The organism is Microbulbifer maximicatervae (SeqCode), assembly GCF_052467305.1.
This window is the reverse complement of record NZ_CP174306.1, coordinates 2,307,050-2,422,392: the sequence shown is the minus strand read 5'-3', so window position 1 is coordinate 2,422,392 and position 115,343 is coordinate 2,307,050. Positions and strand designations below refer to the sequence as shown.

95 protein-coding genes, 1 pseudogene and 1 riboswitch (2 of these 97 running past the window's edge) are annotated in these 115,343 nt (G+C 49.9%); of the genes and pseudogenes, 58 read left to right on the top strand and 38 right to left on the bottom strand.

The genetic code is table 11. The annotated features are described in order from the left end of the window. Window positions 1-973, bottom strand: the 5' portion of a protein-coding gene (locus ACJJI4_RS10675; RefSeq protein ID WP_444928052.1) for an MFS transporter. Its footprint begins 356 nt before the window's first position; 973 of the gene's 1,329 nt are visible here — the first part of the coding sequence; the start codon lies at window positions 971-973; the stop codon falls past the left edge of the window. 463 nt (window positions 974-1,436) lie between these two features. Here ACJJI4_RS10675 and ACJJI4_RS10670 point away from each other — a divergent pair, with 463 nt between their 5' ends. Beyond that, window positions 1,437-2,042: a TMEM175 family protein gene (locus ACJJI4_RS10670; protein WP_444928051.1), complete on the top strand. Its 606-nt coding sequence runs from the start codon at window positions 1,437-1,439 to the stop codon at window positions 2,040-2,042. A 49-nt stretch (window positions 2,043-2,091) separates the two neighbouring features. Here ACJJI4_RS10670 and ACJJI4_RS10665 read toward each other — a convergent pair whose 3' ends face one another. The 6 genes from ACJJI4_RS10665 to ACJJI4_RS10640 all read right to left on the bottom strand — a co-directional run bounded on the left by ACJJI4_RS10665 (window position 2,092) and on the right by ACJJI4_RS10640 (window position 7,679). Further along, window positions 2,092-2,514, bottom strand: a complete 423-nt coding sequence (locus ACJJI4_RS10665) for a GNAT family N-acetyltransferase (RefSeq protein WP_444913226.1) — start codon at window positions 2,512-2,514, stop codon at window positions 2,092-2,094. 1 nt (window position 2,515) lies between these two features. After that, complete coding sequence (locus ACJJI4_RS10660) at window positions 2,516-3,670, bottom strand: JmjC domain-containing protein (RefSeq protein ID WP_444928050.1); 1,155 nt, start codon at window positions 3,668-3,670, stop codon at window positions 2,516-2,518. A 129-nt stretch (window positions 3,671-3,799) separates the two neighbouring features. Continuing rightward, window positions 3,800-5,173: an adenylosuccinate lyase gene (gene purB / locus ACJJI4_RS10655; RefSeq protein WP_444928049.1), complete on the bottom strand. Its 1,374-nt coding sequence runs from the start codon at window positions 5,171-5,173 to the stop codon at window positions 3,800-3,802. 15 nt (window positions 5,174-5,188) lie between these two features. Further along, window positions 5,189-5,827, bottom strand: coding sequence for a high frequency lysogenization protein HflD (gene hflD, locus ACJJI4_RS10650; protein WP_413665869.1), 639 nt, complete (start codon window positions 5,825-5,827; stop codon window positions 5,189-5,191). Window positions 5,828-5,833: 6 nt separating this feature from the next. Beyond that, window positions 5,834-6,979, bottom strand: a complete 1,146-nt coding sequence (gene mnmA / locus ACJJI4_RS10645; RefSeq protein WP_444928048.1) for a tRNA 2-thiouridine(34) synthase MnmA — start codon at window positions 6,977-6,979, stop codon at window positions 5,834-5,836. A 97-nt stretch (window positions 6,980-7,076) separates the two neighbouring features. Further along, window positions 7,077-7,679 (bottom strand): pseudouridine synthase, encoded by a 603-nt coding sequence (locus ACJJI4_RS10640; RefSeq protein WP_444928047.1) that lies wholly within the window; start codon window positions 7,677-7,679, stop codon window positions 7,077-7,079. A gap of 149 nt (window positions 7,680-7,828) precedes the next feature. Between ACJJI4_RS10640 and icd the strand changes: the two genes are divergently transcribed. Beyond that, window positions 7,829-9,079 carry an NADP-dependent isocitrate dehydrogenase gene (gene icd, locus ACJJI4_RS10635; RefSeq protein ID WP_020415259.1) on the top strand — a complete coding sequence of 417 codons (1,251 nt, stop codon included), beginning with the start codon at window positions 7,829-7,831 and terminating at the stop codon, window positions 9,077-9,079. Window positions 9,080-9,183: 104 nt separating this feature from the next. On the opposite strand, the gene cspD is transcribed toward icd, so the two are convergent. After that, window positions 9,184-9,483: a cold shock domain-containing protein CspD gene (cspD, locus tag ACJJI4_RS10630; protein WP_413662225.1), complete on the bottom strand. Its 300-nt coding sequence runs from the start codon at window positions 9,481-9,483 to the stop codon at window positions 9,184-9,186. A 265-nt stretch (window positions 9,484-9,748) separates the two neighbouring features. Between cspD and clpS the strand changes: the two genes are divergently transcribed. Together clpS and clpA are read left to right on the top strand one after the other, a co-directional pair. Beyond that, entirely contained in the window at window positions 9,749-10,129 is a 381-nt protein-coding gene (gene clpS, locus ACJJI4_RS10625) for an ATP-dependent Clp protease adapter ClpS (protein ID WP_413662224.1), read from the top strand. 134 nt (window positions 10,130-10,263) lie between these two features. Continuing rightward, window positions 10,264-12,543, top strand: coding sequence for an ATP-dependent Clp protease ATP-binding subunit ClpA (gene clpA / locus ACJJI4_RS10620; protein ID WP_413662223.1), 2,280 nt, complete (start codon window positions 10,264-10,266; stop codon window positions 12,541-12,543). A gap of 96 nt (window positions 12,544-12,639) precedes the next feature. Here the strand turns inward: clpA and infA are convergent, their stop codons facing one another. From infA to trxB, 4 genes are all read right to left on the bottom strand, one after another. After that, window positions 12,640-12,858, bottom strand: coding sequence for a translation initiation factor IF-1 (gene infA / locus ACJJI4_RS10615; protein WP_010130378.1), 219 nt, complete (start codon window positions 12,856-12,858; stop codon window positions 12,640-12,642). Between the two features lie 125 nt (window positions 12,859-12,983). After that, window positions 12,984-13,703 (bottom strand): arginyltransferase, encoded by a 720-nt coding sequence (locus ACJJI4_RS10610; RefSeq protein ID WP_413662222.1) that lies wholly within the window; start codon window positions 13,701-13,703, stop codon window positions 12,984-12,986. Further along, the gene (gene aat, locus ACJJI4_RS10605; protein ID WP_444928223.1) at window positions 13,696-14,388 is read right to left on the bottom strand and encodes a leucyl/phenylalanyl-tRNA--protein transferase; all 693 of its coding nucleotides are present in this window, start codon (window positions 14,386-14,388) and stop codon (window positions 13,696-13,698) included. Before aat ends, ACJJI4_RS10610 begins: the two co-directional genes overlap by 8 nt. An 88-nt stretch (window positions 14,389-14,476) precedes the next feature. Next, window positions 14,477-15,424 (bottom strand): thioredoxin-disulfide reductase, encoded by a 948-nt coding sequence (gene trxB, locus ACJJI4_RS10600; RefSeq protein ID WP_444928046.1) that lies wholly within the window; start codon window positions 15,422-15,424, stop codon window positions 14,477-14,479. 410 nt (window positions 15,425-15,834) lie between these two features. Between trxB and ACJJI4_RS10595 the strand changes: the two genes are divergently transcribed. The 8 genes from ACJJI4_RS10595 (at window position 15,835) to ACJJI4_RS10560 (ending at window position 25,040) form a co-directional block, all read left to right on the top strand. After that, window positions 15,835-16,890 (top strand): methyltransferase domain-containing protein, encoded by a 1,056-nt coding sequence (locus tag ACJJI4_RS10595; RefSeq protein ID WP_444913220.1) that lies wholly within the window; start codon window positions 15,835-15,837, stop codon window positions 16,888-16,890. Window positions 16,891-17,116: 226 nt separating this feature from the next. Beyond that, window positions 17,117-19,459, top strand: a complete 2,343-nt coding sequence (locus ACJJI4_RS10590) for a DNA translocase FtsK (protein WP_282933070.1) — start codon at window positions 17,117-17,119, stop codon at window positions 19,457-19,459. 93 nt (window positions 19,460-19,552) lie between these two features. Beyond that, the gene (gene lolA / locus ACJJI4_RS10585) at window positions 19,553-20,164 is read left to right on the top strand and encodes an outer membrane lipoprotein periplasmic chaperone LolA (RefSeq protein WP_282933069.1); all 612 of its coding nucleotides are present in this window, start codon (window positions 19,553-19,555) and stop codon (window positions 20,162-20,164) included. Further along, window positions 20,157-21,500 (top strand): replication-associated recombination protein A, encoded by a 1,344-nt coding sequence (locus tag ACJJI4_RS10580; RefSeq protein ID WP_413662219.1) that lies wholly within the window; start codon window positions 20,157-20,159, stop codon window positions 21,498-21,500. The genes lolA and ACJJI4_RS10580 overlap by 8 nt, the downstream gene beginning before the upstream one ends. Before the next feature lie 19 nt (window positions 21,501-21,519). Continuing rightward, window positions 21,520-21,894, top strand: a complete 375-nt coding sequence (gene crcB / locus ACJJI4_RS10575) for a fluoride efflux transporter CrcB (protein WP_282933067.1) — start codon at window positions 21,520-21,522, stop codon at window positions 21,892-21,894. 47 nt (window positions 21,895-21,941) lie between these two features. Next, entirely contained in the window at window positions 21,942-23,225 is a 1,284-nt protein-coding gene (serS, locus tag ACJJI4_RS10570; protein ID WP_282933066.1) for a serine--tRNA ligase, read from the top strand. A 92-nt stretch (window positions 23,226-23,317) separates the two neighbouring features. Continuing rightward, window positions 23,318-24,712, top strand: a complete 1,395-nt coding sequence (cysG, locus tag ACJJI4_RS10565) for a siroheme synthase CysG (RefSeq protein WP_444928045.1) — start codon at window positions 23,318-23,320, stop codon at window positions 24,710-24,712. A gap of 64 nt (window positions 24,713-24,776) precedes the next feature. Next, a complete protein-coding gene (locus tag ACJJI4_RS10560) occupies window positions 24,777-25,040 on the top strand; it encodes a hypothetical protein (protein WP_444908100.1) in 264 nt (87 codons plus the stop codon). A 22-nt stretch (window positions 25,041-25,062) separates the two neighbouring features. Here the strand turns inward: ACJJI4_RS10560 and ACJJI4_RS10555 are convergent, their stop codons facing one another. Continuing rightward, window positions 25,063-27,360: a penicillin acylase family protein gene (locus tag ACJJI4_RS10555; RefSeq protein WP_444928044.1), complete on the bottom strand. Its 2,298-nt coding sequence runs from the start codon at window positions 27,358-27,360 to the stop codon at window positions 25,063-25,065. Window positions 27,361-27,715: 355 nt separating this feature from the next. On the opposite strand from ACJJI4_RS10555, the gene ACJJI4_RS10550 reads away from it, so the two are divergent. From ACJJI4_RS10550 to ACJJI4_RS10535, 4 genes are all read left to right on the top strand, one after another. Next, a complete protein-coding gene (locus ACJJI4_RS10550; RefSeq protein WP_444928043.1) occupies window positions 27,716-30,265 on the top strand; it encodes a TonB-dependent receptor in 2,550 nt (849 codons plus the stop codon). Between the two features lie 361 nt (window positions 30,266-30,626). Then, window positions 30,627-31,931, top strand: coding sequence for an ergothioneine biosynthesis protein EgtB (egtB, locus tag ACJJI4_RS10545; RefSeq protein WP_444928042.1), 1,305 nt, complete (start codon window positions 30,627-30,629; stop codon window positions 31,929-31,931). A 2-nt stretch (window positions 31,932-31,933) separates the two neighbouring features. Next, complete coding sequence (gene egtD / locus ACJJI4_RS10540; RefSeq protein WP_444928041.1) at window positions 31,934-32,902, top strand: L-histidine N(alpha)-methyltransferase; 969 nt, start codon at window positions 31,934-31,936, stop codon at window positions 32,900-32,902. Then, window positions 32,886-33,380 (top strand): DUF411 domain-containing protein, encoded by a 495-nt coding sequence (locus ACJJI4_RS10535; protein ID WP_444897506.1) that lies wholly within the window; start codon window positions 32,886-32,888, stop codon window positions 33,378-33,380. The genes egtD and ACJJI4_RS10535 overlap by 17 nt, the downstream gene beginning before the upstream one ends. 9 nt (window positions 33,381-33,389) lie before the next feature. On the opposite strand, the gene ACJJI4_RS10530 is transcribed toward ACJJI4_RS10535, so the two are convergent. Then, entirely contained in the window at window positions 33,390-34,637 is a 1,248-nt protein-coding gene (locus ACJJI4_RS10530) for an ArsB/NhaD family transporter (RefSeq protein WP_413662211.1), read from the bottom strand. Window positions 34,638-34,714: 77 nt separating this feature from the next. Here ACJJI4_RS10530 and ACJJI4_RS10525 point away from each other — a divergent pair, with 77 nt between their 5' ends. Continuing rightward, complete coding sequence (locus ACJJI4_RS10525) at window positions 34,715-35,968, top strand: MFS transporter (RefSeq protein ID WP_444928040.1); 1,254 nt, start codon at window positions 34,715-34,717, stop codon at window positions 35,966-35,968. A 34-nt stretch (window positions 35,969-36,002) separates the two neighbouring features. Next, on the top strand, window positions 36,003-36,995 hold the full coding sequence (locus tag ACJJI4_RS10520; RefSeq protein WP_444897503.1) for a hydrolase: 993 nt from the start codon (window positions 36,003-36,005) through the stop codon (window positions 36,993-36,995). A 25-nt stretch (window positions 36,996-37,020) separates the two neighbouring features. Here the strand turns inward: ACJJI4_RS10520 and ACJJI4_RS10515 are convergent, their stop codons facing one another. Then, window positions 37,021-38,067 (bottom strand): methyltransferase domain-containing protein, encoded by a 1,047-nt coding sequence (locus ACJJI4_RS10515; protein ID WP_444913969.1) that lies wholly within the window; start codon window positions 38,065-38,067, stop codon window positions 37,021-37,023. A gap of 203 nt (window positions 38,068-38,270) precedes the next feature. Here ACJJI4_RS10515 and ACJJI4_RS10510 point away from each other — a divergent pair, with 203 nt between their 5' ends. From ACJJI4_RS10510 to ACJJI4_RS10500, 3 genes are read left to right on the top strand one after another with little or no spacing between them, the layout of a single operon-like run. Continuing rightward, window positions 38,271-38,474, top strand: coding sequence for a hypothetical protein (locus tag ACJJI4_RS10510; RefSeq protein WP_444928039.1), 204 nt, complete (start codon window positions 38,271-38,273; stop codon window positions 38,472-38,474). Further along, window positions 38,471-39,088 (top strand): RNA polymerase factor sigma-70, encoded by a 618-nt coding sequence (locus tag ACJJI4_RS10505; RefSeq protein ID WP_444928038.1) that lies wholly within the window; start codon window positions 38,471-38,473, stop codon window positions 39,086-39,088. The genes ACJJI4_RS10510 and ACJJI4_RS10505 overlap by 4 nt, the downstream gene beginning before the upstream one ends. Window positions 39,089-39,090: 2 nt before the next feature. Continuing rightward, on the top strand, window positions 39,091-39,294 hold the full coding sequence (locus ACJJI4_RS10500; RefSeq protein ID WP_282933051.1) for a zf-HC2 domain-containing protein: 204 nt from the start codon (window positions 39,091-39,093) through the stop codon (window positions 39,292-39,294). Between the two features lie 39 nt (window positions 39,295-39,333). Here ACJJI4_RS10500 and ACJJI4_RS10495 read toward each other — a convergent pair whose 3' ends face one another. After that, window positions 39,334-39,822 (bottom strand): hypothetical protein, encoded by a 489-nt coding sequence (locus tag ACJJI4_RS10495; RefSeq protein ID WP_413662207.1) that lies wholly within the window; start codon window positions 39,820-39,822, stop codon window positions 39,334-39,336. Next, window positions 39,819-40,751 (bottom strand): DUF2092 domain-containing protein, encoded by a 933-nt coding sequence (locus ACJJI4_RS10490; protein ID WP_444928037.1) that lies wholly within the window; start codon window positions 40,749-40,751, stop codon window positions 39,819-39,821. The genes ACJJI4_RS10495 and ACJJI4_RS10490 overlap by 4 nt, the downstream gene beginning before the upstream one ends. Before the next feature lie 222 nt (window positions 40,752-40,973). Between ACJJI4_RS10490 and ACJJI4_RS10485 the strand changes: the two genes are divergently transcribed. From ACJJI4_RS10485 to ACJJI4_RS10470, 4 genes are all read left to right on the top strand, one after another. Beyond that, window positions 40,974-41,366, top strand: a complete 393-nt coding sequence (locus ACJJI4_RS10485) for a hypothetical protein (RefSeq protein ID WP_444928036.1) — start codon at window positions 40,974-40,976, stop codon at window positions 41,364-41,366. Window positions 41,367-41,450: 84 nt separating this feature from the next. Continuing rightward, window positions 41,451-42,815 carry a TolC family protein gene (locus tag ACJJI4_RS10480; RefSeq protein ID WP_444928035.1) on the top strand — a complete coding sequence of 455 codons (1,365 nt, stop codon included), beginning with the start codon at window positions 41,451-41,453 and terminating at the stop codon, window positions 42,813-42,815. A 14-nt stretch (window positions 42,816-42,829) separates the two neighbouring features. Continuing rightward, a complete protein-coding gene (locus tag ACJJI4_RS10475) occupies window positions 42,830-44,071 on the top strand; it encodes an efflux RND transporter periplasmic adaptor subunit (RefSeq protein ID WP_444928034.1) in 1,242 nt (413 codons plus the stop codon). Window positions 44,072-44,084: 13 nt separating this feature from the next. After that, complete coding sequence (locus tag ACJJI4_RS10470) at window positions 44,085-47,231, top strand: efflux RND transporter permease subunit (protein ID WP_444928033.1); 3,147 nt, start codon at window positions 44,085-44,087, stop codon at window positions 47,229-47,231. 288 nt (window positions 47,232-47,519) lie between these two features. Here ACJJI4_RS10470 and ACJJI4_RS10465 read toward each other — a convergent pair whose 3' ends face one another. Then, the gene (locus ACJJI4_RS10465) at window positions 47,520-48,794 is read right to left on the bottom strand and encodes a hypothetical protein (protein ID WP_444928032.1); all 1,275 of its coding nucleotides are present in this window, start codon (window positions 48,792-48,794) and stop codon (window positions 47,520-47,522) included. 545 nt (window positions 48,795-49,339) lie between these two features. Beyond that, window positions 49,340-50,626, bottom strand: a complete 1,287-nt coding sequence (locus ACJJI4_RS10460) for a hypothetical protein (protein ID WP_444928031.1) — start codon at window positions 50,624-50,626, stop codon at window positions 49,340-49,342. 448 nt (window positions 50,627-51,074) lie between these two features. On the opposite strand from ACJJI4_RS10460, the gene ACJJI4_RS10455 reads away from it, so the two are divergent. Continuing rightward, window positions 51,075-52,010 (top strand): SPFH domain-containing protein, encoded by a 936-nt coding sequence (locus ACJJI4_RS10455; protein WP_444928030.1) that lies wholly within the window; start codon window positions 51,075-51,077, stop codon window positions 52,008-52,010. A 69-nt stretch (window positions 52,011-52,079) separates the two neighbouring features. Here the strand turns inward: ACJJI4_RS10455 and ACJJI4_RS10450 are convergent, their stop codons facing one another. Further along, window positions 52,080-53,042, bottom strand: coding sequence for an IS630 family transposase (locus ACJJI4_RS10450; RefSeq protein ID WP_444928029.1), 963 nt, complete (start codon window positions 53,040-53,042; stop codon window positions 52,080-52,082). 343 nt (window positions 53,043-53,385) lie between these two features. After that, a complete protein-coding gene (locus ACJJI4_RS10445; protein ID WP_444928028.1) occupies window positions 53,386-55,974 on the bottom strand; it encodes a glycosyl hydrolase family 18 protein in 2,589 nt (862 codons plus the stop codon). An 817-nt stretch (window positions 55,975-56,791) separates the two neighbouring features. Here ACJJI4_RS10445 and ACJJI4_RS10440 point away from each other — a divergent pair. Then, window positions 56,792-57,343 (top strand): hypothetical protein, encoded by a 552-nt coding sequence (locus ACJJI4_RS10440; RefSeq protein WP_444928027.1) that lies wholly within the window; start codon window positions 56,792-56,794, stop codon window positions 57,341-57,343. Window positions 57,344-57,373: 30 nt separating this feature from the next. Here the strand turns inward: ACJJI4_RS10440 and ACJJI4_RS10435 are convergent, their stop codons facing one another. From ACJJI4_RS10435 to nrdD (ACJJI4_RS10415), 5 genes and pseudogenes are all read right to left on the bottom strand, one after another. Then, entirely contained in the window at window positions 57,374-57,649 is a 276-nt protein-coding gene (locus ACJJI4_RS10435) for a hypothetical protein (protein ID WP_444928026.1), read from the bottom strand. A gap of 330 nt (window positions 57,650-57,979) precedes the next feature. Continuing rightward, complete coding sequence (locus ACJJI4_RS10430) at window positions 57,980-58,462, bottom strand: anaerobic ribonucleoside-triphosphate reductase activating protein (protein ID WP_444928025.1); 483 nt, start codon at window positions 58,460-58,462, stop codon at window positions 57,980-57,982. 44 nt (window positions 58,463-58,506) lie between these two features. Next, on the bottom strand, window positions 58,507-58,677 hold the full coding sequence (gene nrdD, locus ACJJI4_RS10425) for an anaerobic ribonucleoside-triphosphate reductase (protein ID WP_444928024.1): 171 nt from the start codon (window positions 58,675-58,677) through the stop codon (window positions 58,507-58,509). Next, window positions 58,628-59,588: pseudogene (gene nrdD, locus ACJJI4_RS10420) on the bottom strand (anaerobic ribonucleoside-triphosphate reductase). The gene nrdD (ACJJI4_RS10425) and the pseudogene nrdD (ACJJI4_RS10420) overlap by 50 nt, the downstream one beginning before the upstream one ends. A gap of 8 nt (window positions 59,589-59,596) precedes the next feature. Then, window positions 59,597-60,580, bottom strand: coding sequence for an anaerobic ribonucleoside-triphosphate reductase (nrdD, locus tag ACJJI4_RS10415; protein ID WP_444928023.1), 984 nt, complete (start codon window positions 60,578-60,580; stop codon window positions 59,597-59,599). Between the two features lie 839 nt (window positions 60,581-61,419). On the opposite strand from nrdD (ACJJI4_RS10415), the gene nagK reads away from it, so the two are divergent. Genes nagK through ACJJI4_RS10395 form a run of 4 tightly spaced genes read left to right on the top strand, consistent with a single transcriptional unit; the run spans window position 61,420 to window position 65,968 of the window. Next, window positions 61,420-62,364 (top strand): N-acetylglucosamine kinase, encoded by a 945-nt coding sequence (gene nagK / locus ACJJI4_RS10410; protein WP_444928022.1) that lies wholly within the window; start codon window positions 61,420-61,422, stop codon window positions 62,362-62,364. 56 nt (window positions 62,365-62,420) lie between these two features. Continuing rightward, the gene (nagB-II, locus tag ACJJI4_RS10405; protein WP_444928021.1) at window positions 62,421-63,419 is read left to right on the top strand and encodes a glucosamine-6-phosphate deaminase NagB-II; all 999 of its coding nucleotides are present in this window, start codon (window positions 62,421-62,423) and stop codon (window positions 63,417-63,419) included. A gap of 29 nt (window positions 63,420-63,448) precedes the next feature. Continuing rightward, window positions 63,449-64,579 carry an N-acetylglucosamine-6-phosphate deacetylase gene (nagA, locus tag ACJJI4_RS10400; RefSeq protein ID WP_444928020.1) on the top strand — a complete coding sequence of 377 codons (1,131 nt, stop codon included), beginning with the start codon at window positions 63,449-63,451 and terminating at the stop codon, window positions 64,577-64,579. Between the two features lie 54 nt (window positions 64,580-64,633). After that, the gene (locus ACJJI4_RS10395; RefSeq protein ID WP_444928019.1) at window positions 64,634-65,968 is read left to right on the top strand and encodes a sugar MFS transporter; all 1,335 of its coding nucleotides are present in this window, start codon (window positions 64,634-64,636) and stop codon (window positions 65,966-65,968) included. A 107-nt stretch (window positions 65,969-66,075) separates the two neighbouring features. On the opposite strand, the gene ACJJI4_RS10390 is transcribed toward ACJJI4_RS10395, so the two are convergent. Next, window positions 66,076-67,125 (bottom strand): LacI family DNA-binding transcriptional regulator, encoded by a 1,050-nt coding sequence (locus ACJJI4_RS10390; RefSeq protein WP_444928018.1) that lies wholly within the window; start codon window positions 67,123-67,125, stop codon window positions 66,076-66,078. Window positions 67,126-67,797: 672 nt separating this feature from the next. Here ACJJI4_RS10390 and ACJJI4_RS10385 point away from each other — a divergent pair. Next, window positions 67,798-70,419 carry a TonB-dependent receptor gene (locus ACJJI4_RS10385; RefSeq protein ID WP_444928017.1) on the top strand — a complete coding sequence of 874 codons (2,622 nt, stop codon included), beginning with the start codon at window positions 67,798-67,800 and terminating at the stop codon, window positions 70,417-70,419. A 164-nt stretch (window positions 70,420-70,583) separates the two neighbouring features. Here the strand turns inward: ACJJI4_RS10385 and nagX are convergent, their stop codons facing one another. The 3 genes from nagX to ACJJI4_RS10370 form a co-directional block, all read right to left on the bottom strand. Then, a complete protein-coding gene (gene nagX / locus ACJJI4_RS10380) occupies window positions 70,584-71,912 on the bottom strand; it encodes a transmembrane glucosamine N-acetyltransferase NagX (protein WP_444928016.1) in 1,329 nt (442 codons plus the stop codon). 552 nt (window positions 71,913-72,464) lie between these two features. Further along, complete coding sequence (locus ACJJI4_RS10375; RefSeq protein ID WP_444928015.1) at window positions 72,465-75,854, bottom strand: glycosyl hydrolase family 18 protein; 3,390 nt, start codon at window positions 75,852-75,854, stop codon at window positions 72,465-72,467. A gap of 384 nt (window positions 75,855-76,238) precedes the next feature. Further along, a complete protein-coding gene (locus ACJJI4_RS10370) occupies window positions 76,239-76,454 on the bottom strand; it encodes a hypothetical protein (RefSeq protein ID WP_444928014.1) in 216 nt (71 codons plus the stop codon). A 139-nt stretch (window positions 76,455-76,593) separates the two neighbouring features. Between ACJJI4_RS10370 and ACJJI4_RS10365 the strand changes: the two genes are divergently transcribed. Continuing rightward, on the top strand, window positions 76,594-79,323 hold the full coding sequence (locus ACJJI4_RS10365) for a family 20 glycosylhydrolase (RefSeq protein WP_444928013.1): 2,730 nt from the start codon (window positions 76,594-76,596) through the stop codon (window positions 79,321-79,323). Between the two features lie 1,002 nt (window positions 79,324-80,325). Here ACJJI4_RS10365 and ACJJI4_RS10360 read toward each other — a convergent pair. Next, on the bottom strand, window positions 80,326-81,276 hold the full coding sequence (locus tag ACJJI4_RS10360; RefSeq protein WP_444928012.1) for an IS5 family transposase: 951 nt from the start codon (window positions 81,274-81,276) through the stop codon (window positions 80,326-80,328). A gap of 141 nt (window positions 81,277-81,417) precedes the next feature. Here ACJJI4_RS10360 and ACJJI4_RS10355 point away from each other — a divergent pair, with 141 nt between their 5' ends. The 4 genes from ACJJI4_RS10355 (at window position 81,418) to ACJJI4_RS10340 (ending at window position 84,173) form a co-directional block, all read left to right on the top strand. Then, complete coding sequence (locus ACJJI4_RS10355) at window positions 81,418-81,771, top strand: DUF1428 domain-containing protein (protein ID WP_444928011.1); 354 nt, start codon at window positions 81,418-81,420, stop codon at window positions 81,769-81,771. A 234-nt stretch (window positions 81,772-82,005) separates the two neighbouring features. Next, window positions 82,006-82,695, top strand: a complete 690-nt coding sequence (locus ACJJI4_RS10350; RefSeq protein ID WP_444928010.1) for an RDD family protein — start codon at window positions 82,006-82,008, stop codon at window positions 82,693-82,695. A gap of 54 nt (window positions 82,696-82,749) precedes the next feature. Beyond that, entirely contained in the window at window positions 82,750-83,376 is a 627-nt protein-coding gene (locus ACJJI4_RS10345; protein ID WP_444928009.1) for a LysE family translocator, read from the top strand. A gap of 278 nt (window positions 83,377-83,654) precedes the next feature. Continuing rightward, complete coding sequence (locus tag ACJJI4_RS10340; protein WP_444928008.1) at window positions 83,655-84,173, top strand: hypothetical protein; 519 nt, start codon at window positions 83,655-83,657, stop codon at window positions 84,171-84,173. Window positions 84,174-84,392: 219 nt separating this feature from the next. Here the strand turns inward: ACJJI4_RS10340 and ACJJI4_RS10335 are convergent, their stop codons facing one another. Both ACJJI4_RS10335 and ACJJI4_RS10330 read right to left on the bottom strand, forming a co-directional pair. Beyond that, entirely contained in the window at window positions 84,393-85,604 is a 1,212-nt protein-coding gene (locus ACJJI4_RS10335) for a M56 family metallopeptidase (RefSeq protein ID WP_444928007.1), read from the bottom strand. After that, on the bottom strand, window positions 85,597-85,968 hold the full coding sequence (locus tag ACJJI4_RS10330; RefSeq protein ID WP_444928006.1) for a BlaI/MecI/CopY family transcriptional regulator: 372 nt from the start codon (window positions 85,966-85,968) through the stop codon (window positions 85,597-85,599). The genes ACJJI4_RS10335 and ACJJI4_RS10330 overlap by 8 nt, the downstream gene beginning before the upstream one ends. 552 nt (window positions 85,969-86,520) lie before the next feature. Then, a riboswitch (cobalamin riboswitch) is annotated at window positions 86,521-86,668 on the top strand. Window positions 86,669-86,771: 103 nt separating this feature from the next. Between ACJJI4_RS10330 and ACJJI4_RS10325 the strand changes: the two genes are divergently transcribed. From ACJJI4_RS10325 to ACJJI4_RS10235, 19 genes are all read left to right on the top strand, one after another. Beyond that, a complete protein-coding gene (locus tag ACJJI4_RS10325) occupies window positions 86,772-88,628 on the top strand; it encodes a TonB-dependent receptor plug domain-containing protein (protein WP_444928005.1) in 1,857 nt (618 codons plus the stop codon). A gap of 37 nt (window positions 88,629-88,665) precedes the next feature. Further along, window positions 88,666-89,280, top strand: a complete 615-nt coding sequence (gene cobO, locus ACJJI4_RS10320; RefSeq protein WP_444928004.1) for a cob(I)yrinic acid a,c-diamide adenosyltransferase — start codon at window positions 88,666-88,668, stop codon at window positions 89,278-89,280. A 12-nt stretch (window positions 89,281-89,292) separates the two neighbouring features. Further along, window positions 89,293-90,801: a cobyric acid synthase gene (locus ACJJI4_RS10315; RefSeq protein WP_444928003.1), complete on the top strand. Its 1,509-nt coding sequence runs from the start codon at window positions 89,293-89,295 to the stop codon at window positions 90,799-90,801. Next, a complete protein-coding gene (locus ACJJI4_RS10310) occupies window positions 90,798-91,820 on the top strand; it encodes a FecCD family ABC transporter permease (protein WP_444928002.1) in 1,023 nt (340 codons plus the stop codon). The genes ACJJI4_RS10315 and ACJJI4_RS10310 overlap by 4 nt, the downstream gene beginning before the upstream one ends. Beyond that, on the top strand, window positions 91,820-92,602 hold the full coding sequence (locus tag ACJJI4_RS10305) for a heme ABC transporter ATP-binding protein (protein ID WP_444928001.1): 783 nt from the start codon (window positions 91,820-91,822) through the stop codon (window positions 92,600-92,602). The genes ACJJI4_RS10310 and ACJJI4_RS10305 overlap by 1 nt, the downstream gene beginning before the upstream one ends. Next, window positions 92,595-93,143 (top strand): bifunctional adenosylcobinamide kinase/adenosylcobinamide-phosphate guanylyltransferase, encoded by a 549-nt coding sequence (gene cobU / locus ACJJI4_RS10300; protein ID WP_444928000.1) that lies wholly within the window; start codon window positions 92,595-92,597, stop codon window positions 93,141-93,143. Before ACJJI4_RS10305 ends, cobU begins: the two co-directional genes overlap by 8 nt. A gap of 92 nt (window positions 93,144-93,235) precedes the next feature. After that, window positions 93,236-94,282: a nicotinate-nucleotide--dimethylbenzimidazole phosphoribosyltransferase gene (cobT, locus tag ACJJI4_RS10295; RefSeq protein ID WP_282933030.1), complete on the top strand. Its 1,047-nt coding sequence runs from the start codon at window positions 93,236-93,238 to the stop codon at window positions 94,280-94,282. Further along, window positions 94,272-94,877 (top strand): histidine phosphatase family protein, encoded by a 606-nt coding sequence (locus ACJJI4_RS10290; protein ID WP_444927999.1) that lies wholly within the window; start codon window positions 94,272-94,274, stop codon window positions 94,875-94,877. Before cobT ends, ACJJI4_RS10290 begins: the two co-directional genes overlap by 11 nt. Continuing rightward, complete coding sequence (gene cobS / locus ACJJI4_RS10285) at window positions 94,861-95,694, top strand: adenosylcobinamide-GDP ribazoletransferase (RefSeq protein ID WP_444927998.1); 834 nt, start codon at window positions 94,861-94,863, stop codon at window positions 95,692-95,694. Before ACJJI4_RS10290 ends, cobS begins: the two co-directional genes overlap by 17 nt. 30 nt (window positions 95,695-95,724) lie before the next feature. Next, window positions 95,725-96,615, top strand: a complete 891-nt coding sequence (locus ACJJI4_RS10280; RefSeq protein ID WP_444927997.1) for a cobalamin-binding protein — start codon at window positions 95,725-95,727, stop codon at window positions 96,613-96,615. 558 nt (window positions 96,616-97,173) lie between these two features. Continuing rightward, window positions 97,174-97,644, top strand: a complete 471-nt coding sequence (locus tag ACJJI4_RS10275) for a DUF2846 domain-containing protein (protein ID WP_444927996.1) — start codon at window positions 97,174-97,176, stop codon at window positions 97,642-97,644. Between the two features lie 888 nt (window positions 97,645-98,532). Further along, complete coding sequence (locus ACJJI4_RS10270; protein WP_413662180.1) at window positions 98,533-98,916, top strand: BlaI/MecI/CopY family transcriptional regulator; 384 nt, start codon at window positions 98,533-98,535, stop codon at window positions 98,914-98,916. Then, window positions 98,916-99,869, top strand: a complete 954-nt coding sequence (locus ACJJI4_RS10265; protein WP_444927995.1) for a M56 family metallopeptidase — start codon at window positions 98,916-98,918, stop codon at window positions 99,867-99,869. The genes ACJJI4_RS10270 and ACJJI4_RS10265 overlap by 1 nt, the downstream gene beginning before the upstream one ends. A 10-nt stretch (window positions 99,870-99,879) precedes the next feature. Beyond that, window positions 99,880-101,193 (top strand): TolC family protein, encoded by a 1,314-nt coding sequence (locus ACJJI4_RS10260; RefSeq protein ID WP_444927994.1) that lies wholly within the window; start codon window positions 99,880-99,882, stop codon window positions 101,191-101,193. Next, window positions 101,190-102,419: an efflux RND transporter periplasmic adaptor subunit gene (locus ACJJI4_RS10255; protein ID WP_444927993.1), complete on the top strand. Its 1,230-nt coding sequence runs from the start codon at window positions 101,190-101,192 to the stop codon at window positions 102,417-102,419. Before ACJJI4_RS10260 ends, ACJJI4_RS10255 begins: the two co-directional genes overlap by 4 nt. 9 nt (window positions 102,420-102,428) lie before the next feature. Beyond that, window positions 102,429-105,584 (top strand): efflux RND transporter permease subunit, encoded by a 3,156-nt coding sequence (locus ACJJI4_RS10250; protein ID WP_444927992.1) that lies wholly within the window; start codon window positions 102,429-102,431, stop codon window positions 105,582-105,584. Between the two features lie 62 nt (window positions 105,585-105,646). Then, window positions 105,647-106,342, top strand: coding sequence for a HupE/UreJ family protein (locus ACJJI4_RS10245; protein WP_444927991.1), 696 nt, complete (start codon window positions 105,647-105,649; stop codon window positions 106,340-106,342). 64 nt (window positions 106,343-106,406) lie between these two features. Beyond that, window positions 106,407-106,955 (top strand): hypothetical protein, encoded by a 549-nt coding sequence (locus ACJJI4_RS10240; protein ID WP_444927990.1) that lies wholly within the window; start codon window positions 106,407-106,409, stop codon window positions 106,953-106,955. A gap of 45 nt (window positions 106,956-107,000) precedes the next feature. Then, the gene (locus tag ACJJI4_RS10235; protein WP_444927989.1) at window positions 107,001-107,336 is read left to right on the top strand and encodes a DUF6488 family protein; all 336 of its coding nucleotides are present in this window, start codon (window positions 107,001-107,003) and stop codon (window positions 107,334-107,336) included. Window positions 107,337-107,490: 154 nt separating this feature from the next. Here ACJJI4_RS10235 and ACJJI4_RS10230 read toward each other — a convergent pair whose 3' ends face one another. The 4 genes from ACJJI4_RS10230 to ACJJI4_RS10215 form a co-directional block, all read right to left on the bottom strand. Beyond that, window positions 107,491-108,489 carry a zinc-dependent alcohol dehydrogenase family protein gene (locus tag ACJJI4_RS10230; protein ID WP_444927988.1) on the bottom strand — a complete coding sequence of 333 codons (999 nt, stop codon included), beginning with the start codon at window positions 108,487-108,489 and terminating at the stop codon, window positions 107,491-107,493. A gap of 101 nt (window positions 108,490-108,590) precedes the next feature. Beyond that, on the bottom strand, window positions 108,591-109,436 hold the full coding sequence (locus ACJJI4_RS10225) for an enoyl-CoA hydratase/isomerase family protein (protein ID WP_444913179.1): 846 nt from the start codon (window positions 109,434-109,436) through the stop codon (window positions 108,591-108,593). Between the two features lie 33 nt (window positions 109,437-109,469). After that, window positions 109,470-110,288 (bottom strand): SDR family NAD(P)-dependent oxidoreductase, encoded by an 819-nt coding sequence (locus ACJJI4_RS10220; protein ID WP_444927987.1) that lies wholly within the window; start codon window positions 110,286-110,288, stop codon window positions 109,470-109,472. Window positions 110,289-110,291: 3 nt separating this feature from the next. Then, entirely contained in the window at window positions 110,292-111,260 is a 969-nt protein-coding gene (locus tag ACJJI4_RS10215; RefSeq protein ID WP_444927986.1) for an LLM class oxidoreductase, read from the bottom strand. 258 nt (window positions 111,261-111,518) lie between these two features. On the opposite strand from ACJJI4_RS10215, the gene ACJJI4_RS10210 reads away from it, so the two are divergent. Continuing rightward, window positions 111,519-112,424, top strand: coding sequence for a LysR family transcriptional regulator (locus ACJJI4_RS10210; RefSeq protein ID WP_444927985.1), 906 nt, complete (start codon window positions 111,519-111,521; stop codon window positions 112,422-112,424). Between the two features lie 734 nt (window positions 112,425-113,158). Further along, complete coding sequence (locus ACJJI4_RS10205) at window positions 113,159-114,409, top strand: anthrax toxin-like adenylyl cyclase domain-containing protein (RefSeq protein ID WP_444927984.1); 1,251 nt, start codon at window positions 113,159-113,161, stop codon at window positions 114,407-114,409. Window positions 114,410-114,802: 393 nt separating this feature from the next. On the opposite strand, the gene ACJJI4_RS10200 is transcribed toward ACJJI4_RS10205, so the two are convergent. Beyond that, window positions 114,803-115,343, bottom strand: partial view of an alpha/beta hydrolase gene (locus ACJJI4_RS10200; RefSeq protein WP_444913175.1) — the 3' portion only. It continues 446 nt past the right edge of the window; the window shows 541 of its 987 coding nt (coding positions 447-987); its start codon lies beyond the right edge, outside the window; the stop codon is at window positions 114,803-114,805.

The window sequence follows — 115,343 nt, the reverse complement described above, 5'->3', positions numbered from 1 at the left end:
ATCCTAAGAGAAAATTTGCCGTCAAAGTCCAGGAGTCCGACAAGTGAATACTCAGTAAAGCTGTGACAGCAATAATTGAGAGGAAACTAAAAGTTCTCGCTGGAATTACATAATCTCCCCGATAATGAGACCAAGCACCGACAATAAAGCTGCCGATAATGATACCCGTTGAAATCATCGCATTGAGTAGGGCACTTTCTCTGGATGTTTCACGAAAAAAATCAACTTGGAACTGTATATTCCATAAATCAGAGTAGGCGATAATTACGCCGAAAAGGCAGGAGTAGAAGGTGAGGGCCAGCCAAAAAGCTCTTGATTTGAAGCATGAATTTAGCTTGTCAAGTTGAGTGGTTTTTTTAGCAGAGAGTTCATGGGAAGAGTTTTGATTGCTGCCAATTAAAATAAATTGCAGCACAGCAAGGCAAATAAAAAATATCGCTGCGATGAAGTAGGGCTCCCGGAATGAGACTTCGGTATCTAACAAACCGATAAGTAATGAGAGTGAAGCTGCTGCGAAATTAGCTAGTCCTTGGCTAACAGCGGCCATTAGTGAAAACTTATTAGGTAAATCCCGTCCGATAACATAGATAACTCCCAAGAAGCTACTGGATAATCCAAGTGCGACTAAGAGCTGCCCTGTAAGGGCTGTTCCGAAAGAATGACTGCTGGCAAAAATTACACAGCCGCTAGCGGCGAGGGCGGCTGAGATACTCAGTAAATACCGTGGACTTATAGGGCCCAATAGTGAGCCAAGTGTCAGTTGACCAATAGAATAGGCGACAAAGTAATATCCTCCCAGCATCCCTAAGCTTTGATGGTTGAGATTGAGTTCTTGAGTGAGGCTAGGTGATAGTAGGGCAAATAGGATTGAGTTGGTTACGCTGGCGCTGAAAAATATGACTGCAACTGTCCAAGACGCGTAGCGGAAGTGTTTCTGCCCCATAGGCTTTTCTTTATCGGTGTCTATTGCCACGTCTCGGCCTTGGGCTTCACTCCTCAGCTCCTGCTTATGATTGCAGCGACCAATAGGGATAAAGCGCTAGGGTTTTAAATGGATATGAAACAAGTCGCATTAGATAGATCTTAGAGCAATTAGGAGCCGTAGCCCGAACACAAGTAGTTGATAGTAAGCAGGATTGAAATCGATCGGGCAGCTAGGTTTGATCAAAGTATCGCCAACGGCTGTTGAAGTTGAATGCTACTTGCTAGGCGGCGCTGTATTGAAGTGTTTCAATAGATTCCTTGCTCAAAAGAATACACTTACAAAGTCGTTATCATATAATTTTATCTCCCCAATAGAAACATTCCGTGAATCGTTATCAGGTGGAAGGGATGTGAGCAGTGTGAACGCTGTTGGCATCTTGATACTGGAGGTGAGATCGTGCTTCGGGACTGGGCTTTAATGAGTATGCAACCCTGGCAATCGATGGTGGCCCATGCGTCGAAAGTCTTTCTTGGCTAGCCGTATTAATGCCGTGAGTGATGGCGTTTTTGCCATTGCTATGACGCTGTTGGTTTTTAATATCCAGATTCCCGATCTGGAGGATATAAAGCCCGGCGAGGATTTCCACAGCAATATTCTTCAGCAGTTGCCCCATTTTTTTTCCTGGATCCTGAGCTTTGCGATTCTCTGTCGGCTGTGGCTTACCCACAATCATCTGATGTCGGACCATCAATTTAAATCGGTTGCCTTTACCAGTTTTAACTTTTTGCTATTGGGGGCGGTGGCGTTTATTCCCTTTCCAGCAAGTTTGATGGGGGAGTATCCAGACCAGGTTTGGTCAGTAGTCTTATTGTCAGCCAGCTATGCGGTGGCCGCTATAGCAATTGCGGGTATGTGGTGTGTCGCTGCGAACCGAACGAACGTATCCGCGCACCGTGTACTAGTGGTCAGCATGGTGATGTTGTGTACCAGTATCCTGGCGTGCTTGTTGACCCTTTTCAATCCCTATTGGGGGCTTGGGCTTTGGATAGTGTATGTGTTGGGGATAGCGCCTTTGGCTCACTTTGTCGAGAAGCGCTATGCCTCAGTAGAGAGTTGAGATGGGGCTGGGCCTGCCATATGGTTGCTGGTGGCAGGCCTCAAAATGGTCAAATCAGGCCGCGCACCATTTTGATGTGGGGAATTCCCGCTTCGTAAAACACGTCGCCTTCCACCTCAAACCCAGCCTGCAAGTAAAACCCCTCAGCATGTTGCTGTGCATGTAAATAGACTTGCTGAAAGTTTTGTTCCTTCGCCCGCTCACAGATGGCCTGCAATAGCTGGGCCCCGATGCCGCATCCGCGTGAAGATTTCTGTACAGCCATACGACCAATTTTCCCGCCTTGGGTGAGGCGCCCGGTGGCAACTGGGATTGTTTCGCGGAAGACGAGGAAGTGCTGGGATGTCTCCTCTTGATCATCCCATTCCAGGTCCGCAGGTACCTGTTGTTCCTGTACAAAAACTGCTTCGCGAATTGAACGAATTGCGTCCCGGTCAGTGTTCCAATCCGCTAGGCGTATAGCTACTGGCATCTCAGAAATCCTCAGGAGGGTAGATCAAGGTGCCCTGTGCAACCAGCTGATCGAGAAGGCCGCTGTCTTCGGCTATTTCCGGGAAGGCTTCGATATCATCCCAGGAAATTTCATGGGATTCAGCAAACTGCTCGGCAAACGCCAGGGGGCAGGGGAAGGCTTCACCATCAACAAACAAAGTGGCTGGCTCGCGGCAAAAGGCGGTGCGGGAAGCGGGATTTAAAACCAGTTGTGCTCCCTGGGGCATTTGTTCGCGCCAGTCTGCAGCATCGTCAGCATCCAGGGCGACAGTATCCGGGTATTTTGCTTCGGTCATAACCGCACCAAACCACTGGGCGATTTTCTCCGGCTGCTGCAGCCATTCGCCGAGTTGTTGTTGCAGGCGGGCAACAGAGGCGGGGTCAATTTCCGCTGGGTTTTTCGCCACTTCAGCACCGGCATCGGTGTAACGCTGGCTGTCCGGCAAATCCATAGCGATTTCAGCGGCGAGATCTTCGAGGATCGCCGCGGCGGAAGGCGCGCGGAAACCAATAGAGATCGTGGTGCACCCACCTTCGGCTATTCCCCAATGGCTGTATTGGGGCGGCAAGTAAAGCATATCGCCGGGCTCTAGTACCCAGCTGTTTTCTGCTTCGAATTCTTTCAGGATATTGAGGCGCGTTCTTTCCAGGCGGGGATTGCTTTCATCCACCTTGGGGCCTTGTTGCCACAAACGCTTGCCTTCGGCCTGGAGAAGAAACACATCGTAGTGATCGTAGTGGGGACCAACGCTGCCCTTATCGGCGGCGTAACTGATCATCACATCATCCAGCCGCCAGTCGGGGATAAAGCGGAAGAAATCTTTTAGTTCAGCAATTTCTGACATCCACTGATCGACAGCTTGTACCAGCAGGGTCCAGTGGGTTTTAGGGAGGGAGAGAAAATCCTCTTCAGTGAATGGACCGGTGCGCAGCTCCCAGGGGCCGCTCTCACCATTTTCCAATACCAAGCGAGACTCGACCGCTTCCTCCAGGGCCATACCAGCGAGTTCTTCACCCGAGATGGGTGATTCAAAGTTGGCGAAAGCATTGCGTATCAGCAGGGGTTTCTGCTGCCAGTAGTCACGCATAAAAACTTCGATGGGCATGTCGCCAAGATGGGTAAGGGGGCTGGCCACGGTAACTCTCACTGTCAGAAGGCTGGGGTTTGTATCTGGATATTCTGAGGTTCGGAAACTATCCAGCGTACTTTTGTATTTTTTAAAAGATGACCAGCCGCACTGGGTGCGGCTGGTAGCTGGGCTCGGTTAAATTTTGCGAGCTTGTTCCACGGCGTTACCGATATAGGATGCCGGAGTCATTTCCAGCAGATCGCTCTTGGCCTCTGCGGGAATCTCCAGGTTCTCGATAAATACTTTCAGGGTTTCACGGGTGATGCCCTGGCCACGGGTAAGGGCCTTCAGTTTTTCGTAAGGCTCTTCAATGTTGTAGCGACGCATAACCGTTTGGATCGGTTCTGCCAACACTTCCCATGAATTATCCAGGTCTTCCGCTAGGCGCTCGCGGTTGATTTCCAGTTTGCCCAGGCCTTTCATGGTGGCGGCATAGGCAATGGCAGAGTAGCCCGCACCTACCCCCATATTGCGCAGCACGGTGGAGTCTGTCAGGTCGCGCTGCCAGCGGGATACTGGAAGTTTGGCTGCCAGGTGCTGGAATACGGCGTTGGCGATACCCAGATTGCCTTCGGAGTTTTCGAAGTCAATGGGGTTAACTTTGTGCGGCATGGTGGAGGAGCCAACTTCACCGGCTACGACTTTTTGCTTGAAGTAACCCAGGGAGATGTAGCCCCATACATCGCGGTCAAAATCGATCAGGATGGTGTTAAAGCGGGCAACAGCGTCGAACAGCTCAGCAATGTAGTCATGGGGCTCGATCTGGGTGGTGTAGGGGTTCCAGCTAAGGCCCAGAGAAGAAATGAATTCTTCAGCATTTTGCTCCCAATCAATATTGGGATAGGCGGACAGGTGAGCGTTGTAATTACCTACCGCACCGTTAATTTTACCCAGCAGCGGTACCGCTTTAATCTGGGCTACCTGGCGGCGTAGGCGCGCGGCCACGTTGGCAAGTTCTTTACCAACAGTAGATGGGCTGGCAGTCTGGCCGTGAGTACGGGACAGCATGGGTACGTCGGCAAAGTCCTGGGCCAGGCCTACGATAGCGTCAATCAGGGCTTCCATCGCAGGCAACATGACGTTGTCGCGGCCGGCGCGAAGCATCAGGGCGTGGGATAGGTTATTGATGTCCTCAGAGGTGCAGGCAAAGTGTACGAATTCACTCACTTTTGCCAGCTGGGTATTGCTGCTGATTTTATCCTTGAGGAAGTATTCAACCGCTTTTACATCGTGGTTGGTGGTGCGCTCGATTTCCTTGATGCGCTCAGCATCTTCCAGGGAGAAGTCGGCCACAATGCTGTCGAGCAGCTTGTTGGCAGCTTCGTCGAACTGCTCAACTTCGGCGATCTCTTTATGTGCGGAAAGTTTTTGCAGCCAGCGTACTTCCACTTCAACGCGGGCGCGGATCAGGCCGTATTCACTGAAAATTTCACGCAGGGGGGCAGTCTTGCTCTCGTAGCGACCATCAATAGGGGATACCGCTGTGAGTGCGGAAAGCTCAACTGTCATAGTAAATCTCCGGGATTAGTGTTCTATAGATTCGATATGTGCGATCAATTCGTTGGTCGCATTCAAAAGCTTTTTGCGCTGGAACAGAAGGTGCAGGCGACGCCCACCCAGCTGTCGCCATAGGGTTGCCGAGCGGATGCCGGCAAATAGCATGGAGCGAATTTGATTGGCAATACGCTGCTGTTGCAGGTAATTGAAGTCACCCAGTACTTGAATCCGGAAGCGGAAGGTACCTAGCGTATCGCTGTAGATGCTGGCGAGGTTGGAAAATACATTCTCGTGAGTCAGCTCGAAGTGCTCTGCTTGAGTCTTGGCCTTATCCAATCGGCTGCCAATGATTGATAGCAGGTCATTATTCTTGCTGAGTTGTCGCTGCAGGTAGATCACCGAGAGGGCGTAGCGTAAACCGTCGGTATATTCCGGGTGTTGCCGGGTCTTTAGTATTTGCTGCGATACTTTTAAGCCGGGCAGCAGCTTGTCAGCACCGGCGAATATATCTTCAGTGCGATCAGGGTTTAGTTGGAAGAGGCTATATACCCCGGTTTCCAGCTGTTCCTGCGGTGCAGAGCCTGTTTTGGCCAGGCGCTCCACCAGTGTTGCGGATTGGAATATTCCTGCCAGTGCCAGTGCCTGATCCCGCCAGTTATTCAAAATTACTCCTTAATCTTTCTTGTATTTTTCCGGTACTGCGACGCCAACTCCCGTGGCTTTCTCGATCACCGCACCACCGAGACAGGTTTCTCCATCGTACAGTACCAGAGATTGTCCCGGTGTGATTGCGCGTTGTGGCTCGTCGAACTCTACAACCAAATCGCCATTGTCCTGCAGGTGCACGGTGCAATCCTGATCTGGTTGGCGATAGCGGGTCTTGGCCTGGCAGCGGAAAGTTTTGCCCGGTGCTGCGCCATTAATCCAGTGGGTTTGTGTTGCTTCCAGCCCCGTTGCATAAAGCAGGGGGTGGTGTGCACCCTGGGCGACAATCAAGACATTGCGCTCCAGGTTTTTTCCGACAACATACCAGGGCTGTTCGCCTGCACCTTTGACGCCGCCAATACCGAGCCCCTGGCGCTGGCCAATGGTGTGGTACATCAGGCCCGCGTGGCGCCCCATGACTTCACCCTCTGGGGTTTCCATATCGCCGGGCTGGGCGGGCAGGTACTGCTCGAGGAAATCCTTGAAGCGGCGCTCGCCGATAAAGCAGATGCCGGTGCTGTCTTTCTTGTTGTGGGTGATAAAGCCGTTTTCTTCAGCGATACGGCGAACCTCGGGCTTCTCCAGCTCTCCTAGAGGAAAGAGTGAGCGGGCAAATTCGGCTTCTCCCACCGCATGCAGGAAGTAGCTCTGGTCTTTGTTACCGTCGAGGCCCTTCAATAAATAGGTGCGGCCATCGATATCGCGGCGACGGGTATAGTGCCCGGTGGCTATTGCATCGGCACCCAGCACTTCGGCGTACTCAAGAAAGACCTTAAATTTTATTTCCCGGTTACACAGGATGTCCGGGTTGGGAGTGCGCCCGGCTTTATACTCTGCCAGGAAGTACTCAAATACGTGATCCCAGTACTCCGCAGCAAAGTTGGCGGTGTGCAACTTGATGCCCAATTTCTCACAAACTGCCTGGGCATCAGCCAGGTCTGCCTTGGCGGTACAGTATTCTGTGCCGTCGTCTTCATCCCAGTTTTTCATAAACAGGCCTTCCACTTGATAGCCCTGCTGGATCAGCAGGTGTGCGGCTACAGAGGAATCCACACCGCCGGACATACCGACGATGACGCGCTTTGGCTGTTTGTTGTGGGTGGAATCAGGCATAAGAAGGACAGTCACTACTTCACTGGTATGAAAGGGGGGCGAATTTTACCTGCGAACGCCCCATTTGACCAAGACCGCTTTGATCTTCCGTTATAGATTATCGCTTTCGGCGCGGTCGATTGCGGTTGTTTGCCGGCTTTGTTCGGGGCTTGGGAGCGCTAAAAACCTCCTCCATTCGATACTCGCCAGGCTTTAATGAGTCGAGCTTCCAGCTGCCTATCGCCACCCGGATTAGCCGCAGGGTAGGGAAGCCTACCGCCGCAGTCATCCGCCTTACCTGGCGATTCCGCCCCTCAGAGATAGTCAGCTCCAGCCAGCTGGTTGGGATCGATTTGCGTTCGCGAATTGGCGGCGTGCGGGGCCAGGGCTCCATATCAGGCAGGCGCTTGGCCTTGGCAGGTGCGGTTCGGCCATCCTTCAGGTCGACCCCTTGCCTGAGCATATAAAGGGCATCATCAGTAATTTCACCCTCCACCTGGGCCCAATAGGTTTTGGGCATTTTCCGCTTGGGGTGACTGATTTGATGTTGTAGCGCTCCATCATCAGTCAGTAGTAGTAATCCTTCAGAATCGTAGTCCAGGCGGCCCGCCGCATAGAATCCCTTGTGCTGGATAAAGTTAGCCAAAGTGGCGCGATCCTGATCATCTGTAAATTGGCTTAATACGCCAAAAGGCTTGTTGAGGAGAATAATCTTTGCCATAAGAAAAATTGAGTATTGTAATCCAACTACAAAAATTAGCCGAGGCTGCTATAATCCCGCCGTTTTTCATCCCCGCCCTAAGGTCCCGGGGGAGCGGTGCAAGCAACGCTGGACCTAAAAAGTCATAGAATTTTGGGAGTTTACGCAATATGGGTCATATCCAAGTGCCGGCAGACGGCGAAAAAGTTACAGTCAATTCCGACGGTTCGCTGAATGTTCCGAATCGCCCGGTTATTCCTTTCATCGAGGGTGACGGCATCGGTGTGGATATCACCCCGGTAATGCGCAAGGTGATCGATGCGTCTGTAGAAAAAGCTTTCGGCGGCGAAAAGAAAATCGAGTGGATGGAAATCTACTGCGGTGAGAAAGCGGCAGAGACTTACGCTGGCGACTGGTTTCCGGCTGAAACTCTGGAAGCGATCAAAGACTACGTTGTTAGCATCAAAGGCCCCCTGACCACTCCAGTAGGCGGCGGCTTCCGTTCCCTGAACGTAGCCCTGCGTCAGGAGCTGGATCTGTACGTATGTCAGCGCCCGGTGCGCTGGTTCAGCGGTGTACCTTCTCCGGTTAAAGAGCCGAACAAGGTAGACATGGTTATCTTCCGTGAAAACTCCGAAGATATCTACGCTGGTATCGAGTGGAAAGCTGACACTGACGAAGCTAAGAAAGTTATCAAGTTCCTGCAGGACGAGATGGGTGTTAAGAAGATCCGTTTCCCTGAGAACTGTGGTATCGGTGTTAAGCCGGTTTCTGCAGAAGGTACCAAGCGTCTCGTGCGCAAGGCTATCCAGTACGCTGTGGACCAGGATCGCGATTCTGTAACCTTGGTACACAAAGGCAACATCATGAAGTTCACCGAAGGTGCCTTCGCTGATTGGGGTTACGAGCTGGCTCGCGACGAGTTTGGCGCTCAGCCGCTGGACGGCGGTCCTTGGCACAGCTTCAAGAACCCGAAGACTGGCAAGGAAATCGTTGTTAAGGACGTAATTGCTGACGCTATGCTGCAGCAGATCCTGCTGCGTCCGGCTGAGTACGACGTAATTGCTACCCTGAACCTGAACGGCGACTACCTGTCTGACGCACTGGCTGCACAGGTTGGTGGTATCGGTATCGCTCCGGGCGCAAACCTGTCCGACGACGTTGCCCTGTTCGAAGCAACCCACGGTACTGCGCCTAAGTACGCTGGCCAGGACAAGGTTAACCCGGGCTCCCTGATTCTTTCTGCTGAGATGATGCTGCGCCACCTGGGCTGGAACGAAGCTGCTGACCTGGTAATCAAGGGTATGGAAGGGGCTATCGAAGCCAAAACCGTAACCTACGATTTCGAGCGTCTGATGGACGGTGCTGAGCTGAAGTCCTGTTCTGCGTTTGGTGACGAAGTTATCAAGCACATGGCTTAAGCTACATCCGTGAGGCCGGGCTGGCTTTAAGTTGGCCCGAGCCCCATGAAAAAAGCCCTTCACATTGGTGAGGGGCTTTTTTATTGTCTGTTTGCTGGGCTCGCTTAGCCGACAGCTTCCGCTTCCTTCTCCCTCGACTTTTCTGTGTGTACTGCATCAGATTCGCTTTTACTCGAAGTGTTGGGTGAAGTGGTTTCGGAGGTCAATGCGGAGATATTTGCAGCGTGGTAGCCCTTGTCTCCTCGAATAATATCGAAGGTGACTTGCTGGCCGGCCTTCAGGGTTCGGTAGCCTTCCATCTGAATTGCGGAATAGTGCGCGAACAGATCCTCCCCTCCCTCATCTGCAAGAATAAACCCATATCCCTTAGCGTTGTTGAACCACTTTACAGTACCGGTAGGCATAACGATTCCCTCTAATTGCCTGAGTGGCCCCTGGCCACCTTACAGAGTTTTTATATTTATTTGACCTGCTGGTTAGTCGGCTGCGATCCTATCTGCGACTAACGTTTGATGTAGCGGTCACTACCTCTTGTAGTCAACAGCTGGGGGATTGTCAAGGTTCCCCGCTGACCGCTGTGTCAAAGGTCAAATAAGGTTACAATGTCACGTCATTGAAGGTTGCATTGGGTGCAATTTTCAGGCTCGATAGAATTCATTGATAATTGTTATGAGTACTTCGCGAATCATTAAACTAAGCTCCAGTGACTCTGATGGAGACAACCCGTACTTCGATGATTTCGATGGTGGGTTGGCCCTTGAGGAAGCGCCGCCGCAGCTGAAGCGGCCGCCGATGTATAAAGTCGTTATGCTCAATGATGACTACACCCCCATGGATTTTGTTGTTGAGACTTTGGAGTTGTTTTTTTCAGTAAACCGGGAGCGCGCCACACAGTTAATGTTGCAGGTTCACACACGGGGAAAAGCAGTGTGTGGTGTCTATACTCGGGATATAGCGGAGACAAAGGCCGCACAGGTCAATCAGTTCGCTCAAGAGAATGAGCATCCCCTGTTATGTGAAATTGAAGCGGACGAAAGCAAAGAGGATTGATTCTGACAAAAACTGCTTTGAACAAAGGGTCCCGTCACCTGAAGGGAATCAGCCAGGATATAAACGCCGGCGAAGGGTGCGCGCCTACCAGCGGAGTCGGCGGGAAATATTGGCGATTAGGGTTTGAGGTTTAGATGCTCAGCAAGGACTTAGAGGTAACGCTTAATCTAGCGTTCAAAGGTGCTCGAGCGAAACGGCATGAATTCATGACCGTTGAGCACCTATTGCTGGCGCTCTTGGATAACGAATCCGCGGCAGATGTTTTACATGCGTGCGGAGCGGATTTAAGTGCATTGCGCCGTGAACTCCTGGAGTTTGTGGACTCCACAACACCGTTGATCCCGGAGGCCGATACAGATCGAGAAACCCAGCCGACATTGGGTTTCCAGAGGGTCCTGCAGAGGGCCGTATTCCATGTCCAGTCATCCGGTAAAAAGGAAGTTACAGGGGCTAATGTCCTGGTCGCCATTTTCTGTGAGCAGGAGAGCCAGGCTGTTTACTACTTGAAGCAGCAGAGTGTTGCCCGGATAGACGTAGTTAACTACATCACCCACGGAATTTCCCGCGTTGGCTCCAGTGGTAATAATCACCATCACGGTTCCGATACTGCACCTGAGCAGGTAGATGAGGAAATTAGTGGGGGCGCTGAGCCAGGTGGTTCCGACCCCCTGGAAAGCTACGCCACCAACCTCAATCAAGAGGCAATTCTTGGCCGTATTGATCCGCTTGTGGGGCGTGCACCTGAGGTGGAGCGTGTCACGCAGGTTCTCGCTCGTCGCCGCAAGAACAATCCACTGTTGGTGGGTGAGTCCGGTGTCGGCAAGACGGCAATTGCTGAGGGCTTGGCACGGCGTATTGTCGATGAGGATATCCCCGAACCTTTGAAAGAGAGCACTATTTACTCTCTGGATCTCGGCTCCCTGCTGGCGGGAACCAAGTATCGCGGTGATTTTGAGAAGCGCTTTAAGGCGCTGCTGGCGGAGCTCAAGAAGCGTGAGCACGCCGTACTATTCATTGATGAGATCCACACCATCATCGGGGCCGGCGCCGCTTCAGGAGGCGTCATGGACGCCTCCAACCTGCTTAAGCCGCTACTTTCCAGCGGTCAATTGCGCTGCATAGGCTCCACTACTTTTACTGAATATCGCGGTATCTTTGAAAAAGATCGCGCGTTGTCGCGCCGTTTTCAAAAGATCGATGTCAGTGAGCCCTCAGTGGAAGAGACCGTGCAAATATTGCAGGGGCTCAGAAGCTGCTTTGAGGATCACCACAAGGTCCGCTTTACCGATGGGGCTTTGGATGCTGCTGCGCAGCTATCCAGTCGTCATATCACCGAGCGATTCCTCCCAGATAAGGCTATTGATGTAATCGATGAGGCGGGAGCCTACCAATCTTTGCTGCCTGAAGAGGACCGCAAAGAGGTTATTGGGGTCTGTGAGATTGAAATGGTTATCGCCAAGATGGCGAGAATACCTGCCAAGAGTGTGTCTGCTTCTGACAAGGAGCAGTTATCACGCCTGGATGACAATCTCAAAATGGTGGTGTTTGGGCAGGACAGCGCGATTGATGCTCTGGGTACAGCGATTAAGCTGAGTCGCGCCGGTCTGGGTTCTGAAGAGAAACCCATCGGCTCCTTCCTGTTTTCGGGTCCCACCGGAGTCGGTAAGACAGAGCTCTGCCGCCAGTTGGCGAAGGTGATGGGTATCGAGTTGATTCGCTTCGATATGTCCGAGTATATGGAGCGTCATACAGTTTCCCGGCTGATCGGTGCGCCCCCTGGGTATGTGGGTTTTGACCAGGGTGGTTTGCTGACAGACTCTGTCACCAAGCACCCTCACAGTGTTGTGCTGCTCGATGAAATTGAGAAAGCGCATCCCGAAGTCTTCAACCTGCTTTTACAGGTGATGGATCACGGTACCCTGACTGATAACAACGGCCGCAAAGCGGACTTCCGCAATGTCATCCTGATTATGACGACCAATGCGGGCGCTGAGGTGATGAGCCGTCGTTCAATCGGTTTCTCCCATCAAGATCACTCCACCGATGGAATGGAGGAGATCAAGAAGATGTTTACTCCGGAGTTCCGCAATCGTCTCGATAATATTATTCAATTCCGTTCTCTGCCTTTGGATGTGGTGAAGACGGTGGTGGATAAGTTTATCGTTGAGTTGCAGGCCCAGTTGGATGACTCCAAGGTGACACTGGTTGTTGATGACGAGGCTCGAGAGTGGCTGGCGGTGCGGGGTTATGACGAGAAGATGGGTGCGAGGCCTATGTCCCGTCTGATTCGCGATAAGCTGCGCAAGCCTCTGGCAGAAGCCGTGCTCTTTGGTGAGTTGGCAGAAGAGGGAGGGCGTGTTTGCGTCACCATTGAAGATGATGAGCTAGCGATTAAAACGGCGGTGCCCGCCTAAAGTAAATTAGCTTCAGCCAAGCAATAAAAAAGCCACCGAGAGGTGGCTTTTTTATTTCAGGTCAAATTGCCTTGCGGAATTTGGCCTCTGAGCGAATTAGCGCGCGCGGTACGTAATGCGGCCCTTGCTCAGGTCGTATGGAGTCAGCTCCACTTTCACCTTGTCGCCGGTGAGAATGCGAATGTAGTTTTTACGCATCTTTCCAGAGATATGCGCAATTACCACGTGTCCGTTTTCCAGCTTTACGCGGAAAGTGGTGTTCGGCAGGGTGTCGATCACCTCGCCTTCCATTTCAATATAATCGTCTTTTGCCATGCGGCAGCAACCTTACAATAACTTGATCAGACCTTTACCCCGGAGGCTCTTTGGCCTAGCCGCGGCTTGACGGGCGAGCATTTTGCACGAAAAGGCAAGATAGAGCAAAGGGAGAGTGTGTTGAACTAGAGCGATTTAAGGCTCCAGCGGTTTTCTTTTAACATTTCGATGGGGCGAAATTGGCTTTTATAGGCCATTTTGTGGCACTTCTCAATCCAGTACCCCAGGTAGAGATTAGGTAGTCCCAAGCGCCGGGCCCATTCGATCTGGTAGAGGATGCAGTAACTGCCCAGGCTCCGTTTGTCCTCATCGGGATCGAAGAAAGTATAGATCGCCGATAACCCGGCAGTCAGGATATCTGTTACAGCCACTGCCACCAACTTGCCGCGGGCTCTCAGCTCAATATAGCGAGTAGACCCCCAAGCCTGACTCAGGAAGCTGCGGTATTGTTCCCGGCTGGGCGGGTACATCTCCCCATCGGCGTGGCGCTGCTCGATATAGCGGGCGTAGAGTTCGTAATGCTCATCTGTATCGATGGACTCGATATGGAATATGTCCAGGTCCTTGTTGCGCTTCCAGCAGCGTCTCTGGTTGCGGTCGGGGACAAACAGGCTCACAGGTACGCGAGCCGGTATACAGGCGCGACAGGTCGCGCACTGGGGGCGATAGAGGTAGGCACCACTGCGCCGGAATCCCAGCTCTGACAGACGGTTGTACAGACGCTGATCCACTTCTGTTTGCGGATCGACAAACACCGTTGTTGCCTCCCGATCCGGCAGGTAACCGCAGGGGTGGGGCAGGGTGGCCAGTAGGCGCACTGAATCCAGCTGAGAGTATTTACCCATAAGTCCACGAAAGCTTCCAGGGCTGCGGGAAAGGCGGCTGCTTAACGCCGTCTGCCAGCAGTTGTTCGAAATCCTTACGACACATTTCCACCGCCCCAAGGCTGCTGAGATGAGGATTGCTCACCTGGCAGTCGATCAGTGGGCAGCCCCACAATTCTAATTGCCGAACGAGGTGGACAAAAGCGACTTTTGAAGCGTCTGTCTCCCGGTGAAACATCGACTCCCCAAAGAACACTCGCCCCAGCGCAATACCATAGAGTCCGCCAGCGAGTTGACTGTCGCGCCAAACCTCCACAGAGTGGGCAAATCCCTGATGGTGCATATCGATATAGGCGTCGCACATCTCATCGGTGATCCATGTGCCGGTTTCATCCGCCCGGGGGGCACGACAGGCCTCAATTACCTCGGCAAAGGCTTGGTCGAAGGTGACCGAAAAGGTTCCTCGACGCAATACTTTGCGCAAAGTGCGGCCAATACGAAAGTTTTGCGGGATAACCACGCAGCGAGGGGAGGGGCTCCACCACAAGATCGGCTGGTCATCTGAATACCAGGGGAAGACCCCCCTTTGATAGGCCTCAACCAGCCACTCGGGAGTCAGGTCTCCTCCGGCCGCCAGCAAGCCATTGGGGTCATCCAATGCGAATTCAGTTGGGGGAAAGTCTACAACGGTGTGGTCGAGCCACATCAGGCGGCTTTGGGTATTCCCTGCCACGATCTGACTCCTGTCGGTAGAGGGGGATACCGGGCAGAAAAGCTCTGCCCGGGGATTTGACTTACTTCTCGGCGTCGAGGAAGCGCTCGGCGTCCAGGGCGGCCATACAGCCGGTACCCGCAGAAGTTACCGCCTGGCGGTAAATATGGTCGGATACGTCACCTGCGGCAAATACACCGGGAACAGAAGTCTGGGTGGCATTGCCGTTCAGGCCACTCTCTACAATGAGGTAGCCGCCATTCATTTCAAGCTGGCCTTCAAAGATACCGGTATTCGGTTTGTGACCGATGGCAATAAACACACCAGAAACGTCCAGCTCTGTAGTGGAGTCATCCTGGGTGTTGCGCAGGCGAAGCCCAGTTACACCGTTATCGTCACCGAGCACTTCGTCCAGGGTGTTGTGCCAGCAGACGTTGATGTTGCCGTTTTCCACTTTATCCATCAGGCGGTCCTGAAGGATTTTTTCTGCGCGAAGTTCGTCGCGGCGGTGAATCAGGGTCACTTCACTGGCGATATTGGAGAGGTACAAGGCCTCCTCTACGGCGGTGTTGCCACCACCGACAACAGCAACTTTCTGGTCGCGATAGAAGAATCCGTCACAGGTCGCACAGGCGCTGACACCGCGCCCCTGGAAGGCTTCCTCAGAAGGTAGGCCCAGGTACTGAGCTGAGGCGCCAGTGGCGATAATCAGCGAGTCACAGGTGTAAGTTTCGTTGCCTTTCAAGGTGAAAGGACGCTGTTTCAGGTCAACCGATTCGATGTGATCGAAGATGATTTCTGTCTCGAAGCGCTCTGCGTGCTGCTGCATTTGCACCATCAGGTCCGGACCTTGAAGCTCCGGAATACCACCCGGCCAGTTCTCGACTTCAGTGGTGGTGGTCAGCTGCCCACCCTGTTGCATACCAGTGATAACAACCGGGTTCAGGTTTGCCCGTGCAGCGTAGATAGCCGCGGTGTAGCCGGCAGGGCCTGAGCCGAGGATGATCAGTCGATGATGGTTATTGCTCATGAAGTACTCTTTAAAACTCTCAATTTGCGAAGTTTACCCAATGGGCTGGGAGTCCATATGCCCGTCCATTTTTTGATCAGGCGAGACTATTAAATTGGGCGATATAATAGGCGATATTTACCATTCGGCGAAATAGTTTGCCTTAATTTGTTCGATTGATCGTACCTATTCAACTCTCTTTGACCTGGCTAGAGGTTTGGCTCAAATCGGAGTTTGCGCCATAGCTGGCCGTAAGAGCTGGAAAAATGTAAAAAAGTTCCAATCTGGGGCAGCTGCTGCTGGCACTGCTAGGGGGAGAATGGGGTGTCACAAATTAAAATTACGGATTGTTAGATGTATTGAGTGTGTGAGCGTCATAGAGGCCAGTGACTTCGAGTAAGTGCCCAAACCCCAGTGGGTTGAGGATCGTTATGCGCTATAAAAGAAAGTTCATACCCTTAAACCTGAAGCGAGAGCAGTTGGGGCATCCTAAAACTTTTCTGACCCTTAGTGAGGAGGCCCAGGCTTTCGTAGCCGAAATTATCGACGATAGTTATTCGTTGCGTTTTTCCATTGATCTGGAGCCCGATGGCGATCACCGGGCAAGCTTACATGGCCCACCCCAACTGCTGGATCTATTTACCGCGCTCAACTTGCAAATACGCTGTGAAATTGTCTCTGATGGATATGGTGATACAGGAGGTGGGGCGGTTACTTGCGCGGGTGAGCCAGAAGAACTCGAGAAGTTTGCTATGGCGCTGGGCCTCAGCAATGGTTGTCGAGTTCTCGACTTGATGTGTGGCAGGGGAGTTCTGAGTAGCTACCTGCTTAAGTTTGCCAAAGCTCATGGGGTTATTATTCAATGTAGTTTGTGCGATTCCCACCCTTCGCAGCTTGAAAACCTTGACCCAAATATTCAATTGCTAGCTGCCGATATCACTATTGGTGATGGAAGAAACTTGCCATATCCCAGTGAATTATTTGATGCTGTGGCAATCAGAATGGGCCTGCACGAAGTGCCTTATAAAGATCAGCCCCTGGTTCTCCAGGAGTGTTATCGGGTTTTGAAGCCGGGAGGTCCGCTGTTGGTTTGGGACTTGATGCCGGCGTCTGCCGGGGTCCAAGATTTATTGTGTGCCCAAAAGCGAAAATTGTCAGCGCTGACACACCGTGAATCGTTGCTCTTGGATCGGTTCTTTTTGCGGGAAGACCAGTTGTTACAATTGCTCAGTGATGCAGGCTTTTCGCAAGCAGAGCGGGTATCCAGAACCTATTACCGGGACAGTACTCAAGACAAATTAAAAACAGAGTTGGGCGGGGATCAATACAAATTGGAAATTCTGAATAGTTACCTCCGCGAGAGAGTTACCCAGGCGATTATTGATGAGGTTTGCTGGGAGGATTCAGGGCAGGATATCTCGATGATGATTCCAAATTGCATCTATCGCACGTACAAACCGATAAATTTAGAAGAGAATACTGGCTAGGAATCGCTCCAGGTTTTCCGATACTGCCGCCAAACGACAAAAAACTACTTGGTGTCAGGGATCGTAAGGCGCAATCTGAAAGCGTAGATTGTAAAATAGCCTGATTGATTTGCTTTCTTCTGTAAGCAATACAGAATTTTGTCAGGCGGCATGGGGATTCAGGTCCCAGGTAGACACCGCCAAGTTCATGTGGACATAAAAAGTACAGCATTATTGAGGTAAGCCATTGAAGGCCGAAAGCGCAACTGAAAAAAGCCCTGCAGAGAGCAATGCATTGCCAGACTCATTGATCGCCCGACTCGTTCGCGAGGGGGCCCTGATCAGTTTGCTGGCTGGTGCCCTGTTGCTCGCCATTAGCCTGTTAAGCTTTAGCGCAGAAGATCCGGGCTGGTCGCAAACTGGCAGTACCCAACAAGTGCACAATGCCATTGGGCCAGCCGGTGCTTGGCTGGCAGATGTGTGTTTGTCTTTGCTCGGATGGATGGCTTACCTGTTCCCCTTGCTGATTGGTCTGCGGGCCTATCACATTCTTCGCGATCGCAATGCCCGCTTCCATTTGCCGCTATTTGCTTTGAGAGTATTTGGCTTGCTGCTTGTTCTTGTCAGCGGGGCGGCAATGGCGACTCTTTGTTTTGATCCCGCAGAAAACCCTCTGCCGTTTACCAATGGAGGCATCATCGGTAGCGCGATGGCGTCTGCCCTGGGTTCTAGCCTCGGCTATGTAGGGGCAACCATTTTACTGCTGGCGATATTTGCTATCGGTGTCACTGTTTTTACGGGGTTGTCGTGGCTCAAATTGGCAGAGGCAATCGGCAAGAATGTGCTCGGCTTTTTTGCCTTGCTGGGCAGTTTCTATCAACGCTGGCGCCAAAAGCGCAATGAGCGGAGGGTGGCCAGAGAGGCGATCGTCGTGCGCAAGGCCGCTGTGGAGGAAGAGAAACAGCGAGTTGCCAAACGAATTCCCCCGAAGATTGAGCCCGCAGCCCCCAAGCCGAAGCAGAGCCCTCGGGCAGCAAAGGAAAAACAGCGAGAGCTTTTCAAGAGTGGCCCGGTTACCGGAACCCTGCCGCCGCTGGGTCTTCTCGATCCAGCAGATCAAAACAAGAAGGCCGGTTTCTCCCGGGAATCCCTGGAAGCGCTGTCACGCCTGTTGGAACTTAAGCTGAAAGACTTCGGTGTTGTTGCCGAAGTGGTATCTGTTCTGCCGGGGCCGGTAGTAACCCGCTTTGAAATTCAGCCAGCTCCCGGCGTAAAGGTGAGCAAGATTTCCAATCTGGCAAAAGACCTGGCGCGCTCACTGGCGGTGATCAGTGTGCGTGTGGTTGAGGTAATCCCAGGCAAGTCGGTTGTGGGTATCGAAATCCCTAACGAAAATCGACAGATGGTACGCCTCAGTGAAGTGTTGTCGGCAGATGTCTACGATAATGCCAAATCGCCACTGACTCTGGCGCTCGGTCACGATATTTCCGGTCAGCCGGTGGTAGCTGATCTGGCCAAGATGCCTCACTTGCTGGTAGCGGGTACCACCGGTTCGGGTAAATCCGTGGGTATCAACGTTATGTTGTTGAGCCTGCTGTACAAATCCACGCCCGATGAGGTCCGCCTGATTCTGGTGGACCCAAAAATGCTGGAGCTCTCTGTGTACGAGGGCATTCCGCATTTGTTGACCCCGGTCATCACCGATATGAACGATGCCGCCAATGGTTTGCGTTGGTGTGTTGGAGAAATGGAGCGCCGCTACAAGTTGATGGCGGCAATGGGGGTGAGAAACCTCGCAGGCTTTAACCGCAAAGTGAAAGAGGCGGAAGAGGCCGGGGAGCCGCTGATCGATCCTATCTGGCAGCCAGATCCCGCCTCCAGCGTGCCGGAAGATGAACAAACCGCACCGGCCCTGAAAGCACTGCCTGCCATTGTTGTCGTGATTGATGAATTTGCCGACATGATGATGATCGTCGGTAAAAAGGTCGAACAGCTGATCGCACGAATCGCTCAAAAAGCCCGTGCAGCTGGGATCCACTTACTACTTGCAACCCAGCGACCATCTGTAGATGTTATTACCGGCTTGATTAAAGCCAATGTACCTACTCGAATCGGTTTCCAGGTTTCGTCCAAGGTGGATTCCCGCACAATCCTCGACCAGGGCGGTGCGGAGCAGCTGCTCGGTCATGGTGACATGTTGTACTTACCGCCTGGAAGTGGTGTTCCCGTTCGTGTCCACGGCGCTTTTGTCGACGATCACGAAGTGCATAAAGTTGTCGCGGATTGGGGCCGTCGCGGTGAGCCTGATTATATCGATGGTATTGTCGACGATAGTAATAACAGTATCCCCGTGCCTGGATTACAGTCTGAAGGCGGTGAGGATGAAGACCCTGAAGCCGATGCGCTCTACGACGAAGCCGTAGCTTTCGTCACTAAATCTCGCAAGGCGTCAATTTCCTCTGTGCAGCGTCAGCTGCGGATTGGTTACAATCGCGCGGCTCGAATTATTGACGCCATGGAGGCTGCCGGGGTGATATCTGCGGCGGGCCACAACGGCAATCGAGAGGTGCTGGCACCGCCGCCAGCCTGATAGGAGTTTGGCCCTTGGAGCAGTGGCGGGTTAAGCCACTGTTCACTTAGTCGGGGTTAATCTTTATGGAAATCAATACGTTGGGACTCCACTATGAAAAGAATTCTGCAGGGTCTGCTGCTTTCAATCAGTGTTACCGCCAGCGCGGCCTGGGCTGATGCCACCGATGACCTGAGCGATTTACTCAAGCCGTTGGAAGCGATTTCGGGTAATTTCAAACAGACATTGATCGACGAGCGTGGTGAGGTCACACAAAAGAGCAATGGTAGCTTTTCTGTGCAGCGCCCGGGCAAATTGCGCTGGAAAACCGGTGAGCCTTATCCCCAGTTACTGGTGACAAACAACAAGACGCTTTGGCTGTACGATCCGGACCTGGAGCAGGTGACAGTTCGCCCAGTGGATGCTCGTATTAAGGATACCCCAGCCCTATTACTGGGGGGCAAAGTAGAGGAAATTCGAGGCTCGTTTAATGTGAGCCAGAAAGAAGGGGTTTATCACCTGACCCCCAAGAACCCCTCGGCCCCTTTTAAAGCCATGGAAATTCGATTTGCCAAAAATGGCTTGCCGTCGGCAATGACCGTGCGCGATGGTATGGGACAAACCACTGAAATTCAGTTCAGTGGTATGGAAGCGAACCCAAAACTATCCGCTTCTATATTTGATTTTAAGCCCCCGGCCGGTACTGACATTATTAAAGATGAGTGATCTGTTCGATACTCCCAAAACCCACCAACCCCTCGCGGCCCGTATGCGGCCGAATTCCCTGGCCCACTATGTGGGCCAGTCGCATTTATTGGGGGAGGGCAAACCTCTGCGGGAGGCCGTAGAGCGCGGCCAACTGCACTCAATGATTTTGTGGGGCCCACCCGGTGTGGGCAAAACCACTTTTGCGCGGTTGTTAGCTGAAGAGTGCGATGCTCGATTTGCCACACTGTCTGCGGTACTCGCCGGAGTGAAAGATATTCGCCAGGCGGTGGCCGAAGCTGAACAGCACCGGATACAGTCGGGCCGACACACTATTTTATTTGTCGATGAAGTGCATCGGTTTAATAAAGCTCAGCAGGATGCCTTCCTTCCCTACGTGGAGGAGGGGACCGTGACTTTTGTCGGGGCGACTACTGAGAACCCCGCTTTTGAGTTGAACAATGCGCTCCTGTCCCGGTGTCGGGTCTATCTTTTGCGCAGTATTCCCGAAGAGGAGTTGTTGGGGTTGCTGCGCTACGCCCTGCAAACCGACCAGCAATTGCGCGAGCGGAGCGTCAACATTCCCGAGGAAGTGTTGGGCAAGATTGCCCGGGCTGCCGATGGGGATGCCCGCAGTGCTTTGAACTTGCTGGAAGTGGCATGCGATCTGGCCAAAGAGGAGGCCGGGCGACTGATTGTCGATGAAGACGTGCTCGCCGAGGTGCTCAGTGCCGATGTTCGCCGTTTTGATAAAGGCGGCGATTATTTTTACGATCAGATTTCCGCCATGCATAAATCAGTGCGGGGGTCTGACCCGGATGCGGCGCTCTACTGGTTTGTGCGGATGCTGGATGGAGGCTGCGACCCGCTATATATCGCTCGCCGTGTCGTGCGTATGGCTAGTGAAGATATCGGCAATGCGGACCCGAGGGCTTTGCAGTTGTCGCTGAATGCCTGGGATGTGCAGGAGCGCCTGGGGAGTCCCGAGGGCGAGTTGGCAATTGCCCAAGCCATTACTTACCTGGCGGTTGCGGCAAAAAGCAATGCAGTTTACTCCGCTTACAATCGTGCCGTGGCGGATGTTCGTCGCGAGCCCAGTTATGAAGTGCCAGTGCATTTGCGCAATGCCCCTACCAAACTGGCAAAAAGCCTGTCCCACGGTGCGGAGTATCGCTACGCCCACGACGAACCCGATGCTTTTGCTGCGGGAGAGAATTACTTCCCCGAAGAGATTGCTGAGCGCGAGTACTACCAGCCGGTTCCCCGAGGGCTGGAGTTAAAAATTTCAGAAAAATTGCAGACTCTGCGCCGACTGAATCGCGAGAGTGACAGGCAGCGTTACAGAAACTCTAAATAGATAGAAAGGAAGCAGCTAAATGCAGTGGCTGGCAGTCGCCCTGGGCGGCGCACTTGGGGCAGTTCTTCGCCACCTGGTGAGTATCTGGAGCTTTCCGGTATTTGAGGGTCGGTTTCCGCTAGGAACCATCATTGTCAATTTAACAGGCTCTTTTTTGATCGGTATTGTTTATGTACTGATCGCTCACCGCGCCATGTTGGGGGAGGAATGGCGTCTACTGTTGATGACCGGCATGTTTGGCGCACTGACAACCTTTTCCACTTTCTCCCTCGAAAGCCTGATACTGTGGCACAATGGCCAGCCGCTGGTGGCACTTGGCTATATTGTCGGCAGCCTTGTTGGTTGTTTGTTGGCCACCGCTGCTGCTGTCGCTTTGGCGACACGGTATTTTTAATTTAACTTCTCTGTTGTAGGAGCCTGATAACAGGCGAACTGGAAACGATGCTCGATCCCAAACTGATTCGCACGGATATGGACCAGGTGGCCGCCGCCCTGAAAAAGCGCGGTGTAGAACTGGATACTGCCAAACTTGAAGCCCTTGAAGAACGCCGCAAAGAATTGCAGGTGCGCACCGAGAGTTTGCAAAACGAGCGCAATAGCAAGTCGAAAAATATCGGCCGTGCCAAGGCGAATGGTGAAGATATTGCCCCGCTTTTGAAAGAAGTGGAGTCCCTCGGTGGCGAGTTGCAAGATGCCAAACATGCACTGACAGAATTGCAGGGAGAGCTGGATGCAATCTTGTCTGCGATTCCCAACTTGCCGGATGCCTCGGTGCCCGAAGGCGAGAGTGAAGATGATAATGTGGAGGTTCGCCGCTGGGGCCAGCCGCGTACTTTTGACTTTGAAGTTAAAGACCACGTAGACCTGGGTACACACCTTGGTGGCCTTGACTTCGAGATGGCAGTGAAGCTAACCGGCTCCCGCTTTGCAGTAATGAGCGGTGATGTTGCGCGTCTGCATCGCGCGTTGGCACAGTTTATGCTGGATACTCACACCGAAGAGCATGGTTACCAGGAAACCAATGTACCGGTTGTTGTGAATGCTGATTCCCTGTACGGCACTTCCCAGCTGCCTAAATTTGAGGAAGACCTGTTCAAGCTCGAAGATGATCGTGGTTTCTACCTGATCCCGACTGCGGAAGTGCCCCTCACCAATATGTATCGCGATCATATTGTTGAAGACAGTGCTAGCCTGCCGCATAAATTGGTTGCTCACACTACCTGCTTCCGCTCTGAAGCTGGCTCTCACGGCCGCGACACTCGTGGCATGATTCGCCAGCACCAGTTTGAAAAGGTAGAACTGGTTTGGGTGGCGCGTCCGGATCAGTCTGAAGAGGCATTGGAAACCCTGACGCAAAATGCTGAGACCATTTTGCAGAAGCTGAACCTGCCATACCGCACAGTGATTCTCTGCGGTGGCGATATCGGTTTCTCTGCTCGAAAGACATACGATATTGAAGTTTGGATTCCGTCCCAGGATAAGTACCGCGAGATATCCTCTTGCTCCCTGGTAGGTGACTTCCAGGCGCGCCGAATGAAGGCACGCTGGCGCAACCCGGAAACCAATAAGCCCGAATTGGTGCATACACTGAATGGCTCCGGCCTTGCCGTGGGTCGTACCCTCATCGCTGTTCTGGAAAATTACCAGCGCGAGGATGGCAGTATTGAGGTGCCGGAAGTATTGCGGCCCTATATGCGAGGCCAGGAAGTGATCTCAGCTTCCTGAGCGTAGCACTCCAAAAGGGCGAGCGTAGAGTTCGCCCTTTTTTGTTTGTAGTAATGAGTTTCACTTTGCCCGCTATTTGATGGAATAAGAAGTTGCGTTATTTACCCCTCGCATTTGATGTCAAAGATCATCCCTGTTTGATTGTTGGAGGCGGCTCCATTGCCACCCGTAAAGCTCGCTTATTGCACAAAGCGGGTGCACAGATATTGGTGGTATCCCCGGAAATTACCGATGAGCTTCAGCAAATGGTGACTGATTCTGGTGGGGAATGGTTTCAATCAGTTTATTCGAGCGAGTATTTACAGAAAGCGGGGCTGGTCGTTGCTGCATCTGATAGTGAGTCCGTGAATGCACAGGTTTCAGCCGATGCCCAGGCTCAGCGCCTACCTGTCAATGCGGTGGACGCGCCAGAGTTGTGCACGTTTACTTTCCCGGCCATTGTGGAGCGGGGAGATCTATCGATCGGTATCAGTAGTGGCGGCGCGGCTCCAGTACTGGCGCGCAGAATCAGGGCTCAGCTCGAAGCTCTGCTATCGCCGGGTCTGGGACCGCTGGTGACTTTGGCGGCGCGAATGCGCGATAGGGTTAAGGCAGCGTTGCCAGAGTCTCGCCGCAAGAATTTTTGGGAGTGGGTTTTTGCCGGCCCCGTTGCCAATCGCATGGAGGCGGGGCAACCAGCAGATGCAGAGCAGGCGCTGGTGGATGCGCTACAAGACTGGCAGGGGAGCCCCAATCCGGTGGGTGAGGTTTACCTGGTGGGTGGAGGTCCGGGAGATCCAGACCTGCTGACTTTTCGCGCACTGCGCTTGATGCAGCAGGCGGATGTGGTGCTCTACGATCGGCTGGTTTCACCGGAAGTGATGGAGTTGGTGCGCCGGGATGCAGAGCGGATCTATGTGGGTAAGCGCAAGGCTTTCCACGCGGTGCCACAGGACGATATCAATCAGCTGTTGGTAGATCTGGCCAGCCAAGGTAAAAAGGTTTTGCGGCTTAAGGGAGGCGATCCCTTTATTTTTGGTCGAGGCGGTGAGGAAATAGATAAATTGTCAGAGGCGGGGATTCCCTTTCAGGTGGTGCCGGGAATAACAGCGGCCTCTGGTTGTGCCAGTTACGCTGGTATCCCACTGACTCACCGGGATCACGCTCAATCTGTGCGCTTTATTACCGGGCACCTGAAAGAGGGTGAGTTGGACCTCCCTTGGCAAGAACTTGCGGGCCCAGCACAAACCCTGGTTTTCTATATGGGGCTTACGGGGTTACAAACTATTTGTGCTGAATTGATTAAACACGGGCTCGATGCGAATACGCCGGCTGCCTTGGTTGAAAAGGGCACTACGCGAGACCAGCGAGTAGTTGTCGGTGACTTGAGCAGCTTGCCGGCCCTTGCTGAAAACAGTGAAGTTCGAGCGCCAACACTCACCATCATTGGTGGGGTAGTGAGCTTGCATGAAAAGCTTCAGTGGTATCAGCCAAATCGAGAGGATTAAGGCAGGGACCCAATGACGCCGAGAGTACCTATACTGAAAAGGTACTCTCAGAGTGGTGTTCAATATGCTGCTTGCATTTATTCGCTTTTATTGCACCAATGCTGTGCGCTTTTTTCTCCCACCGGTCCGTGAAATAGCAATTCCTGCACAGCTAGACAGTCACACCCGGCGCTACACCTACCACTACCAGCAAAAGAAGAGTTGGGTGAGAAATCTCTGGATTACATCGGCGGCACTGATGTTGTGCTTTCCAGTGCTGCCTTTCGTTGTGAGTCTTGCCTTCTTCACCACGTTTCTGTCTTTTGCAATTCTCGATGAGACTGCCTGACTTTAGCGTCCCTGCGGTACCTCTAATTTAACGTGAGTCGGTAGCGAGGCTCGCGTTCAATAAATGATGAAGTGTTTCCCTTTACCCAATCCTGATGGCCGTTGCCGAAAAATGGTGAGAGTGGATGAGCACTTTGACCTGTGGCCATATGGAAAATACCGTCTGCATCCCGGCCCGGTGAAACCACTAAGCGCTGGGATGCGCCATGAGTGGGAGACTGGAAGCGGGGCATATGGGTATCTCCTGCGAGAGGCTCCGCAGGCATTGCCAGGAACCAGTTCAGCGGTGGTATTGCTTTGCCCAGTGGATGCTGGATCTTTGCCGTATTTTCAGCACCCCAGGATTGACGCTTAAGGGGCTGATTGCTGCGATTCATTTTTTCCAGTACTTGATCCAGAGCGGCGAGCTTTATCGCGTTCCAGGATTCAAAATCCGGGTTGAGAAGCTGTTTTGGCTCTTGCTGAGCCATTTCCCAAAGTGGGTATTCAAATTGGCGCTTGAGTTGGCCGAAAGAAAACTTGGGCTGATAGCGGCGCATGTAAGTCAAAATGGGCGCTGTCGTAAGCTCCATCAACTTCAGGCGATAGTTGCGAACGATGCGATAGCCTACGGAGTCGATGGCGGCTCGGCCTCCCCAATTTTGAATCTGTATATATACCTCGCGGTAGTCTTGCTGATCTTCAAGTAAGGTGAGGAGGTGTTGCTGCCACCGCTCGAGAAAAACTGCCTGATCGTCGAGCTGGATATTTAAAAGGTCCTGCTCATTGAATTTTTCTTGAGCGAAAAGCCGTTCGCGAATTTGTTGCTGACGTGCGCCGAGCGCATAGCCGTGGTTGCCCATGAGTTTGAGATAGTCCCCATCAACGATTCGAGCGTTGGCACTCCAGATTCGGCTTGACTCTGGGTTATACAGGCGGGGGTGCTCCTGGGGGCTTAAATAACCGTCCCAATAGGCACTACCATCTGCCCAGCTGACTGATCGACTGCCATCAAACCCGACTCGCTTGGGAATAGCGCCAGCCACAGTCCAACCAATATTGCCGTTACTATCGCCAACCACTAGGTTCTGGTGGGGGATGCCTATGGTGGGGCCAAGCTCCAGAGCTTCTTCGGCGGTACGAACAACTTCCATATCAATCAAGTTCATATTGCCGCCCAGAGTGTCGTGAGCAACCCAGCGGAATGCGAGAGGAACGCCATCGTGGTTTGTACCGATAACGGGACCCCAGATAGTTGTGCGAACTTCTATGGTTTTTGGGTCGCTGCCTTTGACGGCGATAGATTCTGTTTCATAGGCAAAATTCCTCCAGCCTTCAGGCGTTTTATATTGATTGCCGTCTTCGCTGAGTTCCAGTGGAATCAGGTCACTCCAGTCGCCCCCGGTGTTGGTAAATCCCCAGGCAACTAATTCGTTGCTTCCGGCAACCATAATTGGGCCGCCTGGAAGGGTTACGCCACGGACAAATCGGTTGGTGCCAGGTATGCTCCAGCCTGCTCGGAACCAGATATTGGGAACACTCAGCCCGAGGTGCATATCGTTGGCAAGAATGGCTCCACCGTGCGCTGTCAAATTACCGCCGACCACCCAGTTATTACTGCCGTAAATTTTGTCATCACTCTCCATCGCCTGATAAACGATAGTGTCCTGTTCATCTAAAAGCGCAGAAATCGGCGTTTCTGGGAGGCTGACTTTTTCTCGTGCTTCGCCAAATAGTGGTGCGTCCCATCGCCCGCCTTGGGGAAAATAGAAAGCGTAGAGATCTGCTGGAAGCAATTCGGCTAAAGCGGTGTCGCGAAGTTCATAACTACCGCGTTCACTTTGTAGCGTCAGGTACATGCTGTAGATCGTTAACAGGCTGTCGGCAGAATTCCAGGGGCGCGGTTCCTGACCCAATAACAAATACTCCCAGGGTTTTGCGGGAAGCTGGTTGAGGCCGAAATTAATACCGTTGATATATTGATCCAGAAGGGCTTTTTGTTCCGTCGGCATCGCAGCAATGTTTCGCTCTGCTCGCTGGCGAAATTGATGTAAACGTACCTTTTGATCGTGTTTTATAGTGGATGCGCCCAGTAATTCTGATAATTCCCCAGCAGAACTTCTCCGCAACAGATCCATTTGGAAAAAACGTTCCTGCGCGTGTAAAAAGCCCAATGCGAAGGCCGAACTGTTTCGGTTTTCAGAATGAATTAATGGCACTCCCTGTGAATCGCGCTCGATAACAACCGGGTCTTTTAATTCACCCGTGGTAATGGTTCCATCGAGAGAAGGCAAGCTCTGTCGGAGCCAGATCCAGGAGCCAATTAAAAATATAATTATCAAACCCAATAGGCTGAAAATTATTGCTGGCATATACCGCTTGAGAAATGGAAATGTTGTCATTGTGGTGGCCGCAAAATCTCTGAGTTAATGTCGGTAGCACTTTTTTGTGCAATTTTAATTTCACTCGCAAAGTTACTAAGCGATACAAAGAGTAACTTTTAGTGACAAAACCCAAGCTTTAAATTATAGGATTTTCCTGTCATTCACTGCTATTTCTCGAAGAACTGACTGGTCACAAGAAAAAAGTCATCGCAGGGTTTTCAATATGAAAACGCAACCGTAAGATGGCGTGCAATAACAAAAACAACAAGAAATCGAAAACATCAGGCTGTATAACAATAAACGCGAGGACGCGATGATGCACGATGTTGGTAGAGATGTAACAAACCGTAGATTCAATCTTTCCATTCTTTCTGGAACCATTGCTTTCCTCACCGCTGTCGGCTCTCACGTTCACGCTGCGGAAATTGAGGAGGTTGTCGTTACTGCGCAGAAGCGAGCGGAAAACCTACAGGACGTACCTATCGCGATTTCCGCCTTCACCGGGGAAAATATAAAAGAAGCCGGTGTCAAAAATTTGACTGACTTGGGGAAATATACGCCGGGCGTGGAAATGCACAATGATACCGCCCTGCAGCCAACGTACAGTATTCGCGGAGTGCAAACTAATGACTGGACCATAGGCTCTGATCCAGCAGTGGCGGTCTATGTGGATGGGGTTTATACCGGCCGCAGTGCAGGTGCCGAGATACCGCTGACCGATATTGAGAGGGTTGAAGTCCTCAAAGGGCCGCAGGGTACACTATTCGGTCGCAATGCCACCGGTGGTGCGATCCACATTATTACCACCAAACCGCAGGCGGATGACTCTACGGAATTAAATCTAACTGCCGGTAATTATGGGCGCCAGTCGTCGGATCTTTTGGTTAATCGCCAAATTAGTGACAACCTGTATGGTCGTTTTTCGGCGTCGACAAATCGTCGCGATCCATTTGCCGATAATTTAGCAAATGGATTCTCTGTAGGGGATCAGGATACTCAGACCTACCGCGCCTCTGTGTTGTGGGAGCCGGCGACGGATACCGAGGTGCTGTGGCGCGCCAATTACGGGATTATGGATCAAGGCAGCGCTTTGCGAACAACCATAGTGCCCAGCCTTAAAGATGAAACGGATGTTTTTGGCGACTACGCCCTGGATACCCCGACCATTGAGGATCGTGATTCCTTTGGCACATCACTGACAATTACCAAAGATTTCGATAATTTCACTTTTACTTCGATTACTGCCTACAGCGAATTCGATGCCCACCTGCAGCAGGATGAGGATGGTACCGCCAACCCGGACTATATGTTTGGGTCAGCTAATACTGATGATCAAAGCCAGTTCTCTCAAGAATTCCGTCTCAATGGTGCTACAGATACTATCAAATGGACTCTGGGAGCTTCTTACTCCGAAGAAGAGGTGGATCACACCACTTATGCCAATTTCACTACCGGATCGGTGGAATCCTTTGCCGTTTATGAAGGGGTAAAGGCTGCCTATCCGGACCTGACCCAAACCGAGCAAGAGGACTTAGCGGTTATCACCCGTGCGCAGCTACAGCAGGCGGGGTTGGAGGGAATTGCCAGCGCTTCCTTTGTCTATGACCTGATGCTGCAAACAGGCCAGGTGGATGCATTACTCGCTCAGTTAGGCGCTGCTGGAATAACCGGCGATATGCTCTATGCGGAAGATGTAGTCGGACAGATGATGGCGGGCTTCAACCCCTGGATAGCCTCGGATGCACATTGGGGGGAGAGTGTTCGCAATACAGGTGATTACCGTTCCAGTGCTATTTACGGCGACATGACCTGGAGCCTTACCGATAAGATGGACCTGACTGTCGGTGCTCGTTATACCTACGATCAAAAAGATTTCACCATCCAGACGGCTTATGGCAACAGTATTCCTCTGTCACTATCCGGCGGAGATGTGCGCTTGGTTGACGGAGATGGCAACGTAATCGGCACTGTAACCCTGCCTGAGGTCGATTTGGGGTCCCAGTTGTTTGGTATTGTGTTTTTCAACAATGGCCAGCCGGTTTTGGACTCCAAATTGAGTGATAGCTGGAGCGACCTTTCCGGTCGTATAGTGCTGGATTACCGCTGGAATGACGATGTGATGACCTATGTCTCCCTGGCGGATGGTTTTAAAGCCGGTGGATTCAATAGTCTTAACTTTGGTCCCGGGGTTGAGTCATCTTTCGATCAGGAAGATGTCGTTAACCTGGAGGTTGGTCTTAAGAGCAGCCTGTTCGACAACCGAGTACGCTTGAATACCTCTATTTACACCTACGAATACAACAATTTGCAGGAGTTGGATCTGGTGGGTACTCCTATTCCCAGTTATAACTTGCGGAATTCGGATGCAGAGGGCACTGGGGCGGAGATCGAAGTGCAGTGGGCAGTAACAGAGAGCTTGTTTATTGCCGGTAATTACTCCTACCTGGATACAGAGTTTACTGACTATCAGATCATCGAAGCTATTGGTGAGACTGAAGAGGACTCGAAAGTAGGCCAGTCTCGGGTATCAACGCCAGAGAATAAATTCAACCTAATGGCTGAATACACAGTGGACCTTGCATCTGGCGGGGAGTTTATTTTCCGTGGCGATTACAACTGGACAGATGAGCGAATTGGTTCGATTACTGACCGGACACGTATCGTGGAAGACTATCAGTTATTCAACCTGCGGGCGGCCTGGAACAGCCCTTCAGATAGTTATTCATTAGCGCTCTGGATACAAAATTTGACGGATGAAGAAATCGCTGGCGGCTATGGTGGTACCGGTGCAGCCATTGGTGCCAGTCCCGCTTGGCGCTTTATGCCGAGAATGTACGGTGCGGATTTAACTGTCCGATTTTAATTAACCCATGGGTTAATACGGCACAGGGATGTGCTGTTGTCGACCTTGGGAGGGCATTTAAAGGCTACAAGGGTATTGTGGGATTATTTAGAGCCCCTTATTCCGGCAGTAGTCTATAAAAAACGTTTAGACTGTGAAAATTGCGTCTAAATTTTGAAAGAAATAGTACATAAAACAATTTTTGCTCTATTTTATTAAGTTATTCCTGTCAGCATGACGAGAGAGTGGGCCGGTTTATCCGGCCCTTTTTTTATTGACCCTTCAAGAGAAAAATAAACTGGCGCATATACCCTTCTGTTGAATAGCTAGCCTCTAGGTTTACACCTAAAACTGCGTATGATGATTTCAATAGAGAAGAAATGTGTCGCAGTTGATTACTAATATGGCAATACACGTCGGTGAAGTAACTTTAGAGGAAGTACAACATCAACTTCTCAGTGATTACCAGAAAGTTCGTGCAGAGACAGAGAATCTTGCGTTGCCGTTATCCCCGGAGGATATGCAGCTACAGTCTATGCCGGATGCCAGTCCTACCAAATGGCATTTAGCACATACGAGCTGGTTCTTTGAGACCTTTATCCTTGCCAACCGGTTGCGGGGATATCAAACATTTAACCCACACTTCAACCACCTGTTCAACTCTTACTACAACAGTTTGGGTACCCCCTTTGCACGCCCTAACAGGGGGCTAATTTCGCGTCCGGATAGTGCCCAGGTTTATGAATATCGAAAGTTTATCGATGACTCCATGCACCGGATGCTCAGTGAGTACCCGATTCCTGAAAATTTGGCCGCGTTGGTCCAGCTGGGGTTGAATCATGAGCAGCAGCACCAGGAATTGATATTGACCGATATCAAGCATGCGCTGTCAACTAACCCCATGGCACCGGCATACAGGGATATGTTTCCTGAAGATGAAGACGGGGCGCTGGAACCTTTGCGATGGTTGAGCATACCCAAGGACTTCTATGGGATAGGGAGTGATGGGGATGCTTTCTGCTTTGATAATGAAGGCCCTGAGCATCAGCAGTTTATCGATGACTTTGTGATTGCCTCCCGATTGGTTACTAATGGGGAGTACCTTGAATTTATAGAGGATGGTGGCTATGAACAGCATCGGCTGTGGCTTTCGGATGGTTGGCTGCATTTGCAGAAAAATCAGCAAAAGCACCCATCCTATTGGCGGCTGAACAGTGATGGTTGGCATCAGTACTCCCTCTATGGGTTGCTACCCTTAAATCCAGCTGAGCCTGTCTGCCATCTTTCTTTCTATGAGGCAGATGCTTTCGCAACCTGGGCTGGAAAACGATTGCCTACTGAATTTGAATGGGAGGCAGCTGCTTGCCATTTACGCCAGCCGAATCAGATGGCATCAGCTAATTTCCTGGAAAAACGTCACTTTAGGCCATTGCAGGCGCAGCGGGGGCAAACGCAGTTCTTAGGGGATTTGTGGGAGTGGACTTCCAGCGCTTACTTACCTTATCGGGGCTTCAGAGCCCGGGAGGATGCAGTAGGGGAGTACAACGGAAAGTTTATGTGTAACCAAAAGGTTCTTCGCGGTGGATCTTTTGCAACCCCGGCTGACCATATCCGGATCAGTTACCGCAACTTCTTTTATCCACACCAGTCGTGGCAATTTACCGGTATCCGTTTGGCAGGAGACTAAATGTGAAAGCAGCCGTATCATCGATGCAGGAAAGTTCACAACAAGACCATGAATTTCTCAATGATGTGTTACGGGGGTTGGCCGGAGATCAGAAAACACTACCGTGTAAATACCTATACGACGAACTTGGCTCTCAGTTATTCGAGAAAATATGTGATGTAGACGATTATTATTTAACCCGTACTGAGGCGAAGATATTCAGTCAGTATCTACCGGATATTGCTGAGGAAATTGGCCCAGGGGCACTACTGGTGGAGCCCGGTGCAGGCAACTGCGAAAAAGTAGAGGGCCTACTGCATCTATTAAAAAGCCCTAGCGGATACTATCCCATCGATATTTCCCCGGAGATTCTCTATCTGGCGGGGCAACGAATTAAAAAAGGCTTACCTCATATTTCTATCTGGCCGGAAGTGGGTGACTTTACTCAAGCCGAAGTATGGGACAATCTGTCGAATATTGAGTCAAAAAAACGTGTGGTGTTTTTTCCTGGTTCGACAATTGGAAACTTTGAGCCGGATAGGGCGGAGCAATTGCTGGAGACGTTTGCGGCAAATTTGAGAGCGGGAGACGGCCTGCTTATCGGAACTGATTTAGTTAAAGATTCAGTTGTGCTGGAGAGGGCGTATCACGATAGTGAGCATATTACGGAGCAGTTTAACAAGAACCTCCTGCAACGAATTAACAGTGAGTTGGGAGGCAACTTTGATTTGTCATCTTTCTCTCATCGCGCCTTCTATCAGCCATTGCGACAACGCGTAGAAATGCATTTAGTTAGCCTCCGGGATCAGAACGTCGCAATCGCTGGGGAACAAATCGTCTTTTCGGAAGGGGAGACTATTCATACCGAGAATAGCCATAAATATAAAGTGAGTAGTTTTAATACCCTGTTGATGAAAGGCGGCTTTAAACCTGTTCGCCACTGGACTGATTCCTCTGAATCTTATGCTATTCACTATGCCCAGGCTATCTAGGGAGGTTTTAGGTCTCCTTTTCTCACTGGTGATATTGGCCGCACCAGCAAGTTTTGCTGGTGCGGAGGAAAAAAAACAGTGGGATGCCGATAGTTTTATTGTGTATAAACATCCGCTTTGCTTCTGTTGTAACAAATGGGTGGATTATCTACGGGGTAACGACATTGCCGTATCTACCAGTTCTGAGCTGAATATGGCCAAAATTCGGCAGCAATGGGGTGTTCCTCGGGGGATGGAGGGTTGCCATACGGCGGTGTGGCACAACAAATATGTTTTTGAAGGCCATGTTCCCGTCAAACATATCCTGCAATTTATTTCCTCTCCTCCAGAGGATGGAATCGGTCTATTAGTACCCGGGATGCCCGTTGGTAGCCCAGGAATGGAAGTGGATGGAAAGTTTGAACCTTACAATATTTATCTGCTGCTGGAAGGGGGAGACTATCGCCCCTTTGTCCGAGTCGAGAAGCCCCAGAGTTAGCTCTTGTTTTTAGGTCTGTAGCGAGCTGTACCAAATAATATAGAGATAACTCGCTGCCACACTGATAACACTTACCGGCAACATCAATAAAAAGAACTGCCAGAAGTTAAATGGTTGCACACCAAATTTTTCCGCCTGCTGCAGCACTATTACATTGCTGGCTGCGCTGATTATAAATAGGTTACCAGCAACTGTAGATATGGCTGATAGCATCATAAGTGTTTGAGTGTCGTGTTCATGTAGCAGATTCAGGTAGATTTCCACTACGGGAACATTGGAAAACAGTTGGCTGGCAAAAAAACTGACAAAAGTTACGGTTTCAGGTTCAGCCAGATTAATCCCGCTCTTGTGCAGAAAAAACTGTAGTGATCCGGACTTGAGTAGTGAGCCGGTCACAATAAACATAGAAATAAAGAAAAAGAGGGTGGGCCAGTCTACTTCTCTCAGTATTCTTCTTCTTTCATGACTCGCCAGATAAATGGGTGAGCAGGCGACCAAGCCTATTTGACCCAAGGTTGGGTGGTAAATACCTTCTACGTTATGAAGTACACTGCCTAATGCTATTAGAATTACCAGAAGGGCTGCCGACAATAGAGGTGGCCATTTTTGTGCTATCTCATTGTCCTCTCGATGCTGAATGCCTACATTGTGACTGGGTTCGTCAACTTTAAGAAACCTTTTTAACCAAAGAATCGACAGCAGCATGGTGATTGCTGCCGGGATAAAGATCCACTCGGCAAATACCAGAAACATATTGTCAAACTGCCCTGCGTTGGCAATCAAGATATTTTGTGGGTTGCCGACTGGGGAGATCATGCTGCCGATCGTTACGGTGGCACAAAGTAAAATAAGTAGGGGTACAACACCCCAGTTCATATCCCGAGCCATCAATAGAGCGATGGGTACACCAATCACTGCTGCAGCATCATTGGTGAGAAGGGCGGCGCAGACGGCCATGATCAGGACATAGCTTGCCAGTATGGTATTGGGGTTTTTACGGGAGAGTATTCGCCTGCTGATTTGTGCTGAAATCCCTGTGTCGTACAGAGCGGATGCAATCGAAAATACAGAGAATAAGTAGAGGATTAAATCCCAATCTACAGCAAAGAATGCGTCTTTAAGTGTGATTTGCCTCAAGGCCAAAAGTGCTACTGCGCCAAGGGTCATGATGTGCCAGATACGAACGGCAGATGGTAGCCATTGGCGCACGGCTATTAGGATAAAGATGATTGCCGAGACGGTTAAGCTGATAGACATCTATCGTTATCCGAGTGTCGCTAGTCCCAACTGCTACTCTGGTTTTCAGCATTGCTATTTTTCTGAGGCTCTATCCAGTGCAGCAGAGTGCCAACAAGGCCATTCATAAGAGTTTAAACAAACCTCTTCTCTTTACGAATTTCTTTGCTGGAGATGTGGTTGCGGGTTTGGGACCATACCTGGCTATTTACCTGCTCTCAGCCATGCACTGGAAGCCGGGAGATATTGGGGTTGTCCTGGCAATTGGCGGGGTAACCACTGTACTGCTGCAGACACCTGCTGGCGCATTTATCGATAGTACTCGCTTTAAGAGAGGGCTTATTGCCACTTGCGGGATCATTATCGGTGTTGTTTCTATCACTATTGTGGAATTTACCAGCCACAAGCCATTGATTTATCTCTCTCAGGTTTTGATGGGAGGCGCAATTGCTTTCGTGGCTCCTTCTATTGCGGCAATCACACTCGGGGTTACCAGCGATAAGAACTTTACCTATCAAACCAGTGCCAACCAGGCCTCCAATCATGCGGGCAATGTCTTTGCTGCTGGGCTTGCAGCGATTCTTGCCCTGACTATTTCCGGGCAGGGGGTGTTCTGGTTGATGGCGGTTATGGGTGCCCTTATGGCGATCTCGGTAGCCTTTATTCCGGGAAAATCTATCGATCATATTCGTGCTCGGGGCGGAGAGCACAAGGATCTAGAGGGCAAAGCACAGCCGTCGGGCTTCAAGTCACTGCTGTCTGACAGGCGCCTGGTCGCTTTGGCTGTCAGCGTGTTTCTATTCCACTTTGGCAATGCCGCGATGTTGCCCTTGGTGAGTCAGAAACTGTCGATTAACTCGAATGCCGATATAGCTATTGCCTTTACATCAGCTTGTATCATCGCCGCCCAGTTTATGATGATGCTGATGTCCTTTCTGTGTGCGGCCAAAGCGGATACCTGGGGGCGCAAGCTAATCTTCCTTATCGGTTTTTTTATCAATCCGGTACGGGCGCTGTTGTTTATGTCTACGGACAATCCGTACTTCCTGGTAGCAATTCAATCCCTGGATGGCGTGGCTAATGGTATATTTGGCGTCATTATTATTTTAATGTGTGCCGACCTGACACGTGGTACGGGCCGTTTCAATGTTACTCAGGGCGCTATGGCCGCCTTGGTGGGAATTGGTTCGGCATGTAGTAATTTTTCTGCGGAATATATTGTTCAGTATTTTGGCTATGGCGTTGCTTTTCTTACTTTGGGAGCTATTGCTCTGATCGCCGGTACATTTTTTCTGATTTTTGTCCCAGAAACGAAAGGGGCAACAATCCCTAAACCATCAGCAGGAAACTGATAGCCCCGGTTGTTTCGACTACTGATAGAAATCTATGGTTAATTCTTTTTCTCCAGCCCCAGGCCTTGGCAATCGACATATTCAGACCGTATTCAGTCGTTTTCACCGCGCCACCCCCTGGATTGAGACAGATTGCCGCTGGTACGAAACGCCTGATGGCGATCGCCTTTCTTTGCATTTTCCCAGGCCGCTACGCAATGATCCCGATTATCCTCTGGTATTGATACTTCACGGTTTGGGAGGTTCGGTAGAGTCGCCCTATGTGCAGGGGCTGATGGAAACCCTTCTGGCATACCATTATCAGGTCGCTGTAATGCATTTTCGAGGTTGTGGTGGTGTGCCTAACAAGTTGCCGAGGGCCTATCACAGTGGTGACACTGAAGATCCTCGCTGGCTGGTTAGTGAACTTAAGAAACAGTTTCCATTAATGACGATTGCCGTGGTTGGCTTCTCATTGGGCGGAAATGTTGTTCTGAAAATGTTAGGTGAAGATGGTGGCCGCGGGCAGGTAGCCGCTGGGATTGCTGTTTCGGCGCCAATGGACCTCCATGCCTGTAGTCGCTACATCAACACTGGTATATCCCACCTTTATGAGCGCCACCTGATTAGCGGGCTTCGTTTGAGCCTGCTTCATAAGGCGAAAGACCCACAGTTGGCTGCGGCCTTACCCGATCTCAATTGCAGTGAGGACTTTGTCGATTTCAGGCATTTCGACAATGCTTTCACTGCGCCGTTACATGGTTTTCGTGATGTGGATGAGTATTACACCCAGGCATCCAGTAAGCCTTTACTCAAAGATATTCGCACGCCGACTTTGATTATCAACGCCGTTGATGATCCTTTTATTTGTCCATCAGCGATACCTGTAACCAGCGAAGTTAGTTCTGCTGTCGATTTGGCGGTGAGTGATCGAGGGGGGCATGTAGGGTTTATAGATGGGACGGTATGGAGCCCCAGTTATTGGCTGGAGAAAAAAATACCCTACTTTTTGGGGGCAGTCGTTGGGTTTCCAAAGGGAGCCCGTTAGGGGGCTCCCATTTCCAGGCTCAGGGTTAACAGCACTGGGTACTCGATTGATCCGCTTCGGGAGTGTCGCTGGCAAATGGCATTTCCTTGCCGCAGCCGGGAAACAGGCCAAAGTGCCGTGAAAAATCGCCAATAAACTCGAAGTGGGGTGCGAGACGGGTCTCTGCGAGCATTCTCCAAGTATTACCGCACACAGGGAATACTCGTCCGGTCTCAATAATGTGGTGTCCATCGAGAACGAATTGATCGGCAGAGCCCGGTAGTGTGCCTTTGTAAATCACTGCTTGGCCGTAATCCTCACAGTCTTTTTCCAGTTGCGCTAATTTGAACAATCGATAAGTGGCGGAAAAAAATCGAATTGATCCACAGCGCTGGGCCAGGGTTGGGTTGGTGATAAGTAATGGCCGACTCTCCACCAGGCGTGGATCGCGGAAGCCGCTGCCCTGAGCAATTTCCAGAAAGTCATTCCAGTAGAGTGCGCCCCCAAGACACTCGCCGAATAGTTCGGGGTCAGAGCTAATTGCGGGGGGAATGCGGCGGTCGGCATAGACATCGGAGAAGTAAAATTCTCCCCCTTGTTTCAGCAGCCGGAACAAGCCTTTGAGAACAGCATCTTTGTCTGTGGAGAGGTTAACCACACAATTGGAAATGATCACATCAAAGCTTTCAGGCTCTAATTCCAGTTCCTCCAGCTTTTCGATGTAGCCGTGCAGGAAGCGGACATTGTCATAGCCAAACTTGTCGGCGTGATGGGCTTGGTGCTGCCTGGCCACAGCCAACTGCTCTTCCGTCATATCGACACCAACTACTTCACCTTTTGGACCTACCAACTGGGAGAGCAAGTAAATATCCCGGCCTGAGCCACAGCCAAGATCCAGTACCCGGCAGCCTTCCAAAAGTGGAGGGCAGACAAGTCCACAGCCGTAATAGCGGGATAGGACATCGGGATGAATATTGGACAGCAATGGTTTTAGCCACTCTGGCATATCGCTGGGATCACAACAGGCATTGGTCTTCAGGTCTGAAGAGTTCTTTAGTTGGCGTCCGTAGTAGTCCTGTACTAAATCGTGCATTGGCTCTTTACCTATTGCGGGGGTTAACCAAAAAGGCGCAGTTGCGCCGGTATTGGCGCTCTTTGTAATTTTGCTGTGGAAGTGTAACAAGTCTGCGGTTCCCTCGACTAAAAACCAGAGGAATCACGGAAGAGTTGAGGAGTTAGAGGTTCTTCTGGCCAAAGGTTTCCGCTTTCGAAACTGATGCAGAGCTCTATACTGGCATGATATTTCACTCATTCTGGCTCGAGGGGCAGGATGAAGCAGAAAAGTCTCAATTGGCACAAAAATACCAGCATGATGCACTAGATATTTCAGAATCAGCAAAATTGCCTTTTGGCGCCAGTGGGAATTGGTTTGTAGAGAATCGCATTATTTTCGTTAATATCGACTCTCTCCGCTTCGATATTATGAGGGAACGTAATTGAGCGATCACCTAGCTCCCAGTGCTTCGACAGAGTCCGCCGAGGATTCTTTACAGAATTCGCAGTTCCTGGTGGATTTGCGCCAGCAGATGCTGCGTTTTGCCAGTTTGCAGTTGCAGGATACACAGCTGGCTGAGGATGCCGTTCAGGAAGCATTGATGGGTGCCCTAAAGAACTCGCGCAGCTTTTCCGGTCGCTCGGCTTTGAAGACCTGGGTCTTCGCCATTCTCAAGAACAAGATTGCCGACATGTTGCGACAGAGACAGCGCTTCGTAGATGCGGATCAATTGGTTCGTGGGGATAGGGAAGAATATGATCACGATGAGCTGTTTGATCAGACGGGGCACTGGCAGAAGGATGAAAAGCCCAAACGCTGGGCTGATCCTGAGTCGGCAATTCACGATAAGCATTTCTGGCGGATCTTCGAGGCCTGTCTCAGCCATCTTCCCTCGCGCCAAGCGCAGGTCTTTATGATGAGGGAATTTATTGAGCTGGAAAGCCATGAGATCTGTGCTGCCATGGAGATTACCGTTAGCAACTTAAATGTCACATTGCACAGGGCGCGCCTTCGCTTGCGCGAGTGTCTGGAAGATAACTGGTTTGGTGTGGAGAAGTGACAATGATGAAGACCTGCCGGGAAGCCACGAGGCTGATGTCTGAGTCTCAGGAGAGGGACCTGCTCATTTCCGAGAAGGCGAGCCTGAAGTTACATCTGGCGGTTTGCACACCTTGCCGCAATTTCGGCAAGCAGATGAAGACCCTCAGGCATATCACCAAATCCTATGCTCAGGGTGGCCCCGAGAAAGCTGACAACGAAAAATAGCATTTCGCACTTGGGGCCACTTATCCAATATTGGCGTTCCTAGCGGGGAGGGCGAACCGGGCGGTAGGCGATATGGCCACCGACAAAGTGCGGTTCATACCAGTAGGACCCGCAGTGCTCATAGGTAACGTTACCAACAGTTACTGCAACACAGCTGCGAGGCAACGTATATAACCACCCGCCGACACCTACGGCTGCTGCCGTACCCCAAAATGCTGGTCCCGGGTAGGGCCAGTAGTGGGGGCGCCAAGGGGGCGGTGGGTAGGGTGGATGATGGGGGTGAAATGGGGGGTGATTGGGAAAGCGCCTTGCAAACTCCCCCGGGGCATAGCCACCGTGGAAGCCTCCACCCATCGGACGCATCCCATTAAAATGTCCCCCAATATTGAAATGAGCCCCACCACCACCAAACCGACCAAAGGCTTCGGCTGAGGGACTGGCCAATGCAGTCAGTAGTGCCCCCGTGACCAGGGCAGGCACAACCAGTTGTGCAAGGAAACCCGTCTTTTGACCGTTGCGATGCATCATGGTGTGGCCTCCTTATTGGGTTCCGCCTTCTTAAACTGGATCTGCTTGAGCTTGTCGATGGAAGGGGTAAATTGCCCGGCGGCACCAGGTTTGGCTTCCATCCATTTCAAGGTGGCAATAAAGCGCGGCTTGGCGGGGTCGCGGGTGTTAACTGTTGAAATACGCAGGGGCAGAGGCTTGTCACCAGCCTTGATCCAGATTTCCCAGTCCAGGTTTTCAGAGCGAAATGCCCAGTGCTCGGTTTTTTGGCCGTCAACCATAGGCCGGTTTACCAGAAAGCCTTCTTTGATACCGGACCAAACATTTTCCTTCCTTCCCCATTCGAGGAGGTCGGCAAAAGGAATCTCAATGCCGTAATCCTTGGCGGCTTTGGTCAAAACTTCCGCTGTAGGCTGGGGTGCTTCCATTTCTGCGAAATAACCATCGCGGGGAGCAATCACGGTAAACTTATCGCCATTGTGAATAAACTGTCGGGTAATAGAATCTGTTTTCAGGTCTACACGCAGTTGCTTCGGTGGCATTGCCATATATTTGACGGTACCGCCAATCAGGAGCTTTTCCTGATTTTCCAGAACGACCTCAGTGAATATATCGGCGTTAAACATCATCATTTTGAGGCTGGCGAGGTAGTCACCCATTCGTTTCAAGGTTGCCATCGCCTTGGGGTCTAGGGGCTCGTTTGATTCCATGGCCCCCATTTGGCCTTGAGGAGGTTTGCCTTGCTGCATTTGCCCTGGTGGCTGGGGGGGATTGCTGTCATCGTTCGATTGAGTGGGGTGCCCTGGTGGCGGGGTTTGGCCTTGGGAGCCAGTGCTATCGGGTTGCGGGGGTGGAGTCGGGTTTTGAGCGACAATCGCAGGGGCTAATGCCACCGTCGCTGCAAGAATCAGCGCCCTAGCCAAGCCACCAAAGGGTTGAAAAGCAAGCATTTACCGGTACCTCCCAATACATAGCCATAGTTGTGGCATCTGAATCAGTGTAGAGGAGAACCTTCGCGCCTGCTGTTGTGTAAAAACGAGTATTGAAACGAGACTGGCTATCCAGAATTGCTGGTCAATAAGCTGTTGTTTTACAAAACTTTTGCCGTATTTAATTGAGGCTCTGGGTTATGTTTGCTAGAGTCGGTCCATTATTGATACTAGCCTGCTCCTATGAATGTGGTTCGTCTGTCATTTTTACTGATTGCGCTGCTGATTTTCCAGACAGCTGGCGCCTTCTATGACAGTCATGATGAGCTAGAAGATATCACCATCCACTTCTCTTCAAATAATATTGATCAACTCCCGGGAGTAGCTCCTACTGACGAGCCTGATGGGGGTTCCGTCACTTTCTCGCTGCCTTCCTCCGGTGAAGAGCAATCTACGCCGACGTTGGATTTCTGTAATCACTGTTGCCATTGTCACGGAATTAATGCAACCGGGCTTTTGGGGCAGTCTTATCAACCTCTTCTTCGGGGCACTATCAGTTACAGTGACACAATCAGTGCAGCTGCGCCCTCAGGTTATTTTTCTCCACTTTTACGCCCACCTATAACCCAAGTCTGATTAGTTAAATACTGCGTGTGCCGCTATAGAAGTATGTAGCTTTTGCTCGCACACGATGATCGAGTTGTGACTTGGGAGAATTCCATGGATTTTTTTTCCACGCTCTCGCTGAGCGTGATTGGTCGTGCATCCTTTAGATTTTTGTTGACGACCGCTCTACTTATATCTGCGCAAGCTACCTCTGCGCAGAAGGGAGAAGTATTGACGCTGCCAGAGGCAATACAGAAAACTCTGGCACAAAATCCCCAGATTGCAGTTTTTCCACTCCAGCAATGGGCATTGGATGGTGCTGAGTTCACAGCCGGCCTACGTCCTGCATGGGATTTTGGTTTCGAAGCTGAGTATGCGGTATACGGAGATGATGGTTCATCAAGCTCAAGCTCAGGCTCCCCCGGCCGGCCCGGTCCGCCAAGTGACGACGATGATGATGATGACAAGGAACTTGAGCTGACTGCTTCTTTGTCATCGGTTATTGAGTTGGGGGGCAAACGCCAGGCTCGAATCGATGTTGTCAATGCTCAGCGGGACCTCTTAATTGCCGATGAGCAAGCGACAGCACTGGATGTCTTGGCCGAGGTGGTTCGTGGCTATGCGCAAGTACTCGCTGCCGCAGAATTACTGATTCTAGAAAAAGAGAAGGTCTCGCTGGCGCAAGAAGCGTTGGACGCTGTAACTACAAGGGTCAATGCTGCTGCGTCCCCCATAGCTGAACGCATGCGGGCTGAGTCTGCACTGGCGAATGCCATTTTGGCCGCCGAGGCACAGGAGCGAATGCTGAGCTACTACAAGTACGCACTATCCGCGCTGTGGGGGCAACCTACCCAGGACTTTGCAGTTGACTCCAGCGTGCTCTTCCGATTTGAGCCAAATGCCAGCTTTGATGTTCTGTACGAGCGGGCTCAGGAAAACCCTTCTATTGCCCGTTTTGCCTCTGAAGAGCGCTTGCGCGCATCTCACCTGCATCTGACACAAGCGAAGTCGACACCTGATATTGGTTGGTATGCAGGCTATCGGAACGACAAAGAAGATGATGAGAATGCTGTCGTTGTTGGCTTTAACGTGCCGCTTTTTACCGGGCGACGTAATCGGGGTAAAGAGATTTCTGCAATGGCTGAGCTGGAACAGGTTCAGTTGGATAGAGAGGCGGCATTGCTAAAGCTCTATCCCCAGCTTTTCTTGGCGGTAACGAGCCGTGAACAAGCGCTGGCCATTGTTGACGAAATGCAAAATACCGTTATTCCCACATTGCGCAAGGCGCTTTCTGAGGTTGACCGGGCCTATCGCCGGGGGCGCTATTCCTATGTTGAGTTGATCTCTGCCCGAGAGGAATTGCTCGATGCTGAGCGCTCGAGAATTGTGGCGGCACGCTCTGTTCATGTGTACGGAGCGGAAATTGAGAGATTAACTGCCCGGCCATTAGGTGTCGTGGCTGTCGAGAGCAGTAGATGAAGTTGAGTTTAAAAATGAGCAGATTAAATAGGACTTTAAAGCTAGCGATGCTGTTCCTAATCCTTTTGGTACCTCAAGGGTGGGTGGCAAATTTTAGTTATGCCAGTGGCTCCCACGGTGGAGAGCATCATCAAGAAGAAAGTAAAGGGCCACATGGGGGCCGCCTCTTAGAGCAGGGGGATCTTGTGGTTGAGCTGGCTCTGGTAGAGCGGAGTGGTAAGGCTGAATTTCGCGCGTGGATTCAGAAAAATGGAGAAGCACTGAATAATGCGGACTTGAGCCTGACTCTAGTTCGACTTGGGGGTGAGTCAGAACGAATAGCTCTTTCCCGTGATGACAATATTGATTACTGGCGCAGCCATAGAGATTTGCCTGAGCCCCATTCATTCGATATTGAACTCTCCCTGACCTACAAGGGGGGTAGTGCTGAATGGAAGTTTGAATCCTATGAGGGCCGCGTAAAGATAGCCGAGGATATGGCAGTAAAAGCTGGCATTAAAACTGCGGTTGCCGCACCAGGAGTTATTCAAGAGCGCATTACCCTTTACGGTAAAACTACTATTGATCATCATAGTCTCAGTCATGTTCGTGCTCGTTATCCTGGCACGGTTGTCACGATTGAGAAAGCATTGGGTGATTCCATACAAAAGGGGGAAAAGCTGGCAACAATTGAGTCCAATGACAGCTTGCAAACCTACTCCTTGATAGCGCCTATCAGCGGTCAGATTATTGATAAGCAGGCCAGTCGAGGGGAGTTTAGCGGTGATCGGGTGCTGTTTACGATTGCGAACTACAAGCAAATATGGGCAGAGCTTCAAGTATTCCCCACTCGCCGGGGACAAATTGCTCGCGGGCAAAAAGTTTCTATTACCGCCGATGGGCTCTCATTTGATTCGACAATTGTCAGCTTGGCACCGGGGGGCAATGGCACGCCTTTCGCAATAGCCCGCGCGATGATTGAGAATCCAGAGGACATTTGGACAACAGACCTGATGGTTCAAGCTGATGTGGTTACCCATGAGAGTCCTGCGCCTTTAGTGGTGGAAAATCAAGCGCTACAACCCTTCCGGAATTGGACAGTTGTGTTTGTAAAAGTAGGGGATGCTTATGAGATTCGCCCACTGGAACTTGGGCGGACCGATGGCAGGGTTACAGAGGTATTAAGTGGACTCAACCCTGGAGACCGCTATGTCACTGAAAACAGTTACTTAATCAAGGCGGATATAGAGAAATCCGGCGCTGCTCACCACCATTAATTGAGGCCAGAAGATGATTGAAAGCATCCTGCGCTTCTCCATTGAGCGGCGTTATTTCGTATTGTCCCTAATTTTTATTCTGGTGGGGCTCGGGGTTTGGAGTTACCAGAAACTCCCTATTGATGCGGTCCCCGATATCACCAATGTTCAGGTGCAGATTAATACTGAAGCACCTGGTTACTCGCCTTTAGAAGCTGAACAGAGAATCACCTATCCGGTAGAGGCGGCACTTGCCGGACTTCCCAACTTGGAGTACACCCGTTCGATTTCGCGCTACGGGCTATCCCAAGTGACCGTGGTTTTCAAAGAGGGGACAGATCTCTATTTTGCGCGAAACTTAATAAACAGTCGTCTGGGTACCATCGAGAGCAATCTGCCCCCGGGGTTGGAGCCGGAAATGGGGCCCATTGCCACCGGGCTTGGTGAGATCTTTATGTATACCGTGGAGGCTTTGCCCGGAGCAACCCAGCCCAATGGCCAGCCCTACGACGCCACTGCACTGCGGGAGATTCAGGATTGGATTATTAAACCGCAATTGTCTCTCGTTCCGGGGGTTACGGAACTAAATACTATCGGTGGCTATAACAAGCAGTATCACGTAACACCGGACCCCCGCCAGATGCTTAACTTCGGCGTATCTATGGAGGATATTGCCGAGGCTTTGCGTCGCAACAACGAAAGTCGAGGTGCTGGCTATCTGGAAAATAATGGACGCCAACTGTTAGTGCGTTCACCGGGACAACTACAGAATATCGGAGAAATTGAAGGCGTAGTAATTACCAGCCGATCCGGGGTGCCGGTTAAAATTTCTGATGTTGCTGAAGTGGCTATTGGTAAAGAGCTGCGTACCGGTGCTGCTACGCGAGATGGTGAAGAAACCGTATTGGGCACCGCTATGATGCTGGTGGGGGAAAACTCCCGCGAGGTGGCGCGCAATGTGGCGGAAGCTTTGGAGCAAGTAAAATCCACTGTACCTGAAGGTGTAAAGGTGGAAGCGGTTTACGATCGCACGACGCTCGTGGACAAAGCTATCGCTACAGTACAGAAAAACCTTATTGAAGGTGCGTTGCTGGTAGTCGTCGTGCTGTTCTTGCTGCTTGGAAATATTCGGGCTGCCTTTATTACGGCCGCTGTGATCCCGCTGTCCATGCTTGCCACTATATTTGGTATGGTGCAAACCGGTGTTTCTGCCAACCTGATGAGTCTCGGTGCGCTCGATTTCGGTCTGATTGTCGATGGGGCTGTAATTATCGTAGAAAATGCGATTCGCAGGCTCGCCGAAGCCCAACAGCGCAAGGGCGGTAAGTTACCTCTGCAAGAGCGACTGGAGCTGGTATTCCAGGCCACCAATGAAGTGATTCGCCCGAGCCTTTTTGGAGTGTTGATTATCACGGTGGTGTATATTCCTTTGTTCACACTGACTGGTGTCGAAGGAAAGATGTTTCACCCTATGGCCGCTACTGTGGTTATGGCGTTATTGGCTGCATTGGTTCTTTCTCTCACCGTAGTACCTGCAGCGGTTGCTGTTTTTCTCACCGGGAAAGTCAGTGAAAAAGAAAATAAGGTGATTGTTGCTACTAAGTCACTGTACAAGCCGCTTTTAATTGCCGCAATGAAAGTGCGTTGGCTGGTACTATCAGGGGCTCTTGCTTTAGTACTGTTTTGTAGTTGGCTAGCTACTACTCTCGGTTCTGAGTTTATCCCTCAGCTTAATGAGGGCGATATTGCACTACACGCTTTACGTATTCCGGGGACTGGCCTCGAGCAGTCGGTGGAAATGCAGCGTCTACTAGAGCAGCGCATTAAGGAGTTCCCCCAGGTAGACAAGGTATTTGCAAAAATTGGTACTCCAGAGGTAGCTACAGATCCAATGCCTCCGAATGTGGCTGATAACTTTGTGATCCTAAAAGCCAGAAATCAATGGCCCGATCCAAAACTGCCTCAGGAGCAATTGGTGGCAGAAATCGAAGCAGCCGTTCGAGAGCTTCCAGGTAATAACTACGAATTTACCCAGCCAATCCAGATGCGTTTCAACGAGTTGATTTCTGGTGTGCGTGCAGATCTGGGCATCAAAGTATTTGGTGATGACCTGGACCAGCTTGTCGCTTCGTCTAATCAAATCCTGGGTGTGTTAAATGGGATTGAGGGTGTAGCCGATGCTCGAGTAGAGCAGGTTGAAGGTCTGCCAGTTCTCTCTGTAGTCCCCAAGCGTATAGCGCTCGCCCGTTATGGTATCGACCTGAAAACCCTACAGGACTTGGTATCAACCGCAATTGGAGGGGAATCTGCAGGGCTGATTTATGAGGGTGACCGCCGCTTCCAATTGGTAGTAAGGCTGCCGGAAGGGCTGCGCCGGGACTATGAAAATCTTGGTGACTTACCTGTACCTTTACCCGCTGGTAGCCCGCTAGGTAGCTATGTGCCTTTGTCTGAAGTAGCCAATCTTGAAATGACACCGGCTCCCAATCAAGTCAGTCGTGAAAATGGCAAGCGCCGTGTAGTGGTAACCGCGAATGTACGCGATCGCGATTTAGGATCTTTTGTGGAGGAGGCAAAAGCCCGAATCCAACAACAGGTGTCTTTGCCTGCAGGTTACTGGTTGGTATATGGAGGTACATTTGAACAACTGGAATCTGCAAGTACGCGTCTTTCTATCGTTGTCCCGCTGACGCTTTTGGTAATCCTCGGTCTTCTAGTAATGGCTTTCGGCTCATTCAAAGATGCCTTGATCATTTTTACAGGAGTTCCCTTAGCGCTAACTGGCGGGGTGCTAGCTCTATGGCTGCGCGATATGCCTCTATCGATTTCTGCAGGGGTTGGGTTTATTGCCCTTTCTGGTGTTGCGGTTTTAAACGGCCTGGTAATGCTGTCATTTATTCGTCAGCTGCGGCAACAGGGCGGTGAGCTTTTGGTTTCGATTATTGACGGAGCAATGATTCGTCTTCGTCCTGTACTGATGACTGCTCTGGTCGCCAGCTTGGGGTTCGTGCCTATGGCATTGAATGTGGGTACCGGCGCAGAGGTACAAAGGCCCCTGGCCACGGTTGTGATTGGGGGGATTATTTCTTCCACACTTCTAACTCTGTTTGTACTTCCGTTACTTTATCGGATTGTGCATGGCAGGGGAGGAGACGAGATGGCTAAAAACTCTATTAAGTAGATGTTTCTGCCTACTTCACCTCACAAAAGAGGTGAAGTAGGTGTAGAACCAATGAGGCAAGATTCAGTTAATTTATTGACTCCTAGTGACGCTCTAAACAAAAGGTATGAGTGCAGGTCGTTCGGCTTCCTAATAAACTCCCCTATGAGTCTGTAAGATAATCTTAGTGTTTAATATACAGACTGCGTATGGTTTAAATGCATTGCTTTTATGGCGCTGTGTTTTTGTGAGTGGTACATGCCGAAAGTGACTCGATAGCTTGAGACGCCTAGTTTATGTGCAGCTGATTCATATCAAATTCTTTAGAGTGTTGATATATTTTTCAGCAAAATTTAAAGCGTTATTTCTTTTTGTCAGTGGGTCACAGTATGAAAAGACAAAAACGGAACTTTTTTCTGTTGAATAAGTGCTCAATGATATTGGATGGGCGCCGTGAGTTTGGAGTGAGGTACCTATGATAGGTTCAAAAAAATTCATGTGCACACCCAGGGATTCCAGGTTACCCAAGTTGGATACGCATAATCCTTCAAGAAAGTAGGGATTGTTGGTTTCGTATTTTTCAACCCACTCAATAATATTCCCTAAATCATAGTTCTTGTGAAAGTTAAACTTACAATATTCGCCGGACACTGCCTGCCGATCAAGTTCAATCTGTAAGTGCTTTGCCAGCTCCCAGGTGTTCTCGATATCGATATCTGGTGTAACCTCAAGAGTGGTAACTGCAGAAAAGGTACCAATAACGCTTAACTCGATTCCGGTGCCGCATAGGTCGCGGACATCCATGGGTAATAAGATTTTGATCCATTCTCTGTGATTTGGCAGTATGTTTGATGCCTGGATGGCAATAGCACAAAAAAGCGCACTAGGTCTTACTTTGTGTTTTCTGCCAATAGCTGCAACGTGAGAGAGTTCCTCCATAGGAAATTTGCGATATAAAATATGGCCCTCCCGTTCAGTAACAAAAGCGGCTTCTTCTACTGGCCATTTAAATAAATTTTCTTTAATTCCAGATGTTTGCTGGTTGGAGAAATGCTTGCTTGAATCAAAGTAGGTCTCAACAGGGTCGTATAACGGCTGTCTATCTAACCTGAATCTTCCTTGATCCAAAAAATACAAATCTAAAATGTAGAATATGATCCCGGCAGACCGGCCGTCCAATGCAGCATGATTGCTGACCATAGATATGTAGTCGACTTTGCCTAGTGAATTTAGATAGAAGGAAAGAGTATATGTACATGCTTCAACGTTGAGTCCTGTTTTACCTCTGCGAGTATATTCGTATTCAATATTAATGGGTTTTGAAAGCCCTCTTATCTCTAAAGGGATATCATCAAAGGGTACGTCGCAATACCAGCGCAGTTGCTCACCTGACTCAACACGAGCCTGTAGAAGGGGGTAAATTTTATGGATTAAAGAAAAGGCAGTTTTAAGTTGCTCAACACTCAGTGGAATTAGAACTTTATAAAAGGAAACCAGCAAGGTTCCCCCGCAAGTTCTCCTGGCTAGCTCGGTAAATAATGCTTCTTCAGGCCCCAGCACCCTGGAGAACTCTCGGCTGGACATAGGTGCTCTTTCCAAGAACAGATTGACTTAATGTCAAACTTAATAAAATAGAAGTTAAGATGCAAAAATATTGATACCTAAATATTGCTTGCTTATCTATATATACATGTTCGGAATACATAAGTGTTGGCTAAGATTTGTCGTGGCTTGATCTAATGTTGACTGGTTTGAGGTGCATTACTTGAGTGGGGGTATGGGGCAATAGCTCCTTTGGAATACATGTATGCCTTTCAATAAAGCTAGTAACGTCGCCTCCTTTTGGCAGGTTACATTAAAAATCAAGTACTGAATTTTATATGGTTTATTGGCTTAAGGTTGATGTTTGGTGAAATCTGTGAGATGTATATGATATGACTGACTGTACTTGGTTGGCGTTGCCAATATTTCCTTGCATTGATTTTTGGTGGTCACTTGTAGTGACCAATTGATTCTTTATTGGAGAATCGTACATAAGGTGAAATTGTTTGGGGGGTGGCCTTGGCTGATTAGGGAGTAATGGGCGCCTTTGCTTTACTTTTGCTTTTGTTCGTTTTTTAAGTCAAGGGTTAGTTCTCAGGTTCTAAAAGCCTCTTGATAGTGTTAATGAATTTTTCTGCAAAATTCAAAACGCTATCTCGTTTTGTGAGTGGATCACAGTACGAAAATATAAATACTGAATTACGTACCGTTGAATAGGTTAGTAGTGAGATAGGGTGAGCCCCATGTGTTTGAAATGGAATTGCCGTGATGATTTCAAAGTACTTCATTGCCGTGCCAAGCGCTTTCATGCTGCCTACATTAGATATACACATTCCTTCAGAAAAGACAGATTTCTTTTCCTCATAATCCTGAGCCCATTCAATAATATCCTCGAGTTTATATTTCTTGGGAAACATGAACTTGAATGGTTCTCCTTCTTCCGCCTGTTTATCAAGCTCAATCTGTAAGTGGCGCGCTAGTTGCCAAGTATCTTCTATGTCTATATTGGGCATGATTTCAAGAGTGGTTGCTGATGAAAAAGCACCTACTGCACTTAATCCAATTTCAGTGCCGCAGAGTTCACGAACATCCATGGGTAGTAAAATTTTTATCCAATCTTTATGGTTGGGTAATATTTTGGATGCTTGAATCGCAATGGCGCAAAACAGGGCGCTTGGCCTTACCTTGTGACTTTTCCCTATTTTTACCAGTTGTGAAATTTCTGCAATCGGAAATTGCCGATATATAGCATGACCTTCACGTTCTGATACAAAAGCAGGTTCCTCTACGGGCCAATTAAAAAGTTCATCTTTTTGAGAAGATGGTTTTTCATGGGCAAAGTATTTAGAGGAGCTAAAGTAGCTTTCGACAGCTTCATAAAGTGGTTGTCCGCCCAACCTGAATGTTCCTTCATCTTTAAAGAATATGTCCAAAATACAGAATAAAGTCATCACTGATCGGCCATCCAAAGCTGCGTGGCTGCTGACTAGTGAGATCCATTCAACTTCGTCATGGGAATTAATATAGAAAGAAAGTGTATATGTGCATTTTTCAACATCAAGGCCCGTCTTACCCCGACGATTGAATTCAGCCTCGAAATCAAGAGGCTCCTTCAATATTCGAATCTCAATTGGAATTGACTCGAATGGTACGTCGCAGCGCCATCGAAGCTTGTTGCCGGACTCAACTCTTGCCTGTAAAAGTGGGTAGATTTTATGTGCCGATGCGAAACCACTTATCAATTTTTCAACGCTAAGAGGAGTGAGTACTTTGATAAAGGAGATTACTAATGTCCCCCCGCAAGTTCGCCTTGCCAACTCGGTGAACATAGCCTCCTCTGCACCTAATACTCTGGAGAGCTCTGTAGCCGGCACAAAGTACCTCCTTTTTAAAGCCCATCCATATCATGTAAAGTAACTTGAATAGGCTTGAATCGCAAAAAACAATTGCTTAAAGATAAATGGCTGTAGATTTGATTTTGGATACTTTGTTGCAGAAGAGTAGTTAAGTGATGGTAAGTTGTACTAACAATGGTTTTATTGGTGCGGATTTTATTTAAGGGTTTTTCCAGGAAAATTCTTGTTTATTGGTCTGTAGCGGGTTTAGTGAAGTTCTTTACATTTGCTTTTACCCTACTGGGGGGGTAGTAGACTTACAGTTGGGTTTTGGACAGTAGCTTTGTGGCCAGCATGTTGTAGTTGATGTAAGCTGTGGGTGAGTGCTCTTAGTAGGGGGATATATTTGCTTATCCATTGGTTGCCCTTTGCTGAGTAAGATAATTTGCACATCTTATATAATTTATTCTGACTGGGCTTTTAAAATATGCCGGAACAACTTTTTGCACTTTTACCTTTTTGGCCTGCGATACTTGGAGCTGTAGTACTTTTTTTGCTAGCTAAATCCATCGTGATAGTGGAGCCAAAGCAGTACCACTTCGTGCTATTTCTTGGTAAGTACTGGAAAACTGCCACCCCTGGTTTCAACTTGATTATTCCCTACCTTTCTTGGGTAGACAAAAAAGCCTCAACGGCTCTACACGAAACCTCTGTTGAGTTGAGTCTAAAGACCAGTAATCATGTCACATTCGGTTTGATTCTAAAGGTTCAGCATCAGGTGTCGTCGGATGTGCAGCTTGCATACAAAGCTCTCTATGATCTAGAGAATTACCAGGCACAGCTGAAGTCGTTTGCAACAGATGCAGCTATTCCTGTTGCCAACGGCATTGAGCTAGAAGACGTTTATAACAAAAAAGAACATATAGCTGACAAGGCTAAGGAGCGCCTTCGCCAATTTTTCCACGACTTTGGTGTAGAGATTGTCGATGTATTATCAGATGAGCCGCGGCTACCCAAGTCGGTAGAGGTTCAGGCTAACAAAGTTATGGAAATGCAGCGGGAGAAGCAGGCCGCTACCTACGAGGCTGAGGCGATCCGGGAGCGCGAAGTGGGTAAGGCTAAAGCTGATGGCGAGTCCGTAAAGATTCGTATGGAGAAAATGGGGGAGGCACGACGGGTATATGCACAAAGTGCAGCCGAGGCTATTAAGGTTCTTACCAGCGCTGGTACCAGCGCAGACGAAGCGTTGCGCTTTATGACTGCCATTGCAGATAATGATGCACTGGTAACTGCTGCACGTCACGGTAGTACTGTGGTAATGGCTACCAGCCAGGCGCAGCAAGTACCTGTCGCTTTGCCGTTACCTGATAAGTCGGCTGCGGTAGCAAAACAACGATCCTTGAGGGAGTCTGAGCCTGTCTAGTAAGATCGTCCGAGGGATAGGCCTATGGGCTATCCTTTGGTAGCTTCAAAGTGAATGGCGATTTACTACCTAGGCAGCAGCAAAGAATACAGTCGACTCTTGAAAAAATGATTTCACAAGTTTTCTATTTTTTTTGATGCTCTGCAAATCTGCATTTGCACGGCTCAGTAGTGTCTCACCTTTTTTCAGCGGCTTCTTTGAGGTCCCTATATTTCTCATATGATTCCAGACCAACTCATCTGGATTTAGGTCTGGTGCATATGGCGGTAAGAACACCATTTCAAGCTTGCCATCCTGTGAATCGACATACTCCAATACCTTTTTCGATTTGTGTACTGGGTGCCCATCAACAATGAGAATCACTGGTCTTTTCTGACCTCTCTGGAAACTTTTGAAACATTTTACGCACTTTTCTGCCGTGAACTTTCCGCTATAAATATGATACCAGAAGCCACCTCTGTTCGATAAAGCTGAGATCGCATTGATTGACTGTCTTTGACCACTCGTTTTTACCACTGGAGTTTTTCCTTTTTCTCCCCCAGTTTTTTTCGCATAAGATTTAATCTTTGGGTAGACTTCCTTTACCCATTTATTCACCACCTTCTCATCTCTCTCGTAAGCTCTTCGTAGAGGCTCTTGTGGCGTCAGGCCCAGTCGATGTAGAAGTGTGCCGACACTAGAAACGCTAAGTTCAATCTTGAATCTCTCAAAAATCAAATTCGATACGATCTGACGTGTCCACAATCCGAAGTCAAAGCCATATTGCCTTGGATCGCCACCAATAATCCATCGCTTGACTTCCTCTTCTTCAATAGCTGACAGTTTTCTACCGCGTCCAGGTCTAATTTTTGGAGATAGCGCTTCGATACCTTTCTCCCGAGCAGTCCTTAACCATGGGAAAATAGTTCTGCTCCCCAGCCCTAAGCTACGACTAACCTCCGCCGCAGATTCTCCACCAAATACTCGCTGAGCAGCAATTTTACGTATGAGGTGCTGCTCCTCAGTACTAAGTTTTCTGGCATCGTATTTCATGTAATTTATATTACCAGAGTGTACTGATCATTTCTGCCCCGCTAGTAAGTAGGTGTGAAAGCCGGCGTCGACTAGAGGATACAGCAAAAAATATCGTGATAATTCGGCCTTACGGCTGACACGAGCGTAAAGCGACTTTGCTAAAATGCAGGCTGGGATGACGTTATTCCAGACGAAAATTTTAACGAGTTTTCGAGGCGTGCTTAAGGTGTGACTAGGGGGGGGCAGCTGGAATTGAGAAAAAACTTTTTGCCAATTCCAGCTGCCAGAAAAATCAAAACTTTCCTGAACCGGGGGCGCTTCAGCGCCCCCGGCACAATGGGTTAACACCCTGCGAGAACGGTCAATCGCAAGTTGCAGCGCCAATATCTTCCCAAACAGAAGAAACACCGGGCTCATCGCCCTGGGTCCACCACTTGGCACGATAGCGGGTGCCATCGTGATTTACTTCATCTCCACCGTTATAGATGGTTTCTGCATTCCATGGTATTTCGACATCACTGATCAGCGTCCAGTCGGATGCAGCTATGCTCGGCTCCATCTGGGTCCAGGAGCGTGCCTGCCAAACCAGGTTGTTATGGCTTACCTGGTCGCCGCTCAGGTAAGTGTTACCCTCGCTCCAGGCGGGGTAGCTACCTGCATTGGGGTCCGTCTGGCTGCAGCTGCCCTCTGCAATGTTGGTCACATTCACTTGTACGTCGGCAGAAACAGTGGCGAAACCATCGCTCACGGTAACCGTTGCGGTAAAAGTTGTATCGGCTTCAACTTCTGGTGCTGTGAACGTAGCGCTGGCAGTATTTCCATTAGCTACAGTAAGGCCTGGTGCACTCCAGCTGTAGGTGAGCGCATCGCCATCGGAATCACTGGCAGTGGCGGAAACACTGATACTCGAACCTTCATTCACAGAGACACTGGCGGGGACGGAGACCGTGGGAGGCGTATTATCTCCGTCAGCGAGCAGGGTCACTTCGACAGTATCAGTATCTGAGAGCTCACCATCACTGACTGTGAGTTCAAATGTCAGCACCGTCTCAGAAGTCACCTGTGGAGCGGTAAACGCGGGAGTTGCACTATCGGCACCCGTTAACTGTACCTGAGGGGTGCCAATCTGAGTCCAAGAGTAGCTCAACACATCGCCATCGAGATCGCTGGAGGCACTGCCATCCAGGGTTACTGAAGAACCGCTAGCCGCAGACTGGTCAAGACCCGCATCGGCAGACGGCGCTCGATTGGCGATGCCGTCACCGTGGCCTAAGCCCTCGTGCATCGCATTGAGTATGTCGCCGTTGTCTGCATCAATTTCCCAAGAGAATAAACCTGCAAGACCATTACTGCGCGCGTAAGCACCTTTCTGCATGACAGTAGTGGGGCTATCGTAGGTGATCAGGTCACCAGTATCGGCTTTGAAGATATAGGCGCCCTGGGCAGTGCTGTCGTAGTACTCCTGCCACTGACCGCTAGCGATATTCTCGGCAATCTCGCGGTAGTCTACAACGCCGCTCTCCCAAGTGCCTGCAACCGCACCGGTTGCTGTGCCGGTCAGGTGATCACCCCCCGTCCAACCGTTAACCCCGGTCCAGCCACGGCCATACATTGCAGCGCCCAGCACCAGCTTTGACGGTGGTACACCAGCGCCAATCAACGTTTGGATACTGGAATGGGCATTGTAATCATCGGTGGGATCCCAGCTCGGAGCATAAATTGCCGTCTGGTGCCCAAGTGTCTGGTTGCTCCAAGCTCCGTAGAAGTCATAGGTCATCAGGAACAGGTAGTCCATGTACTGTTCGACACTCGAGTAATCGACATCCTCGAGTTTGTCAGCGCCAGCACCAATCGCAGACGTGAGTTCGTACTCGCGACCAGTTTCCTGCTCGAGTACGTCCAGCATCGCGCGCAGTTCTTGCATCAGTAAGCGGTAAGTCTCGCCATCGGTTGCGGGGTCGCCCAGGCTGGAGTTTGCTCCCTGACCACCAGGATATTCCCAATCGATATCCACACCATCAAAGAATTTCCAGGTGCGCAGGAACTCCCCCACTGAATCGACAAAGCGGGTGCGAAGGGTCGAATCATCAAAGAAGTAGAACGGGTCAGATAGGCTCCATCCTCCAACTGACGGCAGTATTTTGATATCTGGATAGGCCTGCTTCAGTGCCATCAACTGGCCAAAGTTACCTTTGTAGGGATCGGACCAACTGTGCCCTGTCTGCGACTTCTGCAGTGCAGCGAATGGGTCGTGGATTGAGACCTTGAAATCGTCCCGCCCTGAGCAGGAGCGTTGCAAAGCCTGGTAGCTGCCATCAATGTCCTTGAGACTGTCGTTGATGCCGTCGCCACCGCAGATGGGAATGAAACCATACAGGATATGGGTGAGGTTATAAGCTGGGATCTTATCAACAGGGAAGTTGCGGCCATAGATGCCCCACTCCACAAAGTAAGTACCCACAACGGATCCGCTGGTGTTGGTGTAGGGTTGGTGGTTTTCTCCAACATTGAGCACGATTGGATCTAAGTGACTGCCGTCGGTATCGGCCACGACGATGTCGGTCGTTTCTGAAGTGCTGCAGCCGGAATCATTACACAGGGTAACTTGCAGCCCGTATTGGCCCCCTTCACTGATCTGCAACGTGGCGGTTCCACTCTGGTTACCGCTACCACTCACCGACTGCGTGAGTACAACTTGTCCATTAAGCAGATACTGTGCAGTGTCGGCATCGTCACCGGAAAACTTGGACCAGGCCACCGGTACTTCGGCGTAATCTTTGACGGTCACTAGCTGCTCGTATGCGGTGGCGGTCTCATCAACTTCAATAATGGCAAAACTAGCTTCCATATTGTCGATGGTGGGGGCCCCTGGAGCTGCAAGCGCAGGTGAGCTGGCCAAGGCAAATAACAACAGAGTTTGCCTCCAAGCCTGGAGTTTGGGTGTTTGCATGAGGTTCCTCTTAAGTAATGAAATGTTGTGAGCTTCTTTGGCAAAGCGTGCCTGGCTCGATTAGCTATACCACTAATTTCTCAACAACTTTCGAGTATTTACCCGATCCCTAACGGCAGAAACATACCGTGTGGGTCACTTTTGGATGCTCGTCACAAAATTTGTCGCCATACCCTACAAATTTCTACCGGCTGCTCAATAATTTTTGAGTATATTTATGAGTCTCAGCTGTAGAAACGTACCATGTGGTTCACTTTTTAGTGTGATGTAGAAACCCACGTCCTAAGGATAACGGTGTCCGGCGAGTATTTTATGCATCTCAAAAAATCCGACCCTAGTCTTTGTATCTAGGTGTATAAGCGAGATCTAAAAAGAATTTTAATTCTGTGGGGGCCTATTTTTTGTTGCCGTAGGAGTCGCCCCTAGAGTCGAATTCATGCACCCTCAATAAATCGAAAGATCCCTACAAATATCATAAAAAGTACTTGATATTCACGGCTGAACAGGAAGATTTTGTACGCTTTTTGCTCAACACCAAAGGTGGTGGAATGTCAGAGCGGCTTGATGGGCTGGAACAAAGACTGATGAACAATACCGTATTGGAAGATTGGTTTTCCCCTATGAAGCAAGCACTGGGGAAATGGCGGTATTCGGATATAAAATACCCCACATTAAATACTGTAATGTTTCTTCTTCTTAATTGCGTGCGCCAATTAAATGCCACTATTACGCTATCTTATTTATAAGAAAAAGGGATTTTATTCAATGCATCAGGTTTTTGAGTCTGCGTCTGGAAAGCTCTATTTGGGGCGGCTTTATGACTATGCGAGTCAGCACAGTAGAGAATACCCCTGCCAATGGCAGCGACCCCATCGCGAAGAAATACACTGCGAAAGTACGTGATTTCTTGGCAGAAGTTCCCGATTGTTCCGGGGTATATTTGTGGGGTTACTATGATGAAAAGGGCCGCTGGAACACTATTTATATCGGCAAAACAGACTCAACAAAAAAAGCCGGCTTACAAACCAGCCTTAAGGAGGAGTTGTGTACAGAGAATATCTTTATCTGGTGTGCGGGTTACGATAGCGATCAGGAATCACTAGACTACGCCTTACAACGCTTTGCGAACCCAACTCCTAAGTCTGTCACTCACTATAGGCGAGCACTCAAAAAATATGGGACGTCTCATATCTACTGGGCAACAACAGCACCAGATCAAGTGCCAGAGGAAATCGAAAGCTGGCTAGTTGAATTGATGAATCCCAGCGCTAATCATCGCAAAATACTGCCAAAACCACTTTATCGAGAAGGAGCGGTTAATATACTGACGTTGTTCAGTCAGCATATTAGTGATCATCGCCCAGGCTAAAGCCCTGCTCGGAGGATCTTTAGGGAGGCCCTAAATAAGCCCATTAGTCAGGATTGCCCGGTGGATCTTTTGGCACAGGCGACTGAATTTACTAACGTCGCCAAGGGTGGGGGTCTCGCCGTCGTCTAGTTTCTTCTCCCAATCCACGATTTCGCTATCCAATAGCTCCAGTAGTTTTTTCGGGCAGCCCCTGCAAGGGCCGGCACACAACTGGGCGGCGGGCATGGTGAAGGGTAGGGTTTCCCTGGCCTGCCGGATAATTTGGCGAATGGCTGTGCTGGTGTTGGGTTTTACGGTTTTGGGCAAGGCGGTCATACCTTAGGTGGTTTCAGAGGCTTCCTAAAGCTTCCCTGTAGCGGCACGCCGATCTCTGTGCAACAAAGTGTCAGGGGCTTTCCGCTCCTTGCGGCGACAATTCCGGCGGGTGACACCCACATCATGGTAGGCGTTCTCATTTGTATCGCAAACGGGCAAAAGTGGTAGACCTGTGCATGGCCAAGTTATTCGGAGGCTCCTTGGGCCGCTAGGCAATGCGCCTATCAAAACAGAGATCCTCATTGCAGCGTTGGACGGTAAGGTCGTCGATATTGAGTTGCTGCAGTGCTGCGCGAATCCTGCCAACTTCCTCTTCGCTAGTTAGCGTGGGGTGGGGGTCAGTCGCACCTGTAGCGGGGTGGTCAGTATCGCCGCACTCTGCCAGGGCGCAGCGCCACTGTTAGGTACTCGTGTAATGGCATCATAATTTTCTGGCAGCACTTTAATATCCAGACTGGCCCAGTCGAGTAAAGGCAGCAGATGGGCGATACGTCGTGGATACATTCCGGCGGTGTGCAGGCCCACTTTAAACCCCAGAGCTAGCACACCATTGATTGCCGTTTCCAGTGCGCTCTGGGCTGTGGGTTCGCCACCGGAGAACACCACTGCGTCGAGCAGTCCTCGGCGAGTCTGTAGGTGTTGTAAGAGCTGTTGCCAATCGTATTTGGATTCAGTTTGTTCGCCGTTGTGACAGTAGCGGCAGCGCCAGGGGCAGCCCTGACAGAAGACTACTGCCGACAGGGCGCCGGGAAAGTCGATGGCGGTAAAGGGAGTAAAGCCGCCTACGCGCAGTTTTTTATCCATGGTGTATCGAGTGTTGCAAGGGTTGTGGCGGCGCCGCTGCCGGATTAGCGCTGATTCGAGGGGGCTGCCTCTGGGACAAAAAAGCATCGGTCGCGGTGCTCCGATTGCTTGCCGGGGTTCCAGAAAGTTACCGGCCGGTGGTAACCCATTACGCGACTCCAGACTTCACAAGGGGTGCGCTCCGCATCTTTTAATACGGTAGTTTCGGTTTGCATGGGGGTTCTCCCAGTCATTTTCCATGGTGTTTCTAACTGCACGCTTTTCGCTACAGGCGAGTTTGCGTGCGATCAATTCCTCATCGCAGTGCGGACAGAATTGGTGTTCACCGCTCAGGTAGCCGTGCGTCGGACAGATAGAGAAAGTGGGGGTAACGGTTATATACGGCAGGCGGAAGTTTTCCAGTGCACGGTGCACCAGACGGCGACAAGAATCCACATCCGGAAGTTGTTCCCCTAGATATAAGTGCCGTACCACCGGTGTACATTGACTGCAGCGACTCCTGCCGTGATAGCGCTTCGAATGGGTCATCAGTAAAGCCGACCGGCAATTGTGAAGAATTGGTGTAATAGGGGGCTTCATCGTTATCCGCTTGTAAAATATCCGCGAAGCGCTTGCGGTCTTCGCGGGCGAAACGGTAGGTGGTCCCCTCTGCCGGTGTTGCTTCCAGGTTGTCCAGGTGGCCGGTTTCGTCTTGGAATTTGGTCATGCGCGCACGAATATGCTGCAATAGCTGCTCGGCCATCTGATGGCCGCTGGGGCTGGTGATATTTTCCCGGTCGTCGGTAAAATTGCGGATCATTTCACTGATTCCGTTGACACCGATGGTGGAGAAGTGATTGCGCAGCGTGCCCAAATAGCGTTTTGAATAGGGGAAAAGCCCCGTATCCATGTGCCGCTGAATAACTTTGCGCTTCATTTCGAGGGAGTCCCGTGCAAGCTCCAACAGGCGATCAAGGCTCGCCTGCAGCGCGGCTTCGTCGCCCCGATGCAGGTAGCCGAGACGCGCACAATTCACGGTGACGACACCGAGGGAACCAGTTTGCTCAGCGGAGCCAAACAAGCCATTACCGCGCTTCAAAAGTTCGCGTGGGTCGAGCTGTAGCCGGCAGCACATGGAGTGAACCATGTTGGGGCTCATATCCGGGTTGATAAAGTTCTGGAAATAGGGAAGGCCATAGCGGGCGATCCCCGGCACCTGCTCGCGCAGGTCTTCCGGGCAGACCCAGTGAAGGTGAGATTGGTAAACGGTGTCTGGGTGTCCCAGCGGGAAGGCACATTGAGGTTAAATATCAGCTCCTGGATACACTGTCGTACCTCCTCATAGCTGAGCCCGTCCTTGCGGATAAACGGCGCCATGTAAGTATCGAAGGAACTGAAGGCCTGCGCCCCGGCCCACTCATTTTCCAGGGTGCCGAGGAAGTTGACGATTTGCCCGATAGCGCTGGAAAGATATTTTGGCGGTGCGGATTCCACTTTGCCGGGCACACCGTTTAGCCCCTCTTGAAGTAGTGTCCGCAACGACCATCCGGCGCAATAGCCGGCGAGCATATCGAGATCGTGGATATGTAGATCGCCTTCGCGGTGGGCGGCACCAATTTCTGGTGCATAGACATGGTTGAGCCAGTAATTGGCGATCATCTTGCCGGCGCTGTTCAGGATCAGCCCACCGAGGGAATAGCCCTGATTCGCATTGGCGGCCACACGCCAATCTTCGCGCTGCAGGTACTCGTCAATGGAAGCAGTGACATCCACAAAAGTTCGGCGATCCTGGCTCAGTTGTTGGTGGCGGCTGCGGTAGGCGATATAGCCCCGCGCAACGTCCAGATAGTTGTTACTAATTAGAACCTGCTTGACGATATCCTGAATGGCCTCGATACCTACTGGGGTATCGGCATCGAAGCGATGGCTGATAACCTTCACTACCTGCTCGGTAAGAAGCTCCGCCTCACCCATATCGAAGGCGTCGGTAGCGCGGCCCGCGCTCAAGATGGCACGGGTAATGCGGCGACGATCGAAGGTCTGGATGCGGCCACCGATAACTACCAGGTAGTTATCGGTGGCCACTCGCGCGGGGGCGTGGGCAGGCTGGACACTGGAAGGGGTAACGGAATCGGACATGGCGAGGGACATCCTCGCTCTCTGAATTTGCCGCCAATTGATCCAGGTCACTATATATGGTGCTTTATATTTGGCGAAAACACTACATATTGTGCATTTTTCAACCTGTTCAATAATAAACTCCACGAAGGGTTGGTTATCCAGAGCGATGTCTCAATCAGTCTTCGCGGGGAGATGGCCGGCAGCCTGTCGTCAGCTACCAACAAACCGACGACTATCAAGCTGTGAACAATGAGAGAATCCATATTCATCAGAAGCCGCCGAGGTCCGCCCAGATAAATTACCGGTTACTAAAAGGGTGCTCTCTGTTGCTGTCAGGTGTATAGAAATGTCTGGCAAATAAGGGGGGCATGTACACCGTATAAGTTGCTGTGCAGGACCACTGCGCTATCGACTCGCCACTCCAAGCTATAAAATTTTGTAAAGAAAGTATGAAGAAAGCTGCAGACATTTACATAGACCTATTATTGGAAAGTATTTCTAGTTGGGAAGATTGGTGCCAAGTTGAGAATAAGGTATTTAAACTCGATCGATGGCCGGGGATCAGCAGCAAAAAGCTAGGGAGCCTCTGAATAACACCGATTGATGTACAGGGCTATTAGAGCGCGCTGTGCCGGTAAATTTTTTAGCAGGCTCCCAGCGGCTCTGTTTGATTACTGGGAGTTCTGGCGCAGCTACGGGCAAAACCCAAAAAATGATGACAACGCTGTCATTTGTCTTGTAGTATGACTTCCGCTAGCTAGCGCAGGAGCGTTTATGGCTCTTTTGGCGCTGCTTCTGGGGGACAGAGAAGCCCGGATGTAGTACATAACAATACATATTCTTAGAGGCCGTTTCTGATGGTTGCTTTGGGAGATAGGGAAAATCTTTTTATCGGTATCGATGGTGGCGGCAGCAAGTGCCGTGCTTCAATTCTCGACAGTGATAATCGGGTATTGGGCACAGGGGTATCAGGCCCCGCGAATCCACTTCAAGGTTATGCACAAGCGATAGGCTCGATTGTGCATTCCGCCATGCTTTCGCTTTCTGATGCAGGCCTTCCGCCCGAAATGCTCGGCGAACTCGTCGCCGGTGTTGGTCTTGCGGGCGTCAATATGCCTAACCTCTACAATGAAATGGATGCCTGGGCGCACCCCTTCAAACAGATGTTCCTCACCACTGATCAGCACTCGGCCTGCCTTGGTGCGCATCGTGGTGGTGATGGGGCGGTCATTATTGTCGGTACCGGTTCTTGCGGTTACGCCTCGATCAATGGCGAGGCTCGCTTTTTAGGCGGCCACGGGTTTCCCCATGGCGATAAGGGCAGCGGCGCCTGGATGGGGATGGAGGCGGTCAAGTACTTGTTTCTGGCCCTCGATGGTCTTACCGAAGATTCCCGTTTGAAAGATGAATTGCTGTCTGTGCTGGAAAGTGCCGATGCCCAGCAAGTGTTTGAATGCATTGCCGGAAAGCCCTCTAGTTATTATGCGCGCCTTGCGGTGCCGGTGGTTGAATATGCGGAAGCTGGAGATCCAGTAGCGCTGGCAATCGTGCGCGATGGTGCAAGTTATATCAGTGATCTCGCGAATAAATTGTTTGAAATGAATGCTCCGCGGCTTTCCCTGATCGGCGGCGTTGCACCGCGGCTGATGCAGTGGATGGCTCCGCAAGTTGTGGAGCGTGTGGCGGAAGCGTTGGATCCGCCAGAATTTGGCTGTATTTATTTTGCTCGCCAGTGTGTTGCTGAGGCGGCGAATGGCAGCAACAGTGCTATCGAAGGTGACGAAAAAGCACTGTTCGGATGAATAAAAAATGGTACGAAATTAAATTTTCCCGCTGGCGTCGTTAAGGGAGACAGATCATGGCGATGACAATTATGGAAACCGAGGCTCGTGAAGCCCCGGATTGTATTGCAGAACAGCTGCAGAGTAATGCTGAGATTATGTCTCAGCTGGGTGAACGCCTGCGCAGCAAGCCGCCGCGGCTTGTCATGATCGTAGGGCGCGGCTCCTCAGATCATGCGGGTGTGTTTACTAAATACCTGATTGAAATCGAGACAGGTACGCCGACTTTTGCTGCGGCGCCTTCAGTATCCAGTGTCTATAAGCGCAGCCTTAAGCTGGAAGATTCCTTGGTTATCGTCATTTCCCAGTCGGGCCGTAGCCCTGACATTCTGGCACAGGCGAGGATGGCCAAAGAGGCCGGCGCCTATACCGTTGCTTTAGTGAATGACGAATCGGCCCCAATCAAGGATATTGTCGATTTAATAGTGCCCTTGAAAGCTGGGCCGGAAAAAGCTGTGGCAGCGACCAAAAGCTATCTGGCGACGTTGTCCGCAGTTCTACAGTTGGTTGCCAATTGGAAGCAGGACGATGAGATGCTGAAGGCGGTTGATGGACTGCCACAGGCTCTGCGTGAGGCTGTATCTGCTGAGACCCAACTGCGCCCGGAAGACCTCGCTGCGGTGAAGAATCTGGTTGTGTTGGGTCGTGGGCCGGGTTATGGCATTACCCGCGAACTGGCACTGAAGCTGAAGGAAGTCTGCAATATCCATGCGGAGTCTTTTTCCAGTGCGGAATTCTTACACGGGCCGGTAACCCTGGTTGAGCAGCAGCTGACTGTGATCAACGTGCCGATCGAAGATGAATCCTATCAGGCCCATAGCGAACAAATCGCAGATATAATCCGTCGCGGTGGCACCCTGATTAATCTGCATGTGCCTTCAAAAGGCGTACATCCTCGTGTTGCTCCATTGCCACTGTTACAGCGTTTCTATATTGATGTAGCCCATGTCGCAGTTAGCCGTGGGATTAATCCGGATGAGCCGGCAGGCCTGAAAAAAGTCACCCAGACGGTCTGAGTTCGATCGCTAGAGCAGGGGAGTTACACGTGGTTCAGGTGTTACTGGCAGAGCGTTTGTTCGATGGCGAGCGGGTTCTAACTGATGTTCCAGTCTCAGTCGATAACGATGGCAGAGTAGCTGCAATAGGTGGCGACGTGCCGGCTTCTGGAGCAGAGCGCTTAGCCGGCACCCTGGCGGCGGGCCTGATTGATGTTCAGGTCAATGGTGGCGGGGGTGCACTGTTTAACAATGAGCCGACACTGGCATCGCTGCGGAAGATGTCCAGTGCGCATGCCTGTTTTGGTACCACGGGCATGTTGCCAACACTTATCACGGACAAGGTTGAAGTCATGCAGCGCGCAGCGGATGCGATTAGTACCGCGTTGCGTGAAAAAATACCCGGCATTATCGGTGTGCACTTTGAGGGTCCGCATCTCAGCACCCCAAAGAAAGGCACCCATGAGGCCCGCTTTATTCGAGGCCTGAGCCAGGCAGAGCTGGATATTTATGCACGTGACGACCTGGGGGTAAAAGTCGTAACACTGGCGCCAGAAAATGTTGCGCCGGAGGATATCCACAAACTGGTATCACTGGGTGTGAATGTATGTCTTGGGCACACAAACGCCGACGGGCCGACAACCGCCGCAGCATTGGCAGCCGGGGCGAGCGGATTTACCCATCTTTACAATGCGATGTCGCCGTTCCAGTCCCGAGAAGCGGGAGTGGTCGGAACCGCGTTAATTAGCGACGATGCCTGGTGTGGCCTGATTGTCGATGGCCACCATGTCTGTGCGGATGCCATTCGCCTGGCGCTGAAGGCCAAACCCCAGGGCAAATTAATGCTGGTGACCGATGCGATGTCACTCGTCGGGAGTGAAGAGAGCAGCTTTCCTTTGTTTGAGCGCGTAGTGACTCGGGAGGGAAACAAGTTGACTTCGACTACCGGAGAGCTGGCGGGCTCTCACTTGGATATGATTGGTGCCGTACGAAATATTCGCGACTGGTGTGATGTGCCACTGGAAGAAGCGCTGCGAATGGCCTCCCTTTACCCGGCAAGATTCCTCGGTCTGGAAGGTGGCCGATTGGCTGTGGGTGCACCGGCAGACATGATTTTACTGGATAGCGAATTGCAGGTGCTCAGGACCTGGGTTTCGGGCAGGGAAGTTTATAGCGGTTGAGGTTTATTTTCGCAATAAGTTCAGACAACGATAACTATTAAAAAGGTGCTTCTTATGGAATCTGCCGTAAGTGTTCAAAGAGAAACGCGCAGCAGCCTGTTGCCCATGGCAATTATCGGCATGCTGTTTTTTATTTTTGGTTTTGTGACCTGGTTGAACGGCTCGCTGATGCCGTTCCTAAAAGTCCTTTGTGACCTCACAGAATTCCAAGCGCTGTTTGTAACTTTTGCGTTTTATATCGCTTACACGGTCATGGCATTACCCATGTCGTTTATCCTGCGTAAAACGGGCTACCGCGACGGTATGGCGATTGGCCTGGCGATTATGGCAGTGGCTGCGCTAATTTTTATTCCGGCTGCGCAAACTGGCAGCTACCCGGTTTTCCTGCTGGCGCTATTCGGCCTGGGTGCTGGCCTGACCATTCTGCAGACGGCCTCTAACCCCTATGTGGTGAAGGTGGGACCAGCAGAAAGCGCAGCCATGCGTATCGCCATTATGGGGATTATTAACAAAGGCGCGGGCGTACTTGCGCCTTTGGCCTTTACCGCGCTGGTACTGTCTGGCCTGGCCGATTTCAACACCGAATCACTGGCTGAACTGTCTGTAGCGGAACGGGAAGCCCAACTGACGGAAGTTTCCAGCCGTCTGATCATGCCGTATATCTGCATGGCGATTGCCCTGTTTGCGCTGGTTGGACTGGTGAAGTTTTCCGGTCTGCCCGAAGTTGACGAAGATGACGCCGCCGATGCCGGCCAATCTGAGGGAAGCTTCCTCGATATTCTGCGTTACCCCCAGGTTGTACTCGGCTCATTGGCGCTGTTCGCCTACGTTGGCGTGGAGGTTATCGCAGGTGACACCATAGGCCTCTATGGTGAAGGTCTTGGCTTGTCCAATTACGCCGCCCTCACGTCCTACACCATGGTGTTTATGGTGATCGGCTACCTCATTGGTGTTGTCGGGATTCCACGTTTTATCAGCCAGCAACAAGCCCTGCTGGGGTCGGCAGTGGCTGGCGGCCTGTGTGTGTTCGGTGTGTTGTTTGGCTCTCAGGACAGTACTTTGCTGGCCGACATCTTGTGGGGCTGGAGTGGTATTGCTCCAGTAGTCCCCAATACCATCACTTTTGTTGCCCTGATGGGGCTGGCGCACGCGCTGGTATGGCCTGCGATCTGGCCTCTGGCCCTGGAAGGTCTTGGACGTCTGACCGCGCAGGGGTCTGCGTTGTTGATTATGGGCATCGCCGGCGGGGCCATTATCCCAACCTTTGGTTTCGGTCCTCTGTCTGAAATTGCCGGTGAGGCGCGCATGGGCTACTGGGTGGCGCTACCGTGCTACCTGTTTATCCTTTTCTATGCCCTGAAAGGGCATAAGATGCGCAGCTGGAAATAATCTCGCTAGACCAGTCAGTTTGATTCTCGTCGTTGTGTCTCTTCGACTCTTGTGACCTTGCCCTCCTTTAAGGAGGGTTTTTTTAATGGGGATAAATACTGGTAGGGTTAGTTGCCCGGTGCGCTTCCGCTCGAATCACGTACAACAAGCTCGGGGGTAAATTCACGCTGAATGTGCGCTTCCTTGCTGGCGCTGGCGTTCTCACTGGATGTTTTACCGCGCGCTTTGCTGAGCACAAGTGCGGCCGCGCACTTAGCGATTTTGTCATTGGGCTGGTTCGCCGTTGTCAGTTTCGGCCAGGTCTGTCTGGAGAAGGGGCTATCTTCAAATCCCACGATAGAGAGCTGGGACGGGATATCGATGTTCATTAATCGGGCGGCAAAGAGTGCACCGGCCGCCATTTCATCGTTGCTGGCAAAGATGGCACTCGGCGGATTGTCAGTACCAAGCAATGCTTTTGCACCCTGAACCCCGGAATCAAACGAGAACTCTCCTTTGAGGATCAGGGATTCGTCAACCGAAAGGCCCGCTTTTTTCATGGCACGTCGATAGCCATCAAGACGACTGTGGGTAGAAATGTGCTCATCTCCACCACAGAGAAAGCCAATGCGCTTGTGGCCGAGCCCGATAAGGTGGTGGGTGATATCAAACGCTGCGGCAGAGTCGTCTACTTGGATGCAGTTGTCCTGGTCCTTAACATCCGCAGTTTTAGAAACGATGCGCACGTAGTCTACGTCGAGATTCTGAAGCGTTTCGATCACCGCCGGTGTTTCTGAAAAAGGAGGGGTCAAAACGATCCCGGCCACCTTTGAGTGTTCGACCAGATTTTTCAGTTCATGGTGAACCGATGCCGACTTGGAGTTACTGGGGTGGATCAATAGCTCATAGCCCTGGGCCTTACAGGCATTAAGGATGCCGTTTTGCATATCGATCACATAGTAGGCATTCGGGTTATCGTAAATAAATGCGATGGTATATGTCCGCGAACCGGCCAAATTGCGCGCGGCCAGATTGGGCTGATAATTTAGCGCCTTGCCCGCTTCTTCGACCTTTTTTCTGGTAGCCGGGCGTACCGAAGGCTCGTTGTTGATGACCCTGGATACGGTTTTTATGGATACCCCCGCATGTGCGGCGACGTCGTTAATGGTGACTTTCATAAGGTCGTCTAGTCCTTGAATCATTTCGTCGGCGCTTGTCACTGCAGCGTCGGTCTGTCCGCCATCCTAGCAGAAATGACTGGAAATTTGCCGTGAGCAGCGTAAGTAGTGCCCTGTAATAAGTGGTGAGCCCCAAAAAAACACATCCCATAAACCTTTACCGGAAAATAGTGTTGTCGGCAGCCACCGTTTAATTCCCGCGTCTGTCTTACTGCTGTGACAGAACCGCTGAAGCTCATTATGTTCTTCGTCTGGGAGGTTTTTTGTTTCAAGTGCTACGGGCGGGGCGGGAAATTAGGGGGCCTCTGGATAAATCCATGAATCGCTCTGCAGGCCAGAGGTATCACGGAGTTATTCAGAGGCTCCTTAATGCGAATAAAGATTGCGCAGATACCCCCTCTCAAGGTTTTTATGGTTGAGCTAACTGCTTTAAATTGAAAGAATTTGTCCACTGTGGAGTGCGGAATTTCGTTGCATCAATAACCTGTATGGGAGGTTTTTTTACTCCAAAAACGGTAGCAATTCTGGATAACCCTGTGTATCTTCGATTATTTAGAATGACAGCGCTATCATAAAAGTGGATGACAGCGCTGTCATCTGGCGAAAAAGGGTGAACAAGAAAGTTACTTACAACCTTTATTATTCAAATAAAAAGCAAGAAAGGGGATATCAATGCGAAAGCGCAATCAACTCGCTTTATCGATCAGTGCAGCGGTAGTTAGTGGTGGCCTGATGGCCCCGCAGGCTATTGCCCAGCCGGGTGAACTTATAGAGGAGATCACTGTTACTGGCATTCGTGGCTCTCTGCAGGATGCCATGACTACCAAACGAAATGCTGGTTCAATTGTCGACGCAATTTCTGCGGAAGACGTCGGTAAGTTCCCTGACAAAAACATCGCTGAATCTCTATCCCGTATTACGGGCGTGGCGGTAAGCCGCGAGTTCGGTGAAGGGGAACGTGTTTCTATTCGCGGTGCTGGCCCAGACTACAACCGCACCACCTTGAACGGCCAATCCGTTGGTACTGCCGACTGGTTTATTCTGGATAGTCCAGCTCGCAGCTTCAACTACACCCTGTTGCCTTCCACGTTGATTTCCTCCGTTGAGGTCATCAAGAGCCCGATGGCTTCCCAGGACGAAGGTTCTTTGGGCGGTACGGTTAACGTGCGCACTCACCGCCCGTTTAACCTCGACGCCAATGAGGCTGTCATTGCCGTAGAGAGTATCTACTCCGAGACTTCGGAGGAAAATGACCCGAGCATCTCTGGTCAGTACTCCTGGAAGAACGATGACGAAACCTTTGGTGTACTGGTATCTGCGACCAAGCAAGACCGCACTGTTCAGCGCTCTGGTTTTGAAGTGCTGTCCTGGGTCGAAGATGAGGATACTGGCGTTATGGTGCCCGGCATCATGGGCACCCCGACCTTCCACCAGGAGCGCGAGCGCGAAACGATATTCCTGTCTACTCAATGGCGTCCAACCGACGCGCTACAGCTAACGCTGGATGTGCTCGATACCAGTATGGACGCGGATAACATGAACGCCAATTGGCTGGTATTTACCGGCGACAATGTGGAAGATCATGTTAATACCGGTCAGATAAGCGACAACAGTGTCGTGGCCTCTGAGATTTCTGGTGCAGGCAAGGGCGTTGTGAACTGGATCAACCGCGTATCGTCCTCTGAATCTCAGTCCTACACCTTGACTGGTGAATATGATGCCGATGCATTCAGCTTGGATTTTGTTGTCGGTAGAACTTCGGCCAAGGGCGGGACCTATCGCGAGACTTCTTGGGAGTATGGTTGGACCGGTGGCGACTACGCGTTTGATCTGAGCAATCCATCTCTCGACTCCAACCCAGCACCCACCGATGCAGATGCTTATGCCGCTGGCTGGATCTGGGGCGGCGAGCGCCCGACCACCGATAAAGAAAGCTACTTCCAGGTAGATCTCGAGGTGCCAATCGAGATGGGAGTATTTACTTCTATTGAGACAGGGGTCAAGTATCGCAACGCTGAGCGTACCCAGAAGCGCACCGTATACAGCTGGCATGGCCCTGATACCATGGCAGGCAACGAGGATCTCGCTGACTCATACCTGAGTTATATCTTCGCTAACTGCCCGACTTTAGCTCATTGTGGTCTGGACTCTGGCGGCGCTGTAAGTTTTGACACACCCGCCAGCGGCAACTCCACCACTGCACTGGAGCAAATGCGTGGCATCATGGAGCAAATCGCGTTTGGTGGCCTGAACGGTGTCAGCGCCGATTACGCGCGCTCTCTGGAACTGGCCAATAACTGGGACGTAGAGGAAGATATTTTCGCGGTATATGCTCAGGCGAACTTCGAGGGTGACAGCTACCGAGGCAACTTCGGTCTGCGCTATGTCTCTACCGACCAAACCTCTGGCGGCTTCGAATTCAGTAGCGATTCCTGGGGTTTCTATACTGTTGATCGCGAATGGTTGAGCCCGTCATACTTGGCATGGGTCACTGAAGATAACGACTACAACCGATTTCTGCCGAGCTTCAACATCTCTTATGACCTGAATGAAGACATGGTGATTCGTACAGCGCTTGCTCGTGTTATGGCCCGCCAGAATTGGAGCCTGATCTCTCCGTATGAGAGTTTTGGTGATTTGAATGCGCTGGATCCGCAGGGGCAGGCAGGTAACCCGCAGCTGAAGCCGTTCCTGGCGGACCAGTGGGATGTCTCCTTCGAGTGGTACTACAGTGATGTGTCCCTATTCTCCGCGACAACCTTCATCAAGAAGAACCGCAGCTACCTGGAGTACGAGACATATACAGAAGCGCGCTATAACGAACAGGCTGACGAGTGGATTAACGTTGACTTTAACCGCCCGGTGAATGGAGATGGTGGTCGGGTTACTGGTCTTGAGCTGGCTGTGCTGCACGACTTCGACAACGGCTTTGGTGTCCAGGCTAACTACACCTACACCGATACGGGCTCCGATGATGTTGTTGGTATCTCCGAAAGCATGGCTAACCTGATGGGTTACTACGAAAACGAAACCTTCGGTGCACGGGTGATGTACAACTATCGCTCTGACTGGAGCAAGGGCGTCCATTGGAACGGTAATCCGCTGTCCAATGATGCGTTTGGTCAGCTGGATGCGAGCTTCTCGTACAACGTTACTGAAAACGCACAGATCACTCTGGAAGCGGTAAACCTCACCAATGAACAGATCATGGAGTACAGTGAATATGAGGATCGCCTCATGTCCCTGTATGAAAATGGCCGTCGCTTCGTTGTGGGTGCGCGATACAAGTTCTAATCGAAGTTTGTATGGAAAAGCTGGGCATTGCTCTAATGCCAATCAGCTAAGCGCTGTCACTTGCTGATAAGGAGAAAACCTGGAGTTCTTGATAAGAGCTCCAGGTTTTTTTGCATTGCGTCACCGCCGAGCAGTTTCCCACACTTTCCGAAGCCCTTTACTCCTTAGGGGCTGATAAACAGGTTTCGTCGATAAAGCCAGTGCAAAACAATCCACTGTACCGCCAGCACACCGATCACAATCACCAAGTTAGCGGCATCCGCAGAAGAAAATACCGAGGCAATACCGCCAAACAGACTCTTGCTGGTGTAGGTCCAGTTCACCAGACTGCTGGCCATATACACCAGAATGGCATTGCAACCGATCACCGCAAACACCATGGTAAACCAGCGCCATTTCCAGATTTCCACTATCAGATAGAAACAGCCGAGAAGCAGCAGGCTGCAACCAATGGTGACGAGCGAGAAGGACCCCGTCCATAAGTCTTTGTTCACTGGATAAATCAGGTTCCAGGTCCAGCCGAGTGCGAATAGGGTGATACCTGCGAGGAACAATCCCCTCAGCAACCTGCCAGGCTGGTGTCCCTGTAGATGGAGCCAGCGGCCGGCAAAAACACCGGCGAGCGCATTGGCGACGGCGGGCAGGGTAGACAGCAGCCCCTCAGGATCGTAGGGCTTGCCTTGATAAGTGATACCCGGCAGGCAGCAGTGATCTACCACAGCGTTTATTGATTCCGACCTACTGAAGCCCCCCAGTCCGAGCTGCAGGAGCCAGTAGCCGAATAGGATGCTCACAAATATCAGGTACTGGGCGCTAGGGCGACAGTGCCAAACAATCAGTGCGGCAAAGAACCAGGCAAAACCAATGCGAGCGAGAACACTGGCATAGCGTATTTCAGACAGATCGAGGGGAATACCTGAACCCCAGCCATGGTTATACAGCACGCCGAGGCCGATAAGAATCAGTAGCCTTTTAACCGCTTTTTTATAGGCAGTCTGCCGTAATTGTAGTGGCTGGCCCCGCAAACTTTTATTGGCCAGACCGAGAGTAACACCGGAAAGAAAGATAAACAGTGGGAAGATCAAGTCATACAGGGTAAACCCATGCCATGCACTGTGTTGCATCTGCGCTTGTCCCCACGCAAAGGCACTGAGCCCGGTTAGGGGCAGCAGTGGGGCGAACAGGGATTCGCCCCCAATAATCCAGAACATATCAAAGCCACGCAAGGCATCGACGGATACCAGGCGCTTGTGGCCAGTAGAAGGGGAGGAGGCTTGTTGTTGCCCTGTTTGTTGCTGCATGGGACTGCTTGGCTCCGCGACAGAATTGGTGACTAAGGAGCCTCTGAATAACTCCGTAATGCCTCTGCGGGTCTTGATGGCTGCAGATGTTAGGCGCAGCTCGCCGCGAATGGCCGTAGCCCTTGGCAAGAGCTGCAACGCAGCAGCTGTGGCCTTCAAGGCCCGCCCTTCGGGGCATCCAGAGCGATCCACACTCCGCGTTGCGACCTCTTGAAAGGTCTAGACATTCCTGCGAAGCCGCGCCTTGATTGTGAACCGCTCTGTATGCCAGAGGTATCACAGAGTTGTTCAGAGGCTCCCTAAGTAGCATTGGCTGTAACGGCAGGCTGTGCCGGAATTTTTCCGAGGTTCTCTTGGTATTTTGACAGGTTGTTATTCAGCGATGTGTAAAAAGGGTTGGCAGGGAAATTTCATATAAAAATAAAGGTGTTCGGGCGGTCAATTTTAGTTATTTGGTTTTGCTTTGCACCGCTTTATTCACAGCTATGTCTCCACCTGGCGTATCGCTCAGTTATCGAACAGGGTTATCAAGCGAAGTGGTCTCGCAGATTTATTGTCTTGCTTCAGGGGGCCGGTGATCAATCCAATGCAGCTCAAGATTTTCTGTGAGAAATACCACAGCCAAAAGTAAAAAGGCCCCGGAGAGCGGGGCAATCACACGAGCAACAACCTAAGAAAACTTTATAGTTATAGTGGCACCACCCTGTAGAAAAAAGAGGCGGGGATTCTCATCCCCGCGAGAACTCAGTTAATGCTGCAAACAAATTCCCAGCTGGCATCGGCGCTATCTGGAACCGAATTTGTCCACCAGTTAGCCTGGTATACGCTGCCGTTATGGATGATTTGCTCACCGCTACTTGCGTGATCACCCGAGGGCCATTGCGGATAGGTCACCAGTCCGCTGGTATCGACACCGGCATCGGTGCAGCTGTCACCCTCGCTGCCGCCGTCACCACCATCGCTACCGCCATCACCGCCATCACCGCCATCACCATCATCAGAAAGTGTCGCCAGTGGCAGCTCTGGGTACTCAAATGCCAGTGCGTATGTTGTACCGTTGACGGCTGCCGTGTAGGCCTGCGGGCCGGAAACAGGCAGGTAGTAATTCAGGGTCAAATCCCAGGTCTCGCCATCGGCAAGGTCCTGCCAGCTTGGCAGCGCGAAGCTCACGCGGTGGAACTCGTTTTCAAGCCCACCAACATTGTCGCCAGCGGCATTGGCCCCGTCCTCAATAACTTCGAGGCCGGCACCGCTCTGGTCGGAGATAACGTTGGATGTCGAGGTCGGCATATCGAACTCAAACACAGTACCGCCAGGCAACACACCACCGGTGTTATTGGTGATATACAGTTTGGGGTTTAGCGGGTAGTTCTGATCGCCGAGTTGGAAACTGGAAATTTCGATGCCCACATCAATCGCTTCGGATGGGATTGTGCGATCACTGCGCAGCTCGCGATAGGGTTCTGCGCTGGCAAACTTATCGTAGGCGAGAGTCGTTAGGGTGGTGCCCATAAAGTACTCGCCTTTGCTGGCATCCCAGTCGTAGTCACCGGCGAGCTCCCAGAACATAATGCCGCCCACACCCTGGTCGATAACATACTGTACTTTCGCATCCATCGACTCTTCGTCTTCTGTGGAGAGATACACACTCTTGGTACTGTTCCAGAGCCACGGCGCTTCAGATACTGAGTCGTAATTGCGCGCGTAAGTGCCGACAAGTGCATCGTCCGGCTCACCGCTTGGATCGAGCCCGTAGTCTGTGACATAGGAACCGACAATGCCGTTTTCCAGGTTCTTGGCATGCCACATGGGGTTAGAGCCCGCGCCCATTTCTGCGCCGCTCTCGTCCAGGTCGTGCCACATATTGTCAATGCCAGTTGCACCGTAACCGCAATTGGCAGAGCCGCCGGTGCCGGTTGGGCAGTCGGATTGATTTGGCAGTGCGGCAGAGCCACCCAGACCGTTGCTACCACCGCTTACGCCCTGCCAACCTCGGGTGTAGTAGGGAATACCGATGTTAATGCGGCCCGGAGACATGGACCCGCGGAAGTACTTCACTGCCCAGTCGATATTCAGGTAGCCAATACCGCCGTATTGGGACGTTGAATAGACGCCCGCTGCATACAGTTCTGGATCGTCGCCGTTGTCGTACAGTGGGGAGTTGTGGCCCACGTATTCATTCCAAGCGCCGTGCAGGTCATAGGTCATGATGTTGACGTAGTCCAGGTACTGAGTGACCTGCATGGTTTCCATGCCGCGCAGCAGATAGCCTGAAGCCGGTGAGGCGATGGTTAACATGTAGTGGGTGTCATCCTCCTCACCCGCGATATCCAGCTTTTCACGCAATACACGCATCAGCTCCACATAAGATTCCATAAGGGAACCGCGCAGCGAGTTGGCGATACTAAAGTCCAGCGGGTTACCTGCATCGGTCATTGAGGTGGGATATTCGTAGTCGATATCCACACCATCGAAGCCGTACTCGCGGATAAAGTCCACGGCGGAATTGGCGAATGCCTCAATGCCTGCATGGTTGACACTGCCGTCTGTATTGGTGGTCATGGTATAGAAACCACCGTTGTCGACTCGATCGCCATATTCGTTGAAATAACCACCACTTTCAGCCCAGCCACCGACAGAAACGAGGGTGCGCACTTCGGGGTGCTGCTTCTTAAACTTGCTCAACAGGTTGAAATGGCCCTGATAATTGAAGTCCGCATCCATCTCTGCGCCACTAACATCGGGCCAAGTCATGCCGGTGGCAGGGTTGGCGGGATCAGTGGTATTGCCGACAGACACTTCGTAGTTGTCATCAATATGGGCGAAGGCGTAATTAATGTGGGTGATCTTATCCCAGGGGATATCGTTCACCAGGTAGGTGGGCTGCCCGTTGGCACCGTTTCTCCAGCTGGTGAAATAGCCAATAATACGGCGTGAGTGATCGGCGCCCATAATCTCGCGGCCTGCTGCGGTATAGATATCGCAGTAGTTCGGCGCCGTGCCGGGGCTGGTATATAAGCCATCGGGGCGACAGGGGAAGTCACTCGCTACCGGTTCGCCAGTTACGGTGATTGAAACCTGCGCGGAGTCAGTGGACTGGTTTGCGCTATCGAATGCTCTTGCGAAAACGGAGGCGCTGCCGGGAGTGGCAACCCAATCGATACTAAACGGCGCGCTGGAATCCTCGCCCACTTTCTGACCGGCGACGTAGAACTCCACTTTAGAAATCGCACCTTCTGCATCACTGGCGCTGGCGGCGATACTGACACTGGCGCCTTCATCAAACACACTGCCGTCGGCGGGATTATCCAGGGTTACGTTTGGCGGGAAATCTGGGGTGGCAACGCTGATATTGACTGAGGCCGATTGAGTGCTCTGGCCGTCGTTGTCGGTAGCTGTTGCATACAGGACATGGCTGCCTTCGGTTGCTGTCCAGTCGATGGTGTAAGGCGCACTGGAATCACTTCCCAAGCTGCTTCCATCGATAAAAAACTCCACTGAAGTGATGCTGCCATCCGCATCACTGGCGCTGGCTGCGAGAGAAACTGACGCGCCCGTATCAAATTGAGACCCGTCTAGGGGGCTGTCGAACGAAACAACCGGGGCTTGCGGGCCGCTCGCGCTAACAGTAATGGTGATGTCTGAGGTAAATGTCTCCTGTCCTGCGTCGTCCACTATGCGTGCGCGCAACACCGGGCTGCCGGCAGTGGCGGCCCAGCTGGCCTGCCAGGGCGCGCTGGTATCGGTACTGATAGAGTTGCCATCGACGAAAAACTCTACACTGGCGACTTGGTTATCGTCGTTTGCATCGACAAAAATGATAACGCTGTCATTTTCGCTGAATGTTGTGCCGTTAGTAGGGGCGGTGATAGAACCTGATGGGGGCTGGTCGTCACCACTCTCACAGGCGCCTTGTAGCGTCCACTCCTGATGCTGGCCGGAGAACTGCTCCGGATCCTGGTTTTGAGTCCACCAGTTGGCTCGATAAGCATTGCTATTGTACTGGACTTCTGCACCGGCGGTGTAGGCGGTGCTAGCATCCCATTCGGAGAGGTCTGTGCAGTCCACGGCGTGGGCCTGGCCTGCGGCAAAGATCGCCACGGCAAGACTGCCGAGCGCGAGAGAGTGTCTCATTGGGTTCACCTTGAGCAAGTTATTCTTGTTGTTGGTCATCGGCAGAGAGGCTTTGTGGCCGCCAAAATGACACCGCTGTCAAACTATCAGCGCTGGTGGGTAATCGCAATGCGGAAAGAGACTAATTGCTGTCCGTCAAAGAGAATTTGAATGAAATCCCGCCACTATTTGCATTTTGTGAATTGCGTCGCAGTAAATGTGGGGCTTTGCAAGCGTTTTAGATGGGCAAGGTGTTGCGTATTGTCGTTGGGTAGATTCAGGTGGATGGACGCGGAGCCAGAAGAATAAATATGGGCGCACCGGTAAGTTGTCTTATTCAGAGGCTCCTTAAATCGACTAGGTGCTTTAGGGGGCCGCTATTGCCTGGCCTGGTTATGAGCTGGTTCATTTCTCTGGCTCCTTGATTGCACAGCCTTCTTGATCATATTCATCGAAAACTGATTCTGCGCAAGCATAAGGTGGTCCGTTAAACCACGATGGATCATCTTCGTGATCCGATATACAAATTGCAGTAATGACACGCGAACCAATGTCGGTACAGCGCCATTTTTTATCACCACACCAAAAATCTAGCCCCATTGAGAACTCACTAATTTTCATACTTTCTCAACTTACACTCATAGCTACTTGGCTCCATGCCCCGTGCACTTGGGCTGCGATCACTGATTGACAGCGTTGTCTTTTTCGCTATTGTGAACCCTGCAATCGCTGGTGTCATAAAAAATAGAGAAGGACTCCCATGCTCCGCGCCATCCCCTCCTTAAACAAGACCAAGCTTAAAACTTTACTCTTCCCCCTGGCCTTGGGAGCGACGAGCGCCCTGACCGGTTGCGGTGGGTACGACGACCCGGAACGGGGTTCAGCTCGGCAAATTGCTGAAGATTTTTCGGTGCAGCTGGAAGTTCTCACCAACTACCAGGCGGCCGGCGACGAGCTTGCACAGCGTTGCAAGCGTGAGGGCGGCAGCGGGGCAATTTGCTCAACTTACCGGATATCTCTGAGTAACGCCGGCAAGGCTGCTTTGGCACCGGGTGCTTCGGAATGGAATCTCTATTTCCACAGTGTGCGGCGCACCCTGGCACTGATAAACCGTGACGATTTGCGCCTGGAGCATGTCAAGGGAGATCTGCACCGGCTGGTGCCACTGGCCCATTTCCCAGGGTTGGCACAAGGGGAGACGCTGCAACTCGATTTTCTCGCCGAGTACTGGTTCCAATTCGAATCGGACTTTATGCCGCGCCTGTTCACTGTAGATGCAGAAGGACAGGCCCATGTTATCCATTCCACCGACTCTGACAGCATTGCCGATTTGGTACAACCGATCCCAACAAACCACCCTGACAATTGGAAGAGGGTATCCGCCGATGCCAATGTCCTGGCGACTGCAACCAGCCGGTTTGAGGAATTTTCCCGGCGCGGTGTCCAGGAAGGGGATCGGTGGAAGTCCCGCATTATTCCCAAGCCTTTGCAGCACGAAAGTCGCGGCATAGCCGTTGATGTCAGTGCAGGTGTCACTGTCAATTCTGGAGCAATGCCGGCAGAGACTGTCGATGTTATTAAACAGCGTCTGAGTGCATTTGGTCTCACTGGTGAAGGCGCCGGAGCCTATCCCGTATCTGTGGAGATCGACACAAAGCAGTTTGTGAATACCGCAGAATCCTACTGGCTTGAGGCGGGTGAGACAGGCGCTCTGATAATTGCCGCAGACCAGGCGGGCGCTTTCTATGGACTTCAGTCTTTACTTGGCTTGATCGATGTGCGCGCCGCCACGCTGACGACCGCCCGGGTTGTGGATGCGCCGCGTTTCCCTCATCGCGGACTCTTTCTCGATGTGGGCCGCAACTTTCATAGCAAAGCACTGGTGCTCAAGCTGCTCGACCAAATGGCAGCTTATAAGCTTAACCGTTTCCACCTCCACCTGTCCGATGATGAAGGCTGGCGCCTGGAGGTGCCCGGTCTGCCTGAACTCACAGAGATCGGTTCTCGCCGCTGTTTCGACCTGGAAGAGAACCGGTGCCTGTTGCCGCAGCTGGGTTCTGGCCCCACTACAGAAAACAATGGCAGCGGCCATTTCAGTGTCGAAGATTACATCGAGATCGTTCGCTATGCCGGTGAGCGTCATATCGAGGTAATCCCGGAGTTCGATATGCCCGCCCATGCCCGCGCTGCGGTTGTGTCGATGGAGGCGCGTTATCGTCGTCTGAAGGAATCAGATCTGCAAGCGGCTGCGCGCTACCGACTGATTGATGCAGAAGACAGCAGCCGTTTCCTGTCGGTCCAGTTCTATGACGACAGCTACGTTAACCCCTGTATCGACTCCACCTACCAGTTTGTAGGCAAAGTGATATCGGAAGTGCAGGCGATGCACCAGCGCGCAGGCTATCCGCTGCAAAGCTGGCATTTCGGTGGCGATGAGGCTGTCAATATTCTCGCCAGCAACAGCTTCGAAGATGCGCCAGGGCAGGACCCTGCCAAAGGGGACGTTGACGCCGGAGCTCGCCAGCAGCCGTGGTCGGGCTCCCCTCAGTGCCAGAAGCTGGTTGCCAGTGGTGCCATCGCCGACATCTCAGGGCTGGGCAGCTACTACGCGCGCCGCGTTGCCTCCCAGGTCCACGACGCCGGAATTCCCACGCTTGGCGCATGGAATGATGGTGTTAAAGCAGTTAAAGATGCCGGCGAAGAACTCGCAACAGAAAACAACTATGTCAACTCTTGGGCCCCACTGGTCTGGGGTGGTGGTGATGAAAGCTCACACTTCGCCGCCGCCGGATTTGGCGTGGTGCAATCTCACTCCGACTTTTTGTATTTCGATATGCCCTACGAAGTCGACCCGAAGGAGCCTGGTTACTATTGGGCCTCGCGCTATACCGACACACGCAAGACTTTCAGTTACGCCCCCCTGATCACCGCCCAACTGGCAGAAGTCTCTACTGATCGTGACGGCAATGCCTGGTCGGCAAAAGCGGCAGATGCAAGCTTTGCCACCAGCGTACGCGGCATACAGGGTAATCTGTGGAGCGAAGTGGTTCGCACCGACGCCCAAGTGGAATATATGATGTTCCCGCGGCTGCTGGCCCTGGCCGAGCGGGCATGGCACCAAGCATCCTGGGAGCTGGATGCGGCCCCAGGACAGGAGTTTTCCGCTGAGAGTGGCCTCGTTGATGTTGCCGCTTTGGATGCGGATTGGGGAGCATTTGCCGCCGCGCTGGGGCACAAAGAACTGCTCAAGCTGGATCTTACCGGGGTAGGGTATCGCATCCCGGTGCCGGGGGCGCTGAATGACAAAGGGCATTTAAAAGTTGCCCAGGCCCTCCCGGGGCTCGTCACCGAGTACCATGATGGTGAATCCTGGCGTCCTATCACAGCGGAAACACCCGCAGAGAAAGCAGATACCATCCGAACGCGCAGCGCTGATGGCCGCCGCACTAGTCGCGCTGTGTCTGTCAGCGTGACGGGCGGCGGATTGTAACCTTTGAGCTGCAGGGCCTCGACGCGGGGCCCTGCCTTAAGTACGAAGTGCCGGAATGGAGATCTTGTTCGGCGTCTTTTTCTGGGAGAGGGAGATTGATTTGCTATGTAAAACTGCCCACACTCACTTAACTACACATTTTCTTACCGTTTATCAGAAATGTCTCTATGACCTCTAGTATAAGAGTAAGAGCTTGGTTATCTCGCATATTATTTTTTTCAACAATATAGTTGATCAGGCTTGATACTTCTCTATCAAGATCAACTTCTACACTCTCGGAGTATTTGATAGGTGATCCTACCCACTAACGACGGACACTCTCTTAAGCGATAAACTACGCAGCAGAGGTGCTCTATGACAAGATCAAATAAACCAACCAAAACCACTCGTAAACAGTACTCAGAGGAGTATAGAAAGGACCTATTCGCTACCTAAAGAAGGCGAAATAGCCTTAGGTGGTTTCGAGAGTGGTTACTATTATTTCAGATTGGCAGGTCAGGAAGGGAGGCATTTCAGTAACGTGGCAAACGTTGATGTTGTCCATAGAAATATTGTGGTTGCATTAATTCAATTTGCCACTGGAGCTTTTCTTTTTTTAATATTAATTAACAAATAGGTAAACCACCGTCTCAGGCGGTGAGACTAGACAAGGCTCTGCCGTTCCGGCGTGCGGAGTAAAAATATGCCCTCCATGAACCGGCAAGTTCTTTGAGGAGGCCATATGCGAGATTGGCAGTGCCAAGCTCACGTGAAACATTATCACAGGTACCATGTGGTATTTGTGCCCAAGTATAGAAAGAAAGCGTTATTTAGAGCATTGAGACGTGAGATTGGAGCAATATTCCGAGACTTATGGAGCCTCTGATCAATGAAGCATTTTTCTAGAATCAAGCTGAATTTTTTGAAAAATTCACTTTTCTACGCAAAACGCTTAATTTTCGCGTAATAGCCCCTAATTTTTCACCTAAAATCCCCAGTTGGCGGATTTCAGGCGCACCACCCCTAGGTGGCCAAGTATTTTCTCCCTATTAGTAAGTTAGTAAAGCCTGCTAGCAAGCACAGCTGCTCAGTATTCTTTAACAGTCCCCGATAGCGGACCTTGTCATAACCAAATACCCGTTTAATGTAGCGAAAGGGGTGCTCAACCTTCGCTCTTATCTGCGCCTTGATCTTTTCCGCCTTACGGAGTGCATCACGCCCAGGAAGAGTTTTCAGCTTGCTCGGCTTCATTGCTATGTACCAATCCACCTTCCGCTCTTTCAACTCTTCACGCTTCTCCGCACCAATGTATCCGGAGTCACCCCAAACTCTTCCTTCCTCGCCGTGGAGGACTCGCTCTGTGGCTGTGACATCATGCGAATTCGCTGCTGTTGTATCTACGCTATGTATTACTCCGAGCACATCATCAACCCCGATATGCATCTTCATTCCAAAGTGCCACTGATTGCCTTTCCTTGTTTGATGCATTTTTGGATCACGCTCTTTCTTTTTATTCTTAGTTGAAGTTGGCGCAGAGATAATAGTGGCATCTACAATGGTGCCTTCACGCAGTGCCATGCCATTCTCAGCAAGATGTTTATTGATTTCATCAAAAAGGGCTGTACCTAGCTGATTCAGCTCCAGTAAGTGGCGAAAGTTAAGAATCGTTGTTTCATCGGGAATTGGGCCGCTCAAAGTCAATCCAGCAAAACTACGCATGGATTCAATTTCATACAGCGCATCCTCCATAGCGGGATCACTGAGATTGTAAAATAGCTGCATGCAATGAATACGGAGCATGACACTTAATAGATATGGCTGTCGGCCACGTTTGCCTTGTGGATAGCAAGGAGTGATCTGAGCCTCTAGTCGCTGCCATGGGATGAGGGCTTCCATTTGAGAAAGAAACTTCTCTCGGCGAGTTATACGGCGCTTTAGCTTATATTCTGCTTCGGCAAAGGTGACTTGGTGCATAATCTATCGTAGTCTTGACGGATAACTGAATACTACCAAATTGGCTCAGAATTATTTAGAGGTTCCTTAGAGGTGCTTTGCGAGTCTGCGTTTAATTTCAGCAGTAAATTCTCAATTTAGAAAAATATCGGAGATTTAAAAATGTCTTATGCAGATGGATTTGTAGCAGCTGTACCCACAGACAATAAAGAAGAGTATATTCAGCATGCAAAAATTGCTGCAGAAGTATTTAAAGAGCAGGGGGCTCTAAAGGTTGTTGAAACTTGGGGTGATGATGTTCCTGAGGGCGAGTTAACCTCGTTCCCTTTGGCTGTAAAGTGTGCAGGCAATGAAACTGTAGTGTTCTCCTGGGTCGTTTGGCCTTCTAAAGAAGTTCGAGATTCTGGGTGGCAAGCGGTTATGGATGACCCGAGGATGCACCCAGATCAGAACCCTATGCCATTTGATGGTAAGAGATTAATCTATGGTGGTTTTAATATTATTTTGGATGAATAAGGCATATTTGTAGGTTGTTGCAGCATGTCAACATAAGTGGTTGAGAGTAATATCAACTCTTTAGCCTGCGTTGCCATGAGATTGTATTTTAATGGTACAAAGGTATCACAGACAATTGGTATGCATGTGTCTTCGGAGTGTAGATCTATTAAAAATACTTTAGATGAAGTGATAAAGGTGGTATATAAGGCCCCTTCTTTAATTAGCCACTTTAAGTAGAAGCGTCTAACAAATATGTACCCCAAACTATCCAGAAGATTTAGAGCGCTGATGATTGATTCTTTGGTGCTAGTTGCAGTTGTTGCCTTCTCAATAGCTATTGGCACTAGCATCAACTTTAAAGATGATATGTACCAATCAGCTTTAATTCTAATGCCGATCATCTTATTTGAACCGGTATTGGTTTCGTTAACTGGTGGGAATGTTGGGCATCATCTAATGGGTATTTGTATCCGTAAAGTGGGAGCCAATAAAAAAATTAATATTTTCCAGGCACTTGTCAGGACGTTCTTTAAGCTATTCTTAGGGGTTCCTTCACTAATAGCTATTCTTACATCAAAGAAGCGTCAAGCTGTGCATGATTTTCTTTCTATGTCGCTAGTGGTTGTAAAGGACCCGGCTTCATTGCCAGGCTATGAGGTGCTTGATGAGCGCACTGAATCGCTAGACTATAAGTATCCAGGAGAGGTCCGGAGATTGGTTATAGTAGGTGTATATCTATTACTTTCAATGCTCTTCGCATCTATGATTTCTGTTTTTTCAGTATCGGAGCTGTGTGCTTTTAGGCAGGTTTGCAGTCAGCTGGAAAGTTCTATTCAGTTTCTAATTAGTTTGTTCTTTTGGATCTCGGTTTTTGTGCTTCCTTGGCTGGGGTGGTCTGGTCGCTTATATGGGGCGAGGAGAATAAGGCTGGAAGTTTACTAGTCTACTACCGATTTTTCTTCCCCTGAGGAACAATGCTCAATTAAAGTGAGTTAAATGGCATTTGAAAGTTGGTTAGTCTTTTGCGTAATCGCACTCTTGGCGACTGCTACCCCAGGGCCTGCGGCACTACTGGTCTCTATCAATACTCTATCGGACGGTGTTAGAGGGGGTGTGTTCACGGCATTGGGTAATATATCTGGTTTGTTTGTTATGTCCGGGCTTTCAGTTATTGGATTGAGTGTACTTGTCCTTAACTCTTCCGTAGCGTTTACTATGGTAAAGATGATCGGGGCTGGATATCTGATTTATATGGGAGTTAAGCTTTGGAAAAATGGAATAGGAAGAGTGGATTCTGCTGATGTAACTTGTAATGTTAGGCGAGGTGCATTGAGTTTGTATATTCAAGGGGGCTTAATTGCCTTAACGAACCCTAAAGCGATTATATTTACAACCGCGCTTTTCCCGCAATTTATTTCCTTGTCAGATCCACTGTTGCCCCAGTTCTCCTTGCTGGTTTTCACTTTTATGGCATTATCTTTTAGCTGTTTATTTTGTTATAGCTTATTAGTTTTTGGTGCTAAAGAAAAATCCAGGAATATGGCCTCAAGTCGATTGCTCGGTCGTATATTTGGTTCCACTTTTGTTGGTGCTGGTTGTGTTTTAGTTGGCGCATCAAAATAGGAAAGTGTATGTAATAATATACAAAAATCTATTTTGGGTGCTTCTGTAAAACATACAGTATTCCTCATGCTGTCAGAAGTAAGGTGGTAAGCCGGTCGCAGTTAGATGAGTAGGGTAAGCCGCATCCTTTGCTTTATGTGTACCCCCCCCAAAAAAAATACAGCAAGTAGTTTCGCGAGTTACGTAGTATGGATATTAAAGATTATATTGAGTTGATCCATAGTTTTTCAAAGACAGATTTTTAACTTCAGGGAGGTGGAAACTCTATCTATTTTCGATTGCAAGAGGAAAGGGATATTGTTTTTCCGAAAGAGTTTCAAGAGTATAGAGTCCACTATGCGCCTGCCCACAGCCAATATCTTAATGGCGTGGGCAACCCAATTGATCTTTATAGTGCCAGGCGCTTGTCATGGGTGATGAATGGATATAACTACAATCCGGTTGATAATCAGCCAATACCCGGTTGGGATAAAACTTGGTTTTTATTCGCCGATGAGGGGGCAGACCCAATCATTGTTGACTTGGCCGAAAGCAACCGAAATTCAATGGTATATCGTGCCATGCATGGGGCTGGGGGGTGGGATTTTAGGCCTATCGCAGATTCAATAGGGCAATTTCTACTATGCGCTTCAGCTCTACATCATGCGCTCTCCGGAATAGTTGACAAAGATGTACTTGTTGATGATGGATGTGGGTTTAATCTTCATGAAAGAAGTGCATCTTGGTTGTTTCCATTCTTTCGTCAATATGCGGATAAATATTACACAGATTGGCTTGCAGCATTTGATAATAGTTAGAGGGGTAAATGCTCCTCTTTGGTACTATAGTTAATGATTTATAACGTCAAATATTGTAAAACATTTTGTCTAAAGCTGATGGCTTCTCATTCATGGAATGTGACCACGACATGAGTAGGTATGGTTAGTGTTTCAGACAGGGAAAGTACGCCTGACTCGCGAGTGAATATACTCAGGGGTACTATTTATTAATCTGATTGCTAAAAATAGTTGCCTGGTTTATCCGAGTTCTGAACTAACGCAGGTTTGAGGTGAATCGTGAAAATCAATATTTGAAAATTCTTGAATTATAGTGTAATGATTGTCGCGTTGCTCCATTTTGAATCCATAACACCTTAATAAAGTGTTTGCCGCATGGTAGGGCCTTACGGAATCAATTTTGATTGTAACTTTTTGATTTGATAGCTGTTCAATGCCGACAACGTCTTGTTGGGCGAAGTTGAAAATCATTCTAGTCATTTCGCTTAGCGGGATCTCCTCAAAGTTAAGTTGCATGGTTTCCTTTGGCCAAGATGAGTCATCAGCTACTACATGTGGTGTTTGGGTTAGGCCAATAAACCCTATAGTAAGAACAAAGAGGCCACCTAATGTTGTTTTTACTGTTGAGTTGTGGTGTTTTTCAAGCATGATAAATCTCTCTTTTTGGTTTAATAGAAATGCCATAGTGGCGGGGAGGATGTTCACGTATAAACGTTTTGTTAATGCGCGACCATATTCTAAGCGTTCATTGTTATTGCTATTTTTTAGGGTTCGATGATCACATGCCAGTTCCTGGTCTTCTCGGATTATTGGTGCGATTATATGAATTAGTGGATTGAACCAAAATACAGCACGGACGATTTCGTAGATCAATTGAATCCATAAATCCTTGCGTTCTATGTGGGAGAGTTCATGGGCAAGAATATAGCGTTGCTGAATTTTATTATATCGTGAATAGAAGTCATCCGGTAAGTATACTGCAGGCTTTAATAGGCCTGTAACAAATGGAGCGGAAGGTATGTGTGTTTTATATATGGTGTGGGCTTTGAGTGCTAATAGTTTATGAATTTTGATAATCTCTTCTACCGGAATAGATTGTCGATTTTTGATTAAATGATTTTTAAGTGCGTATATAGAAAAAAGTCTATAGATCACCCAGGCAGAGAATCCGATTAACCAGACCCAGATTAAATAAAAGTCGGGAGTAAGTACCGTAACATTTGGATTAGGAAATATCTTTATAGAAATGTTATCAGCCGAAAAGGCCTGGTACTCAATAAGTGCAATGCTGACTTCTGGTTTTTGCCACATAAAGCACCTAGCCAAAGGAATTAGCCAGAGTAGGAATGCTATCTGTGCACCCAAATAACGCCGGACCAAACCTTTTATCAATAGAACTAAACCAACTAGTAAAGTGATTTCAACTGATGTTTGATATAACCACTCAATCATTTTTCTTCTTCAGCTTGTCTAAAATTTCTTCAATTTCTTTTAACTCTTGAGTTGATATCTTTTTATGCTGGGCGAAGTGTGCAAGCAGGGGAGCCATTTTGCCATTGAAAAAACGTGACAGGAGTCCGTTAGTTTCCTCATCAACAACTTCATCCCTCGAAATAGCGGGAGAGTAAAAATAGCGTTTGCCATCTTTGCTTCTCTCAAGAGTTCCCTTGGTTACCAGCCTGCTCAGCATCGTTTTTATAGTATTTGGATGCCAGTCAGAAGTTTCTTGTACCCGTTCAATAATCTGTCCCACTGTTAGGGGGTGATCCCTCCAAAGCACTTCTAGGATTACTTGCTCTGAAGCTGAAATAACCATGTCGATGACCTTTTAACTACGCTATTAGCCTTAAAGACTACAGGTGTAGTTTTATATTGTCAAGTATAACTTGGATTGGGGTGACACTTAGGCTTTGCGCTTTGTGCTCTTGGGGTGAGCGATAATGAATGTTTATTAAACTAATAGGTTTGGTTCTACCGTGGGATAGGCTGACGTGATTTTTATATTTTTGTAGGAAAGGGACTGATAGGTACGAGTTTGAGTGCTGAATAATGGTTATTTAACGATCATGCTTGAAATTATTTGCTTAGGCAGCGGATAAAATTTTTTATCACCCTGAGTAATAATCGTGCTTGGAACGAAAAACCTCTCATATTTCTGTCTGTATCCTCCTTGCTCCGTGGGTAAATTGTTATTGAGTGTTATCTCAAAAAAACTTGCTGATGGTTAAATAACCCGAATAAGGCGATGTATCTAAAATAGGAGGAACTGACCTCCGCGAGTGGCTCCAGAGCCAGGTGTCTGATGACTTATGACGCGAAAGGTAGTCTTTTTTGGCTTCTGTTGACTTTCCGGTACCTTTCCACTAGTTTCGCGACCACGATTAGAGGTGCCTTCTGCCCTGAATTGGCTGAGAAGGTTAAACGGGAAGTCCGGAAATCCGGCGCTGCCCCCGCAACGGTGATCCACCTGTATTCTGAGTGGTAAGCCCGATACCGGCCTCTTTTCTAAACACGATGGAGCGGAGGGCTACCATCTTGCAATACGATCTTTCGCGCTTCGGCGTGCCGCATTGCTATTCCTCCCTCGATCCCATGTGCTTTTGTCTTAGGGGTTGAAACTTGAAAAAATCTTTATTGAGCCTGGCTGTACTGTCAGCCGTGAGCGCGCCGTCTTTTGCTGAATCCACTGTTACCGAATCTTCAATTCCAGACCTGGAAACCGTGGTTGTTGTGAGCTCCCGTCAGGGCGAGCCGCTGCGCCAGGTAGCTACTTCAGTAACTGTATTGGATGAAGAGCAGCTAAAAGAGCGGGGATTGGTGTCCCTTGCCGATGTTTTGCGCAGTGTGCCTTCCGTGTCTGTTACCAATACAGGGGGTATGGGCAAGACAACCTCCTTAAGGGTACGTGGAGAGTCCGGTTTCAGAACCTTGGTCCAGATAGACGGTATCGACATTTCTGACCCAACCGGTACCCAGGCGGGGGCTCATATTGAACATATTATGAGCAGCAACTTGCAGCGCGTGGAATTATTACGCGGTCCACAAGGTATGCTCTACGGAGCCGATGCCGGTGGTGTACTGGATATCTCGACTCGTCGCGAGGGTGAGGGGCAGCGCTTTGAGGTGTCAGCTGAGGGCGGTAGCTTCGATACTGAACGCTACAATGCCAGCGCTAGCGGAGCCAATGAAGCACTGGATTATTTTGTTTCTGCAGCGGCGGCAGAAACCGATGGTTTTAATACCAGTAGTTATGACACGGAATTGAGAGATGACGACGGTTACGATAATGAAACCTTGCATGGCCGTGTAGGTTGGAATATTTCTGAGCAGTGGCGATTTGAGGCTGTGGCGCGGGATACCGATGCTTCAGGTGAGTATGATCGCTGCGGCTGGCCCTCTCAGGATGAATGTAACTTTGATTTCAGCCAGGAAAGTGTTCGTGTCAGCTTAGCTCATAAAGGCGAAGATGGTCAGCAGGAGTTGGCTTATACACGTTCTGATTTGCAGCGTACCTATATCAGTGAAGGCGTGCCCTTTTATGAAGCGGAAGGTGATATCGAAAAGTTGAACTTCACCGGTTCCTACGGGTTTAGTCGCGAACATGGAATGGTCTACGGGGTAGAGCATCGTGAAGATACTTCAGGAGACCTGGATCGGGATCAGTGGGCAGTTTATTCCGAATATCAGGGAAGCTATGCCGATCAGGCTTATATCACCCTTGGCCTTCGCCATGACAATAACTCTGATTTTGGCAGCTATAACAGCTTCCGCGCCAGCTCAGCCTATTTATTTGAGGATGTTGCCAACGGTACGGTAAAAATAAAAAGTAGTTACGGCACTGGCTTCCGTGCCCCGAGCTTATATGAAGTTGACTACAACGCTACCGCATTCGACTGGTTAACTTTTACTCCATTAGAGTTGCCGTCTCTTAAGCCGGAAGAGAGCCGAGGCCTGGATCTTGGTGTTGAATACTTTGGTGAAAACTCTCTCTACCTGGAGTTCGTACTGTTTAAACAGGTCATTGAGAATGAAATCGGATTCGATATGGTCGACTACACAGGTTACCTGCAAAGCAGTGGAGAAAGCGTGTCCCAAGGCGCTGAGTTTGTTGTCGAAGCGCAATTGACTGACAGTCTATTGCTCTCTGCCAATTACACCTACACCGATGCTGAAGAAGCCGATGATTCTCCCCGAGCCCGCAGTCCCAAGCACTTGGCGAATCTCGGCTTCACTTATAAGCCTACTAGTGACTTGAGCCTTGTTATGAACCTGCGTTCCAGTGCGGATGTGGTAGATAGCGATGGCTCTTCGCTGGATGATTATCAAGTGCTGGATGCCAGTGTCCGTTATCAGCTGAACAACGCCACGACGGTATTTGTTCGCGGTGAAAACCTTACCGACGAAGATTATGTGGAAGTCACTGGCTATAACACTGCGGGCCTCGCCGGTTATGCTGGTGTGGAATTCAGCTTCTAAAGCACTTTCTTTTATAGGTTCTTGAACTGAGGTGGCCATGTTGGAAGACGAGCAAAAACGAAATGCCAAGCACAAGCAGGCAATGCAAAAACACAAGGAGAAGGTTGATGCCAACATTGCAGCAGCCGATATCCAGCGTGGAGTTGCTGTCCTGCTCACCGGAAATGGCAAAGGGAAGTCGAGCTCAGCTTTCGGCATGGTGATACGCGCACTGGGTTACGGGCAGAAAGTGGGCGTTGTGCAATTTATTAAAGGCGCACAGCAATCTGGGGAAGAGCTTTTCCTTAAAAACCATTGCCCGGAAGTTACTCTTTATCAAATGGGTACTGGCTTTACCTGGAATACTCAGGATCGCACCAGTGATATTGCTGCTGCAGAGAGAACCTGGGCAGAGGCAGAAAAAATGCTCACCGATACCACCTATGACTTGGTGGTTTTGGATGAGCTCACTTATATGCTTGCTTACAAATACCTGGATGAGTCCAAAGTATTGGAGACTCTAGCCCAGCGACCACAGGAACAGAGTTTGGTGGTGACTGGTCGAGGTGGTGGTAGTGCACTACAAGAGCTAGTGGATACGGTATCTGAAGTGAAAGATGTTAAGCACGCTTTTAAAGCGGGCATCAAAGCCCGCAAAGGCGTAGATTACTAGGTTGTTTTCACTATGTCCGTGTTGATGGTTCAGGGCACGACTTCCGATGCCGGCAAGAGTACTTTGGTGGCCGGGCTCGCTCGTTACTTTTCCCAGCGCGGAGTCAGTGTCGCACCTTTTAAACCGCAAAATATGGCACTCAATAGTGCCGTTACGGCGGATGGTGGTGAGATAGGGCGGGCACAAGCGCTGCAGGCCCAGGCTTGTGGGATCGACCCCCACAGCGATATGAACCCGGTGTTACTTAAGCCCGCTTCAGATACTGGGGCTCAGGTTATTATCCAGGGTAAAGTGCTGGGGAATATGCAGGCGCTGGATTACCACCACTACAAGGCTACCGCGCAAAATGCAGTGCTGGACTCCTTCGCACGGCTCGATGATCAATATGAGCTGGTGTTAGTTGAAGGGGCAGGTAGCCCGGCAGAAATTAACCTGCGGGAAAACGATATTGCCAATATGGGCTTTGCCGAGGCGGTTGATTGCCCGGTTATACTGATTGCCGATATCGATCGCGGAGGTGTGTTCGCCCACTTGGTAGGCACCCTCGAATTGCTGTCTTCCTCAGAGCGAGAGCGTGTGGTCGGTTTTGTGATCAACCGCTTTCGTGGCGATCTGCAATTACTTCAGCCGGGGCTCGACTGGTTAGAGGAGTATACCGGCAAGCCAGTTCTCGGAGTCTTACCTTATCTCCATGACCTCTACCTTGACGCGGAGGATGCCATTAGTACCCAACAGAGCGGTGCTGATGCTCGATTGAAAGTGGTAGTGCCGGTATTGCCGCGCATAAGCAATCATACAGATTTTGATGCGCTGAGGTTGCATCCGGATATCGATCTGCAATTTGTCAGTGTCCTCGAACCAGTCCCTCAGTGCGACTGGATTATTCTTCCTGGCAGTAAAAATGTACGGGCAGACTTGGCCTACTTAAAAGAAAACGATTGGCCTGCACAGTTGGATCGGCATCTGCGCTATGGCGGCAAACTCGTGGGTATTTGCGGTGGTTTGCAAATGCTGGGGAGCGAGGTACAGGATCCGGATGGGGTAGAGGATACTCCGGGTAACGAACCGGGCTTGGGTTATCTGGATTTCACAACTCGCTTGCAGCCAGTCAAGGCACTGAAAAATATTACCGGCTTTTTAGCTTTGGAAAATGAAGTAAAAGAAGCTACTCCTGTTCAGGGCTATGAAATCCACTGTGGTATAACAGAAGGTGTAGCTCTGCAAACTCCAGCGGTATATATCTGTGATAAAGGCGGAAATTCCAGGCCTGATGGTGCAATAAGTGCTGATGGACAGATATTCGCGACCTACGTGCATGGGCTGTTCGATTCACCCGAAGCGTTGAGTGCACTTTTTGCCTGGGGTGGGTTGAAAGACTCTACGCCGCTGGATGTGGGTGAACAGCGGCAGCAACAATTGGACAGGCTGGCTGAGACTATTGCCGAGAATATCCAGGGAAACTGGCTCGAGCAATTTGAGGGAGCCAGGGAGACGGCAGCGTTGCAAGAGGATACCCAGTGACTGTTGCCCGTATCAAAGCATTAAATATTGCCTGGTGGTTACTGCCCGCAGTACTTGCCCTTAGTTTTTCTGCTGCCGTTGCCATAGGGGCAGTGTATCTCTCACCCTCACAATTATTTGCCGCGATCAGTGGCCAGGGCGATGGTGGGCTCGCTGGGGATATTGTTCAGGTAATACGATTGCCAAGGGCGCTGTTGGCCGCTGGAGTGGGTGCTGTCCTCGCCATCTGCGGGGCAATGTTGCAAGGCTTATTTCGAAACCCTCTAGCTGACCCATCCCTGATTGGTGTTACCGCAGGGGCTTCTCTCGGTGCTTGTTTGGCCATCCTGCTAGGAGCGGAGGTTGCCGCTGCGTTTGGGAGTTTACCCGTTGTATCCATAGCTGCTTTTTTCAGCGGCCTTTTAGCGGTGACACTGGTCTACAAAGTGGCGAAAAGTATTAATGGCACTTCCGTGGCCACCATGTTGCTAATGGGGATTGCCGTTACCGCTTTTTCCGCAAGCCTGATCGGGCTAATGGAGTACTTTGCTGATAATGACACCCTGCGCCGTATGAGCCTGTGGCTTATGGGAGGGCTGGATGCAGCGAGCTATCCTCGCGCTTTTCTGGTTTTGGCCGTGCTGGGCGCTTTGCTTGCCAGTATGTCCCACTTCGGCACCTCACTAAATGTTCTTTTATTGGGAGAATCCCAGGCGCGGCACCTCGGTATTGATGTGGAGCGGGTAAAAACCCGTTTGGTAGTGCTTGTTGCGGCTGGAGTGGGCACTTCGGTTGCTGTAGCCGGCAGTATTGCTTTTGTGGGGCTGGTAGTGCCCCATATAGTGCGTTTGTGGGTAGGACCTGATCACCGGCAACTGTTGCCGCTTTCTGCCCTGGCTGGAGCCAGTTTATTACTAGTTTCCGATACCCTGGCACGAACCATTATTGCCCCGGTGGAGATCCCGGTAGGGCTGATTACCGCACTGATTGGGGTGCCTTTTTTTGTTTCCTTGTTGCGTAAAAGCAGGGGGGCAATTTAATGGCTCTGCTACAGGTGGAGGGAGTTGCGGTTAGTGTCGATAATCGGCCGCTGTTGCAAGATATCAACCTGGAGGTAGATGTCGGCGAGCTGGTTTGTGTGATTGGCCCCAATGGCGCGGGGAAGTCGACCCTGCTGCGTGCCCTTTGCGGTGAAGTCAGGATGGATTCCGGGCAGGTCCACTTTAAAGGTAACTCTTTTTCAAAATTGTCGGCCCGCAATCGAGCCAGGCAAGTTGCCGTCCTGCCGCAAAATAACCCGCTGACATTTGCCTTTACCGGGCTGGAATTGGTCGCCCTCAGTCGAACTCCGCATTCCACTGGCACTGACCGGGACCGAGAAATCTGCCTGGAAGCCATGGCTGCGCTGGATGTTAGTCATTTGTCTGAGCGCCTGTACCCAACGTTATCCGGCGGCGAGCAGCAGCGCTTGCAACTGGCTCGGGTGATGGCCCAGATCTGGCGGGCAGAGGATGGGGGAGAGCGGCTCCTCTTATTAGATGAGCCCGCTGCCAGCCTGGATATTGCACACCAATATGGAATGATGAGAGCGGTAAGAGACTTCGCGCGAAGTGGCGTAGCTGTGGTAATGACAGTCCATGATCTGGCCCATGCCAGCGGCTATAGCGACAGAATCCTCGCCTTAAAGCAGGGGCGCAGTATGGCCTACGGAAATCCAGAGGATGTATTGACTGCGGAGAATATGCAGCAGCTTTACGGCTACAGTGTCACGGTGATGCCACACCCGGTAACCGGTCAATCCCTGGTGATTGCCGATGTCTAGCACCAGTGGTGTACATCTGGTACTAGGAGGCGCACGCAGCGGAAAAAGCCGGCTCGCGCAACAGCGCGCGGAGCAGTGGCTAAGCAGCAGTAGCGATGGTGGACTTACCTACCTGGCAACGGCTACTGCGGGCGATCAAGAAATGTCTACCCGTATTGCTCGACATCGGGAAGATCGGGATCATCGCTGGCAGACCCTGGAAGAACCTACTGCACTGGCCGAGGCTCTGGTTACAGCTCCTGAGTCCCATTGTGTACTGGTGGACTGCCTCACTTTGTGGTTGAGCAACTGTCTTCATCAGGGCGTTTGGGAGTGTGAGCAAGAGGCGCTTCTGCAATGTATCGATCAGAGGCGTACTCTCGCTAACGGTAATACCCCACCTTGGATTTTTGTCAGTAATGAAGTCGGTTCGGGTATTGTGCCCCTTGGGCAGTTATCGCGGGAATTTGTGGATGCGGCAGGTTGGCTTCATCAGGCATTAGCCGAGCGAGCTGATAGCGTCACCTTGGCAATTGCAGGTTTGCCGCTCACTGTAAAGTAAAGAATCACCTGAGACTGAGACTGAGACTGAGACTGAGACTGAGACTGAGACTGAGACTGAGACTGAGACTGAGACTGAGACTGAGACCGATAATGATGACAGATGAACTCAGTTGGCTCGATAAGCCTGCACCAACCCCGGACCAGAGTGCTCGCAATGCCGCGATTGCCCGCCAGGAGCAATTGATTAAGCCGCAAGGCGCGCTTGGTCGGCTCGAAAGCATTGCCGTGGATTTCGCCGGATTCCAGGGGAGGGAGCAACCCCTACTGAATAATTTGTCGGTGCGCGTATTCGGTGCTGATCACGGTGTTGCAGCCCAGGGAACTTCCCGATTTCCTCAGGCCGTCACTTCTGTAATGCTGAAACTATTTTGCGAGGGTGGGGCGGCTATTAATGTGTTGAGCCGCGAGCAGGATGCTGACTTTGCCGCAATTAATCTGGGTTGTGTGGTCCCCGCTGAACACCCCGACCTGATTGATGAAGTTATAGCTCCCTCTACTGCGGACTTCTCCCAAGGTAATCCCGCTATGACCCAAGCGCAGCTGGCTCTTGCTCTTGATGCCGGTCGCCGCCAGTCTACCGATGCAGATTGTTTTATTGGCGGAGATATGGGTATTGGCAATACCACTTCCGCCGCTGCCATTTTTGCCGCCCTTTTTGAGCTAGAGGTTGGCAGCATTACGGGGCGAGGAACAGGTATCGACGATGCAGTGCTCGCCTGCAAGGTGGAGCTGATCGAATTTGCTTTGGAACAGCACCGGGCAGCGCTGGGCTCGCCACTTGCTATTCTGCAAACTTTTGGTGGCTTTGAGATTGCAGCCTTAACGGGAGCGTTTGTCGCCAGTGCCCAGCGAGGTGTCCCTGTATTGGTTGATGGTTTTATGGCGACTGCCGCGGCAGCTATTGCCGGTGCTATTAATCCATCAGTGAAGCCCTGGTTGCTCTACGCCCATCTCTCTGACGAGTCTGGTCACAAACTGGCCCTCGAGTGCCTGGGGGTGAAGCCATTGCTGAGCTTCAATATGCGCCTTGGCGAGGGCACAGGTGCAGTGTTGGCCATAAGTATTATCAAGCAAGCGCTGAACCTGCATAACAAAATGTTCACTTTCAGTGAGGCAGGAGTGCCAGTTGCGGATTGATCTTTTACGACACGGTGCCTGCGAAGGTGGAAATATTTTTCGCGGGCAGATCGATGTGCCCCTAACCAGTGAGGGTAGGGAGCAGATGTTGCGAGGGCTTGCCGAGCTCGATGGCTCCTGGGACCGAATTGTTACTTCACCCTTACAACGCTGCCAACGCTTTGCTGCTCAGCTTGCCCGAGAGAAAAAACTGCCGATAACTGAAGTTCCTGATATCCGGGAAATTGGTTTCGGGGACTGGGAGGGGCAGTCAGTCGATAAGATCTGGACTGAGCAACGAGCACTGTGTGAAGCCTGGGGGCGTGACCCAGAAAAGCACGCACCGCCGGGAGGTGAGCCCTTTCCCGTATTTCGATCCAGAGTTCTTCAAGCTATTGATAATCTAGCCCAGCAATACTCGGGAGAGTCCCTGCTGCTCGTTACTCACGGTGGCGTTATCAAGTTGTTGCTCGCGTATGCGAATAACTGGCTCCCAGTGAAAATGATTTCACTGCAAGTTAACTACGGGTTTGCCGCATCGTTGAGATACGACTCGGACAATAAGACCTTTACCGTTTCCTACCCAGAGCAGTCAGCTTATGTTTATTGCCCGTAAGTTGTACAACCTATCCCAAGCATTTCTGTATGCGCTGGTATTTCTTACCCGGCTGCCGGTGGCGGGTTTGCTTCGGGAGGTGGACAAGGAAACGGTGAAGCGGTCGATATATTTTTACCCCCTGGTTGGAGTGGTGATTGGTGTACTGTTATCCGGGGCCGCCTACCTTCTGGCTCCTTTAGGTGCCCAGTTGCAAGCTGCAATACTATTGGGTTTCTGGGTGGTCCTGACAGGTGCACTACACCTCGACGGCCTTGCTGACTGTACTGATGCCTACTTTGCTGGACATAAGTGTGCGGATCCTGAAGAACAACGTCAGCATATTCTGAGAGTAATGCACGATCCCCACTGCGGCTCTATTGCGGTAGCGGCTGTTGTTGTTTTCCTACTGATAAAGTTCGCTGCAATAGCAACCCTGCTAGAGCTAATAAACCCAGTAACAAAAGATGCTTGGGTCTATCTGCCGTTAGTGCTCTCACCTATGTTAGCCAGGGCTGCAGCCCTGGCTTTAATGGGAGTTTCACAATACGCACGTGTTGAAGGCCATGTACCGCCCGCTGGCTCCGAGCGCCGATGGGACCTATTGCCGGTAGTTGCAATCGTAGTTGCTATTGGATGTTTAGCGGCGCCAATACCCATTGCCATAGGCATCGTCTGTAGTTTGATTGCCCTGGTCTTATTCTGGCGTCGCCTGTGGGATAAGACTATTGGTGGTTATACCGGCGATTGTTTGGGCGGTTTGGTCGAGATAAGTGAATTGTCGATATTGATATTATGGGTGGCAGTGGCTGCCAATGTGAGTTACGGAGCTGTTTAGAAGCTCCTCAGTTATAGTCGAGTTAAAGAGATGTCTCGAAGCAGTATTGTCCGTGTTGTTTTAACCTTGAATCTGTTATTGGTGAGTAATACTTGGGCGGATGATTCCGTGCGGGTAAAAGATGCCCGTGGCCAATGGGTTGAACTGCCTGCACCAGCAGAGCGTATTGTTGCGCTAGCGCCAAATATCGTGGAGAACTTTTACAGTGCTGGGGCGGGGGATAAGCTAATTGCTGCAGTAAGCTACAGTGATTACCCCGAGCAAGCCAAGCAATTACCGGAGATAGGTAACTATAAAGCGGTAAACTATGAGAGTTTACTATTGCTAAATCCTGACTTGATTGTTGCCTGGGGATCGGGAAATGGCGATCAGATGATTAATAAACTGGAGGATCTCGGTTTTACAGTTTTCGTATCTGAATCTAATGCTCTTGAAGATATCGCTGTGAATGTAAAGCGCTTCGGTAAACTTGCAGGTACAAGTGACTATGCAGATAAATCTGCCGGAGAGTGGCTTGAGCGACTGAATCAGATACAGCTTAGCCATAAGGACCTGGATTCGGTCAGTGTTTTTTATCAGGTTTGGAATGAGCCACTGCAAACACTTAATGGCGACCACCTGATTAGCGATGTTATTCAAACCTGTGGCGGCCGTAATATATTTGCCGATGCATTGGTATTAGCACCGAAGATTAGTATTGAGTCTGTACTGGATAGAGACCCGAGAGTAATTATCGCCAGCGGAATGGGGGAGGAGCGGCCAGATTGGTTGGATGCCTGGGAAGCATACCCAAGAATTAATGCAGTTAAAGAGGGAAACCTGTTCCATGTACCACCGGATATCATTCAGCGACATACTTTTCGAGTGCTGGATGGTATGGAGATGGTTTGTGGTGATTTGAATCGGGTGAGAGGAAGTTGAAGGTTTCAACTTCCTAATTATCTAATCAGAATCTGTGCTTTCTGTTGGCAATATATCTAACGGGTCCACGTAATTCTCGCATAAGCCAGCTGGTGTTGGGATTCTTGGACATAATTCCAATTTGTCTAACCTTTGGTTTAGCTCGATCGGAGATTGAGTTGGCGTGGTAACAATTCTTAGACTGTAAAGTTTTAACGGTGAGAATAGGGGCGAGTCGCTCTGGAAACACCTCTTCTGGGGAAATATTTACCTTTATTTTTTCACTTTAGAAAATAAAGTCACGCGTTAGGTCTGTCCGATATAGTGGAAGGGGTACTTTGGGCTGTTCACTATCAATTTATTCGTAAATAAATTAGTTTATCTGTTATTAGAGGCTTAACTACAAACACTCTGTTGGTCACCAATAGCCAAAAGAGTCTGTTTGCTGAATTTGGTATAGTCCTGATTATTAACTGTTCCGATTAAACTGCCCGGCTTCTTTGTGCCGTGTATTTAAAAATATTATCTGTTTTTGACTATTTAGTCTTCCTGAGCTTTATGTTTTCGTGGTGCCAAACTGTGTATAAATCATTGCTGATTTCTGTATTTTTGTCTGTTACCTTATCAGGGTGTTCCGCTTCTGGGCCTATGTATACAGAGTACAAGCGACTCAATTCGGATACTGGAGTCCTTTACTTGTATAGGGAATCATCTCTCGTAAATATGGCTGTTGGCCCGAAGGTTTATATTGATGGCGGAGGCGGGCAGATTTTGAAAAATGGTGGGTATTTGGCATATGAATTGAGCCCAGGTGAACATACTATTATCGTAGGTGATGATAGTTTTGGATTTGATAACAAGGTTATGGAGGTTGATCTTAAGCAAGGCGAAAATTTATACATTAAATGGAAGATTGGATCTCTGACAACTATGGAAATTATGGTTGTAGGGGATGCGGCAGCTGGTTATGGCGAGCGCGATTACCATTTGATAGCTATGCCTGGGAGTGTGGCAGCCAAAGAAATATCTGCTTTAAAATTATCAAAGTAATTGATTTTGGAGCTTTATATCCGTTCAGAAGTGGGTGAGGTAATTGATATATAAGCTGAGTCGGTTAGAAAAATTAATAAGGGGGATAATGTTGGGTTTTATTCCTCCTATTTATACGTTAGTTACAATTGGTCCAATAATGCCCAGTAACGAGCTTTGAATTCCGGTAAAATACTCAGTGCAAAAGACTGAGTGAGAGTTATGTATGAGAAACCATAAGAGATTTAGCTAATTATATGGGAGGTATAATAGCCTAGGTTTAACTCATGCTCTTACAGTTTCTGCTTCAAAGGCCAATGGCCCAACACTTTGCTTTCTTCATAGTCATCGTTAAAAATATTGAAGTTATACGTATAGTCTCCCCATACTATGAGCTTATAGAAATCCCTTTTGAAAAGTACGATCTTATAGATATATACGTTGTCACCTAGGAAGCCAATCATCACAAACTGCGATCCCTCTACGAGAATCTTTGCTTCTAGAAATGGAATTGCTGAAGAGTCAGCCACAGAGATGGCCGCTGGACCTCTCGCCCGTTACTTATACGATCAGTGAGTAGTGAAAAAAATCACTTTTTAGTAGATCAGGGCTAATCAATGGTAAAGCCGCCCCTAGCTGTATTAATGTTGAGTTCAAGTCAAATAGCCCCTTAATTTCATTGCCAAATGTTGGCGGTATCTCCAAGGTGTCTAAATTATTCGTATCGTTATCTAGTTTGCGGTATTGAAGTTAAGAAAGCGGCTATTCTCTTGGGTCGGCATCCTTGGAGCCTGGAGCAAAATTCATCCCACAGTCGAAGTAGGCTGAAATGCAAAAACCTATTGACGATCGGTTTTTACCACTCTACCATCATTCAAAGAATAGTTTTAATCTCTGGAATAATGGTCTATGCGACTTGGCGATCTTGAAAAACAGGTGCTCCAATACCTCTGGGATAGAAAATCTGCGGATGCCAAACAGGTCCACTCGGACTTGAGTAGGGCCCGTGGAGGTTCTCTTAACACCATCCAGAGCACGCTGGATCGCCTTTACAAGAAAGGTTTGCTGTCTCGGGAGAAGCAGGGGCATGCATTCCAATACAGCCCGGCAGTGGAGCGCTACGAGTTTGTCGGACAGCTGATTCAAGATGTTACTCGTGAGTTCGTTGATGATGAGAACGGGTTGGTTGCCGCATTTACCTCCATCTCATCGGAGTTGAGCGAAAGCCAATTGGAGCAGCTGGAGCAGTTGATCGAAAGCCAGAAGATTAAGCGCCAGCAGGGTGAACGCTAATGATTTTGGGGCAGGTTGCACTCTGGCTAAACCTGCTGACTATTGTAGCGCTTGGTCTGTTTGTTGGTATTTTACTGGTGTCAGCTGCCAGCCTTTCCGTTTCCCGGTATTCACTTAGCTTTTCTGCCTGTAGCCGGCGTTTACTGCTGTGGAGCGCGGTATTGCTGCCGTGGTTCGCGGCTTCCACCGCCGCTGTTATCCTGGCTTTCCCCAGCCTTTTGGGAGGCGTTGCATCACTGGCGCACTGGCACCATATCAATGCTTTTAACCTCTACAGTTGGCACGGTGTTTTTACTATTGCGTTTCTTTTCTTTAGCGGTTTTTTGGCGTTTCAAAGTTTTAAACGAGCTCATCGCCATTTGACGCAGCTTCGTTTGTTAATGCAACTTTGCGAAAGGGATAAGTCTGACCAAAGTATTATCCAGGCAAAGGGGCCCCAGGCTTTCACCAGTGGTCTGCTCCGTCCACAAGGGTTTTATACCAGCGGTCTGCGAGACCAGTTATCAGCGGAAGAGTTTGAGGTGGTGCGCCTGCATGAGGAAGCACATGCGCAAAAATTTGATCCTCTGAAGAAATTAATATTCGCTTTATTTGCCAGCTTTTTCCCTACGCGTTTGGGGAATTACCTGAATCGGCAGATGGCGCTGTGTATGGAGCAGCGTGCAGATGCTTATGCCCATAGGCAGGGGTGGAGTGAGACTTTTATCGCCCAAACCCTACTTAAAGTAACCCGTATCTCCAATGGGTTGCATCCCAAAGAGAGAAGTTCAGCAATGGTCTGTTATTTCGCTCTTGACCAATTGGATGCTCGTATTCGTTACTTGCTGTCTGATGATAAGGGGCGCAGCTTACCCCCCTTGTTATTAGCTGGAATGTTTGTGGCTCTTACAGGCACTTGCCTTGTTTCGGTGGACGCGCTCCACCACACCGTCGAAACCCTTTTCTCCCACTAAGGAAGCCGAAGTGTTTAATTGTCTGCGTTTAGTCATAACCAAAAAACCGATCGTCAATCGGTTTTTTTTGGCCGGAGCCGTGTTCTTTTTAGTCGTATTAAGTGGACCCCTTAGGGCAGAACAGGGCGAGGAGTTATCGGGACTTACTTATGAACAGGCAATTCTTAAAAGCTTGCAAAATCACCCTGAACTGGCGGGTTACCGATATCAGTTTGAGGCTGTGGATGCTTTATCCAAGCACGCCAAGCTTGGACCACGCCCGGAGCTTAGTGTTGCTGCCGAGGGGGTGGGGGAGGAAAAGGACAGCGATGGCAACGGCAGTTCCCAGGTAACAGTAGGCATCAGTTGGCTATTACAGGGTGATCTCGCAGAAAAACGTGTATTGGCTACACGCAGTAAGACTTCCGTGATTGAGGCCGAAAAGCAGGTTCTTGAGTTAGAAGTTGCCGCTAATACTGCGCGTTACTTTTTCCAGGTCCTGGCGCACCAGGAACGCCTGAAAATTGCTAAAACAGCTGTCGACCTGGCTCGCAATATGACCGCTGAAATTAATCGTCAGGTTAGTGTTGGCAGAACGAATGAAGCCGATGCTTTTCGGGCTGAAGTCGATTTGCAGCGTCGACTCTTAGCTGTGGAAGATGTCGAACACGAATTGGATATTGCCAGATATCAATTAGCTGCCCAGTGGGGCTCCAGAGAGCCCAGCTTTCTTGGGGTGGCGGGCTCTCTTTCCAGTGTCATTCCAGAAGTTGATTTATCTAGATTGCGAAGCTTGGTTGCGAGCAACCCAAATTTGGAAATATTCATGAGCCGCGAGCGCGTGAAGCAGGCGGAAATTGATTTGGCACGTGCAGAAGCGGGCATTCAGTGGCGGATTGATACAGGAATTCGTCGCAACGAAGCGAGCGGAGATTATGGATTGGTGGCCGGCTTCGCAATCCCACTAGGAAAGGGCGATCGCAATCGCGGCAAGGTATCTGCTTTGAGGGCGGAACAGAATCGTTTCCGAGCAGAAAGAAATGCGAAAGAGATTGCATTGGATACACAACTCTTTGTGATGACCCAAAGGCTACAGCATCACCGGCACGTGGCTGCCGCCTTGAATGAAAAGATGATTCCCAGTCTGGATAAGGCGCTCACCGCTACGCAAAAAGCCTATCGACGTGGCCGCTATAACTACTCGGAGTTGGCTCTAGCCCAACAGGGGCTTAGCGATGCGCAGCTTTCACTGCTCCAGGCACAGTACAACGCACACCTTAGCCTGATTGAAATTGAAAAACTTACCGGCCTGTCATTGGCACAGATAAGCGAGAGCGAGATATGAGATCCGCAGTTTTTTCCAGCCTGATATTCGGTGCTTTACTTTCCTTGTTCCTAAGTGGCAGCGGCAGTGTGTATGCGGCCGGAGCTGTCGCAGAGGCAGAACCGGAAAAAGGGCCCAATCGTGGGCGAATGTTGAGAGAAGGTGATTTTGCCGTTGAGCTAAGTATTTATGAAACTGGTGTTCCTCCGGAGTTTCGGGTTTGGGTGAGTAACGATGGAGAGCTGGTTAATCCTCGTCAGGTTGATCTTAAAGTGGTTCTTACAAGGCTTGGAGATGGAGAGGATCACATCGAGTTCAGGCCTGAGGGGAATTATCTGCGTGGCGATATGGTGATCTATGAGCCCCACTCATTTGTTGTGACTCTAACAGCCAAGTACCAGGGGCACGAATACCGTTGGCAATACGATAATTTTGAGGGGCGAACCCGTATCGAATCCGGTATTGCTGAATCCATGGAAATTGATACGGAAACCGTCGGCCCCGCCAGGATGAGTGAGACCAGCCGCGCTTATGGCAGGCTTATTGTAGATCCAGAGCAGGTACGTGAAATTAGTGCGCGTTTCGATGGCTTTGTAGAAACTGTGCAGGTGGGGTTGGGGGAGCGCGTTAAAAAAGGGCAACCTCTGATTACCATTAACAGCAATCAAAACCTGAAAACTTACAGTATTAAATCCCCCATTACAGGTGTGGTAATTCAGCGCAATGTAAACCCTGGTGAACAGACCGCAGGTAGAGCTTTATTAACGGTTGCCGATGATACTGCCTTGTTGGCAGAGCTGGATGTTTTTCCCTCGATACGCCCCCAGGTTCGCCAAGGCGCGCCCGTTTCCGTAAATATCAAGTCCCTGGAAACTCCTCTGCTCGGGGTAGTGAAACAAATTGATACTTTGATGAAACCTAACCAGGCCACCGCCGTTAGAGTGTCACTGCAAGATATTCCCGCAGGCCTCGCACCAGGTTCTTTTGTAAGCGGCGATATCCAAGTTGCTGAATATGAGGTGTCCCTCGCCGTCAAGCGTTCCGGTTTACAAGCGTTCCGCGATTTTACTGTCGTTTATGCCAAGGTGGGCGATCAATATGAAGTACGCATGTTGGAGTTGGGGCGTGAAGCAGGCGATTGGGTTGAAGTGCTGGGGGGGATTCGACCGGGAATCGAATATGTCACCGGTAACAGCTACATCATTAAAGCGGACATTGAAAAGTCCGGTGCATCCCACGATCACTGAGGGTTCGACATGCTTGAGTACTTGATAAGAACCTCAATTCAAAATCGCGGGCTGGTTATTGCCCTTGTGCTACTACTGTGCGGTTTGGGCATTTGGAATTTCACCCGGCTGCCCATTGATGCGGTACCGGATATCACCAATATCCAGGTGGTTATTAATACGGAGGCACCGGGGTATACCCCTAAAGAAGTTGAGCAACGGGTTACATACCCAGTGGAAAATGCAATGGCTGGTTTGCCGAGCCTTGCTTATACACGCTCCGTTTCGCGGTATGGATTGTCGCAGGTTACGGTGATTTTTGAAGATGGCACCGATATTTATTTTGCTCGCCAGTTAGTGAATGAACGGCTCACTAGTGTGCGTGGTGCACTGCCTGCTGGTTTGGAGCCGGAGCTTGGACCCATCGCCACAGGTCTTGGCGAAATCTTTATGTTCACAGTGGACTCCGAACCCGGAGCCACCAATGCTGATGGCAGTGCGGTAACACCTAAGGACTTGCGTTCGGTGCATGACTGGATTGTGCGCCCGCAGTTATTGCGTGTACCAGGTGTGGTGGAAGTCAATCCGATTGGCGGATTCAAGAGAGAAATTCTAATTGCTATAGAGCCAGAGAAACTGCTGGCATTTGGCCTGACCCAGGAAGACCTGATTCGCTCGATCGAGGAGAACAATCGTAACCGCGGTGTAGGCTTTATTGAACATAGTGGCGCCCAGTGGTTGTTGCGGGTTCCGGGGCAGGCAAGCTCGTTAGAGACACTGAAGGATTTCCTGGTTGCGGAAGTGAATGGCGTTGCTGTTCGCCTTGGCGACTTGGCCAAGATCGAAGAGGGGCGCGAAATGCGTACCGGGGCGGCTACTCAGAACGGCAGGGAAGTGGTGATGAGTACCGTTTTCATGCTGGTTGGCGAAAATAGTCGCACCGTTGCAGGTGCAGTTGGTGAAAAGTTAGAGGATATCAAACAGAGTCTACCACCAGGTATCACATTGACTGCGGTTTATGATCGTACCGGTCTGGTTGACCAGACATTGCGCACGGTCCAAACCAATCTTATGGAAGGTGCGCTGCTGGTTATCGCGGTTCTTTTCCTGCTGCTGGGGAATGTTCGCGCAGCAATTCTCACTGCACTGGTCATTCCGGTGGCCATGTTAATGACCATCACCGGCATGGTGCAGGCCCGCGTAAGTGCAAACCTGATGAGTCTGGGGGCGCTGGATTTTGGCTTGTTGGTGGATGGGGCCATCATTATTGTCGAGAACTGTTTGCGACGCCTCAGCGAATCCGCCCGCGAGCGTGGCCAGTTAGATCTAAAAGAACGGCTTACCCTGGTATTCCAATCGACGCGGGAAGTGATTCGCCCGGCCATGTTTGGTGTGTTCATTATCACAGCAGTGTATTTACCCATTTTTGCCTTTACCGGAGTGGAGGGCAAGATGTTCCATCCAATGGCTATTACCGTGGTGATTGCGCTGCTTTCTGCGATGTTTCTTTCCATCACTTTGGTGCCAGCCGGCATAGCACTGCTATTCCGCAAACCGGTGATCGAAAAGAAAAACCCTGCACTTGAGAAGTTGAATAGCATTTATCGCCCGGCCTTGGAGTTTGCACTGCGCCAGCGTGGCATGGTTGTCGCTATTGCTGCGCTACTGGTGTTGGTTTCCGGTTATACGGCAAGCAGAATGGGTAGCGAATTTGTGCCGAATCTGGATGAAGGCGATATTGCCATGCACGCCTTGCGTATTCCCGGCACATCCTTGGAACAAGCGATTGCACTACAAAAATCCCTGGAGGAGCGGATTAAAGAGTTGCCCGAAGTGGAGCGTGTATTCGCCAAAATTGGTACTGCGGAAGTGGCTACCGATGCGGTTCCCCCAAGTGTTGCCGATAACTTTATTATCCTGAAACCCAGGTCTCAGTGGCCAGATCCGGATAAGCCAAAAGAGCAATTGGTAGAAGAGCTGGCAAAGCTGGTAGAGCCAATCCCCGGCAACCGCTATGAATTTCTCCAGCCAATCCAGATGCGCTTTAACGAGCTTTTAGCAGGGGTGCGTGCGGAATTGGCGATCAAAGTCTTTGGCGATGACTTTGAGCAATTAGAGCGTTTGGGCGGTGAAATTGAAGCGGCTATTGGCAGTGTAGAAGGCGTTGCTGATATACAGATGGAGCAAACCAGCGGTTTACCGGTTCTCGCCATTGTTCCTGACCAGGCCGCACTAACCCAGTATGGGCTGGCTATCAATCAGGTACAGGAGCAGCTGGCAACCGCCCTGGGAGGTACGGTTGCTGGCCGCTTTTATGAGGGAGATCGCCGCACCGATATTGTTGTGCGTTTGCCAGAGGTATTGCGCCAGGATTTGGATGCGCTAAAGAAACTGCCGATTCATCGACCCAATGGCAACTATGTGCCCCTGGAGGAAATTGCCAGCTTGGAACTCACTGCCGGTATCAATCAGGTTTTCCGCGAGAACGGTAAACGCAGGGTAGTGGTAACGGCCAATGTTCGGGGTAGGGACTTGGGTAGCTTTGTTGCTGATGTACAGCAGTCCGTTTCCGATAAAGTGGAAATACCACCCGGTTACTGGGTTGAATACGGCGGAACCTATCAAACGCTACAGTCTGCTACTGAACGCTTATCGATTGTAGTGCCGCTGACCCTTGTGTTGATTATGGGACTTCTCCTGCTGGCGCTTCGTTCCATAAAAGATGCGGCAATTATCTTTACCGGTATACCCCTCGCATTAACCGGCGGTGTGCTCTCTTTAATGTTGCGGGATATCCCTTTCTCCATTTCCGCAGCCGTTGGTTTTATCGCACTTTCCGGGATTGCCATCCTTAACGGCCTGGTGATGGTTTCCTTTATTCGCGACCTGCGAGACCAAGGTTACAGCATAGAAAAGGCCATTATTGAGGGCGCACTGATCCGCTTACGTCCGGTCATTAGTACCGCACTGGTTGCCTCACTCGGTTTCGTGCCCATGGCGCTGAATACTGGTATTGGTTCTGAGGTACAGCGCCCACTGGCTACGGTGGTTATTGGCGGTATTGTCTCATCAACAATCCTGACACTTTTAGTGTTGCCGGCACTCTACAGAATTTTACATGGCAGGAATGCCAAGTCTGAGAGCTTACAAGATAACCCTGAAGTGGCTCTGGCTGGAGCCAGTTAACTCGGCCTGTGTGCGCTTTGGTTCACAAGAATTTAGAAATTTAATAACGGGAGATAGTAACGTTGCACAATAGTTTAAAAACAGTTTTCGGCTTGATGGCGCTGATAGCAGGTATGGTGATATCTATGCCGCTATTTGCCCATGGAGTGGACGATGCTACCAAGACTTTTCTTGCCGGCAACGAAGGGGTATCTATTATTCCCTTTCTATATATTGGCGCCAAGCATATGGTGACTGGCTATGACCACCTGCTGTTCCTGGTGGGAGTCATTTTCTTTTTATATCGATCAAAAGATGTTCTTATCTATGTAAGCTTCTTTACTCTCGGTCATAGCTTAACCCTTTTATTTGGAGTGCTTAACGACACCCATGTGAATGCCTATTTGATCGATGCCATTATTGGATTATCCATTGTCTATAAAGGCTTCGATAATCTCGGCGGCTTCAAGCGGGTTTTTGGCTTCCAGCCTAATACCAAGGCTGCCGTACTGATTTTTGGACTCTTCCACGGTTTTGGTTTGGCAACCAAATTACAGGAGTTCAAGCTGTCCAGCGATGGGTTGGTGGAGAATATCCTGGCCTTTAATGTCGGAGTAGAAATTGGTCAGTTTGTTGCGTTGCTGTTTATTCTTCTCGCCATCAATTATTGGCGTCGCTTTGACAGTTTCCTGCGCTTTTCCACCATGACAAATACCTTACTAATGAGTGGTGGACTGATGTTGGTGGGTTACCAGGTGACAGGCTACTTCGTAGGTTAGATAGCCAGAAAGTGACTTTATAAAGTTAATTGAATAGAAAGAACACAGATTTAGAGCTTACAGAATGAATACAACTGAAATGCCAGTGCAGACTGCACAAACGCTGATTAAATCCACACTTGCTGCTGGCGTGCTTGCAGCCATTATGTTGACCACAGTAATCCTGCCAGCTGAATATAATATAGATCCTACTGGAATTGGCAGAGCACTGGGGCTGACTGAATTAAACAGTCAAGAGCAGAGAATTGCTGTACCAGAAATAGTGCAGCGCGGTGAGCAGACCTTTGCTTATCGGACTGACACCACAACTATTGAAGTGCCCGCTGGCCGTGGGATTGAATACAAATTTCAATTGGATAAATACGGCCATCTGGAATATGAGTGGGTAACGGAGAGTGGTGAACTTTACTTTGATTTTCACGGCGAACCCACAGGCGATACTACCGGCTACTTTGAGAGCTTTGCTATTGCTACCGCAAATAAAATGAGTGGCTCTCTCACTACGCCTTTTGATGGTTCCCATGGCTGGTATTGGAAGAATAACGGTCAGGAATCTGTGAAGATCACTCTAAAAACAAAGGGGTTCTACGAGGTTATTGGACTCAAACAGTAACGTTTTTTATCAACATTCGCTAAAACCGAGAAGAAAGAGAGCATTATGAACAAACTTATTCGAGTCATCTGTGTATCAGTTACCTTAGGCTTCGCAAATCTTGCTTTCGCCCATGGTGATCACGAGAGAGACAATTTTGCTACCGTATCGATGGCTGAGGCTAAGGGCATCGCCAGCCAGGAAGTGGCTCGCCTAATCAAAGAGGGCAAGCTCAACAAGTCCTGGGCCGACATGCCACTCAATGCTGCAATACAGCGTGTTGATAACCAGCGACAGTGGGTGGTTACAGCGAAAGAGCAGAGCGGTGTTTTGAACCAGCAGTTGCAAGTCTTCCTGAGTGCTGAAGGATATTTTCTTTCTTTCGAAGTGGTGAATCGTTAACTGATAGGTTTATGTTCAGGTAGCGGCAGATTCGCCGCTACCTATTATTTTAATAGCCTGGCTCGAGCAAGAGTTATAGCTGTTTTTTTGTGTTATTAAGTAGGTAGATTTGGTAATAAACCCTGTTGATAGAGGTGACTATCCAATTTGCCAGTTACTCAGTTGACTCAATACTTACAACAACTTTCCCCATAGCTTGCCCACTTGCCAGCCGTTCATGGGCCTTGCCAATATCAGGCAAACTATAAGAAGTTTCATCAAGCACAGGTTTGAGATCGCCTGCTTCAGTAATGGCTTTTAGTGCTTTTAAAATATGTCCGTGTTCCTCACGGTGATAATTGTGTAGCATTGGAATTAACATAAAAATGACATGCAAAGACAAGCCTTTAAAGTGAGCAGGCGTCAGGTCAAGTTCTACCATGGAAACGGTAGTAGCTACTTGGCCGTTGAGTTTTGCCGCCTCAAAAGAGTTCGTTATATTTGCACCACCGACTGAGTCGAATACTATATCGAAGCCTGCTCCGTTGGTGTACTTCAGTACATATGACTCAACCGACTCAGTCCGGTAGTTAATCGGCGTTGCCCCCAGTTTTTCAATCATTGCCAGTTGAGGATCTCCGGAACCTGTTGAGTAAACATCAGCACCAAAGTGACGAACCAGTTGTACAGCTATATGACCCACACCGCCCGAGCCACCGTGAACAAGAACACTTTGTCCAGGCTTAACCCCCGCACGCTGTAACCCTTCGTAGGCGGTTATGCCTACTAAGGGCAAAGCTGCTGCTTCCCGCATGGTCAGGTTCTCGGGTTTCAGGGCAATTAAGTTCGCGTCTGCAACAATATATTCGGCTAATGTTCCCGGCAAGTCAGCCAGTCCACCTGCGCAGCCATAGACTTCATCTCCCACTTGATAATCGGTTACACCTTCGCCAATCTCTTCAACAACACCAGCGAAATCCATACCCAATATTGCCGGGGCTTTCGGTGAAAGGGGTAATGCAGGTCCCATTTGGCGAATCATGGTATCTACGGTATTGACGCTGGTTGCTGATATTTTAATCAGCACATGGCCAGCTTTGGTGGTCGGCTTGGGTACTTCAGCAGCTTCAAATACGTCTGGGCCGCCAAAGGTATTTACAATCATTGCTCTCATTTTGATTCCCAAAAAGTGTACTTTCTGTAGAGTTTTGTCTAAGTGTCCGAAGTAAGTAGGGCATCGCAGTCTGTAAATCATCGAATGCCCAATTGCTACTGCTAGTTTATTTTTTGTACATCCATAACCAGTTGGTTCCAGTTCCGCTGATTTTCAATATCGTGTTCCAACCCTTGTTCATCTGCGATAGAGAAGCGTTTTAGCGCAGGTGTTTTACTGGTTGCTTGATACAGCCAATAGGCCTCCGCTTTTAGCGCTTCACCGATAGGTTTATCGATGGACTCATAGACCGCCTGCTTACAGGCATTGATTGATTCTGCTGGAAATTGAGCGATTCTCTTCGCTAGGCTATCGACATACTCGCCAATTTCATCTGGCTCTAGTGCTTTGTTGATTGTGCCGAGGCTTTCCGCTTCGTCAGCATCGAAATCACGGGCGCTGAGAATAATCTCCAGCGCTTTACCCAGTCCTGTCTGCCGAGCCATCCTTGATGCGCCTCCCCCACAGGGGAGGATTCCCATACCCACTTCCATTTGCATGAATTTATATTTTCCTCGGGCTGCGAAACGCATATCGAGTGCCAAGGCCAGTTCATGGCCACCACCTCTAGCGAAGCCTTCTAGTTTGGCGATCGTTGCTTGGGGCACCTTACTGATGCGTTCACAGATAGCCTGTAAATCCAATAGTTGGGCTTCTTCGCGAGATACAGCTTCGTCAGACATATCTTTCAGTAACTCAGTATCGTAATGACATACCCAAACTTCCGGATTTGCCGACTGAAACACAACGACTTTGGTTTCTCGATCCCGTTCCAGGCGCATTGCCAGGCTGTTTAAGTCGGCCAGCATTTCTTGCCCTTGGACATTCACGGGACCAAAGTCAAATGTCACAGTTAGGATTCCGTCATCTTGCTTCGCCGTGAATGTGGTAAAACCTTCATATTTCATGGTGAATTCCTTTTAATTGAATACGTTAACGTCTTAGGTATTTTTAATGCCGAGTTTGTCGAGAGTGTTCTCAATTTCTTCAATAAGTACCTTTCTCTTTTTCACATCAAGCGCGTCTGGGTGCGGCTGGGACCAATTGCCTATGTCATTGTCAAAGTATTTACCGCTAGCGTTTGAGAACTCATCATCGAGTGCCGCCCGTACCAATATGTTGGCGCCGATACTTAAGTCTTTCCCTTGAGTTCCGTAGGCATCTTTCACCATTTTGCTACCCAGAAATGAGGCGGGATTGATTGCGATAAATTGCGGGGCCTTGTTACCAAGTGATTGGGCTAGCTGGAAGGTCCACATGGTGAGAGCCAATTTGCTTTGAGCATAAGCGTCGCTGTCGGATACTTGTTGGTGGCCTTTGAGCGCTTCGATGTTCACAGTTGCTTGCGCTGCAGAGGATAGATTAATAATGCGGCCATTGGCGCTAAACAGCGGCAATAGCTGTGTCGTTAACAAGTAGGGGGCAATAGCATTTACGATAAAACGAACATCGTAACCCGTGTCGGTTATTGGGTTCTGTACTTTAAATACGCCGGCATTATTGATAAGAACATCAATATTTGAATATTGAACTTTTACCATTGAGGCCAGTGCTAATACATCTGATAAATTGGATAAATCTGCTAGGAATGTATCTATGTGGGCCTTGGGGTAGCTTTGCTTTATTGCTTCTTTTGCACTTTCTAGTTTTGTATCGCTGCGGCCATGTAAGAGCAAAGTATGATCCTTTGCTGCCAGTATTTTTGCAGTTTCTAATCCGATACCGTCAGTACCGCCTGTCAACAAAATGGTCTTTCGCATTTGTTATTCCTTTTCATTAAAATGTGGGAGAATTAACTCCGAAATTGCTCCAAGTGTTTCTTCAATATTTACCCGGTTAAATCGGAGGTTAAGAGCAACATGGTTAACTCCGATCTCTTCTCGCGATTTAAGGTATTGGTATAATTGGTTAATTCCCAGTCGATATCCCAAGTGTATGGGGTGTGGTAGGGCATCCGGAGTTTCAGTTATATCAATATAAAGAGGTTCCATCACTGGCTTGTCAATGGCAGAGTTATCTCTCAATTGGCCAATAAATTGTTTTTGCGTGATGTGTGGGCGAGGATAGGTGATCCAACCATCCCCGTTGTTAAAGAGCCAGTCTGGGGACTGCTGAGAGGAGCCCGTTATCAATAAAGGCAGCTTTGTTTTTTCTGGTTTGGGCAATATGTCCAGATCGCCCGAAATTGCTCCAAAGTAACTCTGAAGTTGGGGGTAGGGCTCTGCTACACGGCGAATATATTTATAGCTCTCCCGGAACAGTTTCCCTCGCTCCTGATACGAAACATTCATCGCAGGATATTCTTCCGGACGGTCGCCACTGGCGATCCCTAGAATTAAGCGCCCGCCTGAGATTTGATCAACAGAGGCAGCAGCTTTTGCGATATGCGCTGGGTGACGTAAGGGCAAAATGATGCTGGCTACGCCGAGGGCAATTTTCGATGTCTGGCCTGAGAGCAGCCCAAGGTAGACGAATGGGTCAAAAGTTTGACCCGCATCGCCAAAAGAAGGCACATTGAAGGGGACATCTCTAAGCCAAATCGCACTAAACCCCAGTTCTTCCGCAAGTCGAACCTTTTCAACATGATTAAGCATTGTTGGAACCGGATTCGTGGCGTAATTCTCTATGGGAACCACAAGTCCCACCGTGAGCTTACCTGGCCTAAATACAGCGTTGTAACCGGCATTGATACTAGCAAAAGAGCCACCTTGAGCTTGGTATTGAGAGTGCACTGAGGTAGCTCCTATGCTTACCGGATAGGAGAGGCTTGGCGGCCAAAGGTGCTAACTAGATCACTATCAGCGGCTTGGGCCTGGCCAATTTTTGTGCCGCCGTTCATAAACACTCGCACATGCATCTTTTATCTCCCACAAAGCCTAGGCCAGTCGTCAATCAGTACTGGCTCGATCTATTATTCAAGACTAAATCATTGGAATTGGTGTATAAACGACGTATAAATGGAATTAGAATTCGGTTTTTGGAGATAATAAGTGGATACAAATGGGGTTCGGCTATTCGTGCTGGCCGCAGAGATGCTGAATATAAGCTCTGCGGGGCGAAGGCTTGGATTGGCTCCCTCTGTAGCCAGCGCCCGCTTGTCGAAGCTTGAAGTTCAGCTGGGGGCGGACCTTTTTCATCGATCTACCCGCAAGGTCTCACTGTCCATAGAGGGGGAGGAGTTCCTGCCTTTTGCCCGGGAGATCATCGCACAAGAGGATGCGGCATTTGCTGCGCTGGGGCGTGGAAATTCCTCCGTGAGCGGAACACTCAGGTTTGCGGCATCGAGCACTTTCGTTCAGCGTTTTATCGCGCCTATCCTGCCTGAATTCCTGGAAAGGTACCCTGGCGTCAATGTTGAGCTGAAGCTCTCAGACACACAAGTCAGCCTTATCGAGGGTGGCTTTGATTTGGCGCTGCGCAATTATGCGGTTGAAGACAGCAGCTTAATTGGTAGGAAGCTTGCGGATGACAAGCGAGTTCTATGCGCTTCTCCCAATTATTTGAAAAAATATGGTGTTCCCGAAAAGCCGGAAGACCTAGTTGCGCATCAGCTTTTGGCCTTTATCAATTCAAAACCCAGGAAACTCATATCTGCGAGCGATCAGACTACTTATCAATTCCCACCTTCAAACAGCAAATCTCGGGTGACTTGTGATGATGGCGCCAGCATGCGTATCGCTGCAAAAGCAGGGGTGGGAATTTGCATGAGTTCTGTCTGGAATATCAAAGCAGAAATTTTGGAGGGTTCCCTGGTTCGAGTGCTGCCAGAATATTATATAGATGATCAATCAGCCATTTGGCTCGTATACCCCAAGTCCAATGTTCTGACATCTAAAGTGCGAGTCTTTATTGACTACCTGATTGAGAAAATCGGAAAACCGCCGGTTTGGGAATAGTAGATTGTTGCTTCATCAAAAGGAATCCACTTCACATGGGTATGCGCAAGCTCTGTTCTGCATAGCATAGGTAGATTAATTTCGCTCCTTAAGGGGGAAGATCTCGGTGCTCAGCTAGAGGTCTTTTTTCTTTCAGGTAATAATTCACGGCTTGATGCGGCCTCCCTTTTCTAGTCTGGTAAATTCTCTATCTGTTAAGAATATATCCATTTACAAGATATCTTATACGTCTAGTAGTGATACTTCAGTTGTATAAACCAATCCCTCTCAATTTAAAAGGCCAAAATCTAAAAAAATATGCCCAAAACCTAAAGGCCGTACTGCGAACTGCGTGTAGGCTTAAGTTTTAGAACAAACTGGGAATCTTTTGGATACTTTAGGTCATACGATCCACGGACTTTGATATTTTTTCAGCCTTTCCTTTGCGTATGAATTTTGTGTAAGGCATTTTTCAAGCCAAGCTTCCTAAGAATTTGGCTTTATTAATTGGATTCAAAAGATTAATTCAGTTTGTGTTCACAGATGCAGGCCTATAAACAAGTCAGGGTTAAGGGCGGTGAGCAAGTTCTTAACCTTGGCGTATTTGATAATAGTAGTCGGATTAGTGCTTATTTTTAGAGGCACAAAATATAGATTTAGTAGTTTTACATTCATCGTAATAAATTTCTATAAATAGCATTTATTTAGCTGATCGAAATTTATATGTAGGCTGCCCCGAAACAGGAAGTTAATACATGGACCTTATATTTAACAATGCTGCATTGCGCCAAAACCTTATAGGCTGCCCGGCTTCTCATGCAGACGCATTTAAAACTACTGCAGCATCTCACCGTTGCGTTATCATCGTTCGCGCAACAGGGCCAACGTGTACTCAATTACTTGAGCAGGGATATGATACAAAGGGCTTTAGGATTCATGGGAAGTCATGTGATTGGGGGCCGATGGCTGGTTTTGTTTTACGAGACCCCCGGTTAAATAAACACGGGATGAGAAAAGCGGCCTATAACCGCGCCCAGCATCAAGAGGCATTCACTGATAACAACTCTGGCGCGGGATGGACTGCATCAACAACACCGCTTCGCTTGCATCAGGAACGGGTTGATTGGCTGATTCAGAACGGAAAGATCAATGTTACAAGAAAAACTCAAGATCGTTACGAAGGTATAGCCAGCCACCCCAGTGGCATTACTTTTCACTATTCTCTTATCAGGGTTAACACATGCTTGGGAGATATGTGGGGTGTTTATGTTGATAAGGAAAAGAGCAGACAGTCAGGTTTTATCCAGGAGCGGGGTAATATCGTTGTTCAGTATGACACTAAGTACAAAGACATGTATGAGCCGCTACTGGCGATGACCAATCCAGTGGAGCATCGTCATTTTCGAAATGAGCACCCTCTGAATGCCATTACCGGGGATTACGACTTATTTGCTATTTGGCCATTTAAGCAGGGGGCAAAGAGGTTTGATCGATATGGAGATGATCGCCGTATTCTCGGCACTGCTCAAGCTTGGTCGCAGCGCCAGCATATCGAAAATCAATTGGAGAGAAATTTCACTACCCAAGGGCAAGGCACTAAACTGGGTAATATAACTAATCGGATTTATGAAGTAAGCCAGACACTCAATTCCACAATTGGTGGCATTCGCAACCCGAGAGCTGGAGCTGGGCATTGGGGGCCATTCCCCAGAAGAAATGTACTTTGGCACAGTGATGAAGCCGCGCGTCCCTATGTCAATGACATAGATTTACCCCTTATTGCATTTACTCCTGCTCGCAGTGAAGTGGTTATTCAAACTTTGCAGGCTTTTAGAGAATTTATCGCAATGTGTAGAATACATGGTGTCCATGTCACTTTGGCAGAGGGTTGGGCAATGAACCCTACCAATAATAAGCCCGACCGATTGGGGCAAGGGTATGGAAGATTTGTACCTCGCGACTGGCACTTTGGTCAGTGGATCGTTCCACCTTGGTACAATGCTTAATAGAGTTATTATGTCGATGTCTGTGGTTACTTGAAAAGTAGCCACTACTTCTCCGGTGGCTGGTTGTCAACAGCGTTTTTGGAGCGGTCCTTTTAGGTAAAGTAGATGATTCTGTGTATATTTGAGATGTTCAATATATACAGAGAGAGGGTGTGTGCGGAAACAAATACATTTATCCAGGCGGCAGTCAAGTGAGGTGCTCCAATCTAGTCAAGCTCACCATAAGCTTGTGGAGCAATTCATAGAGCATCAATCTACTTGAAAGTCTGACAAGGGGTTTCTACTTCAGGTGGTAGCTCTCGTGGAATGCGCAAGGTTGTAAGGGGGGAGACGGAATAGTACTAAACTGACATCAAAGATAAAATAGGAATTTGTTCTCAATTTTTTGTGTAACTAACTTTGAGTGCTGTTAAGCCATTTAATAATTTCTTTATGTTCAACTTCTCCTATTGTATTCATGCTTGGGTGATATCTGCCAATAATTTTAATTAACTTTACATTGTCTTTTTTCAAGTTTTCATAATCCACATAAGGAGATATTTGGTCTGAATCTGAGAGTATTAGTAGTGTTGGAACCTTGGAGGACTTTAGGAGTGGTGTTATCTTCGTGTCATCCAGATTGATTTTGGCTTTCTCTAGAGCCAGAATTGCACCCTTGCGAAAGTCTTTTTCAGGGATAATTTTGCTAAGTAGTGGGTGGTCACGTTTTGCATAATTGTACACAGCTTCATCAAATGATGGCATTGGAGCCGAAAGAATAATTCCGCTAATGTCTTGTCGTTGGGAAGAGATATGGGCTGCCGTTAGTGCGCCCATCGAATTTCCCAGAATATAAATATCCTCATCTTTAATGACGCCCTCTTTAATTAAATTGTCAATGAGGTGGTTAATATAATTGCTGTCATCCACCCCGTATTTTTTATTGCCACCTGAA

Bases quoted from the DNA above. Each gene is read 5' to 3' on its own strand.
- ACJJI4_RS10355 (WP_444928011.1), top strand. From the start codon at position 81,418: ATGTCTTATGCAGATGGATTTGTAGCAGCTGTACCCACAGACAATAAA.
- ACJJI4_RS10375 (WP_444928015.1), bottom strand. From the start codon at position 75,854: ATGAGACACTCTCTCGCGCTCGGCAGTCTTGCCGTGGCGATCTTTGCC.
- lolA (WP_282933069.1), top strand. From the start codon at position 19,553: ATGAAAAGAATTCTGCAGGGTCTGCTGCTTTCAATCAGTGTTACCGCC.
- aat (WP_444928223.1), bottom strand. From the start codon at position 14,388: ATGTGGCTCGACCACACCGTTGTAGACTTTCCCCCAACTGAATTCGCA.
- cobU (WP_444928000.1), top strand. From the start codon at position 92,595: ATGTCTAGCACCAGTGGTGTACATCTGGTACTAGGAGGCGCACGCAGC.
- ACJJI4_RS10255 (WP_444927993.1), top strand. From the start codon at position 101,190: ATGAGATCCGCAGTTTTTTCCAGCCTGATATTCGGTGCTTTACTTTCC.
- ACJJI4_RS10640 (WP_444928047.1), bottom strand. From the start codon at position 7,679: ATGGCAAAGATTATTCTCCTCAACAAGCCTTTTGGCGTATTAAGCCAA.
- ACJJI4_RS10530 (WP_413662211.1), bottom strand. From the start codon at position 34,637: ATGTCTATCAGCTTAACCGTCTCGGCAATCATCTTTATCCTAATAGCC.
- ACJJI4_RS10550 (WP_444928043.1), top strand. From the start codon at position 27,716: ATGATGCACGATGTTGGTAGAGATGTAACAAACCGTAGATTCAATCTT.
- ACJJI4_RS10450 (WP_444928029.1), bottom strand. From the start codon at position 53,042: ATGAAATACGATGCCAGAAAACTTAGTACTGAGGAGCAGCACCTCATA.
- ACJJI4_RS10610 (WP_413662222.1), bottom strand. From the start codon at position 13,703: ATGGGTAAATACTCTCAGCTGGATTCAGTGCGCCTACTGGCCACCCTG.
- ACJJI4_RS10445 (WP_444928028.1), bottom strand. From the start codon at position 55,974: ATGCAAACACCCAAACTCCAGGCTTGGAGGCAAACTCTGTTGTTATTT.
- ACJJI4_RS10480 (WP_444928035.1), top strand. From the start codon at position 41,451: ATGGATTTTTTTTCCACGCTCTCGCTGAGCGTGATTGGTCGTGCATCC.
- nrdD (WP_444928024.1), bottom strand. From the start codon at position 58,677: ATGCAAACCGAAACTACCGTATTAAAAGATGCGGAGCGCACCCCTTGT.
- icd (WP_020415259.1), top strand. From the start codon at position 7,829: ATGGGTCATATCCAAGTGCCGGCAGACGGCGAAAAAGTTACAGTCAAT.
- ACJJI4_RS10350 (WP_444928010.1), top strand. From the start codon at position 82,006: ATGTACCCCAAACTATCCAGAAGATTTAGAGCGCTGATGATTGATTCT.
- ACJJI4_RS10365 (WP_444928013.1), top strand. From the start codon at position 76,594: ATGCTCCGCGCCATCCCCTCCTTAAACAAGACCAAGCTTAAAACTTTA.
- serS (WP_282933066.1), top strand. From the start codon at position 21,942: ATGCTCGATCCCAAACTGATTCGCACGGATATGGACCAGGTGGCCGCC.
- crcB (WP_282933067.1), top strand. From the start codon at position 21,520: ATGCAGTGGCTGGCAGTCGCCCTGGGCGGCGCACTTGGGGCAGTTCTT.
- ACJJI4_RS10360 (WP_444928012.1), bottom strand. From the start codon at position 81,276: ATGCACCAAGTCACCTTTGCCGAAGCAGAATATAAGCTAAAGCGCCGT.
- ACJJI4_RS10535 (WP_444897506.1), top strand. From the start codon at position 32,886: ATGCCCAGGCTATCTAGGGAGGTTTTAGGTCTCCTTTTCTCACTGGTG.
- infA (WP_010130378.1), bottom strand. From the start codon at position 12,858: ATGGCAAAAGACGATTATATTGAAATGGAAGGCGAGGTGATCGACACC.
- ACJJI4_RS10395 (WP_444928019.1), top strand. From the start codon at position 64,634: ATGGAATCTGCCGTAAGTGTTCAAAGAGAAACGCGCAGCAGCCTGTTG.
- ACJJI4_RS10670 (WP_444928051.1), top strand. From the start codon at position 1,437: ATGCGTCGAAAGTCTTTCTTGGCTAGCCGTATTAATGCCGTGAGTGAT.
- ACJJI4_RS10440 (WP_444928027.1), top strand. From the start codon at position 56,792: ATGACTATGCGAGTCAGCACAGTAGAGAATACCCCTGCCAATGGCAGC.
- mnmA (WP_444928048.1), bottom strand. From the start codon at position 6,979: ATGCCTGATTCCACCCACAACAAACAGCCAAAGCGCGTCATCGTCGGT.
- ACJJI4_RS10470 (WP_444928033.1), top strand. From the start codon at position 44,085: ATGATTGAAAGCATCCTGCGCTTCTCCATTGAGCGGCGTTATTTCGTA.
- ACJJI4_RS10305 (WP_444928001.1), top strand. From the start codon at position 91,820: ATGGCTCTGCTACAGGTGGAGGGAGTTGCGGTTAGTGTCGATAATCGG.
- ACJJI4_RS10265 (WP_444927995.1), top strand. From the start codon at position 98,916: ATGATTTTGGGGCAGGTTGCACTCTGGCTAAACCTGCTGACTATTGTA.
- cspD (WP_413662225.1), bottom strand. From the start codon at position 9,483: ATGCCTACCGGTACTGTAAAGTGGTTCAACAACGCTAAGGGATATGGG.
- cobS (WP_444927998.1), top strand. From the start codon at position 94,861: ATGTTTATTGCCCGTAAGTTGTACAACCTATCCCAAGCATTTCTGTAT.
- ACJJI4_RS10220 (WP_444927987.1), bottom strand. From the start codon at position 110,288: ATGCGAAAGACCATTTTGTTGACAGGCGGTACTGACGGTATCGGATTA.
- ACJJI4_RS10430 (WP_444928025.1), bottom strand. From the start codon at position 58,462: ATGGATAAAAAACTGCGCGTAGGCGGCTTTACTCCCTTTACCGCCATC.
- clpA (WP_413662223.1), top strand. From the start codon at position 10,264: ATGCTCAGCAAGGACTTAGAGGTAACGCTTAATCTAGCGTTCAAAGGT.
- ACJJI4_RS10475 (WP_444928034.1), top strand. From the start codon at position 42,830: ATGAGCAGATTAAATAGGACTTTAAAGCTAGCGATGCTGTTCCTAATC.
- ACJJI4_RS10595 (WP_444913220.1), top strand. From the start codon at position 15,835: ATGCGCTATAAAAGAAAGTTCATACCCTTAAACCTGAAGCGAGAGCAG.
- ACJJI4_RS10520 (WP_444897503.1), top strand. From the start codon at position 36,003: ATGGTTAATTCTTTTTCTCCAGCCCCAGGCCTTGGCAATCGACATATT.
- ACJJI4_RS10665 (WP_444913226.1), bottom strand. From the start codon at position 2,514: ATGCCAGTAGCTATACGCCTAGCGGATTGGAACACTGACCGGGACGCA.
- ACJJI4_RS10335 (WP_444928007.1), bottom strand. From the start codon at position 85,604: ATGATTGAGTGGTTATATCAAACATCAGTTGAAATCACTTTACTAGTT.
- cobT (WP_282933030.1), top strand. From the start codon at position 93,236: ATGATGACAGATGAACTCAGTTGGCTCGATAAGCCTGCACCAACCCCG.
- ACJJI4_RS10495 (WP_413662207.1), bottom strand. From the start codon at position 39,822: ATGATGCATCGCAACGGTCAAAAGACGGGTTTCCTTGCACAACTGGTT.
- ACJJI4_RS10560 (WP_444908100.1), top strand. From the start codon at position 24,777: ATGCTGCTTGCATTTATTCGCTTTTATTGCACCAATGCTGTGCGCTTT.
- nagB-II (WP_444928021.1), top strand. From the start codon at position 62,421: ATGGCGATGACAATTATGGAAACCGAGGCTCGTGAAGCCCCGGATTGT.
- ACJJI4_RS10515 (WP_444913969.1), bottom strand. From the start codon at position 38,067: ATGCACGATTTAGTACAGGACTACTACGGACGCCAACTAAAGAACTCT.
- ACJJI4_RS10385 (WP_444928017.1), top strand. From the start codon at position 67,798: ATGCGAAAGCGCAATCAACTCGCTTTATCGATCAGTGCAGCGGTAGTT.
- ACJJI4_RS10235 (WP_444927989.1), top strand. From the start codon at position 107,001: ATGAACAAACTTATTCGAGTCATCTGTGTATCAGTTACCTTAGGCTTC.
- ACJJI4_RS10225 (WP_444913179.1), bottom strand. From the start codon at position 109,436: ATGAAATATGAAGGTTTTACCACATTCACGGCGAAGCAAGATGACGGA.
- ACJJI4_RS10250 (WP_444927992.1), top strand. From the start codon at position 102,429: ATGCTTGAGTACTTGATAAGAACCTCAATTCAAAATCGCGGGCTGGTT.
- ACJJI4_RS10485 (WP_444928036.1), top strand. From the start codon at position 40,974: ATGAATGTGGTTCGTCTGTCATTTTTACTGATTGCGCTGCTGATTTTC.
- ACJJI4_RS10280 (WP_444927997.1), top strand. From the start codon at position 95,725: ATGTCTCGAAGCAGTATTGTCCGTGTTGTTTTAACCTTGAATCTGTTA.
- trxB (WP_444928046.1), bottom strand. From the start codon at position 15,424: ATGAGCAATAACCATCATCGACTGATCATCCTCGGCTCAGGCCCTGCC.
- ACJJI4_RS10370 (WP_444928014.1), bottom strand. From the start codon at position 76,454: ATGAAAATTAGTGAGTTCTCAATGGGGCTAGATTTTTGGTGTGGTGAT.
- ACJJI4_RS10240 (WP_444927990.1), top strand. From the start codon at position 106,407: ATGAATACAACTGAAATGCCAGTGCAGACTGCACAAACGCTGATTAAA.
- ACJJI4_RS10580 (WP_413662219.1), top strand. From the start codon at position 20,157: ATGAGTGATCTGTTCGATACTCCCAAAACCCACCAACCCCTCGCGGCC.
- ACJJI4_RS10345 (WP_444928009.1), top strand. From the start codon at position 82,750: ATGGCATTTGAAAGTTGGTTAGTCTTTTGCGTAATCGCACTCTTGGCG.
- ACJJI4_RS10315 (WP_444928003.1), top strand. From the start codon at position 89,293: ATGTCCGTGTTGATGGTTCAGGGCACGACTTCCGATGCCGGCAAGAGT.
- ACJJI4_RS10390 (WP_444928018.1), bottom strand. From the start codon at position 67,125: ATGAAAGTCACCATTAACGACGTCGCCGCACATGCGGGGGTATCCATA.
- ACJJI4_RS10205 (WP_444927984.1), top strand. From the start codon at position 113,159: ATGGACCTTATATTTAACAATGCTGCATTGCGCCAAAACCTTATAGGC.
- nagK (WP_444928022.1), top strand. From the start codon at position 61,420: ATGGTTGCTTTGGGAGATAGGGAAAATCTTTTTATCGGTATCGATGGT.
- ACJJI4_RS10500 (WP_282933051.1), top strand. From the start codon at position 39,091: ATGATGAAGACCTGCCGGGAAGCCACGAGGCTGATGTCTGAGTCTCAG.
- ACJJI4_RS10455 (WP_444928030.1), top strand. From the start codon at position 51,075: ATGCCGGAACAACTTTTTGCACTTTTACCTTTTTGGCCTGCGATACTT.
- cobO (WP_444928004.1), top strand. From the start codon at position 88,666: ATGTTGGAAGACGAGCAAAAACGAAATGCCAAGCACAAGCAGGCAATG.
- ACJJI4_RS10465 (WP_444928032.1), bottom strand. From the start codon at position 48,794: ATGTCCAGCCGAGAGTTCTCCAGGGTGCTGGGGCCTGAAGAAGCATTA.
- purB (WP_444928049.1), bottom strand. From the start codon at position 5,173: ATGACAGTTGAGCTTTCCGCACTCACAGCGGTATCCCCTATTGATGGT.
- nrdD (WP_444928023.1), bottom strand. From the start codon at position 60,580: ATGTCCGATTCCGTTACCCCTTCCAGTGTCCAGCCTGCCCACGCCCCC.
- ACJJI4_RS10330 (WP_444928006.1), bottom strand. From the start codon at position 85,968: ATGGTTATTTCAGCTTCAGAGCAAGTAATCCTAGAAGTGCTTTGGAGG.
- ACJJI4_RS10510 (WP_444928039.1), top strand. From the start codon at position 38,271: ATGATATTTCACTCATTCTGGCTCGAGGGGCAGGATGAAGCAGAAAAG.
- ACJJI4_RS10490 (WP_444928037.1), bottom strand. From the start codon at position 40,751: ATGCTTGCTTTTCAACCCTTTGGTGGCTTGGCTAGGGCGCTGATTCTT.
- clpS (WP_413662224.1), top strand. From the start codon at position 9,749: ATGAGTACTTCGCGAATCATTAAACTAAGCTCCAGTGACTCTGATGGA.
- ACJJI4_RS10270 (WP_413662180.1), top strand. From the start codon at position 98,533: ATGCGACTTGGCGATCTTGAAAAACAGGTGCTCCAATACCTCTGGGAT.
- ACJJI4_RS10230 (WP_444927988.1), bottom strand. From the start codon at position 108,489: ATGAGAGCAATGATTGTAAATACCTTTGGCGGCCCAGACGTATTTGAA.